General features: G+C 74.9%; 110 protein-coding genes, 2 tRNA genes, 1 pseudogene and 1 riboswitch (1 of these 114 running past the window's edge). Of the genes and pseudogenes, 44 read left to right on the forward strand and 69 right to left on the reverse strand.

Translation table 11 applies throughout. The annotated features are described in order from the left end of the window. Both ACI8AP_RS03920 and ACI8AP_RS03925 read right to left on the reverse strand, forming a co-directional pair. A partial coding sequence (locus ACI8AP_RS03920) for a DUF3152 domain-containing protein (RefSeq protein WP_456588026.1) occupies positions 1-1,099 on the reverse strand: 1,099 nt, incomplete at its 3' end. A gap of 360 nt (positions 1,100-1,459) precedes the next feature. After that, a tRNA-Arg gene (locus ACI8AP_RS03925) sits at positions 1,460-1,535 on the reverse strand. Positions 1,536-1,656: 121 nt separating this feature from the next. On the opposite strand from ACI8AP_RS03925, the gene ACI8AP_RS03930 reads away from it, so the two are divergent. Genes ACI8AP_RS03930 through ACI8AP_RS03940 form a run of 3 tightly spaced genes read left to right on the forward strand, consistent with a single transcriptional unit; the run spans position 1,657 to position 3,754 of the window. Then, positions 1,657-2,037: a GNAT family N-acetyltransferase gene (locus tag ACI8AP_RS03930; protein WP_456588027.1), complete on the forward strand. Its 381-nt coding sequence runs from the start codon at positions 1,657-1,659 to the stop codon at positions 2,035-2,037. Between the two features lie 34 nt (positions 2,038-2,071). After that, on the forward strand, positions 2,072-2,881 hold the full coding sequence (locus ACI8AP_RS03935; RefSeq protein WP_456588028.1) for an Fpg/Nei family DNA glycosylase: 810 nt from the start codon (positions 2,072-2,074) through the stop codon (positions 2,879-2,881). A 45-nt stretch (positions 2,882-2,926) separates the two neighbouring features. Further along, positions 2,927-3,754 (forward strand): hypothetical protein, encoded by an 828-nt coding sequence (locus ACI8AP_RS03940; protein ID WP_456588029.1) that lies wholly within the window; start codon positions 2,927-2,929, stop codon positions 3,752-3,754. 12 nt (positions 3,755-3,766) lie between these two features. Here the strand turns inward: ACI8AP_RS03940 and ACI8AP_RS03945 are convergent, their stop codons facing one another. Then, positions 3,767-4,075: a putative quinol monooxygenase gene (locus tag ACI8AP_RS03945; RefSeq protein WP_456588030.1), complete on the reverse strand. Its 309-nt coding sequence runs from the start codon at positions 4,073-4,075 to the stop codon at positions 3,767-3,769. A gap of 82 nt (positions 4,076-4,157) precedes the next feature. On the opposite strand from ACI8AP_RS03945, the gene ACI8AP_RS03950 reads away from it, so the two are divergent. Beyond that, positions 4,158-5,567 (forward strand): FAD-dependent oxidoreductase, encoded by a 1,410-nt coding sequence (locus tag ACI8AP_RS03950; RefSeq protein ID WP_456588031.1) that lies wholly within the window; start codon positions 4,158-4,160, stop codon positions 5,565-5,567. 1 nt (position 5,568) lies between these two features. Here ACI8AP_RS03950 and ACI8AP_RS03955 read toward each other — a convergent pair whose 3' ends face one another. The 7 genes from ACI8AP_RS03955 to ACI8AP_RS03985 all read right to left on the reverse strand — a co-directional run bounded on the left by ACI8AP_RS03955 (position 5,569) and on the right by ACI8AP_RS03985 (position 14,948). After that, positions 5,569-6,642, reverse strand: coding sequence for an inositol monophosphatase family protein (locus ACI8AP_RS03955; protein ID WP_456588032.1), 1,074 nt, complete (start codon positions 6,640-6,642; stop codon positions 5,569-5,571). Next, positions 6,635-9,436, reverse strand: a complete 2,802-nt coding sequence (ppc, locus tag ACI8AP_RS03960; protein WP_456588033.1) for a phosphoenolpyruvate carboxylase — start codon at positions 9,434-9,436, stop codon at positions 6,635-6,637. Before ppc ends, ACI8AP_RS03955 begins: the two co-directional genes overlap by 8 nt. A gap of 111 nt (positions 9,437-9,547) precedes the next feature. Then, on the reverse strand, positions 9,548-10,672 hold the full coding sequence (locus tag ACI8AP_RS03965) for a hypothetical protein (RefSeq protein ID WP_456588034.1): 1,125 nt from the start codon (positions 10,670-10,672) through the stop codon (positions 9,548-9,550). Positions 10,673-10,837: 165 nt separating this feature from the next. Further along, positions 10,838-11,698: a tetratricopeptide repeat protein gene (locus ACI8AP_RS03970; protein ID WP_456588035.1), complete on the reverse strand. Its 861-nt coding sequence runs from the start codon at positions 11,696-11,698 to the stop codon at positions 10,838-10,840. A gap of 116 nt (positions 11,699-11,814) precedes the next feature. Then, positions 11,815-12,795, reverse strand: coding sequence for a TIGR03557 family F420-dependent LLM class oxidoreductase (locus ACI8AP_RS03975; RefSeq protein WP_456588036.1), 981 nt, complete (start codon positions 12,793-12,795; stop codon positions 11,815-11,817). Between the two features lie 51 nt (positions 12,796-12,846). Further along, entirely contained in the window at positions 12,847-14,037 is a 1,191-nt protein-coding gene (locus tag ACI8AP_RS03980) for an ABC transporter permease (protein WP_456588037.1), read from the reverse strand. Next, positions 14,034-14,948, reverse strand: coding sequence for an ABC transporter ATP-binding protein (locus ACI8AP_RS03985; RefSeq protein ID WP_456588038.1), 915 nt, complete (start codon positions 14,946-14,948; stop codon positions 14,034-14,036). The genes ACI8AP_RS03980 and ACI8AP_RS03985 overlap by 4 nt, the downstream gene beginning before the upstream one ends. A gap of 142 nt (positions 14,949-15,090) precedes the next feature. On the opposite strand from ACI8AP_RS03985, the gene ACI8AP_RS03990 reads away from it, so the two are divergent. Further along, positions 15,091-15,759 carry a UdgX family uracil-DNA binding protein gene (locus tag ACI8AP_RS03990; protein WP_456588039.1) on the forward strand — a complete coding sequence of 223 codons (669 nt, stop codon included), beginning with the start codon at positions 15,091-15,093 and terminating at the stop codon, positions 15,757-15,759. A gap of 114 nt (positions 15,760-15,873) precedes the next feature. Here the strand turns inward: ACI8AP_RS03990 and ACI8AP_RS03995 are convergent, their stop codons facing one another. Continuing rightward, positions 15,874-17,208: an MFS transporter gene (locus tag ACI8AP_RS03995; RefSeq protein WP_456588040.1), complete on the reverse strand. Its 1,335-nt coding sequence runs from the start codon at positions 17,206-17,208 to the stop codon at positions 15,874-15,876. Then, positions 17,205-17,852 carry a pyridoxamine 5'-phosphate oxidase gene (gene pdxH, locus ACI8AP_RS04000; RefSeq protein ID WP_456588041.1) on the reverse strand — a complete coding sequence of 216 codons (648 nt, stop codon included), beginning with the start codon at positions 17,850-17,852 and terminating at the stop codon, positions 17,205-17,207. Before pdxH ends, ACI8AP_RS03995 begins: the two co-directional genes overlap by 4 nt. A gap of 153 nt (positions 17,853-18,005) precedes the next feature. Here pdxH and ACI8AP_RS04005 point away from each other — a divergent pair, with 153 nt between their 5' ends. From ACI8AP_RS04005 to ACI8AP_RS04015, 3 genes are all read left to right on the forward strand, one after another. Next, positions 18,006-19,127, forward strand: a complete 1,122-nt coding sequence (locus ACI8AP_RS04005; RefSeq protein WP_456588042.1) for a citrate synthase 2 — start codon at positions 18,006-18,008, stop codon at positions 19,125-19,127. 90 nt (positions 19,128-19,217) lie between these two features. Then, complete coding sequence (gene serC / locus ACI8AP_RS04010; RefSeq protein WP_456588043.1) at positions 19,218-20,330, forward strand: phosphoserine transaminase; 1,113 nt, start codon at positions 19,218-19,220, stop codon at positions 20,328-20,330. A 103-nt stretch (positions 20,331-20,433) separates the two neighbouring features. Beyond that, positions 20,434-23,112: an ATP-binding protein gene (locus ACI8AP_RS04015; protein WP_456588044.1), complete on the forward strand. Its 2,679-nt coding sequence runs from the start codon at positions 20,434-20,436 to the stop codon at positions 23,110-23,112. 12 nt (positions 23,113-23,124) lie between these two features. Here the strand turns inward: ACI8AP_RS04015 and ACI8AP_RS04020 are convergent, their stop codons facing one another. Both ACI8AP_RS04020 and ACI8AP_RS04025 read right to left on the reverse strand, forming a co-directional pair. Then, positions 23,125-24,591, reverse strand: a complete 1,467-nt coding sequence (locus ACI8AP_RS04020; protein WP_456588045.1) for a circularly permuted type 2 ATP-grasp protein — start codon at positions 24,589-24,591, stop codon at positions 23,125-23,127. Further along, positions 24,588-26,486 carry a S9 family peptidase gene (locus ACI8AP_RS04025; RefSeq protein WP_456588046.1) on the reverse strand — a complete coding sequence of 633 codons (1,899 nt, stop codon included), beginning with the start codon at positions 26,484-26,486 and terminating at the stop codon, positions 24,588-24,590. Before ACI8AP_RS04025 ends, ACI8AP_RS04020 begins: the two co-directional genes overlap by 4 nt. A gap of 251 nt (positions 26,487-26,737) precedes the next feature. On the opposite strand from ACI8AP_RS04025, the gene sepH reads away from it, so the two are divergent. Beyond that, complete coding sequence (gene sepH, locus ACI8AP_RS04030) at positions 26,738-27,640, forward strand: septation protein SepH (protein WP_456588047.1); 903 nt, start codon at positions 26,738-26,740, stop codon at positions 27,638-27,640. Between the two features lie 46 nt (positions 27,641-27,686). After that, entirely contained in the window at positions 27,687-28,160 is a 474-nt protein-coding gene (locus tag ACI8AP_RS04035) for a general stress protein (RefSeq protein WP_456588048.1), read from the forward strand. Here the strand turns inward: ACI8AP_RS04035 and ACI8AP_RS04040 are convergent, their stop codons facing one another. After that, a complete protein-coding gene (locus ACI8AP_RS04040) occupies positions 28,161-28,967 on the reverse strand; it encodes a TrmH family RNA methyltransferase (protein ID WP_456588049.1) in 807 nt (268 codons plus the stop codon). It abuts the gene before it with no gap. Between the two features lie 131 nt (positions 28,968-29,098). On the opposite strand from ACI8AP_RS04040, the gene ACI8AP_RS04045 reads away from it, so the two are divergent. The 3 genes from ACI8AP_RS04045 (at position 29,099) to ACI8AP_RS04055 (ending at position 31,199) form a co-directional block, all read left to right on the forward strand. Continuing rightward, positions 29,099-29,818, forward strand: coding sequence for an ABC transporter ATP-binding protein (locus ACI8AP_RS04045; RefSeq protein ID WP_456588050.1), 720 nt, complete (start codon positions 29,099-29,101; stop codon positions 29,816-29,818). Next, complete coding sequence (locus ACI8AP_RS04050) at positions 29,815-30,579, forward strand: ABC transporter permease (protein WP_456588051.1); 765 nt, start codon at positions 29,815-29,817, stop codon at positions 30,577-30,579. Before ACI8AP_RS04045 ends, ACI8AP_RS04050 begins: the two co-directional genes overlap by 4 nt. Positions 30,580-30,647: 68 nt before the next feature. After that, complete coding sequence (locus tag ACI8AP_RS04055) at positions 30,648-31,199, forward strand: TetR/AcrR family transcriptional regulator (RefSeq protein WP_456588052.1); 552 nt, start codon at positions 30,648-30,650, stop codon at positions 31,197-31,199. Between the two features lie 61 nt (positions 31,200-31,260). Here ACI8AP_RS04055 and ACI8AP_RS04060 read toward each other — a convergent pair whose 3' ends face one another. The 6 genes from ACI8AP_RS04060 to ACI8AP_RS04085 all read right to left on the reverse strand — a co-directional run bounded on the left by ACI8AP_RS04060 (position 31,261) and on the right by ACI8AP_RS04085 (position 36,580). Continuing rightward, positions 31,261-32,088 (reverse strand): acyl-CoA thioesterase, encoded by an 828-nt coding sequence (locus tag ACI8AP_RS04060; RefSeq protein WP_456588053.1) that lies wholly within the window; start codon positions 32,086-32,088, stop codon positions 31,261-31,263. A gap of 84 nt (positions 32,089-32,172) precedes the next feature. Beyond that, positions 32,173-32,775, reverse strand: coding sequence for an RNA 2',3'-cyclic phosphodiesterase (gene thpR, locus ACI8AP_RS04065; RefSeq protein WP_456588242.1), 603 nt, complete (start codon positions 32,773-32,775; stop codon positions 32,173-32,175). Continuing rightward, entirely contained in the window at positions 32,736-33,119 is a 384-nt protein-coding gene (locus ACI8AP_RS04070; protein WP_456588243.1) for a hypothetical protein, read from the reverse strand. The genes thpR and ACI8AP_RS04070 overlap by 40 nt, the downstream gene beginning before the upstream one ends. Before the next feature lie 60 nt (positions 33,120-33,179). Continuing rightward, a complete protein-coding gene (locus ACI8AP_RS04075) occupies positions 33,180-34,562 on the reverse strand; it encodes an MFS transporter (RefSeq protein ID WP_456588054.1) in 1,383 nt (460 codons plus the stop codon). Continuing rightward, positions 34,543-34,992: a MarR family winged helix-turn-helix transcriptional regulator gene (locus ACI8AP_RS04080; RefSeq protein ID WP_456588055.1), complete on the reverse strand. Its 450-nt coding sequence runs from the start codon at positions 34,990-34,992 to the stop codon at positions 34,543-34,545. Before ACI8AP_RS04080 ends, ACI8AP_RS04075 begins: the two co-directional genes overlap by 20 nt. Positions 34,993-35,020: 28 nt before the next feature. Continuing rightward, the gene (locus tag ACI8AP_RS04085) at positions 35,021-36,580 is read right to left on the reverse strand and encodes an NCS2 family permease (protein WP_456588056.1); all 1,560 of its coding nucleotides are present in this window, start codon (positions 36,578-36,580) and stop codon (positions 35,021-35,023) included. A 106-nt stretch (positions 36,581-36,686) separates the two neighbouring features. Between ACI8AP_RS04085 and ACI8AP_RS04090 the strand changes: the two genes are divergently transcribed. Continuing rightward, positions 36,687-36,914, forward strand: coding sequence for a DUF2530 domain-containing protein (locus tag ACI8AP_RS04090; RefSeq protein ID WP_456588057.1), 228 nt, complete (start codon positions 36,687-36,689; stop codon positions 36,912-36,914). Between the two features lie 7 nt (positions 36,915-36,921). Here ACI8AP_RS04090 and ACI8AP_RS04095 read toward each other — a convergent pair whose 3' ends face one another. Then, complete coding sequence (locus ACI8AP_RS04095) at positions 36,922-37,722, reverse strand: DUF3027 domain-containing protein (protein WP_456588058.1); 801 nt, start codon at positions 37,720-37,722, stop codon at positions 36,922-36,924. Between the two features lie 65 nt (positions 37,723-37,787). On the opposite strand from ACI8AP_RS04095, the gene ACI8AP_RS04100 reads away from it, so the two are divergent. Continuing rightward, positions 37,788-39,293, forward strand: a complete 1,506-nt coding sequence (locus ACI8AP_RS04100; protein ID WP_456588059.1) for an MFS transporter — start codon at positions 37,788-37,790, stop codon at positions 39,291-39,293. Beyond that, positions 39,290-39,754, forward strand: coding sequence for a DUF2771 family protein (locus ACI8AP_RS04105; RefSeq protein ID WP_456588060.1), 465 nt, complete (start codon positions 39,290-39,292; stop codon positions 39,752-39,754). The genes ACI8AP_RS04100 and ACI8AP_RS04105 overlap by 4 nt, the downstream gene beginning before the upstream one ends. A 10-nt stretch (positions 39,755-39,764) precedes the next feature. On the opposite strand, the gene ACI8AP_RS04110 is transcribed toward ACI8AP_RS04105, so the two are convergent. Further along, on the reverse strand, positions 39,765-40,157 hold the full coding sequence (locus ACI8AP_RS04110) for a cold-shock protein (protein ID WP_456588061.1): 393 nt from the start codon (positions 40,155-40,157) through the stop codon (positions 39,765-39,767). A 140-nt stretch (positions 40,158-40,297) separates the two neighbouring features. On the opposite strand from ACI8AP_RS04110, the gene ACI8AP_RS04115 reads away from it, so the two are divergent. Next, a complete protein-coding gene (locus tag ACI8AP_RS04115; RefSeq protein WP_456588062.1) occupies positions 40,298-40,639 on the forward strand; it encodes a YidH family protein in 342 nt (113 codons plus the stop codon). After that, positions 40,636-40,956 (forward strand): DUF202 domain-containing protein, encoded by a 321-nt coding sequence (locus ACI8AP_RS04120; RefSeq protein ID WP_456588063.1) that lies wholly within the window; start codon positions 40,636-40,638, stop codon positions 40,954-40,956. Before ACI8AP_RS04115 ends, ACI8AP_RS04120 begins: the two co-directional genes overlap by 4 nt. On the opposite strand, the gene ACI8AP_RS04125 is transcribed toward ACI8AP_RS04120, so the two are convergent. After that, positions 40,943-41,509 (reverse strand): nucleotidyltransferase family protein, encoded by a 567-nt coding sequence (locus ACI8AP_RS04125; protein ID WP_456588064.1) that lies wholly within the window; start codon positions 41,507-41,509, stop codon positions 40,943-40,945. The two genes, ACI8AP_RS04120 and ACI8AP_RS04125, sit on opposite strands and share 14 nt — an antisense overlap. 74 nt (positions 41,510-41,583) lie before the next feature. Here ACI8AP_RS04125 and ACI8AP_RS04130 point away from each other — a divergent pair, with 74 nt between their 5' ends. Continuing rightward, positions 41,584-42,351 (forward strand): endonuclease/exonuclease/phosphatase family protein, encoded by a 768-nt coding sequence (locus ACI8AP_RS04130; RefSeq protein ID WP_456588065.1) that lies wholly within the window; start codon positions 41,584-41,586, stop codon positions 42,349-42,351. Positions 42,352-42,423: 72 nt separating this feature from the next. Here ACI8AP_RS04130 and ACI8AP_RS04135 read toward each other — a convergent pair whose 3' ends face one another. The 3 genes from ACI8AP_RS04135 to ACI8AP_RS04145 all read right to left on the reverse strand — a co-directional run bounded on the left by ACI8AP_RS04135 (position 42,424) and on the right by ACI8AP_RS04145 (position 44,929). Continuing rightward, positions 42,424-44,079, reverse strand: coding sequence for an AMP-binding protein (locus ACI8AP_RS04135; RefSeq protein ID WP_456588066.1), 1,656 nt, complete (start codon positions 44,077-44,079; stop codon positions 42,424-42,426). After that, positions 44,076-44,303, reverse strand: a complete 228-nt coding sequence (locus tag ACI8AP_RS04140; RefSeq protein ID WP_456588067.1) for a hypothetical protein — start codon at positions 44,301-44,303, stop codon at positions 44,076-44,078. The genes ACI8AP_RS04135 and ACI8AP_RS04140 overlap by 4 nt, the downstream gene beginning before the upstream one ends. Before the next feature lie 113 nt (positions 44,304-44,416). After that, positions 44,417-44,929, reverse strand: a complete 513-nt coding sequence (locus ACI8AP_RS04145) for a hypothetical protein (RefSeq protein ID WP_456588068.1) — start codon at positions 44,927-44,929, stop codon at positions 44,417-44,419. A 52-nt stretch (positions 44,930-44,981) separates the two neighbouring features. On the opposite strand from ACI8AP_RS04145, the gene ACI8AP_RS04150 reads away from it, so the two are divergent. Both ACI8AP_RS04150 and ACI8AP_RS04155 read left to right on the forward strand, forming a co-directional pair. Next, positions 44,982-47,228: a helicase-associated domain-containing protein gene (locus ACI8AP_RS04150; protein ID WP_456588069.1), complete on the forward strand. Its 2,247-nt coding sequence runs from the start codon at positions 44,982-44,984 to the stop codon at positions 47,226-47,228. 54 nt (positions 47,229-47,282) lie between these two features. Next, entirely contained in the window at positions 47,283-47,600 is a 318-nt protein-coding gene (locus ACI8AP_RS04155; RefSeq protein ID WP_456588070.1) for a DUF1905 domain-containing protein, read from the forward strand. On the opposite strand, the gene ACI8AP_RS04160 is transcribed toward ACI8AP_RS04155, so the two are convergent. After that, positions 47,566-48,063, reverse strand: coding sequence for a DUF1648 domain-containing protein (locus tag ACI8AP_RS04160; protein WP_456588071.1), 498 nt, complete (start codon positions 48,061-48,063; stop codon positions 47,566-47,568). The two genes, ACI8AP_RS04155 and ACI8AP_RS04160, sit on opposite strands and share 35 nt — an antisense overlap. Positions 48,064-48,199: 136 nt before the next feature. Here ACI8AP_RS04160 and ACI8AP_RS04165 point away from each other — a divergent pair, with 136 nt between their 5' ends. After that, complete coding sequence (locus tag ACI8AP_RS04165; protein WP_456588072.1) at positions 48,200-49,885, forward strand: DNA repair helicase XPB; 1,686 nt, start codon at positions 48,200-48,202, stop codon at positions 49,883-49,885. A gap of 155 nt (positions 49,886-50,040) precedes the next feature. Next, on the forward strand, positions 50,041-51,432 hold the full coding sequence (locus ACI8AP_RS04170) for a DUF3592 domain-containing protein (RefSeq protein WP_456588073.1): 1,392 nt from the start codon (positions 50,041-50,043) through the stop codon (positions 51,430-51,432). Between the two features lie 8 nt (positions 51,433-51,440). On the opposite strand, the gene ACI8AP_RS04175 is transcribed toward ACI8AP_RS04170, so the two are convergent. Continuing rightward, positions 51,441-52,847 carry a hypothetical protein gene (locus tag ACI8AP_RS04175; RefSeq protein WP_456588074.1) on the reverse strand — a complete coding sequence of 469 codons (1,407 nt, stop codon included), beginning with the start codon at positions 52,845-52,847 and terminating at the stop codon, positions 51,441-51,443. Next, positions 52,841-53,473 (reverse strand): hypothetical protein, encoded by a 633-nt coding sequence (locus ACI8AP_RS04180; protein ID WP_456588075.1) that lies wholly within the window; start codon positions 53,471-53,473, stop codon positions 52,841-52,843. The genes ACI8AP_RS04175 and ACI8AP_RS04180 overlap by 7 nt, the downstream gene beginning before the upstream one ends. 169 nt (positions 53,474-53,642) lie before the next feature. On the opposite strand from ACI8AP_RS04180, the gene ACI8AP_RS04185 reads away from it, so the two are divergent. From ACI8AP_RS04185 to ACI8AP_RS04200, 4 genes are all read left to right on the forward strand, one after another. Then, a complete protein-coding gene (locus ACI8AP_RS04185; protein WP_456588076.1) occupies positions 53,643-54,149 on the forward strand; it encodes a 2Fe-2S iron-sulfur cluster-binding protein in 507 nt (168 codons plus the stop codon). Beyond that, positions 54,146-55,159, forward strand: a complete 1,014-nt coding sequence (locus tag ACI8AP_RS04190; protein ID WP_456588077.1) for an FAD binding domain-containing protein — start codon at positions 54,146-54,148, stop codon at positions 55,157-55,159. Before ACI8AP_RS04185 ends, ACI8AP_RS04190 begins: the two co-directional genes overlap by 4 nt. Continuing rightward, complete coding sequence (locus ACI8AP_RS04195; RefSeq protein WP_456588078.1) at positions 55,156-57,243, forward strand: xanthine dehydrogenase family protein molybdopterin-binding subunit; 2,088 nt, start codon at positions 55,156-55,158, stop codon at positions 57,241-57,243. The genes ACI8AP_RS04190 and ACI8AP_RS04195 overlap by 4 nt, the downstream gene beginning before the upstream one ends. 199 nt (positions 57,244-57,442) lie before the next feature. Beyond that, the gene (locus tag ACI8AP_RS04200; RefSeq protein ID WP_456588079.1) at positions 57,443-59,218 is read left to right on the forward strand and encodes a DEAD/DEAH box helicase; all 1,776 of its coding nucleotides are present in this window, start codon (positions 57,443-57,445) and stop codon (positions 59,216-59,218) included. Between the two features lie 10 nt (positions 59,219-59,228). Here the strand turns inward: ACI8AP_RS04200 and ACI8AP_RS04205 are convergent, their stop codons facing one another. From ACI8AP_RS04205 to ACI8AP_RS04220, 4 genes are all read right to left on the reverse strand, one after another. Next, complete coding sequence (locus ACI8AP_RS04205) at positions 59,229-59,552, reverse strand: hypothetical protein (RefSeq protein ID WP_456588080.1); 324 nt, start codon at positions 59,550-59,552, stop codon at positions 59,229-59,231. Continuing rightward, positions 59,549-62,548, reverse strand: coding sequence for a helix-turn-helix transcriptional regulator (locus ACI8AP_RS04210; protein WP_456588081.1), 3,000 nt, complete (start codon positions 62,546-62,548; stop codon positions 59,549-59,551). Before ACI8AP_RS04210 ends, ACI8AP_RS04205 begins: the two co-directional genes overlap by 4 nt. Before the next feature lie 53 nt (positions 62,549-62,601). Continuing rightward, the gene (locus ACI8AP_RS04215; RefSeq protein WP_456588082.1) at positions 62,602-62,733 is read right to left on the reverse strand and encodes a hypothetical protein; all 132 of its coding nucleotides are present in this window, start codon (positions 62,731-62,733) and stop codon (positions 62,602-62,604) included. 340 nt (positions 62,734-63,073) lie between these two features. Continuing rightward, complete coding sequence (locus ACI8AP_RS04220) at positions 63,074-63,814, reverse strand: phospholipid scramblase-related protein (RefSeq protein WP_456588083.1); 741 nt, start codon at positions 63,812-63,814, stop codon at positions 63,074-63,076. A 60-nt stretch (positions 63,815-63,874) separates the two neighbouring features. On the opposite strand from ACI8AP_RS04220, the gene ACI8AP_RS04225 reads away from it, so the two are divergent. Next, positions 63,875-65,140, forward strand: coding sequence for an ArgE/DapE family deacylase (locus ACI8AP_RS04225; RefSeq protein ID WP_456588084.1), 1,266 nt, complete (start codon positions 63,875-63,877; stop codon positions 65,138-65,140). Then, positions 65,137-65,793 carry an HD domain-containing protein gene (locus tag ACI8AP_RS04230; protein WP_456588085.1) on the forward strand — a complete coding sequence of 219 codons (657 nt, stop codon included), beginning with the start codon at positions 65,137-65,139 and terminating at the stop codon, positions 65,791-65,793. The genes ACI8AP_RS04225 and ACI8AP_RS04230 overlap by 4 nt, the downstream gene beginning before the upstream one ends. On the opposite strand, the gene ACI8AP_RS04235 is transcribed toward ACI8AP_RS04230, so the two are convergent. Then, positions 65,735-66,010: a DUF4031 domain-containing protein gene (locus ACI8AP_RS04235; protein WP_456588086.1), complete on the reverse strand. Its 276-nt coding sequence runs from the start codon at positions 66,008-66,010 to the stop codon at positions 65,735-65,737. The two genes, ACI8AP_RS04230 and ACI8AP_RS04235, sit on opposite strands and share 59 nt — an antisense overlap. 38 nt (positions 66,011-66,048) lie before the next feature. Between ACI8AP_RS04235 and ACI8AP_RS04240 the strand changes: the two genes are divergently transcribed. The 3 genes from ACI8AP_RS04240 to ACI8AP_RS04250 all read left to right on the forward strand — a co-directional run bounded on the left by ACI8AP_RS04240 (position 66,049) and on the right by ACI8AP_RS04250 (position 68,689). Continuing rightward, positions 66,049-67,044: a Gfo/Idh/MocA family protein gene (locus ACI8AP_RS04240; protein ID WP_456588087.1), complete on the forward strand. Its 996-nt coding sequence runs from the start codon at positions 66,049-66,051 to the stop codon at positions 67,042-67,044. A gap of 5 nt (positions 67,045-67,049) precedes the next feature. Next, complete coding sequence (locus ACI8AP_RS04245) at positions 67,050-67,871, forward strand: SDR family oxidoreductase (RefSeq protein ID WP_456588088.1); 822 nt, start codon at positions 67,050-67,052, stop codon at positions 67,869-67,871. A gap of 107 nt (positions 67,872-67,978) precedes the next feature. Next, positions 67,979-68,689: a hypothetical protein gene (locus ACI8AP_RS04250; protein WP_456588089.1), complete on the forward strand. Its 711-nt coding sequence runs from the start codon at positions 67,979-67,981 to the stop codon at positions 68,687-68,689. Positions 68,690-68,698: 9 nt separating this feature from the next. Here the strand turns inward: ACI8AP_RS04250 and ACI8AP_RS04255 are convergent, their stop codons facing one another. Then, positions 68,699-69,523 carry a DUF72 domain-containing protein gene (locus tag ACI8AP_RS04255; protein WP_456588090.1) on the reverse strand — a complete coding sequence of 275 codons (825 nt, stop codon included), beginning with the start codon at positions 69,521-69,523 and terminating at the stop codon, positions 68,699-68,701. On the opposite strand from ACI8AP_RS04255, the gene ACI8AP_RS04260 reads away from it, so the two are divergent. Continuing rightward, a complete protein-coding gene (locus tag ACI8AP_RS04260) occupies positions 69,522-69,905 on the forward strand; it encodes a VOC family protein (RefSeq protein WP_456588091.1) in 384 nt (127 codons plus the stop codon). The genes ACI8AP_RS04255 and ACI8AP_RS04260 overlap by 2 nt on opposite strands. A 118-nt stretch (positions 69,906-70,023) precedes the next feature. Here the strand turns inward: ACI8AP_RS04260 and groL are convergent, their stop codons facing one another. The 3 genes from groL to thrC form a co-directional block, all read right to left on the reverse strand. Next, positions 70,024-71,655 carry a chaperonin GroEL gene (groL, locus tag ACI8AP_RS04265; RefSeq protein ID WP_456588092.1) on the reverse strand — a complete coding sequence of 544 codons (1,632 nt, stop codon included), beginning with the start codon at positions 71,653-71,655 and terminating at the stop codon, positions 70,024-70,026. A gap of 386 nt (positions 71,656-72,041) precedes the next feature. Beyond that, the gene (locus tag ACI8AP_RS04270; RefSeq protein ID WP_456588093.1) at positions 72,042-72,242 is read right to left on the reverse strand and encodes a cold-shock protein; all 201 of its coding nucleotides are present in this window, start codon (positions 72,240-72,242) and stop codon (positions 72,042-72,044) included. A gap of 225 nt (positions 72,243-72,467) precedes the next feature. After that, entirely contained in the window at positions 72,468-73,769 is a 1,302-nt protein-coding gene (gene thrC / locus ACI8AP_RS04275) for a threonine synthase (RefSeq protein ID WP_456588094.1), read from the reverse strand. A 12-nt stretch (positions 73,770-73,781) separates the two neighbouring features. Beyond that, a riboswitch (SAM riboswitch) is annotated at positions 73,782-73,910 on the reverse strand. A 58-nt stretch (positions 73,911-73,968) separates the two neighbouring features. On the opposite strand from thrC, the gene ACI8AP_RS04280 reads away from it, so the two are divergent. Then, positions 73,969-74,790 (forward strand): HAD family hydrolase, encoded by an 822-nt coding sequence (locus tag ACI8AP_RS04280; protein WP_456588095.1) that lies wholly within the window; start codon positions 73,969-73,971, stop codon positions 74,788-74,790. A gap of 4 nt (positions 74,791-74,794) precedes the next feature. On the opposite strand, the gene ACI8AP_RS04285 is transcribed toward ACI8AP_RS04280, so the two are convergent. The 6 genes from ACI8AP_RS04285 to rarD form a co-directional block, all read right to left on the reverse strand. After that, entirely contained in the window at positions 74,795-74,971 is a 177-nt protein-coding gene (locus tag ACI8AP_RS04285; protein ID WP_456588096.1) for a hypothetical protein, read from the reverse strand. A gap of 41 nt (positions 74,972-75,012) precedes the next feature. Continuing rightward, positions 75,013-75,903 carry an ABC transporter permease gene (locus ACI8AP_RS04290; protein ID WP_456588097.1) on the reverse strand — a complete coding sequence of 297 codons (891 nt, stop codon included), beginning with the start codon at positions 75,901-75,903 and terminating at the stop codon, positions 75,013-75,015. After that, positions 75,900-78,842 (reverse strand): alpha/beta fold hydrolase, encoded by a 2,943-nt coding sequence (locus tag ACI8AP_RS04295; protein WP_456588098.1) that lies wholly within the window; start codon positions 78,840-78,842, stop codon positions 75,900-75,902. Before ACI8AP_RS04295 ends, ACI8AP_RS04290 begins: the two co-directional genes overlap by 4 nt. Positions 78,843-78,898: 56 nt before the next feature. Next, positions 78,899-79,930 carry a LytR C-terminal domain-containing protein gene (locus tag ACI8AP_RS04300; RefSeq protein ID WP_456588099.1) on the reverse strand — a complete coding sequence of 344 codons (1,032 nt, stop codon included), beginning with the start codon at positions 79,928-79,930 and terminating at the stop codon, positions 78,899-78,901. A gap of 440 nt (positions 79,931-80,370) precedes the next feature. Then, a complete protein-coding gene (locus ACI8AP_RS04305; RefSeq protein ID WP_456588100.1) occupies positions 80,371-80,709 on the reverse strand; it encodes a DUF3263 domain-containing protein in 339 nt (112 codons plus the stop codon). Positions 80,710-80,826: 117 nt separating this feature from the next. Further along, positions 80,827-81,744, reverse strand: coding sequence for an EamA family transporter RarD (gene rarD / locus ACI8AP_RS04310; RefSeq protein ID WP_456588101.1), 918 nt, complete (start codon positions 81,742-81,744; stop codon positions 80,827-80,829). 65 nt (positions 81,745-81,809) lie between these two features. Between rarD and ACI8AP_RS04315 the strand changes: the two genes are divergently transcribed. Further along, entirely contained in the window at positions 81,810-82,208 is a 399-nt protein-coding gene (locus ACI8AP_RS04315; RefSeq protein ID WP_456588102.1) for a DUF5313 family protein, read from the forward strand. 16 nt (positions 82,209-82,224) lie between these two features. Here ACI8AP_RS04315 and ACI8AP_RS04320 read toward each other — a convergent pair. From ACI8AP_RS04320 to ACI8AP_RS04370, 11 genes and pseudogenes are all read right to left on the reverse strand, one after another. Continuing rightward, positions 82,225-83,325, reverse strand: a pseudogene (locus ACI8AP_RS04320) (CaiB/BaiF CoA transferase family protein). Continuing rightward, positions 83,322-84,005, reverse strand: a complete 684-nt coding sequence (locus tag ACI8AP_RS04325; RefSeq protein ID WP_456588103.1) for a TetR/AcrR family transcriptional regulator — start codon at positions 84,003-84,005, stop codon at positions 83,322-83,324. Before ACI8AP_RS04325 ends, ACI8AP_RS04320 begins: the two are co-directional and overlap by 4 nt. 123 nt (positions 84,006-84,128) lie before the next feature. Then, positions 84,129-85,148, reverse strand: coding sequence for a phosphotransferase family protein (locus tag ACI8AP_RS04330; RefSeq protein ID WP_456588104.1), 1,020 nt, complete (start codon positions 85,146-85,148; stop codon positions 84,129-84,131). Between the two features lie 34 nt (positions 85,149-85,182). Further along, the gene (locus tag ACI8AP_RS04335) at positions 85,183-85,998 is read right to left on the reverse strand and encodes a crotonase/enoyl-CoA hydratase family protein (RefSeq protein ID WP_456588105.1); all 816 of its coding nucleotides are present in this window, start codon (positions 85,996-85,998) and stop codon (positions 85,183-85,185) included. Continuing rightward, the gene (locus ACI8AP_RS04340) at positions 85,995-86,117 is read right to left on the reverse strand and encodes a hypothetical protein (RefSeq protein WP_456588106.1); all 123 of its coding nucleotides are present in this window, start codon (positions 86,115-86,117) and stop codon (positions 85,995-85,997) included. Before ACI8AP_RS04340 ends, ACI8AP_RS04335 begins: the two co-directional genes overlap by 4 nt. Positions 86,118-86,140: 23 nt before the next feature. Next, on the reverse strand, positions 86,141-87,334 hold the full coding sequence (locus ACI8AP_RS04345; protein ID WP_456588107.1) for a thiolase family protein: 1,194 nt from the start codon (positions 87,332-87,334) through the stop codon (positions 86,141-86,143). Next, positions 87,331-87,582: a hypothetical protein gene (locus ACI8AP_RS04350; protein WP_456588108.1), complete on the reverse strand. Its 252-nt coding sequence runs from the start codon at positions 87,580-87,582 to the stop codon at positions 87,331-87,333. The genes ACI8AP_RS04345 and ACI8AP_RS04350 overlap by 4 nt, the downstream gene beginning before the upstream one ends. A gap of 97 nt (positions 87,583-87,679) precedes the next feature. Next, a complete protein-coding gene (locus ACI8AP_RS04355; protein WP_456588109.1) occupies positions 87,680-88,684 on the reverse strand; it encodes an NAD(P)H-dependent flavin oxidoreductase in 1,005 nt (334 codons plus the stop codon). Then, a complete protein-coding gene (locus ACI8AP_RS04360) occupies positions 88,681-89,439 on the reverse strand; it encodes an SDR family NAD(P)-dependent oxidoreductase (protein WP_456588110.1) in 759 nt (252 codons plus the stop codon). The genes ACI8AP_RS04355 and ACI8AP_RS04360 overlap by 4 nt, the downstream gene beginning before the upstream one ends. A gap of 236 nt (positions 89,440-89,675) precedes the next feature. Next, positions 89,676-89,751: transfer RNA gene (locus ACI8AP_RS04365), tRNA-Thr, on the reverse strand. A gap of 161 nt (positions 89,752-89,912) precedes the next feature. Continuing rightward, positions 89,913-90,557, reverse strand: coding sequence for a hypothetical protein (locus ACI8AP_RS04370; RefSeq protein ID WP_456588111.1), 645 nt, complete (start codon positions 90,555-90,557; stop codon positions 89,913-89,915). A 190-nt stretch (positions 90,558-90,747) separates the two neighbouring features. On the opposite strand from ACI8AP_RS04370, the gene ACI8AP_RS04375 reads away from it, so the two are divergent. The 3 genes from ACI8AP_RS04375 (at position 90,748) to ACI8AP_RS04385 (ending at position 94,217) form a co-directional block, all read left to right on the forward strand. Next, positions 90,748-91,521, forward strand: coding sequence for an ABC transporter permease (locus ACI8AP_RS04375; RefSeq protein WP_456588112.1), 774 nt, complete (start codon positions 90,748-90,750; stop codon positions 91,519-91,521). A 109-nt stretch (positions 91,522-91,630) separates the two neighbouring features. Continuing rightward, positions 91,631-92,893: a S1C family serine protease gene (locus tag ACI8AP_RS04380; protein ID WP_456588113.1), complete on the forward strand. Its 1,263-nt coding sequence runs from the start codon at positions 91,631-91,633 to the stop codon at positions 92,891-92,893. Positions 92,894-92,936: 43 nt separating this feature from the next. After that, positions 92,937-94,217 (forward strand): DUF445 domain-containing protein, encoded by a 1,281-nt coding sequence (locus ACI8AP_RS04385; RefSeq protein WP_456588114.1) that lies wholly within the window; start codon positions 92,937-92,939, stop codon positions 94,215-94,217. Positions 94,218-94,327: 110 nt separating this feature from the next. Here the strand turns inward: ACI8AP_RS04385 and rlmB are convergent, their stop codons facing one another. The 5 genes from rlmB to ACI8AP_RS04410 are packed head-to-tail and all read right to left on the reverse strand — an operon-like array spanning position 94,328 to position 98,417. After that, positions 94,328-95,308, reverse strand: a complete 981-nt coding sequence (gene rlmB, locus ACI8AP_RS04390; RefSeq protein WP_456588115.1) for a 23S rRNA (guanosine(2251)-2'-O)-methyltransferase RlmB — start codon at positions 95,306-95,308, stop codon at positions 94,328-94,330. Then, entirely contained in the window at positions 95,290-96,693 is a 1,404-nt protein-coding gene (cysS, locus tag ACI8AP_RS04395; RefSeq protein ID WP_456588116.1) for a cysteine--tRNA ligase, read from the reverse strand. Before cysS ends, rlmB begins: the two co-directional genes overlap by 19 nt. Before the next feature lie 10 nt (positions 96,694-96,703). Next, positions 96,704-97,225 (reverse strand): 2-C-methyl-D-erythritol 2,4-cyclodiphosphate synthase, encoded by a 522-nt coding sequence (ispF, locus tag ACI8AP_RS04400; protein ID WP_456588117.1) that lies wholly within the window; start codon positions 97,223-97,225, stop codon positions 96,704-96,706. Continuing rightward, entirely contained in the window at positions 97,222-97,905 is a 684-nt protein-coding gene (ispD, locus tag ACI8AP_RS04405; protein WP_456588118.1) for a 2-C-methyl-D-erythritol 4-phosphate cytidylyltransferase, read from the reverse strand. The genes ispF and ispD overlap by 4 nt, the downstream gene beginning before the upstream one ends. Positions 97,906-97,934: 29 nt before the next feature. Beyond that, positions 97,935-98,417 carry a CarD family transcriptional regulator gene (locus ACI8AP_RS04410; RefSeq protein WP_091929357.1) on the reverse strand — a complete coding sequence of 161 codons (483 nt, stop codon included), beginning with the start codon at positions 98,415-98,417 and terminating at the stop codon, positions 97,935-97,937. Between the two features lie 121 nt (positions 98,418-98,538). Between ACI8AP_RS04410 and ACI8AP_RS04415 the strand changes: the two genes are divergently transcribed. From ACI8AP_RS04415 to disA, 4 genes are all read left to right on the forward strand, one after another. Continuing rightward, positions 98,539-99,396: a UbiA family prenyltransferase gene (locus ACI8AP_RS04415; RefSeq protein WP_456588119.1), complete on the forward strand. Its 858-nt coding sequence runs from the start codon at positions 98,539-98,541 to the stop codon at positions 99,394-99,396. Between the two features lie 135 nt (positions 99,397-99,531). Then, complete coding sequence (locus tag ACI8AP_RS04420; RefSeq protein WP_456588120.1) at positions 99,532-100,203, forward strand: hypothetical protein; 672 nt, start codon at positions 99,532-99,534, stop codon at positions 100,201-100,203. 58 nt (positions 100,204-100,261) lie between these two features. Continuing rightward, positions 100,262-101,629 (forward strand): DNA repair protein RadA, encoded by a 1,368-nt coding sequence (radA, locus tag ACI8AP_RS04425; protein WP_456588121.1) that lies wholly within the window; start codon positions 100,262-100,264, stop codon positions 101,627-101,629. A 116-nt stretch (positions 101,630-101,745) separates the two neighbouring features. Continuing rightward, the gene (disA, locus tag ACI8AP_RS04430) at positions 101,746-102,831 is read left to right on the forward strand and encodes a DNA integrity scanning diadenylate cyclase DisA (RefSeq protein WP_456588122.1); all 1,086 of its coding nucleotides are present in this window, start codon (positions 101,746-101,748) and stop codon (positions 102,829-102,831) included. A gap of 34 nt (positions 102,832-102,865) precedes the next feature. On the opposite strand, the gene ACI8AP_RS04435 is transcribed toward disA, so the two are convergent. Beyond that, the gene (locus tag ACI8AP_RS04435) at positions 102,866-103,534 is read right to left on the reverse strand and encodes a MucR family transcriptional regulator (protein ID WP_456588123.1); all 669 of its coding nucleotides are present in this window, start codon (positions 103,532-103,534) and stop codon (positions 102,866-102,868) included. Between the two features lie 77 nt (positions 103,535-103,611). Here ACI8AP_RS04435 and ACI8AP_RS04440 point away from each other — a divergent pair, with 77 nt between their 5' ends. After that, complete coding sequence (locus ACI8AP_RS04440; RefSeq protein WP_456588124.1) at positions 103,612-104,502, forward strand: A/G-specific adenine glycosylase; 891 nt, start codon at positions 103,612-103,614, stop codon at positions 104,500-104,502. 185 nt (positions 104,503-104,687) lie between these two features. On the opposite strand, the gene ACI8AP_RS04445 is transcribed toward ACI8AP_RS04440, so the two are convergent. The 7 genes from ACI8AP_RS04445 to ACI8AP_RS04475 all read right to left on the reverse strand — a co-directional run bounded on the left by ACI8AP_RS04445 (position 104,688) and on the right by ACI8AP_RS04475 (position 112,664). Continuing rightward, a complete protein-coding gene (locus tag ACI8AP_RS04445; protein WP_456588125.1) occupies positions 104,688-107,219 on the reverse strand; it encodes an ATP-dependent Clp protease ATP-binding subunit in 2,532 nt (843 codons plus the stop codon). Positions 107,220-107,583: 364 nt separating this feature from the next. Beyond that, positions 107,584-107,934: a histone-like nucleoid-structuring protein Lsr2 gene (locus tag ACI8AP_RS04450; protein ID WP_456588126.1), complete on the reverse strand. Its 351-nt coding sequence runs from the start codon at positions 107,932-107,934 to the stop codon at positions 107,584-107,586. 148 nt (positions 107,935-108,082) lie between these two features. Continuing rightward, positions 108,083-109,603, reverse strand: a complete 1,521-nt coding sequence (lysS, locus tag ACI8AP_RS04455; RefSeq protein ID WP_456588127.1) for a lysine--tRNA ligase — start codon at positions 109,601-109,603, stop codon at positions 108,083-108,085. An 11-nt stretch (positions 109,604-109,614) separates the two neighbouring features. Next, positions 109,615-110,421 carry a type III pantothenate kinase gene (locus ACI8AP_RS04460; protein ID WP_456588128.1) on the reverse strand — a complete coding sequence of 269 codons (807 nt, stop codon included), beginning with the start codon at positions 110,419-110,421 and terminating at the stop codon, positions 109,615-109,617. Positions 110,422-110,425: 4 nt separating this feature from the next. Continuing rightward, entirely contained in the window at positions 110,426-110,851 is a 426-nt protein-coding gene (gene panD, locus ACI8AP_RS04465; protein ID WP_456588129.1) for an aspartate 1-decarboxylase, read from the reverse strand. Beyond that, the gene (gene panC, locus ACI8AP_RS04470) at positions 110,848-111,702 is read right to left on the reverse strand and encodes a pantoate--beta-alanine ligase (protein ID WP_456588130.1); all 855 of its coding nucleotides are present in this window, start codon (positions 111,700-111,702) and stop codon (positions 110,848-110,850) included. Before panC ends, panD begins: the two co-directional genes overlap by 4 nt. Further along, positions 111,699-112,664, reverse strand: a complete 966-nt coding sequence (locus ACI8AP_RS04475) for a Rossmann-like and DUF2520 domain-containing protein (protein WP_456588131.1) — start codon at positions 112,662-112,664, stop codon at positions 111,699-111,701. The genes panC and ACI8AP_RS04475 overlap by 4 nt, the downstream gene beginning before the upstream one ends. 274 nt (positions 112,665-112,938) lie before the next feature. On the opposite strand from ACI8AP_RS04475, the gene ACI8AP_RS04480 reads away from it, so the two are divergent. Next, positions 112,939-113,330: the 5' portion of an SDR family oxidoreductase gene (locus ACI8AP_RS04480; protein WP_456588132.1), read on the forward strand. It continues 361 nt past the right edge of the window; only the first 392 of its 753 coding nucleotides appear in the window; its start codon is at positions 112,939-112,941; its stop codon lies beyond the right edge, outside the window.

Below are 113,330 nucleotides of genomic sequence, written 5' to 3' on the forward strand. Positions count from 1 at the left end.
TCTCGTGCGCACCGGTGCTCGGCGACCAGTGGATCGAGCCACCGCCGTAACCCCCGGCGAAGGCGTTGTACCGGCCCACGCCGTCCGCGGTGCTGCGCTCCCCGGTGATCGGGTAGCCCAGCACACCCTGCTCCCAGCCCAGCTCCTCCCAGCGGTCCCGGATCTCCCCGTACGTCTCGTGCGCACCGGTGCTCGGCGACCAGTGGATCGAGCCACCGCCGTAACCCCCGGCGAAGGCGTTGTACCGGCCCACGCCGTCCGCGGTGCTGCGCTCCCCGGTGATCGGGTAGCCCAGCACACCGCGCTCCCAGCCCAGCTCCTCCCAGCGGTCCCGGATCTCCCCGTAGATCTCGTGCGCGCCCGTGTTCGCCGACCAGTAGATCGAGCCACCGCCGTAACCACCGGCGAAGTGCTGGTAGGACCCGCCGTCGGCCCCGGCGTACCTCTCCCAGGTGATCGGGGGACCCAGCACGCCCCCCTCCTGCCCGAGGTCCCGGTACCTGGCCTCGATGGCCGACCAGTTCACCGACACACCGCGGTTGTCCGCCGCCTGCTGGCGCTCGGCGATGACCGGCCAGACGTTGGCCCGGCAACCCTGCAGGGAGATCGACTGCTGCTGCATGACCCAGGCGGTGCGGCCGGGCGTGGGGCAGTCCTGGTGACCGAGACCCAGCCAGTGCCCCACCTCGTGCAGGATCACGTACCGCTGGTACAGGTCCAGCCCGTGCGGCCACGAGTCCGTGCCGCCGCGCCACCGCTCGTCGTTGATGTAGACGTTGCGGCCCACCCGGCAGCTCCACTCGCTGCTGCAGCCGGGAGCAGCAGCAGCGACCACGGCCGGCGAGGCCAGGATGAGGCTGAAGTTCCCTCCGGACTGCACCTGGTCGAAGCGGAGGGCGCCGCCGAGGCTCCAGCCCCGTGGGTCGTTGAGCGTCTCCGAGGCGACGCCGGCGAAGTGGTCCAGGTCGCCGTAGACGGTGCCCTGGGCCGTGACGGTGTAGGTGATGGCCTGTTGGGCCTGCGCCGGCGCCGCGGGCAGCATGCCCGCGGTGGTCAGCGCGAGCAACATCGCCAGGAATGTCCGCAGGTGCCAGCTCATCGACAGTCCCGTCCCGCAGCCGGCACGCGGCGACCGCGTCTCGTGGTCCTCCGGCACCGGCGCGCCGTGGCGTACCGGCCGCCGCTGCCCGTCCCGGCACGATAGCCAGCCACCACCGGGCCGGGACAAGCCTTTTGGACGCCTGACACGAAGCTGTCATGGACGTGCGGGCGGGGGCCGACCACCGCCCCGCTTCCCTCGTCGGCGGCGGTCCCCGGGACCGGTGGCGATCGCCGGACACGGTGCGGGCCGGATCCCCATGGCCACGTGACGGCTGCATCGTCGGGACAGGAGGGCGGCTTCGACCGGCCGGCGCCCAGGACGACGGTGCAGCACGGGACCGCCGGCCACAGGTCCAGCTGGTGCCCCCGGCAGGATTCGAACCTGCGACACACGGTTTAGGAAACCGATGCTCTATCCCCTGAGCTACGGGGGCCACGGCGCGGCACCAGCTGCCCCGGGACCAACGCCAGCAGGCTATCGGGTGGCCGAGGGAACCCCGGCGGGACCCGACTCGTCGGTACGGCTGAGAGAGCGAACGCCTCCAGCGGGTTACCGTGCTGGGGTCGAAACGAGCTCCGGCAGCGTGGCCGGGGTCAGAGAGGTGGGCCGCAGCGATGGAGACCACGGTGGTCGACGTCCCCGAGCGGGGTCGGTTCGAGATCCGGCAGGGCGAGCGCGTCGTCGGACTTGCCAGCTACCACGTCGAGCACGGGCAGATGACCCTCCCGCACACCGAGGTGGACCCCGCCATGGGCGGTCAGGGCATCGGGAAGGCGCTCGTCGCCGGGGTCCTCTCCGCGGCCCGCGAGCGGGGGCTGACCGTGCTGCCGTACTGCTCCTTCGTCCGCCACTACATCCAGCAGCACCCCGAACTGGTCGACCTCGTCGCGGTCGAGGACCGGCCGCACTTCGGCCTGGAGACCGCCGACCACTGAGCAGGGGACGCGCGGCGCCACCTACGCTGCGCGGGTGCCCGAAGGCCACACCCTGTACCGCCTGGCGCGGCAGCTCGAGCTGCCGTTCGCCGGCCGCCCGGTGCACGTGACCAGCCCCCAGGGCCGGTTCGAGGCCGGCGCCGCCCTCCTCGACGGGCGAGTGCTCGACGAGGTGTTCTCCTACGGCAAGCACCTGTTCGCCCGCTTCGGCGGCGACCACCTGCACGTCCACCTCGGGCTGTACGGCACCTTCCTCACCGGCACCGGCAGACCACCCCCGGCCAAGGGCGCGCTGCGCATGCGCTGGGTGGGCGACGGGCCGGACGGCGCCGGGGCATGGGGCGACCTGCGCGGTCCCACCGCCTGCGAGGTGCTCACCGCCCCGGAGGTCGAGCGGATCCTGGGTCGCCTGGGGCCGGACCCGCTGCGGCCCCGCGCCGACGGGACGGTCGCCCACCGGCGCATCGCGGGCAGCCGCACGGCGATCGGGGCCTTACTCATGGACCAGTCGGTGCTGGCGGGCGTCGGCAACGTGTACCGCGCGGAGCTGCTGTTCCGGCACCGGGTCTCACCGTTCCGGCCCGGCCGGCAGATCGACGCCGCGCTGTGGGCCGGCATGTGGCGGGACCTGGTGACCCTCATGCGCTCCGGCGTCCGGATGGGCCGAATCGTGACCACCCGCCCCGAGAACCGCTCCCGGCGCAGCGGTGCGGTGACCCGCGAAGACGCCCACTACGTCTACCGGCGCACCGACCTGCCCTGCCGGATCTGCGGGACCGCCATCCGCACCCAGGTCCTGGTGGGGCGCAACCTCTACTGGTGCCCCGTCTGCCAGGCGACCTGACCGGTACCGGCGGATGCCGCTCGGCCGCGCGTACCGTCGAGGGCAGTGAGACGCAGATCATGCACGATGGTGGCCCTCGCCGCGGTGGGGGCGCTCCTCGGTCTGCCCGCGACCGCCTCCGCCGCACCCGTCGAGACCGCCGGCCCGACGCGCACCGTCGGCTACGACGTCTCCCACCCGCAGTGCGGCACCGAGCTCCCCGAGGACGCCGCGTTCGCCGTGGTCGGGGTCAACGGCGGGCTCGCCACCCGGGCCAACCCCTGCCTCGCCGACCAGCTCGAGTGGGCCGCCGGCTCCTCGGGTGCGACCGGCCAGCCGCGGGTGCAGCTCTACCTCAACACCGCCAACCCCGGCGAGCTGCGCGAGCAGGTCACCACCTGGCCCGAGGCGGGCAGCACGCCCTACGGGCGCTGCGACGGCGGCAACTCGACGGCGTGCTCGTGGCAGTACGGCTGGGAGCGGGCGCGCGCGAGCGTGCAGTCGTTCTTCCGCCCCGCCGCCCGCGCCGCAGGGCTGGGCAGCCAGCCGGCGGGCTACACGTGGTGGCTGGACGTCGAGACCATGAACACCTGGCAGTACGGGTCCTCCGACGCGCGGGCCCGCAACCGGGCCGCGCTCGAGGGCATGACCGAGTACCTGACCGGGCGGGGCGCACGGGTCGGCGTCTACTCCACCGGCTACCAGTGGGGCCGCATCGTCAGCGAGGTCCCGGAGGAGAGCCCGCTGGCCGGGCTGCCCAGCTGGCTGGCCGGCGCCACCACCCGGATCGGGGCCGTGGCGGCCTGCGGGAAGCCGCCGCTGGTCCCCGACGGGGAGGTCGAGCTCACCCAGTACGTCCCGGGCGAGCTCGACCACGACCACGCCTGCCGCTGAGCTCGCTCGACGTCAGAGCGCGCCCTTGCCCGGCTCCCCCGCCGGGACGGCGGTCAGCCGGCGCACGTCCAGCGGCGCGGCGAGCTTGTCGGCCAGCGCCGCGCCCAGGGTGGTCAGCGTTTCGGCCTTGCCATGGGTGCGCAGCGCCTCGGGGCTCTCCCACCGCTCCACCATGACGAACACCCCGTCCCCCTCGTGCAGCGCGTACAGCTCGCAGCCCGGCTCGGCGTGCACCTTCGGCACGGCGGCGAGGATCGCCTCCCGGACGGCGTCCACCGCCTCGGGCTTCGGGGTGATGGTGGCGACGACGACAACGGACACGCAGACCTCCTGGGACGGGGGGACGACAACGGCCCGGACAGTTGCCCTGGTGGCGCGGCCCCGGCCGGGTCAGGATGCCAGGGTGGTCGACGACGGCGCTCCTCCTCCCCCGACCGCTGAGCACCCGCTGCGGGTGGCGGTCGTCGGGGCCGGTCCGGCCGGCATCTACGCCGCCGACGCCCTGACCCGACAGAGCGCGGTCCCCGTCGCCGTCGACCTGCTCGACCGGCTGCCCACCCCCTTCGGGCTGGTCCGCCACGGCATCGCCCCGGACCACCCGAAGATGCGGGCGATCCGGGACACCCTGCACCGCAGCCTGGACCACCCGCTGGTGCGGTTCGTCGGCAACGTCGAGGTGGGCACCGAGCTCTCCCTGGCCGAGCTGCGCGCCCACGTCGACGCCGTCGTCTACACCTACGGCGCGGCCCTCGACCGGCGCCTGGGCATCGAGGGCGAGGAGCTCCCCGGCAGCCTGGCCGCCACCGACCTCGTGGCCTGGTACACCGGGCACCCCGACGCCGACCGCGCGACCGTGGAGGCGGCCCTGGCCGGCGTCCGGCACGTCGTGGTCGTCGGGGTGGGCAACGTCGCGCTCGACGTCGGGCGGATCCTCGCCCGGACCGCCGAGGAGCTGGACCCCACCGACATGCCCCAGCACGTCATCGACGTCCTCGCCGCCGCACCCGTCGAGGAGGTGACGGTGCTCGGCCGCCGCGGTCCGGCGCAGGCCACCTTCACCACCCAGGAACTGCGCGAGCTCGGGGAGCTGGCGGCGGCCACCGTGCTCGTCGACCCCGCTGACCTCGACCTGGACGCCGACACCGAGGCCCGCGCCGCGGCCGACCGCAACGCCAGCCGCAACCTCGCTGTCCTCCGCGAGTGGTCCGGCCACGTGCCCGCCCCCGGTCGCACCCGGCTGCGGCTGCGCTTCTACACCCGCCCGGTGCGGCTGCTGGGCACCGACCGGGTGACGGGCGTCGAGGTGGAGCGCACCGCCGTCGACGGCGACGGCCGGGCGATCGGCACCGGGCAGTTCGAGGTGCTGCCCGCCGACCTGGTGGTGCGGTCGGTGGGGTACCTCGGCACCCCGCTGCCCGGGCTGCCGGTCGACGAGCGCACCGGCACCGTCACCCACGACGGCGTGGGACGGGTGCTGCGCGACGGGCGGCCGTCGGCCGGGGAGTACGTGGCCGGCTGGATCAAGCGCGGCCCCACCGGGGTGGTCGGGCACAACAAGCACGACGCCCGGGAGACCATCGCGGGCCTGCTGGCCGACGCCGCCGACGGCACGCTGCGGGTGCGTGGCCCGGCCGACGACCTGGTGCGCACGCTGCAGAGCCGCGGGGCCGAACCGGTGCTGCTGGAGGACTGGCGGGCGATCGACGCCGCCGAGCAGGCGCTGGGTGCCAGCCGCGGCCGGGCCCGGACGACCCTGCACGAGCGGGAGGCGCTGCTGGCCGCCGTCCGGGAGGCCGCCGCCCGTCAGCGCTGAATCAGCGCAGCGCGGCCAGCAGCTCGCGGGCCGCCGTCTCGTCGGCGGCGGCCACGAACCGGATCAGCGCGTCCGTGTCGGGTGCCAGCTCGAGGGGCTCCCCCGCGTCGGTGAGGACGACGCCCCCCGCGGCGGCCAGCACCGCCAGTCCGCCGGCGACGTCGTGCACGTGCGTGCCGCCGCGGTCCAGGTCGTGCCAGGCCGCGGCCGCGCCGTCGGCCACCAGGCACAGGTCGACGGCGGTGCAGCCGGTGATCCGCACCCGGCTGGCCGTCACCGGCACGGTGACCGCGCCGCCCCGCGGCCCGCTGGGGACGACGACGGTGCTACCCGGCCGGGTGCGCACCGGCACCCCGTCCCGGACGGCGCCGTGCCCCTCGACCGCCGCCCACCGCCGGCCCGAGGAGAGGTCGGCGACCAGCCCGGCGACCGGCCTGCCCTCCTGCACCAGCGCGGCCGAGAACGCCCACGGCGGCAGGCCAGCGGCGAAGTTGCCGGTGCCGTCGAGCGGGTCGAGCACCACCCAGGGCCGGCCGGGGGCCACCGCGGTGTCGCGGCTCTCCTCGCTGAGCACCGGCACGCCCAGCGCGCCGAGTACCTCGACGGCGGCGGCGTGGGCGGCGACATCGGCGGCCAGCGCAGGGCTCCCGTCCCGCTTGGTCCGCGTCTCCCCGGTGCCGTGGGCGAGCGCCACCGCGGTCTCCACCCGCGTGGCCGCGAGCGCCGCCAGGTGGGCGAAGCGCAGCGGCAGGGGGGCGTCGGCCGGTGGACCCGGCACGTCGATCGCCCGCCCGGTCGCGAGGTGCCGCACGCGGTCGCACCCCCACCCCGCCGCGGCGGCGAGCACCACGGGGTGGTCCAGCGGCACCCCTGCCCGGCGCACCACCACGGCCGCGGTGGTGGCGTCGTCGGTCCACTGCCGGCGGAGCAGCACCACCTGGCCCTCGTCCCCGACCAGCACCCGCGCCCAGGGGTCGAGCAGGGCCGGGGCCAGCGCGGCCGCCGACATCCCCAGCGCCTCCGCCGCGGTCGGCAGATCCGGGCTGGCCGCGGTGCGCAGCCCCGGCTCAGCCACTGTTGCGCAGCGCGGTGGCGATGCCGTTGATGGTCAGCTGGATGTTGCGGCTGGTGAGCTCTTCGTCCTCGCCGCTCCGCCGGCGCCGCAGCATCTCCACCTGCAGGTGGTGCAGCGGCTCCAGGTAGGGGAACCGGTTCCGGATCGACCGGGCCAGCGACGGGTTGTCGGCGAGCAGGTCGTCGTCGCCGGTGACGGCCAGCGCCATCCGGCAGGTCCGCTCGTGCTCGGCGGTGATGCGGTCGAACACCCGCGCCCGCAGCTCCTCGTCGGGCACCAGCTCGGCGTACCGGGCCGCGAGCTCCAGGTCGGTCTTGGCCAGCACCATGCCCATGTTGGACAGCACGGTGCGGAAGAACGGCCACCGCCGGTGCAGCTCGCGCAGCCGCTCCAGCCGCTCCGCGGAGCCCCCGACCCACTCCTCCAGCGCCGATCCGGTGCCGTACCAGCCGGGCAGCATGATCCGTGTCTGCGACCAGCTGAACACCCACGGGATCGCCCGCAGGTCGGCGATGGAGTTGCCCGCCTTGCGCGACGGTGGCCTGCTGCCGATGTTGAGCTCGGCCAGCTCACCGATCGGGGTGGCCGCCCGGAACCACTCCACGAAACCGGGCGTCTCGTGCACCAGCTCCCGGTAGGCCCGCTGCGCGCGGGCGGCGAGGTCGTCGAGCACGGCGTAGGCGTCCTCGGCGTCGGCGCCGAGGCCTTCGACGTCGAGCAGCGTCGACTCCAGGGTGGCGGCGACGAGCGCCTCGAGGTTGCGCCGGGCGAGGTCGGGGTCGGCGTACTTCGCGGCGATCACCTCGCCCTGCTCGGTGATCCGCAACGCCCCGGCCACCGCGCCCGGGGGCTGCGCGCGGATCGCCTCGTAGCTCGGGCCGCCGCCTCGGCCGACGGTGCCCCCGCGGCCGTGGAACAGCCGCAGCCGGATCCCCTCGCGGCGCGCGAGCTCCACCAGGTCGAGCTCGGCCCGGTACAGCGCCCAGTTGGCGGCGAGGTAGCCGCCGTCCTTGTTGCTGTCGGAGTACCCGAGCATGACCTCCTGCACGTCGCCCCGGTTGGCCAGCAGGGCCCGGTACAGCGGCTGGTCGAGCACCGCCCCGAGCGTCGTGGCGGCGTTCTGCAGGTCGGTGATCGTCTCGAACAGCGGGGAGATGCCGACCGGGCAGGTGGGCCCCTCCGGTCCGGCCGGGTCGAGCAGGCCGACCTCCTTGAGCAGGACGGCGACCTCCAGCACGTCGCTGACCGACTCGCACATGCTGATCACGTAGTTCGGGATGGTCCGCGGGCCCAGCAGCGCGACCCGCTCGGCCGCGGCCACGAGCACGTCGAGCTCCTTGCGCGCCTCCTCCGACAGCTGCGCGTCGGGACGCACCAGGGGACGTCGCAGCGTCAGCTCCCCGGCGAGCAGCTCCACCCGGGCGGTCTCGTCGAGCGCCGTGTAGTCGTCGCACACCCCGGCCCAGGCCAGCAGCTCGCCGACCACCTGCTCGTGCACCGACGAGTTCTGCCGCAGGTCCAGCCCGCACAGGTGGAACCCGAAGACCTCCACGGCCTCCCGCAACCGCAGCAGCCGGTCGTCGGCCAGCGCCCCGGCCCCGTGGCTGCGCAGCGACGCGTCGACGACGTCGAGGTCGGCCCGCAGCTCGTCGGGCGTCGCGTAGGGCGGCAGCGCGGGCAGGGACCCCGCGTCCCCCGGCACGACCCCTGGAACCCGGGCGGCGGTGGCCGCCAGCCGCGCCGAGATGCCGCTGAGCGCCCGCCGGTACGGCTCGTCGGCCCGGAACGGGGAGTCGTCGCCGGAGGCGTCGGCCAGTGCGTAGAGCTGCGGCGTGGGCGTGACCAGCCGGTCGGACATCGACAGCTCGCTGCGCAGCGCCGCGAGCTCGGCCAGGTGGTGGCTCAGGGCCGTCTCCGCCTGCCGGGACGTGGCCCGGCGCAGCGCCTCGCCCGTGACGAACGGGTTGCCGTCGCGGTCACCACCGATCCAGGACCCCGGCAGCAGCATCGGCCGGCGCAGCACCCCGGCCCCGGGCCACCGCTGCTCGACCGCCCGCCGCACCTCGGCGTTGATCGCCGGCACGACCTCGAACAGGGAGAGCTCGTAGTAGCGCAGCGCCTCGTCGATCTCGTCGGTCAGCCGCAGCCGGGACAGCCGCAGCAGCGCCGTCTGCCAGAGGGTGAGCACCGCGCGCCACAGCTGCGCCGACCACGCCGGGTCGACGTCGCCGCCGGCGCGGTCCCGTTCCCGGATCAGCTGGGTCACCTGCCGCTGCACCTGGAACACGGTCTTGCGTCGGACCTCGGTGGGGTGGGCGGTGACCACCGGGCAGACGAGGGCCCCGGCGAGCTCGCGGGCCACGGTCTCGCCCGGGATGTCCGCCTGGTCCAGCAGGGCGAACGACGCCGCGAGGCTGCCCTGCTGCGGCGGGGAGCCGGCGCGGCGGTGGTGCCGGCGGCGGCGCTCGTGGTGGATGTCCTCGGCGAGGTTGGCCAGCAGCGAGAAGTGGCTGAACGCCCGGATGACGTGGTTGGCGGAGCGGACGTCCAGGTCGGCGAGCCGGCGGGCGAGCTCGGCCCGGTCGACCTCCGAGCGACGGATGCGGAAGGCCTCCACGCGGGTGGACTCGACCAGCTCCAGCACCTCGGGGCCGGCCTGCTCGCCGATCACCTCGCCGAGGACGCGCCCCAGGAGCCGGATGTCCTCGCGCAGCGGCTCGTCGTCCGCGCGGTCACCGGTGCCGGGTGCACCGTGGTGTCGGAGGTCTGCGACGTCAACAGTGGCTTCGGACACACCCCGAGTATCGGGGATCGATGTGACGGGCAGGTGTCGGCCTCCACCTCGGTCCCGGCGCCCGCCCTCGAGGGGCGGGCGCCGGTAGCGAGAGCCGGTCCCTGCGGGGTCTCAGCTCCCGTCGGCGCTGCGGCGCCGGGCCGCGACCAGCAGTGCCCCACCGGCCAGCAGCGCACCGGCGCCCAGCGCCGCGGGCAGCAGCGGGTCAGCGCCGGTGTAGGCGAGCTGACCGACGACGGGGGTGACCGCCGGGGCCACCGTCACGTCCAGCCGGAGGAACCGGTCCGATCCGTCCGGCGCGAACCCGGAAGCCACGAGTGAGTGCACGCCCGCGGCCAGGTCGGCCGGGATGGTCACCGGGGCGCTGAAGTCGCCGTTGCCGTCGGTGGTCACCGTGGCCAGGACCTGCGGCTCGGAGTAGATGACGACCTTCGCCGTCGAGTTCGGCATGAAGCCCGTACCGAGGACGGTCAGCTGCTCGCCGGCCGAGGCCCGGGTGATCAGGCCCTTGTCCGTCGTCAGCGTGAGGGACGTCGAGGGAACCCGCGGCGGCACGGTCGGCTCGCCAGCCGGCGTGGCGACCGGCGCGGGCGGGGCGGGCGGCGCGGGCGGCGCGGGCGGCGCGGGCGGCGCGGGCGGCGCGGGCGGCGTCCACGTCGCGACACCGTCGGCCGCGATGGTCAGCGGGGTCTGCGGGTTGCTCTGGTTACCGCACAGCATCGACTGGACGACGAAGGAGTGGGGACCCTCGGTCAGGCCCGTGACGGTGGTCGTGACGACCCCGGTACCGACGTCCTCGGTGAAGGCCCCGCCGTCGAGGTAGGGCCGGGCGACGCCGTCCACCTTCAAGTAGTAGGAGGTGTAGACGACGTCGGGGTGCTCCTCGGGCTTCGCGGCGGTCCAGTTCAATGTCACCTGGCCGGCGGCGGAGGAGGCCGCCGAGACGAAGACGACCCGTGGCAGCGGCGGCGGCGGCCGGTCCATGCTGTTCCAGTAGTCCTGGTAGGGGCCGCACTGGTCGACGGCCGCCGGCGCAGTGCCGCCCCGACCCTCCGGAACCGCCGTAACTTCGGGAGACGTCGCCTCCGACGGCTGGACGGCGACGTCCGCGCCCGGCTCCTCGGCGACGGCGACCCCGGCCCCCGTGGCCCCTCCACCGATGGTCACTGCCAGCAGGGCCGCGCCCCCGGCCAGGGCCCGGGCGAGCCGGCGCCCCCGATCCAGCCGTCCGTCCACGTGCATGTCCTCCCCGTCCCCGCCCGGACGGTCGACCCCGTCCGGCGCGTGCACGAGGCTTTCGGCAGCGGAGCGCCGTTCCTCCAGGGCAACCGCGGGTGGCTCGTACCGGAGGGCCCACTGCACCGCCCCATGCGCCCCACCGGCCACGCGAGGCGCAGCAGGCTAGTCGTGCTCGAGCTCCCGCAGGCACTGCGCCGCGAGCTGGTCGCCGGCCGCCGCCCCCAGGCGGAACTGCTCCACGGCTCCCTCGAGGTCCCCGCGGTCGGCCAGCAGCACGCCGAGGTTCTGGTGGCAGTAGGCGTCACCGGCGGAGATCCCGCTGCGGTAGGCCTCCTCGGCGGCCTCCTCGTCGCCGAGCTCCTCGCGGTAGAGGTTGCCCAGCGGCAGCCAGGCCACCTGCTCGCCGAGCTTGGCGCCGCGCTCCAGCACCGCGCGCGCCTCGGCCGAGCGGCCGGTCTCGCGCAGCAGGTGCGCCAGGTCCGCGCGGGCGGCCGGGAAGTGGTGCTGGCCGGCGCGGAGGTCGTCCTCCAGCGCCGGGTCGAGCGTCGAGCACCAGCGCCAGCAGGCGACGACGGCGGCGGCCTCCTGGTCACCCGCGGCGGCGAACTCCTCGGCCACCGCCATGGCCTGCTCGCGCTCCCCCTGCTCCCGCAGCAGGAAGGCCAGCTGCAACCCGCCCTCGAGGTCGCCGGCGGCCGCCGCCCCCCGGTAGGCGCGCATGGCGCCGGCGAGGTCACCGAGGTCCTCCAGCACCAGGCCGAGGTTGCGCCAGGCGTCGGCCTCGCCGCCGCGCAGGGCGACCTCGTAGGCGTCGACCGCCTCCTCCCAGCGCTGCTGGGCGGCCAGCGAGTTGCCGAGGTTGAACGCGGCGACGGAGTCCCCCAGGTCGAAGGCGCGGCGGAAGCAGGCCTCCGCCTCGGTCTGCCGGCCGGCGTCGGCCAGGTCGCAGCCGAGGTCGATCAGCGCGTCGGCGTCGTCGGAGGCGAGCAGCCGCCGCAGCCGCACGTCCAGGTCCTCGGTCATGCCGCCGATGATCGCGGCGAGGAGGCGCCCGGCGCGCCCCCTCGCCGCCGGACCTCACCCCAAGGGATCGGCCCGGAGGCCGAACGGTCACCCGATCAGCTGTCCCCTCCGGCCGGTCAGCTGCCGAACGCCTCCCGCCAGGCCGGCATCAGCGAGCTGCGCACCCACTCCAGGTAGGGCTCCTGCTGGTCCCCGCCGATCTGGACCAGGGCCAGGTGGGTGAACCCGGCGTCGGCGTACTCCTTCGCGGCCTCGATCACCGCGCCGACGTCGTCCCCGCACGGGATGCTGCCCTCGACGTCCTCCTCGCGGACGAACGAGGTCGCCGCGTCGAACGCCGACGGACCGGGCAGCTCCGAGTTGACCTTCCAGCCCAGGCCGAACCAGCGGAAGAGGCTGTGCGCCCGGGTGACGGCGGCGGCCTTGTCGGTGCCGTAGCTGATCGGCATCTGGGCGATCTTCGGCTTGCCCGCGCCCCCGGCGGCCTCGAACGCCTCGACCAGCTCCGACAGCGGATCGGTCGCGACCAGCACGTCGGCCAGCTCGCCGGCGATGGTGGCCGCCTGCTTCCCGCCGGCCGCGAAGCCGATGGGCACGCGCTTCTCCGGCAGGTCCCAGAGCTTGGCCGACTCGACGTCGAAGTGCTCACCGCGGAAGTTGGTGTAGCCCTCCCCGTCGAACAGGTCGCGGATGATCTGCAGCGCTTCCATGATCATCTCGTGCCGGACGTCGGCCGGTGGCCAGCCGGCGCCCACGACGTGCTCGTTGAGGTTCTCCCCCGCCCCCAGTCCGAGGGTGAAGCGGCCGCCGGAGAGGATCTGCAGGGTCGCCGCCTGCTGCGCCACGACCACCGGGTGGTAGCGGAAGCTCGGGCAGGTCACGTAGGTCATCAGCGGGATCCGGCTGGTGGCCTGCGCGGCGGCCCCGAGGGTCACCCACGCGTTGGGCGAGTGGCCCATCTCGTCCAGCCACGGGAAGTAGTGGTCGCTGCTGACGGCGAAGTCGAAGCCGACCTCCTCGGCGCCCACCACGTGGCCGACCAGGTCCTTCGGCCCGGCCTGCTCGGTCATCATCGTGTAGCCCAGCTGCATCACCATGCCGCGCGGCTACCCGGCGCGGGCCGGGGCGAACCGACCCGCGCCAGGTGGTCACACCCGCTCGGCCTTCAGCGCCTCCCGCATCGTGATCTTCCCGCCCGTGCGCAGCAGCGCCGCGGCGTACACCCGACCGCCGAGCCGGACCACCAGGACGATGGCCGCGACCATCAGGGCGGCCGACAGCACGATCTCCCAGACGGCCACGCTGCCCGCGGCCTGCCGCACCGGCATCACCAGCGGGGACAGCCCGGGGATGTAGGACGTGACGACCGCCAGGGTGCCGTCGGGCTCCGCGGCGGCCTGGATGCCGACGACGAAGGCGACCACCAGCACCATGATCGTGGGCATCACCACGGTGTTGAGGTCCTCCTGCCGGCTGACCAGCGAGGCGGTCACCGCGAAGATCGCCGCGTAGAACGCGTACGCGAGCACGAACCAGGCGACGACGGCGACGGCCGTGCCGATGAGCTCTCCGGGGATGTCGACGATGTCGAGGGCCAGCGCCCCGGCGACCCCGACGACCACGATGAGCACGATCTGCGCCAGCCCGAGCAGTCCCAGGCCGATGATCTTCCCGGCCAGCAGCTGCCACGGCCGCATGGTCGCCAGCAGCAGCTCCACCACCCGGCTGGCCTTCTCCTCGACGACGCCCTGGGCGACGAACTGGCCGAAGAGGATGAGCAGGCCGTAGAGCAGCGCGACGCCGATGATCGCCATGCCGATGCGCTGGCCGTCCTGGTCGGCGTCCGGGTCCAGCGGCGTCACCGCCACCTCGGGCACGACGAGGTCGTCGACCCCGGCGGCCGCCAGCTGCTCGGCCAGCGCCAGCTGTGTGACCGCGCCCTGGACGACCGACTGCAGCGTTCCGCCGGCCGACTGCTCGACCAGCAGCTCCGGCTCACCCCCGCCCTCGGCCAGCAGCACGCCGTCGACGTCGCCCTCCTCGATCGCCGTGCGGGCGGCGGCCTCGTCGTCGAGGGCGACCACCGTGACGTCGACGTCGAGCGCCTCGCCCTGGGCCTCCAGCGTCTGCTCCAGCCCGGCGCCCCCGCCGACCATCCCGATCCGGGTGGCGTCGCCGCCGGAGCCGAGCGCCACCTGCATGCCCAGCGTGCCGAGCAGCAGCACCAGGATCACGACCGAGCTGATGATGAAGTTCTTGTCCCGGATGCGGGCGGAGACCTCGCGTGCGGCGACGAGCCGCACGAGTCCCGCGCTGCCGGGCGTACGCGACGGGCTCACGCCGCCACCTCCTGGGCGCTGGGGGCGGCGACCGCCCCGCGGAAGAGTTCGACGAGTGTGGGCTGCTGCCAGGCGAAGTGGGTGACCCGGCCGGTGTGCAGCGCGGCGGCCAGGACCGCCTGGTCGTCGGCGTCCGACGCGAGCTCCAGCAGCGTGTCACCGGCCTGCTCGGAGACCACCCGGACGCCGGGGAGCGCCGCGGCCCACCCCGGCGCGGCGTCGGGCACCACGACGCGCAGCAGCCGGCCGGCCTCGCGCCGGCGGAGCTCGTCGACGGTCCCGGTGGCGACCATCCGCCCGCGGGCGAGGATGCCGACCGAGTCGCAGAGCCGCTCGACCAGGTCCAGCTGGTGGCTGGAGAAGACCACCGGGACGCCCGCGCGGGCCTGGTCCAGCAGGGCCTCGGCCAACGAGTCCACGCCGATGGGGTCCAGGCCGGAGAACGGCTCGTCGAGGATGAGCACCTCGGGCCGGCTCACCAGCGCGGCGGCCAGCTGCACCCGCTGCTGGTTGCCCAGCGACAGTTTCTCGACGGCGTCGCCGCTGCGCGGCCCCAGCCCGAGCCGCTCCACCCACTCGCCGGCCGCGTGCGTGGCCGCGGCGGAGTCCATGCCGTGCAGGCGGGCGAAGTAGGCGATCTGCTCGCCGACCTTCATCTTCGGGTAGAGCCCGCGCTCCTCCGGCATGTAGCCGACGCGGCGCCGGGACTCCTGGTCGAGCGGGCGTCCCTGCCAGCGCACCTCCCCGGCGTCGGGCCGGACCAGCCCCATGGCCACGCGCATGGTCGTCGTCTTTCCCGCACCGTTGGAGCCGCAGAAACCGAACATCGATCCCGGCGCCACCGTGAACCCCACGCCGTCGAGGACGCGGACGTCCCCGAAACTTTTCTGCAGCCCGTCGAACTCGAGCACCTGTTCCTCCTGCCGTTGGGCACGTCCGCCGGAAACCGTAGCCGAGCTCATGATCACGCCAGGGTGATCGACTCGCGGGCGCGACGTCGGGACCCCGAGAGTTCATCTCGCGACGGCCGGGAGGGTGCGGTCTGATCGGTGGATGAGCGAGCGCGACGGCGTGGCGCGGCCACCCACCGGGGTGGGCCTGGAGCAGCTGCGGTCGGCGGCGGCGGGCTGCCGGGCCTGCGAGCTGTGGCAGGACACCACCCAGACCGTGTTCGGGGAGGGGCCCGAGACCGCCCGCGTGGTCTTCGTCGGCGAGCAGCCGGGCGACCAGGAGGACCGGCGGGGCGAGCCGTTCGTCGGTCCGGCCGGCCGGCTGCTGGACAAGGCGCTGGCCGACGCCGGCATCGACCGGCGCGACAGCTACGTCACGAACTCGGTGAAGCACTTCTCGCACACCGTGAAGGGCAAGCGGCGCATCCACCAGACACCCCGGCCCGAGCACCTTCGGGCCTGCCGGCCGTGGCTGGAGGCGGAGCTCGCCGTGCTGAAGCCCGAGGTCGTCGTCGCGCTGGGTGCGACGGCGGCCAAGGGGCTCATCTCGCCGTCCTTCCGGATCACCCGCGACCACGGGCAGCTGCTGCCCTGGGCACCACCGGGCGCCCCGGCGGCGACGGAGGACGACGACGAGGACGCGCCGCACCAGACCTGGATCCTCGCCACCACGCACCCCTCGGCGGTCCTGCGCACCCCGGACGAGGCGCGCGCCGCTGCCTACGACGCCCTGGTCGCCGACCTGCGGACGGTCGCCGGTGCGCTGGCCTGATCCCACGGAGAGGACTACCGGCGAGTAGGGACCGCCGGTGCTGGTTATGCCTCCCAGCGCCCGGCCGGCCTCGCCACTCTCGGGGGCGGGCGAGCCCGGCCGGGCCCCGGGCCGTCAGCGGGTGCGCTCGACGCCGGAGCGCGAGGCGCGGAACAGCCAGAACGAGGGCACCAGGAGCGCGACGGCGGCCATCGCCAGCACCACCACGATGCCGCCGGAGACCATCGCCACCGTCACCGACGCGGCGCTCGCGAGCGCCCCGGCCCGCAGGTCGCCCAGCCGCGGGCCACCGGCGACGACGACGAGGAACACGCCCTGCATCCGGCCGCGCATCTCGTCGGGTGCCGCCAGCTGCAGCATCGACGAGCGCAGCACCGCGCTCACCATGTCCCCCGCGCCGGCGACGGCGAGGAACAGCACGGCGAGCCACAGCGACGGCGCCAGCCCGAACCCGATCACCGCCCCTCCCCAGACGGCGATGGCGCCCAGGACGACCGCTCCCTGCCGATCGACCCGCGACACCCACCCCGAGGTCAGCCCCATGGCGAGCGCGCCGACCGACACCCCGGCGAAGAGCCACCCCAGCGCGTTCGGCGAGTCGGCGAACCGCTCGGCCGAGAGCTCCGGGAAGACCGCGTTGGGCCAGGCGAACAGCATCGCGATGATGTCGACGACGAACGTCATCATCAGCACCGGCTGGGTGCGCAGGAAGGCGAACCCCTCCCCCACGCCGCGCACCGCGGCGCCCAGCCGCAGCCGGCGGGCCCGGCCGCCGGGCGGCAGCGCGGGCAGGCCGCGCAGCAGCAGCGCGGCGACCAGGAAGCCCAGCGCGTCCACCAGGTAGGCGAGGAACAGCTCCCCCTGACCGATCAGGACCCCGGCGAGCAGCGGACCGGCGATGACGCCTGCCTGGCGCACCGTCATCGCCAGGGCGTTCGCGGCCGGCACCAGCGCGGTGCCCACCAGCGCGGGGATGACGGCGCTGCGCGCCGGCTGGTTGACCGCCGCGAAGCCGGAGACGAACGCGGTGAGCACCCACAGCAGCACGAGGTTGCCGCCGCCGGGCAGCAGCGCCTGGAGGGCCAGCAGAGCGCTCGTGACCGCGGCGCCCGTCGAGGTGACGAGCATCAGCGTCCGCCGGTCGACGACGTCGGCGATCGCACCGCCGAGGAGCCCGAACACCACGAGCGGTACCAGCGCGACCAGCGAGGTGAGCCCGACGAACAGCGACCGGCCGGTGAGCTCGTAGACCTGGTAGGGGACGGCGACCAGCGTCATCTGCTGGCCGATCATCGTGGCCGCGACACCGCCGAAGAGCCGGCGGTAGGCCGGGACGCGCAGCGGCGTGGTGTCCACCGCCCACCCGCGCCGCCGCACCGGCTCGGGCACCGGCTCCACCACCGCCCGGTCCGGTTCGACCGGGTCGACCGGCCCGGGCGGCCCGCTCACGGGGCGAGCCGCTGGACGATCCAGCCCCCGCCCTCCGCCGTGTCGCGGACGAACCGCAGCCGGTCGTGCAACCGGTCCCCACCGCCCTGCCAGAACTCGACCCGTTCGGGCACCACCCGGTAGCCGCCCCACGCCGCGGGGCGGGGCAGCTTCCCCTCCGGCGTCTGCTGGTCCAGCAGCCGCACCCGCTCCTCGAGCTCGTGCCGGGAGTCGACGACGGTCGACTGCACCGAGGCCGCCGCCGCCAGCTGCGAGCCGCGTGGCCGCGGGTCCCACAGCGCATCGGAGGCGGCATCGCCGATCCGCTCCACCCGACCGGCCACCCGCACCTGCCGCTGCAGCGCGTGCCACGGGAAGACCAGCGCCGCGCGGGGGTTGACCGCCAGCTGCGCGCCCTTGGCCGAGGCGTAGCTGGTGCCGAACACGATCCCGTCGGTGTCGTAGCCCTTCATCAGCACGATCCGGGCATCCGGGGCGCCGTCGGCGTCGGCGGTCGCGACCACGACGGCGTTGGGCTCCGGGAGGTCCGCGGCGACGGCGTCGGCGAACCAGCGGTCGAACTGCTCGACCCAGGTGGCGGCGAGCTCGTCCTCGCGCAGCCGCCCGAGCGTGTAGTCGTTGCGCATGCGGGTCAGGTCGGGCACGCCGCCATGCTGACACCGGCGGCGGGGGTCGGCTCGGGAGGGCGTCCACCGCGCCCCCCGTGTGCCAGGACGGGGCCGACGGCCTAGGGTCGGCTGGCAATCGTGCGCCGTGTCCTGCGCGCACGTGGGTCCACGCGCAGAGGAGCTTGCGAGATGGCCGACGACTTCGTACCCGGCCTGGAAGGCGTCATCGCCTTCGAGACGGAGATCGCCGAACCGGACAAGGACGGCGGCGCGCTGCGCTATCGCGGCGTCGACATCGAGGACCTGGTCGGCAAGGTCACGTTCGGCAACGTCTGGGCGCTGCTGGTCGACGGCAAGTTCGGCCCGGGCCTGCCGCCGGCCGAGCCGTTCCCCATCCCGGTGCACAGCGGCGACGTGCGCGTCGACGTCCAGGCCGCCCTGGCGATGCTCGCCCCGTTCTGGGGCTACCGCCCGCTGCTGGACATCGACAGCGAGACCGCTCGCGAGCAGCTGGCCCGCGCCGCCGTCATGGCGCTGTCCTACGTCGCCCAGTCCGCCCGCGGCATCGGCACCCCCGCCGTTCCGCAGAGCCGGGTCGACGAGGCCTCGACCATCGTCGAGCGCTTCATGGTCCGCTGGCGCGGCGAGCCCGACCCCCGCCACGTGGCCGCTGTGGACGCCTACTGGACCTCGGCCGCCGAGCACGGCATGAACGCCTCGACGTTCACCGCCCGGGTCATCGCCTCCACCGGCGCCGACGTCGCCGCCGCCATGTCCGGCGCGATCGGCGCGATGTCCGGGCCGCTGCACGGCGGCGCCCCCTCCCGGGTGCTGCACATGCTCGACGAGGTCGAGAAGACCGGCGACGCGGAGAAGTACGTCAAGGACCTGCTCGACCGCAAGGAGCGGTTGATGGGCTTCGGCCACCGGGTCTACCGCGCCGAGGACCCGCGCGCCCGGGTGCTGCGCCGCTCGGCCCAGGAGCTGGGTGCGCCGCGCTTCGAGGCGGCCCTCGCGCTGGAGAACGCCGCCCTCAAGGAGCTGCGGGAGCGGCGTCCCGACCGGCCGGTCGAGACGAACGTGGAGTTCTGGGCGGCCATCGTCCTGGACTTCGCCGAGGTGCCCAGCCACATGTTCACCTCGATGTTCACCTGTGCCCGCACCGCCGGCTGGTGCGCGCACATCCTGGAGCAGAAGAACACCGGTCGCCTGGTGCGCCCGTCGGCCCGCTACGTCGGCCCCGAGCCCCGCAAGCCCGAGGCCGTCGAGGGCTGGGACACCATCAACCCCTCGGCCGCCCAGCTGGCCTGAGCGAGGACCCCGCTGCCCCCACCGCGCACGCCCGCGGTGGGGGCGCGCGGCGGGGCCGCCCGACCCGCACGACCGGAAGGCCCTCCCCGGATGAGCATCACCATCCCCGCCGCACTCCTGCCCGCCGACGGCCGGTTCGGGTGCGGTCCGTCGAAGGTGCGCCCCGAGGCGTTGCGCGCCCTCGCCGGTGACGGGGCGGCGATCATGGGCACCTCCCACCGGCAGCCGCCGGTGAAGAACCTCGTGCGGCGGGTCCGCGAGGGGCTGACCACGCTGTTCGACCTGCCCGACGGCTACGAGGTGGTGCTCGGCAACGGCGGGACGACCGCATTCTGGGACGCGGCGCTGTTCGGGCTCGTCCGCGACCGCGCCGCCTTCGGCACCTACGGGGAGTTCTCCGCCAAGTTCGCCTCCGCGGCGGTGCGGGCACCGTTCCTCGGCGACCCCGTGGTCGTGACGGCCGAGCCGGGGTCGCTGGCGCTGCCGACCGCCACCGAGGGCGTCGACACCTACGCCTGGGCGCACAACGAGACCTCGACGGGCGTCATGGCCCCGATCTCGCGCCCGCACGGCACCGAGGACGCCCTCGTCCTCATCGACGCCACCTCCGGCGCCGGCGGCCTGCCCGTCGACGTCTCGCAGACCGACGTCTACTACTTCGCCCCGCAGAAGTCCTTCGCCGCCGACGGCGGGCTCTGGGTGGCCCTGATGTCGGCCGACGCGCTGCAGCGGATCGCCGAGATCAAGGCCGCGGGCCGCTGGGTGCCCGGCTTCCTGGACCTGTCGATCGCCGTCGACAACTCCACCAGGGACCAGACCTACAACACCCCCGCGGTCGCCACCCTGTTCCTGCTGGCGGACCAGCTCGACTGGATGCTCTCCCTCGGCGGCCTCTCCGGCACCGTCGCGCGCAGCCGCGAGTCCGCCACGCGGCTCTACGGCTGGGCGGAGCAGTCGCCGTACGCGACCCCGTTCGTCCCCCACCCCGAGCACCGCAGCTTCGTCGTCGGAACCGTCGACTTCGCCGACTCCGTCGACGCTGCCGCCCTGGCGACGACCCTGCGCGCCAACGGCATCGTCGACGTGGAGCCGTACCGCGGGCTCGGCCGCAACCAGCTGCGCGTCGGCATGTTCCCCGCCGTGGACCCCGACGACGTGACGGCGCTGACGGCCTGCATCGACTACGTGACCGAGCGGCTCTGAAGAAGGGCCCCCTGCCGCCCACCGCTCGCACGCTCGCGGTGGGTCCCTGCAGGGGGCCGCAGTGGGCAGTTCCGAGGTGAAGGTTCGTAGGCGGGAGGTGAGTGTGGGCCCCGATGTCCCGTCGGGCCCCGGGATCGGCGACCTGTTCGCCGCCGGGGGCGAGGCCGGCCGGATCATGGCCGGCCTCGACTGGGCGAGCACCCCGCTCGGCCCCGTGGCCGGCTGGCCGGCCAGCCTGCGTTTCGCCGTGCGCACGGTGCTGGTGTCCAGGTTCCCGATGGTGCTGACCTGGGGCCCGGACTTCCTGCAGTTCTACAACGACGCCTACGCGCCGCTCATCGGCGCGAAGCACCCGGCGATCGGCCAGGACATCCGGCAGACCCTCGCCGAGGGCTGGCACGCGCTCGGGCCCCCGATCGAGCACGCGATGGCCACGCGCGAGGCCTCCTGGCTGCCGGGGCTGCTGCTGCTCCTCGAACGCGCCGGATACCGGGAGGAGACCTACTTCACCGTCTCCCACGCGCCGGCCTTCGACGACGACGGCGGGGTCGCCGGCATCCACGCCGTCTGCACGGAGGTCACCGGTGAGCTGCTCGCCGCCCGCCGCCAGCAGTTGCTGCACACGCTGTCGGTGGCGGGCACGCAGCTCGCCGACGAGCGGCAGACGGTCGCGACCATGTGCGCGGCCCTGCGCTCGAACCCGCTCGACATCCCCTTCGCCGCCGTCTACCTCGCCACCGACGAGGGCGCCTTCGCCCGCGTGGCGACGACCGGGGTCGACGCCGCGCTCCTGCCCGCGGTCGCCGACGCCGGCGCGGCACTACCGCCGGTCGCCTCCCTGGGGCTGACCGGCGGTCCCTGGGACGACCCGGTGACCGACGCGGTGGTGCTGCCGCTGGCGTCCGGCCACGACGCCGAGCCGGCAGGCCTGCTGGTCCTCGGCACCTCGCCCAACCAGGCCGTGGACGCCGACTACCAGGCCTTCCACCAGCTGGTGGCCGGCCAGTTCACCGGCGCGCTGGCCACCATCCGGGCGTTCGAGGACGAGCGTCGGCGGGCCGAGTCGCTCGCCGAGCTCGACCGCGCGAAGACCACCTTCTTCGCCGACGTCAGCCACGAGCTGCGCACGCCGCTCACGCTGCTGCTGGGCCCGATCGGCGACGTCCTGGAGAACACCGACCCGCCGTTGGGCGACGACGTCCGCGAGCAGCTCTCCCTGGCGCTGCGCAACGGGCAGCGCCTGCAGCGGCTGGTCAACGACCTGCTGGACTTCGCCGGCATCGAGGCCGGGCGGGCCACCCCGGTCCGCGTGGAGACCGACGTCCCGGCGTTCACCGCCGAGCTCGCCGGCATCTTCCGGTCGGCCGCCGAGCGGGCCGGGCTGCGCCTCACCGTCGCCTGCCCGCCCCTGCACCGCCCGGCCTACGTCGACCCCCGGATGTGGGAGAAGATCGTCGTCAACCTGCTGGCCAACGCGGTGAAGTACACCTTCGTCGGCGGCATCGACGTGGCTGTGCGCGGCACCGGCGACGGCTTCGAGCTCACCGTCGCCGACACCGGCGTGGGCATCGTCGCCGAGGAGCTGCCGCACCTGTTCGAGCGTTTCCACCGGGTGTCGGGCGCGACCGCCCGCACGCGGGAGGGCACCGGCATCGGCCTGGCGCTGGTGCAGGAGCTCGCCGCCCTGCACGGCGGCACGGTGACGGTGACCAGCGAGCCGGGGCGGGGCAGCACGTTCACCGTCGCCCTGCCGTTCGGCGCCCCCGACGCCGTCGTCGGCGTTCCTGCGGCCGTCCCGTCGGAGGCCGCCCACGGCGAGGCCGAGGGCTGGGAGCGGGAGGTCTCGCGCCCGGCCGACCGGGCTCCCGGCGCGGCGGACGCCACTGCGGTCCTGGTGGTGGACGACAACGCGGACATGCGCGGCTACCTCGACCGCCTGCTGCGGCCGCACTGGGCGGTGCGCACGGCGGCCGACGGGCAGGAGGCGCTCGCCGCGGTGGCCGAGCAGCGGCCGGCCCTCGTGCTGACCGACGTGATGATGCCGCGCGTCGACGGCTTCGAGCTGCTCCGGGCGCTGCGCGGGGACCCGGCCACCCGGGACATCCCGGTGATCATGCTGACGGCCCGCGCCGGGCAGGACGCCTCGGTCGAGGGCCTGGAGGCCGGCGCCGACGACTACCTGGCCAAGCCGTTCCGCGCCGCGGAGCTGCTCGCCCGGGTACGGGTGGTGCTCGAGCGGGCGGCCGGTCGCGCCGTGACCCCGGGGACGACGCGGGAGGTCGGCGAGCCGCCCCGGCCGGCCACCTCCCCGCTGCCCGCGCCGCTGGTGGCCACGCCGGTGGGCCGGCCGGCGCCGGCGTCGGACCCGGGTCCGCAGCCGTCGACCGGCCCCGACGGCGCCCGGAACCGGGCGCACTGGCAGCTGCCGTCGGTCCTCTCCTCGATCCCGGTGATCCGCCGCCGGCTCCGCGGCCTCCTGGCCGACGCCGGGGTCGGCGCCGACCAGTCCTACGACCTGCTCCTGGCGGCCTGCGAGGCGGCCAGCAACGCGATCGAGCACGCTCAGGAGCCGACCCGGCCCGTCGTCGAGGTCACCGCCGTCGTCGGGGACGGCGCGGTGGAGATCACGGTCCGCGACCACGGCCAGTGGCGGGAGCGGATGCCGAGCATGGACCGCGGCCGCGGCTCCACGCTGATGAGCGCGGTCGCCGAGGTCACCGCCGTCCCGGGTCCCGAGGGGACGACCGTGCGGATCCGGTCGGCGCTGCAGCCGGCCGCCTGACCGCGGAGCTCCTCAGCGGAGCAGCCAGGTGTCCTTGCTCGCCCGATCGAGTTCCCCCGGCCGGTCGTCCCGGGCCACCCGGGTCAGGGCGAGCGGCAGGGTGGCGGTGGTCTCGCCGGCCACGGAGAACAGCCGCAGCTCCACCGGCCGGGGACGCAGGCACCCGTCGACCAGCGTCGGCGCCGTCGAGGCGGCCAGCGGCTCCCGGGCCACGAACCGGTGCGGGGCGGCGGCGATCTCGGCCCGCAGCGCAGCGAGCTCCGCCGCCGAGCAGGCCGGGCCGAGCACCACCTGCCGGCCGCCGTACCCGGCGACCGACTCGACCTCCAGCTCCGGCAGCCGGTCGGCGACCTCCGCCCACGCCGCGGGGTCGGCGAGCACCCACGTCCGCGCCGAGCCCAGCAGCGGCTCCTCGCCGAGGTAGAAGCGGATCATGGCCGGGACCCAGGCGTAGCCTGCCGCGTCGTCGGCCACCCCGTTGCCGGGCACGTTGGCCAGCCCGAGCCGCCCGGCCCGCACCGCTTCGGTGAGCGCCAGCCCGAGCGGGACGCCCGCGCCGGTGGGGTAGGCGCCGAGCAGCGCGTCGTCGAAGCGCCGGTAGAGCACGTCGACCGGTACCCGGCCCCCGTCGACGGCGACCTCCACTCCCCCGTCGGCGCGCGGCCACAGGTCACCGGCCCGCACCAGCGGGGCGTCGAGGGCGTCGGCCAGCAGCCGGTGCTCGAACCAGGACCCGTCGTTCTCGCCCTGGGTGAGCACCGCGATCCGCGGCGCCCCGGGCACCGCCGGCGGGGCGGCGGCCGCCAGTGCACCGGCCAGCAGCGGAACGGCGTCCCCCGGTTCCCGCAGCCGCTCCCCGGCACCGGCGAACAGCTCCGGCAGCGCGGCGCGGGCGGAGTCCCGGTCGGCGAGCGCGTACCCGATGCCGGACGGCACCCGCAGGTCGTCGCGGAGCACCACCCAGCGGTCGTCGTCGGTGCGGACGAGGTCGGCCGCGGCGACGGTCGCGCGAGGCTGACCTCGCCACGCGCGGGCGACGGCGTCCGGATCCCGGCCCGGCCCGTGCGTCACGGCCCACTCGGGCAGCGCACCGGCCCGGACGATCTCGGCCGCGCGGTCGGGGTCGCCGCGCCGGCGCCCGGCCGGGCGGTAGGCGTCGGCGAGGAAGGCGTTCAGCGCCCGGTGCCGCTGCGCCATCCCGGCCGACAGCGTCCGCCACGTGCCGGCGTCGACCAGCCGTGGGACGGGGTCCAGGGGCACCGGGCGCAACTGCTGCCGGCCGTCCACCCACGTGCCGACGACGACGCCGCGTTCCTGCCGCCGGAGCCGCAGCTCCGCCTCGGCGGCCGCCAGCCCGGTCGCCCCGAGGCGCTCCAGGGCAGCGATCGGCCCGGCCCACCCGTCGCGCAGCCGGCCGTCGGCAGCGACGGCCTCGTCGCTGCGGGCGGTGGGGTAACCGGCGAAGAGTTCCCCGCTCACAGCCACCGATCGAACCAGGCGGCGAGCCGCTCGCCCAGTTCGACCAGGTGCTCCCGGCCGACGATGGCGTGCCCCTCGCCGGCGAAGAGCAGCAGGTCGGCGCGCGCACCGCGCGCCTGCAGCGCCTGGTGCGCCTGCACCGACTCGGCCACCGGCACGTTCGTGTCGCGGTCCCCGTGCACGAGGAGCACCGGCGCGGTGAGCCGGTCCAGGGCCGTCATCGGCGAGAGGGCGGCCAGCATCTCGCGGTCGGCGACCGGGTCGCCGTACTCGGTCACCGAGGCCGCGGCCATCCACGGCTCGGTGCCGGCGAAGAAGGTGCGCAGGTCGCTCATCCCGGCCAGCGAGGTGCCGGCCGCGAAGAGCTCGGGCCACCGGGTGAGGGCGACGAGGGTGAGGTACCCGCCGTAGGACCAGCCGTGGGCGCCGACCCGGCCGGGCGCCGCGATGCCCGCGGTCACCAGCTCGTCCACCGTCGTCCGGACGTCGGCGAACGAGGACTCGCGCGCGGGCCCGTCGTCGGCGGTCATGAAGGCCCGCCCGAACCCGCCCGAGCCGCGCACGTTCGGGGCGAAGACCGTGAGCCCCGCGGCCACCATGCTCTGCGTGATCGGCGACCAGTTCGGCCGCGCCTGCCCCTCCGGTCCGCCGTGGAAGCTGACCACCGTGCGGTTGGGGCCGCGGGTGCCCTCGGGCACGTACAGCCAGCCGGAGAGCCGGACGCCGTCCGGGGCGAGGTACTCGTGGCGCACCGGCTCGACCACGCCCGGCACCTCCGGGCTGGTGGGCGAGCAGGCGAGCGGTTCGGGTGCGCCCGCGCCGTCGAGCGGCACCCGCCACAGCCCCCGGGGGGCGCGCGGCCCGGACAGCTCGGCGATCAGCGCGTCGCCGTCGGCGGCCGGCGCCCACCCCGACAGCACCGGTCGGGGGAGCTCGATCCGCCGCACCACGGCCCCGTCGGCCCTGGCGTGCAGCCACAGCTGGCTCACCCCGTCGGCGTTCCACACCGCGAGCACCGTGCCGTCCGGGCGCACCGCGTACCCGTCGAGGTCGGCGTCGGCGCGCTGCAGGACCGTCCGGCCGGGTCCGGGCACCCCGTCGGTCAGGGGGACGGCGACCAGGCCGGCGCGATCGGCCCCGGGCGGCCCGGGCAGCGCGGCACGGACGTGCACGGTGGCCCCGTCGTCGGTGAACCGGCCGTCCTCGGAGGCGATGCCGCCGGGGGCGTCCAGGGGGAGGACCCGCCGCTGGATGCCCGTGGCGACGTCGATGACCACGATGTGCCGGTAGGCGCGCGGGCCGCGCCGGGCGAGGACGGTGCGGTGGTCGGCGGAGACGGCGGTGACGACGAGGAAGCCGCCGGAGGCCAGCGTGCGCTGCTCTCCGGTGACCACGTCGACCAGGACCACGTCGGCGTCCGGTCCGCTGCCCGGGGCGATCGAGCAGGCGTAGTGCCGCGGCCCCACCCAGCAGCCGGCGAAGACCGCCGCACGTGGATCGGCACCGGCCACCAGCCGGCGATCCGTGCCGTCGGGGCGGACGACGTGCAGTTCGGCGCAGATGGACCCGCCGGGGCTGACCAGGTAGGCCAGCCGCGCGCCGTCGGGCGACCAGGCGGCGGAGATCACCTCCTGGTCGGTGCCGGACACCTGGACCGGTGGGGTCCGGCCGTCCAGCGCGGCCACCTCCAGCCGGGGCAGCCCCGATCGGTCGGTGACGTAGGCGACGCGGCGGCCGTCCGGGGCCGGCGCCGGGCACCAGGCCGCGGTGGCCCCGGCGATCCCTGCGATGGCGCGGCGGACCCGCGCCGGCAGCACCTCCGGGGGCGCCAGGAGCTCCAGGGCGGCGCATCCCGCGGGCGCGGCCGTCCACTGGTCGGTCACGGGGCTGGCCATCGCTCCTCCTCGGCTCGGTGCGGCGCCGCCGGCGAGCCGCCCACTGTGGCGGTCGCGCGTTTCGGGCGTGTGTCAGCGCTGACATCGGCGTGCGACGACGTCGTCCGCACCCCTCCCCCGGGGGAACCCGCCGCTCCCCGCCGCAGACGCGCCACGCCGGTGCGCCTGCGCGCCGCTCGCGCCCGATCCCGATAACCTCGGGGACCGGGATCGGCGTCCGGACCCACCGCGCCGGCTGCAGGAGGTCGCCCATGCGCACACTGCGCCTCGTGGCGCTCTCCGACGACGGGAAGAGCCTCGTCCTCGTCGCGGACGGCCCCGACAGCCCCGACGGCGAGCGGTTCGAGCTCCCGATCGACGAGCGCGTCCGTGCGGCGGCCCGCGGGGACGCCCGCCGGCTGACCCAGATCGACGTCGACTCCGGCAGCGAGCTCCCGCCCCGGGTGATCCAGTCCCGCATCCGCGCCGGGGAGACCCCCGAGCAGGTCGCCGCCGCCACGGGTGCCCGGGTGGAGCGGATCATGCGTTTCGCCCACCCCGTGCTGCAAGAACGGGAGCGCGTGGCCACCCAGGCCCGCGAGGCGCGGGTCCGGCTCACCGACGGGGCACCGGGGGCGGTACTCCAGCACTTCATGGTCGAACGGCTGCGGCTCATCGACACCGACATCGACGCCGTCGCGTGGGACGCCCACCGGGACGACGAGGGCACCTGGGTGGTCACCGGCGCGTGGCGCGCAGGGGCCAAGTCCGGCACCGCGCGCTGGAACTTCGACCTGCAGTCCCGCACGGTCTCCCCGGGGGACGCCGCGACGGCGGACTTCGCCGAGGGCACCCGCCTGGTGCGGGTCGTGCCCGAGGTGCCGGCCGGCCTGCCCTCGCCGGCCGCCCGCAACCGGCCGGTCTCGGTGGTGCGCAGCCCGGAGCCGCCCCCCGCCCCGGCCGGGGAGGACGACGCGCCCGTGCGCGACGTGCACGCCCCCGACGGGACCCCGGCCGACGACGAGGCGCTGGCCACCCTGCTCGACGAGGTCGCCGAGCACGACACCGTGGTGCTCGGCCGGGGGCAGAGCACCGACGAGGACGGCGACGAGGACCCGCGCGCCCGCATCCCGGCGTGGGAGGACATCGTCTTCGGGGTCCGCCGCAACCGCTGACCAACCGCACGTGGAACAGCCGGCAGGACTGGGTAGTCGCTCCGGCATGAGTGCTTCGGTGTCGATGCCGCTGGGCGGCGTGCAGGTCGGTTCCTACGACAGCTACGAGCGGGCGCAGGCCGCCGTCGACTACCTCTCCGACGAGAAGTTCGCGGTCGAGAACGTGACGATCATCGGGAGCGACCTGCGCATGGTCGAGACGGTGACCGGCCGCATGACGACGGGCCGGGCGGTCGCCGCAGGCGCCGCGGCCGGCGCCTGGTGGGGTCTGTTCGTCGGCCTCCTGCTGGGCATCTTCGCGCCCGACGGGACCAGCTGGATCGGGTCGGTGCTGACCGGCCTGCTCATCGGTCTGGCCTTCGGCGCCGCCTTCGGCGGCATGGGGTACGCCGCCACCCGCGGCAAGCGCGACTTCACCAGCACCAGCAAGATCGTCGCCAGCCGGTACGACGTGATGTGCCACCCCTCGCACGCCGAGGAGGCCCGCGCGATGCTGGCCCGGTTCTCGCTGCGCGGCTGACTAGCGCAGGGTGGCGAAGGCCACCGCCGCGGCGGCGGCCACACCGAGGGAGTCGACCCCGGTGCGCATCGGGATGCGGGCTCGCACCCGCGCCGTCCGCTGCGCCTCCGGCGTGAGACCCGGCCCCTCGGCGCCCAGCAGCACGGCGGTGCGCGGGTGCGCCCGCGGGTCGACGTCGCCGAGGTCCACCGCGTCGGCCGCCGGGGTGAGCGCGACGGTGAGGTAGCCCGCTTCGTGCAGCCGCGCGAGCCCAGCCGGCCAGTCGGGCAGGACGGCGAACGGTAGCGATAGCACGTGCCCCATCGAGACCCGCACCGACCGGCGGTACAGCGGGTCGGCGCAGCGCGGGTCCAGCAGCAGCCCGTCGACGCCGAGGGCCACCGCCGAGCGGGCGATCGAGCCCAGGTTCTCGGCGTCGTTGAGCGCCTCGAGGACCGCCAGCCGGCGCGGCCCCGCCGGGTCCGGGCCGGTCAGCACCTCGTCCGGGTCGGCCGGCGGGAGGCGGTCGGCGGAGGCGACCACGCCGCGGGTGAGCCGGAACCCGATGACCTCCGAGAGCACCCACTTGTCCGCCTCGAAGGCCGGGACGTCCCCGGGCAGGCCGAGCGCGGCCACCCGTCCCGGCACACCGAACACCGCGCGCACCCGGTACGGCGAGGCGAGCAGGCGCTCGACCGCCGGCACCCCCTCCACGATGACCGGCCCGGTGCCCCGCTCCCTGCCCGCCGGGCGGTCCCCGGCCTTGAGGTCGCGGAAATCTGCGACGCGGGGATCGGCCGGGTCGGTGATGACGACGGGTGCAGGCACGGGCGCCGATTCTGCCCGCACCGGGCGGGCGACCCTGCGCGCGCCCGGCCGCGGGCGCGCGACCCGTTGACGGCACCCAGCAACTCATCTAGCGTTGAGTTCATCAGCCGTTGAGTTGTGGGGAGCGCGTCATGGACGCCGTCACCGTCACCGATCTCGTCGTCGACCGCGGGAAGCGCTGCGTGCTCCCCGGTCTCTCCTTCGCCGTCCCGGCCGGCCAGGTGACCGGGCTGCTCGGGCCGAGCGGCAGTGGGAAGAGCACGCTGATGCGGGCGGTCGTCGGGGTGCAGCGGGTGCGCTCCGGCACGGTCACCGTGCTCGGGGAGCCCGCCGGCTCCCCCGGCCTGCGCAGCCGGGTCGGGTACGTCACCCAGTCGCCCAGCGTCTACCCCGACCTCACCGTCCGGGAGAACGCCCGCTACTTCGCCGCCCTGTACGGCCGCGGGGCGCGTGAGGCCGACGCCGCGATCGCCGACGTGGGGCTGGGCGGAGCCGCCGGGCAGCTCGTCGCCGACCTCTCCGGCGGGCAGCGCGGCCGCGCCTCCCTGGCGTGCGCACTGGTCGGCGAGCCCGAGCTGCTGGTCCTCGACGAGCCGACCGTCGGCCTGGACCCGGTGCTCCGGGTCGAGCTCTGGGAACGCTTCCACGCCCTGGCCCGCGCCGGGACGACGCTGGTCGTGTCCAGCCACGTGATGGACGAGGCCGCCCGGTGCGACCGGCTCCTCCTTCTCCGCGACGGCGCGCTGCTCGCCGACACGACACCGGGGCAGCTGCGCGCCGACGGCCGCTCCGACGACCTGGAGACGGCGTTCCTGACCGTCGTCCGCGCCCGCGAGGCGGTGGCCCGGTGACCGCCGCCGGCCCGCGGCTCACCGCGACGACCGCGGCCCGCGTCCTGCGCCAGCTGCGGCACGACCACCGCACGATCGCGATGCTGCTCGTGCTGCCGAGCCTGCTCCTGGGCCTGCTGTACCTGCTGTGGGCGGACGTCCCGACCGCCCCCGGGCAGCCCGGCACCTTCGACCGCGTCGGGCTGGCGATGCTCGGCGTCTTCCCCTTCGTCGTGATGTTCCTCGTGACCAGCATCGCCATGCTGCGCGAGCGCACGTCCGGCACGCTCGAGCGGCTGCTCACCACTCCCCTGTCCCGGCTGGACCTGCTGCTCGGCTACGGCCTGGCGTTCGGGCTGGCCGCGGGTGTGCAGGCGGTGGTCACCGTGACGGTGGCGACGACGCTGTACGACCTGGACGTGGCCGGGTCCGTCGGGCTCGTCGTCCTCGTCGCCGTGGTCGACGCCGTGCTCGGGGTCGCGCTGGGGCTGCTGGCCAGCGCCTTCGCGCGCAGCGAGTTCCAGGCGGTGCAGTTCATGCCGGTGGTCGTCCTGCCCCAGTTCTTCCTCTGCGGGCTGCTCGTCCCCCGCGAGCAGATGGCCGGGTGGCTGCAGGCGATCAGCGACGTCCTCCCGCTGACCTACGCGGTCGAGGCCCTGCGCGAGGTCGGGCGCTCGGCGGAGGCGACCGGCACGATGGTGCTGGACGTCGGCATCGTGGCCGGCGCCGCCCTGCTGGCGCTCGCGCTGGCGGCGGCCACCCTGCGGAGGAGGACCGACTGAACGCCGGCGACCAGCCACCACGGCGACGCACCGGACGGCGTCCCGGCAGCCCCGGCACCCGGGACGCGGTGCTGGCCGCCGCGCGGGAGGCGTTCGCCGAGCGGGGGTTCGACGGCGCCACCATCCGGCAGATCGCCACCGCGGCCGGCGTCGACCCCGCCCTGGTGCACCACTACTTCGGCAGCAAGGACCAGCTCTTCCTCGCCGCGATCGAGGCCCCGGCCGACCCCGCCCAGCTGCTGCCCGAGGTGCTCGCCGGCACGCGGGAGGAGCTGGGCGGCAACGTCGTCCGCATGCTGCTGCGGGTCTGGGACGGGCCGGGGCGCACCGCCGGTCTGGCGCTGGTGCGTTCGGCGGTGGGCAACGAGTGGACCGCCCGCCTGCTGCGCGAGTTCCTGGTCACCCAGGTGCTGCGCCGGGTGCTCGGCTCCCTGGACCTCGACCCCGCCGAGCGCGACGCCCGGGGCGCCCTGGCCGCCTCGCAGCTGGCCGGGCTGGTGGTCACCCGGTACGTGCTGCGCCTGGAGCCGCTCGCGTCGGCCCCGCCCGAGTGGTTGGTGGGCACGATCGGCCCCACGGTGCAGCGCTACCTCACCGGCGAGCTGGACCTGCCCCGCTGAAAGAGGACCCCCCTGCCCCCCACGACTCGCAGGCTCGCCGCGGGACCCTGCACGGGGGCCTTCAGCGGGCGGTACGGGCCAGCTGGCGGCTCTGCGCGACCAGCCGCCCGGTGGAGTCCCAGACCCGGTAGTCCTCGTCGGACCAGCCGCCGGCGATCTCGCTGGCCCGCGCCTCCACGAGGCACCAGCCCGGGGCCGGCAGCGCCCGCACGAGCACCTGCAGCTGCACGGTCGGCGCCCAGCCCATCCGGCCGGTGGCGAAGCTCGTGGGCGGCAGCACGTCGGCGAAGGTGAGCAGCGCCAGCGGGTCGGCCGGGCGGCCGTCGGCCAGCCGCACCCACGCCCGGAGCACCGGCTCGTCGGAGGGCTGCCCGAGCGCCCACGTCGCGGTGGCCGGGTCCAGCCGGCTCTCCACGTGCCGCGTCAGCCCGGGCAGCTGCACCGGCACGGCCGCCAGGTGGGCGTTCGCGGCCATGTCGATGCACTCGTCGGGCCTGGGCACCTCGGGCGCCGGGAGGGAGTACTCGGGGGCGTCGTCGGCGAGCGTCGCCGTCGTCGCCTGGACCGTGAGGACCGGCCCGTTCGCGTCCGCGAGGGTGACCAGCGAGTGGGCCAGCGTCCGACCCGCCGGCCCGGGCGTCACGGCGAGGGTGGCCGGGCCGGCCGCCGCCGCCCGCAGGTAGCTGGCCGACAGTGCGACCGGGTGCTCGTGCGGGCTCTCCAGCACCGCCGCGCGCCCGGCGACCGACAGCAGGTAGCCGCCGTTGAGGATCCCGCCACCGACCTCCCACTCCGGGTGGAGGTCGGCGAGGAGCGCGCCGGCCTCGCCCCGCCGCACGGCGGTCGCGGCGTCGAAGTCGGAGAGGGCCTGGTCAACGTTGTGCGGCACGTCGGACAGGGTGCCAGGGCGGCCGGCGTGGACCGCACGCGCCTCGGCTCGGGCGACCGCGCCGCCCCGCCTGCACGCGGTGACTCAGCCGACCGCCCAGTGGGCGACCACCGTGTACGCCGGCTCGGCACCGAGCCGGCTCTCCCAGAGCCGGATCTCGCGCACCGGCCACTCCGGCCCCCGGTAGCCGGCGAGCCGGTCGGTCAGCGAACCGTCGGCGGGCCGCCCGGGGCGCCAGCGCCCCAGGGTGAGGTGCGGGCGGAACGGCCGGTCCTCCACCGGCAGCTCCAGACCGCGGGCGACCCCGGCCAGCCGCCCGGCCAGCGCGGCCAGCGGGTCGACGTCGCCGTCGAGCCCGGCCCAGGCCACCTGCGGACGGCGCACCGACCCGAACCGCCCGCCCCCGGCCAGCCGCAGCGTCATCGGCGGCGTCGCGGTGACGGCGGGCGCGGCGGCGGCCACGAGGCCGGGCACCACGGCGTCCGGGACCTCGCCCAGGAACAGCAGCGTCAGGTGCCAGCGCTCGGCACGGCTCCACCGCGGCGCCCCCGGGAGCTCCCGCAGCGGGGCCAGCGCCCGCTCGAGGTCGCGGCGCGCGGACTCGGGCGGGTCGACGGCGAAGAAGAGCCGGCGCGCGGGACCGGCGGTCAGAGGGGCACCTGCAGCCCCGCGGCGCGCAGCGCGCAGGCGACCCGGAGGCGCTCGACCTCGCGGGCGCGGTCCTGCCGCAGCGCGGCCAGGTCCGAGGTCACCCCGAGCATCCCGGCCGCCTCGAGGAGGACGTCGTCGTACGCGGCCTGCAGCGCGCGGCGGCGGGCCATCGGCACCCCGGCCGCCACCAGCTCGAGCTGGCGCCCGAGCCGGCGCAGGTCCGCGGCCACGTGCTGCACCGAGCGCCCGGGCGCCGCGGGGTGCCGCGCCGCGTGGCGGCGGGCCGATCGAGCCTCGATCCACCGGATCAGCGGGCCGAAGCCGGCGACCAGGCCGGCGAACGCGGCGAGCAGTGCGACGAGCTGGATGAGTGCGGCCATGGCGTTCCCCTGCGCACGGGCGGTTCCGGTGCCCGCCGACGGTACGCGCACCCCGGCCGCTCAGAGCGACTGCTGACCGGGGGCCTTCTCGCTGAGCTCCTCCTCCACGGTGCGCACCTGCGCGGAGGGGACGGCCGGGCGGGGGGCGGCCTGGACCCGCAGCCGCAGCGGCGTGCGCTGCACCGCCAACCGCAGGCCTCCGCGGTGGGCCAGCCAGGCCGCGGCGCCGAGGCCGGCGACGACGCACACCCCGCCGCCGAGGATGAGCCCCCACGGGGCACCCAGGTGCTCGGAGACCCACCCGACCAGCGGCGCGCCGACCGGGGTGCCGCCCATGAAGCACATGAAGTAGAGCGCCATGACCCGCCCGCGCATCTGCGGGTCGACGCCGAGCTGGACGAAGCTGTTGTTCGCCACGCTGAACACCAGCGCCGCCGCGCCGGTCGGTACGAGCAGCAGCGCGAAGCTGAGGTGGGTGGGCATGAGCCCGGCGACGACCGTGCACGCACCGAAGACCACCGCCGAGCCGACGAGGAAGCGCTGCCGGGGCCGCACGCTGCGCCGGGTGGACAGCAGCGCACCGGTGAGCGAGCCGACGGCGAAGCAGGTGGACAGCAGCCCGAACGCCTGGGCGCCGAGGTCGAAGGTCTCCCGGGCCATCAGCGCGATGGTGACCTGGTAGTTGAAGCCGAAGGTGCCGAGGACGAACGCCAGCCCCATCGCCAGCAGCAGGTCGGGGTGGGCCCAGGTGTAGGCGAGCCCGGCGCGCAGCTGCCCCCGCCCCCGCGCCACCGGCGGGCTCGGGGTGAGCTCGTCGGTCCGCATGCCGGCGAGCGCGGCGAGGGTGAAGGCGAAGCTGGCGGCGTTGAGGAAGAAGGCCGGCGCGGTGTTGCCCGACGCCGCTCCGATCAGCAACCCGGCCAGCGCCGGCCCGACCAGCCGGGCCCCGTTGAAGATGGTCGAGTTGAGGCTGACCGCGTTGGTGATCAGCGCGGGGCCGACCATCTCCGGGACGAACGCCTGGCGCACGGGCATGTCGACGGCGGAGACCGCGCCGAGCATCCCGGCCAGCACGAACACGTGCCACAGCGCCACCGCCCCGGTGGCCACCAGTACCCCGAGGACCAGCGAGAGCAGCCCCATGGCGCTCTGGCTGACCAGCAGCAGCCGGCGCTTGGGGTAGCGGTCGGCGAGCACGCCGCCGTACATGCTCAGCAGCAGCGACGGGCCGAACTGCAGGGCGGTGATCAGCCCGAGCGCCACGCCGCTGTCGTCGGACAGCTGCAGCACCAGCCAGTCCTGGCCGATGCGCTGGATCCAGGTACCGGTGAGGCTGAGCAGGTTGGCCGAGGCGTAGCGGCGGAAGTTGCGCACCCGCAGGGCGCGGAACATGCCGCGCCCCGGCTCCGGCGGCGTCCGCTGGTCAGTGCTCGTCCAGGTCACCCCTGGCCAGCTCGTCCATGATCTCGGCCGCCTCGCGCAGGACCGCCCGCTCCTCGGCGGTCAGCTGCTGCAGCCGGCCGGCGAGCCACGCCTCCCGCGCCCGCGCCTCCGCCGACAGCAGCTCCTCGGCCGCCGGCGTGAGCTCGATGATCACCTGGCGCCCGTCGGTGGGGTGCGGCGTGCGGGTCACCAGCCCGGCCGTCTCCAACGCGACGACGACGCGGGTCATCGACGGCGGCTGCACCCGCTCGTGGCCGGCCAGCTCCCCCGGGCTCATCGGGCCGTGCTGCTTGAGCGTCGACAGCGCCGCGAGGTGGGTGAGGGTGACCGAGGTGTCCACCCGCTGGTTGCGCAGTCGCCGGGAGAACCGCATGACCGCCAGCCGCAGCTCGTGGGCGAGCGCGGCGGTGTCCAGCGTCGTCCGGCCCACGATCGTTAGCCTAACTCAGCAGCCGGGGTCAGAAGAGCTGCTGCAGCGGCTCGAGCGCGAAGTAGACGCCGAACATGAGCGCCACCACCCACATGAGCGGGTGGATGTCCCGGCGCCGCCCGACCGCCAGCCGCAGCAGCACGAAGCTGATGACGCCGGCCCCGATGCCGTTGGTGATCGAGTAGGTGAACGGCATCAGCGCGATGGTGAGGAACGCCGGGATGACCAGGGACATGTCGTCCCAGGTGAGGTGCTTGATCTGGCTGATCATCAGCGCGCCGACGATGACGAGCGCGGGGGCGGCTGCCTCCGACGGCACCACCGCCACCAGCGGGGTGAAGAAGACCGCGACCAGGAACAGCAGGCCGGTGACGATGCTGGCCAGCCCCGTGCGGGCGCCGTCGGCCACACCGGCGGTGCTCTCGATGTACGTGGTGTTCGACGAGACGCTGCCCGCGCCACCCGCGGCGGCGGCCAGCGAGTCGACGAGCAGGACCGGCTGCGACTTGGGCAGGTTGCGCTTCTCGTCGAGCAGGTCGCCCTCGGCCCCCACGGCGGTCACCGTGCCGACGGTGTCGAAGAAGTCCGCGATCATGATCGAGAAGACGATGAGCAGGGCGGCGACGACGCCGATGCGCTCGAACCCGCCGAACAGGGAGAAGTTGCCGAGCAACGAGAAGTCGGGGCTGCCGACGACGTCGTCGGGCAGCGCCGGCACCTGCAGCGCCCACCCGCGGGGGTTCTCCCCGTCGTCGCCGAAGCGGGGGCCGACCCCGGCGATCGCCTCGACGACGATGGCGAGCACCGTCGTCGCCACGATGCCGATGAGCAGCGCGCCCTTGACCTTGCGGACGACCAGCAGGCTCATGAGCAGCAGACCGACGACGAAGACGAGCATCGGCCAGCCGGCGAGCTGCCCGCCGACACCGAAGCTGATCAGCGGGTTGCCCGGCCGGATGATGCCGGCGTCGGCCAGCCCGATGATCGCCAGGAAGAACCCGATGCCGACGGCGATCGCGGTCTTCAGCTGGGCCGGGATCGCCTCGAAGACGGCCCGGCGGAAGCCGGTCAGCACCAGGACGGTGATGAGCAGGCCCTCGAGCACGACCAGGCCCATGACCTCCGGCCAGGACAGCTGCGTGGCCGCGAAGACGGCGACGATCGCGTTGATGCCCAGGCCGGTGGCCAGCGCGAACGGGTAGCGCCCGACGATGCCCATGAGCAGCGTCAGCGCGCCGGCGAGCAGCGCGGTGACCGCGGCGATCGAGCCGAACGGAAGCACCGTGCCCTCGACGTCGGCGCCCGGCGTGCCGTCCGGCCCCGCGATGCTGGTCAGGATGATCGGGTTGAGCACCACGATGTAGGCCATCGTGAAGAACGTCGTGATCCCGCCGCGCACCTCGCGGCTCACCGTCGACCGGCGCGCGCTGATCTCGAAGTAGCGGTCCAGCCCGTTCTTCGGCCGCACCCGCGGCCCCTCGCTGCGGCGCGGGGTGGTGGGAGGCGTGCCGGCCGAGACGTCGGCGGGGGTGCTGCCGTCGGTGGCGGCGGCGCTGGCGCCACCGGACGGACGGGACTTCTGCGGCATGCGGGTTCTCCGGGGCGGTGCGAGCGGCCAACGAGCGGCGCCAGCGTGCCACACGCACGTGGCAAGCAGGTCGCCCCGTGACCGAGCCGGGATCTAAGGTGCCGTCGTGCCCGGTCCCGGAAAGCAGGCTCCCCCGCCGTTGCAGGTGGACACCGCGCGCGTGGTGCTCGCCGGGATCGCGCTGTGGGCGGTCGCCCTGGTCGTCCTGCTGCTGCTGGGCGACCGGGTGGACCGCATGTGGACCTGGACGTGCGTCGCCGCGATCGGGCTGGCGCTCCTGGGGCTCGGCGTCATGAAGCTGCAGGGGCAGCTGGGCCGGCGCGACCGCGGCTGACCCGCGATCAGTCGCTCAGGACGTCGTACTCCGAGGTGTCGTAGCGCGCAGAGGTGACCACCTCGGTCTCCTCGACGACGACGAGGGTCGCCTGGCTGTGCGCGCCGCACCCGTAGTCGGCCGCCACGACCCGACCGTCGCCGGGGGCGTAGGCGTTCCCGCACGCACCGACGAACTGCCGCAGCGAGCCGGCCAGCGGGAGGTAGAACCCGCAGGTCGCACAGGGGCCGGGTGCCTGCCGGGCCATCGGCGACGTCGGGCCGAACTCCCCCGACGTCCAGCGGGCCACCGCCTCCGACCGGCCCTCCCGCGACATGACGCGCTCCCGGCCGAGGCCGATCTCGGCGGCGACCACCCGTCCCTCCGGGTCGTCGGCGGAGTCGTCGTCGGTCGTGTACGCCGGCACCAGCCGCGGGTCGTCCTCGGTGGCCGGCAGGACGTCGCCCACCGAGAGGTCGCCCGGCCGCAGCCGCTCGTGCCACGGCACCCAGGCCGGGGCCAGCAGCGCCTGCTCACCGGGGAGGAGCACCACCTCGTCGACGGTGATCCGCTCCTCGCCGGAAACCCGGGCGATCGTGACCGCCCAGTGCCAGCCGACGTAGCCGGGCAGCCGGCTGGCGAAGGTGTGGGTGAGCACCTCCCCCAGCTCGGGGGGACCGACCGACTCCGCGGTGGCCCCCAGGTGCTCGCCGACCGCGTCGGCGGCGCCGGCCGTCTCGACGGCCGCCGCTCGGGCCTGCTCGATCGCGGCGGTCAACGGCTCGGCCGCTGGGGAGGCGGGCCGGACGGGCGCGGGGGACTCGGACACGACTCCCATTGTGGCGGACGACCGGTCCGGCGTCGCGGACCGGACTCCCAGGTGGGTGCGGCACCATGGGCGGCGTGTCCGCCTCCAGCCGCCCGCCCGGCGCACGCCGGTGGTCGCGGGCGGGCAGGCAGGAGGCGGCGCCGCTGGACACCACCCCGCTGGACACCACCCCGCTCGGGGTGCCGCGGCCGCAGACCCGGCCGATGCCCGCGGCCACCCCGAAGATCACCGTCACCCGGGTCGCCGCCGCCCGCAGCCGCGAGCTGACCACCGCCGCCGCCCGCCGGATCCGCGCCGCCAGCCGGGCCGACGGCGCGGGTGAGAGCGGGCTGACCCAGCTGCTGTGGGTCAACGCCCTGCACATGGCCGGGGACGCGATGATCGCCGTCTCCCTGGCCGGCACGCTGTTCTTCGCGGCCACCACCGACGCCCAGCGCGGCAACGTCGCGCTGTACCTGCTGGTGACGATGGCGCCGTTCGCCCTGCTCGCGCCGGTCATCGGCCCCGCGCTGGACCGGCTGCAGCGCGGCCGCCGGTGGGCGCTGGCGGCGTCCCTGGGCGGGCGGGCAGCGCTGGCCCTGGTGATGGCCGGGCACTTCGACGACCTGTGGCTGTACCCGGCGGCCCTGGGGGTGCTGGTGCTGTCCAAGGCGCACAACGTGCTGCGGGCGGCGGTGGTCCCCCGCGTGCTGCCGGGCGCGATGTCGCTGACCTCGGCGAACGCGCGACTGTCGGTCTTCGGCCTGGCGACGGCAGGGGTGGCCGGTGGCCTGGCCGCCGGGGTGGCCGCGCTGATCGGCTTCGACTGGGAGCTGTGGGCGACCGCCGCGGTGTTCCTGTGCGGGGCGGTGCTGGCCGTCCGGCTCCCCCGGCACGTCGACGTCCCGGCGGGCGAGGAGCCCGCCGACGTCCTGCGCACCGCCGAGATCCCGGTGCAGGGCCGGGGACGCCGGCGGGTGAGCCCGCACGTGGTGCTGGCGCTGCGGGCCAACGCGGCGCTGCGCGGCCTGGGCGGCTTCCTCACCATCTTCGCCGCCTTCCTGGTGCAGGCGACGTTCGCCGACGGCTGGTCGGCCACCCTCGCGCTCGGCGCGCTCGCGGCCGCCGCAGGGCTCGGCAGCTTCACCGGGACCGCGGTGGGCTCACGGCTGCACACCGCCGCCCCCGACCGCCTCGTGCTCCACGCGGCGTCCGCCGCCGCGGCGGTGACCGTGCTGGCCGCGATCTTCTACGGGTTCGCCATGGCGGTGCTCGTGGCCGGCGTCTCCGCCGTCGCCAACGCCCTCGGCAAGGTATCGCTGGACGCGATCATCCAGCGCGAGGTGCCCGAGCGCCTGCGCGCCTCGGCGTTCGCCCGCTCCGAGACGATGCTGCAGCTGGCCTGGGTGGCCGGCGGGGCGCTGGGCATCGCGCTGCCGCCGGTCGGCTGGATCGGGTTCACCGTCGCGGCGGCCCTGCTCGTGCTCGCCGTCGCCCTGATCCTGTGGAGCCTCTACCGCAGCCACCCCCCGGCAGCCGCGCCGGGGGGCCCGGAGGCGCCGACGACGCCGGTGGGACCGTCGTGGTCGTGAGAGCTCCCCTCCCCGCGCTGCTGCTCGCCGTCTGCGCGGCCGGTTCGCTGTCGGCCTGCGCGGGCGAGCCCGCGACCCCCGAGGAGATCCGGGTGCAGGCCGGCAGCCAGGACGTCACCGCCGGGCCGACCCAGTACTGCCTCGACGGCGAGGGGCAGCGCTACAGCACGAGGCCGCCGGTGGTCGAGGTCCCCCCGGGCACCACCATCTCCCTGACCGTCCCCGAGGCGATCGCCGAACGGGGCTGGCAGGTGCAGGTGTTCGACGAGTCGCTGGAGGAGCTCATCGGCGAGGTGGACGTCCCGGCGGGCACCGAGACGTTCGACGGGATCAGCTCCTCCGACGTCGTCCCGCCAGCCTTCTACCTCGTGGTGGTCGAGGACGCCGGCGGCGACTGCGGCGAGTTCACCGCGGCCTGGCCGGTCGGCTTCCTGCGCGCAGGCGGCGAGCTGGCGGGCTGAGCGGCGGCGCTCAGCCCTCCAGGTCGGTGGCGACGGCGCGCAGCACGGCGGCGACCTTCCGGGCGTGGCCGCGATCGGGGTAGCGGCCGTGGCGCAGCCCCTCGGAGACGTCGTCGAGCAGCTTGATCAGGTCCTCGACGATCGGGACCAGCTCGTCGGGCTTCTTGCGGTTGGCCGCGGCGACGGTGGCCGCCACCGACGGGAGCGGGTCGAGGATGCGGACCTGCAGCGCCTGGTCGCCGCGGCGGCCGGCGACGATGCCGAACTCCACGCGCTGACCGGGCTTGAGGTCGGTGCCGGCGGGCAGCGCGTCCTTGTGCACGAAGACGTCGGGACCGTCCTCGCGGGACAGGAAGCCGAAGCCCTTCTCCGCGTTGAACCACTTCACTCTGCCGGTGGGCACGGTGGATTCCCTCAGTTCCTCGCTCTGGCGCGGCACGCTGGCCGGTCGGACGACGGCGGCAGGACGCCGCTGGTCACCAGGTTAGCCGCCGCGCCGCCGCGCCGACCTGCCGATTCCCGGCGGGTCCCTACGCTGGGCCGGTGCCCGACCACCCCGACTACCGCTTCACCCTGGCCAACGAGCGCACGCTGCTGGCCTGGCTGCGGACCGGGCTGGCGCTGGTCGCGGGCGGGGTCGCCGTCGCCACCTACGCCCCCGACCTCGGGGTCCCGTGGGGCAGCTCCGCCGTCGCGCTGGCGCTGGTCGCCATCGGCCTGGGCATCGCGCTGGCCGGGTACCGCCGGTGGCGGGCCAACGAGGCGGCGATCGAGTCCGGGCGGGCGCTGCCCTCGAGCGTGCTCGTCCCCGCCGTGGTCGCCGCCGTGAGCGCCGTAGTGGTCGTCGTCGGCGTCCTCGTGGGCCTAGAGGTCCTGCGCGGGTGACCGACCCGGTGGAGACCCAGCCCGAACGGACCGCGCTGGCCTGGCAGCGCACCGGGCTGGGGCTGCTCGCCGTGGCCGGGCTGGTGGCGCACCGGGCAGTGGGCGCGGAGCGGCCCGCGCTCCTCGTCGCGGGCGGGGTCACCGCGTTGCTCGGGCTGCTGCTGCTCGGAGCGCTCGCTCCCGCCCGCTACCGGCAGGTGCGCCGCAGGGTGGCCGACGGCGGGCGCGTCTCGAGCCCCGCGCTGGCCCGCGCGGCGACCGCCACCGTCGTCCTCACCGCCCTCGCCGCCGCCGTGGCCGTGCTCATCCCGGGCTGACGTCCGGGGTGATCCGGAGCCGGTCCAGCAGCGCCAGGAAGACGACGGCGAAGTCGTTCTCCGCCACCTCGCGGGCCACCAGCCCCCAGTCGACCTGCTCGCGCAGCGCGCGGGCGACCGGCAGCAGCCGGGAGAAGTCGCAGTAGTGCTCGTCCAGGGCCATCAGCTTGGACACCACGATGTCGGTCGGCGCCAGCACCGGCATCTGCACGGAGAGGACGGGCAGCGTCTCGGCGCGGTCGACCAGGTCGTTCCCCACGGGGAGTCCGCAGGCCCGCCAGATCACGTCGACGAAGACGTCGTCCCGCACGATCTTCAGCAGCCAGTCCTCGGCCGGCTCCACCACCTGCAGGCCGGCGTCGGCGAGCGCTTCGGCCGCCCGCCCGGCCTCGGCCGCCGGGACGAGGAAGTCGGCGTCGTGATCGGGCTCGGGCGCACCGCGCGCCCAGGCGGCGTAGCCGCCGCAGAGCGCGAACGGCACGTTCCCCTGTTTCAGCGCGACCGCGGTCCGCTTCAGCAGGTCGCGCACCTGCTCCCGGGGAGACGTCTGCACCCAGCGCCTGCTACCCGCAGGTAACGCCCGCACACAGCGGGGTAGACCGGGCGCCCGGCGGGCACTGGGAGCGGGTGCGCATCGCGACCTTCAACCTCCTGCACGGACGCTCGCTCGACGACGGCCGGGTCGACGTCGACCGGCTGGCCGCCGCGGTCAAGACCCTGGACGCCGACGTCCTCGGTCTGCAGGAGGTCGACCGCGACCAGCCGCGGTCGCACGGCGCCGACCTGACCGCCGTCGCGGCCGAGGCGATGGGGGCCGTCGACTCCCAGTTCGTCGCGGCGCTGTCCGGGACGCCCGGCGGCACCTGGATGGCCGCCACCGGCGACGAGCAGCCGGGGTCGGCCAGCTACGGCATCTCCCTGCTCTCCCGGTACCCGGTGGTCTCCTGGCGGGTGGTCCGGCTGGACGCGCTGCGGGTGAGCGTGCCGCTGTGGTCGCAGCAGTCCCGCCGTCCGTTCCTGGCCCGGGACGAACCCCGCGTGGCCGTCGCCGCCGTCATCGACGGCCCCTCCGGGCAGGTCACCGTGTGCAACACCCACCTGTCGTTCATCCCCGGGTGGAACGCCCACCAGCTGCGCACGCTGGTGCGCTCGCTCGCGGGCACGCCGGAGCCCCTGGTGCTGATCGGTGACCTCAACATGCAGCAGCGCGCGGCCGCGCGGCACAGCGGGCTGCGCCCGGTCGCGACGGCGGCGACGTTCCCGGCGCCCCGGCCGACCCGGCAGCTGGACCACGTCCTGGTGCGCGGCGGCATCCGGGCCGGCGGCCCGGCCGAGGCGGTACGGCTCCCCCTGTCCGACCACCGGGCGCTGGTGGTCCCGGTCGCCCAGGGGTGACGGACTGGAACGGCCACCCTTCAAGGGCCCGCGCCGAGCGTGCGAGGCGTGGGGGGGAAGGGTGGTCCTTCTTCAGGCGTTGCGCACGGCCGCCGCGGACTCCAGCCCCAGCTCCGCCACCGACACCTGACGCATCTCCACCTTGCGGATCTTGCCGGTCACCGTCATCGGGAACTCGTCGACGACCTTCACGTACCGCGGCACCTTGTAGTGGGCCAGCTTGCCGGCGCAGAACTCGCGGAGGCTCTCGGCGGTGAGCGGCTCGGCGCCCTCGCGCAGCCGCACCCAGGCCATGAGCTCCTCCCCGTACCGCTCGTCGGGGACGCCGATGACCTGCGCGTCGACGATGTCGGGGTGGGTGTAGAGGAACTCCTCGATCTCCCGCGGGTACACGTTCTCCCCGCCGCGGATGACCATGTCCTTGATCCGGCCGACGATGTTGAGGTAGCCGGCGTCGTCCATGACGGCGAGGTCGCCGGTGTGCATCCAGCGGGCGCGGTCGATGACCTCGGCGGTCTTCTCCGGCTCGTCCCAGTAGCCGAGCATCACCGAGTAGCCGCGGGTGCAGAACTCGCCGGGGGTCCCACGGGGGACGGTCAGCCCGGTCGCCGGGTCGACGACCTTCACCTCCAGGTGCGGGTGCACCCGGCCGACGGTGGAGGTGCGCCGCTCCAGGTCGTCGTCGGCACCGGTCTGCGTGGAGACCGGCGAGGTCTCGGTCATGCCGTAGCAGATGGTCACCTCGGTCATGCCCATCTCGGCGACCACCCGCTTCATCACCTCCACCGGGCACGGCGAGCCGGCCATGATGCCGGTGCGCAGGCTGGAGAGGTCGAACTCGCCGAAGTTCGGCAGCCCGAGCTCGGCGATGAACATCGTCGGGACGCCGTACAGCGAGGTGCAGCGCTCGTCCTGCACGGCCTGCAGCGTCAGCGCGGGGTCGAACCCCGGCGCCGGGATGACCATCGTCGCGCCGTGGCTGGTGGCGCCGAGATTGCCCATCCCCATGCCGAAGCAGTGGTAGTACGGCACCGGGATGCAGACGCGGTCGGCCTCGGTGTAGCCGCACCCCTCGCCGACGAAGAACCCGTTGTTGAGCAGGTTGTGGTGGGTGAGCGTGGCGCCCTTCGGGAAGCCGGTCGTGCCCGACGTGTACTGGATGTTGATCGGGTCGTCGGCGGAGAGCTGCGTCTCGCGCTCGGCGAGCAGCCCCCGGTCCCCCTCCCGGCCCGCGCGCATCAGCGCATCCCACTCCGGGGAGCCCAGGAAGACGACCTCGCGCAGCTCGGGGCACTCACCGCGCACCTCGGCGACCATGGCGCGGTAGTCGCTGGTCTTGAACGCAGGGGCCGCGACCAGCACGGAGATCCCGGCCTGCTTCAGCACGTAGGCGAGCTCGTGGGTGCGGTAGGCCGGGTTGATGTTCACCAGGATCGCGCCGAGCTTCGCCGTCGCGTACTGGACGAACACCCACTCGGCGCAGTTGGGCGCCCAGATGCCGACCCGGTCACCCTTGGCCACGCCGAGGGCGTCGAGCCCCAGCGCGCAGGCATCGACGTCGTCGACCAGCTGGGGATAGGTCCAGCGGCGACCGGAGGCGCACTCGACGAGCGCCTCGTGGTCGCCCACCCGTGCCGCCGTCCGATCCAGGTTCGCCCCGATCGTGTCGCCCAGCAGGGGGACCGTGGAGGTCCCGCTGCTGTAGGACGGCAGCGCGGGCGCGCTCACCGCCGCCGGCCCTCTGCGGTCTGGACGCCGGCCCGGTTGGGCTTGTCCGTCGGGTGGGCGTAGCGCAGGCGCTCCGGCGGGATCGGGAAGCCGTGGTCCTCGCCGAACGGCGACAGCGGGCCGGCGACCGAGGCCACGAGCTCGGTGATCGGCGGACCGCCGCCGTCGGACTCGCCCCAGGTGGGTTCCACCAGGTGGGCGTGCTTCTCGTTGCGCTTGGCCATGACGCCTCCGTGTGCGGTCGCGGGTGCACCGCGCGGTGCACTGTCCCCCACATCATCTCCTGACCGGCCTGCCCGGCGCGCGCCACCGCCCCCGCGGCGGGGGGGTGTCGCAGTCAGCGCCCCCGGGCGACGGCCCGGGCGCCGTAGAGGGTGCCCGCTCCCTCGGTCGTGAACACCCACTGCCCCACTCCGACCGGCGCGGCGAGCACGCTGCCGCCGTCGAGCGCCTGCACCGCGCGGGTCCGCCAGATCGCGGTGCTCAGCAGGCGGAGGTGGACGTCGTCGTCGAGGCCGTCGGGCTCGAAGGCGAGGACGGCCGGCCCGGCGACGCGCAGCGTGCCGCGGCGCCACGGGGTGCCGGCCAGCGCCCGCCGCCAGCGGTGGGTGCGCCACAGCGCCCCGGCGCCCACGCCGACGGCGGCCAGCCCGCCGAGCACGAGCACCAGGACGGCGAGGCCCGCACCGGGCACCCGGCGCCCGTCCTCGCCGGCGATGGTGATCGCGGCGACGCCGAGCAGGATCCCCAGGACGACGGCGATGGCCCCGCCGCCCAGCCAGCGCAGCGCCCCGACCTGGTGGGCGGCCAGGGCGGTCCGGGTGCCGGGGTCCTCACTCGCCGGGTGCATGCCTCCATGCTGGCAGCAGCGTCGGCGGGGGCGGCGACGTAGCGTGGACCGGATGCCCACGGAAGCTCCTGCGACGCTCGCCGCCTGGTTGCGCACCCGCAGCGACGAGCAGCTGCGCGCGTTGCTGGCGGCCCGGCCCGACGTGGCCCGCCCCGCGCCGTCCGACGTCGTCGCGCTCGCCAGCCGGCTGGCTGTCCCGGTGTCGGTGGACCGCGCGCTGGACGAGCTGGACGCCGCGACCCTGCAGGTGCTGGACGTGGTGCTGCTCGCGCCCACCGACGGTCTGGCGCCCGACGCGCTGTTCGGGGAGCTGCCCGAGGTCGGCGAAGACGTGATCGCCGGCGCGATCGAGGCGCTCACCGCGCGGGCGCTGCTCTGGGGCGACGACGTGCTGCACGCCCCCGACCCGGTGCGCCGTGCCGTCCGGCACCCCGCCGGCCTGGGTCGCCGCGCGGTGGACCTGCGCCTGCAGCTGCCCGCCGACCTCCCCGCCGCGCTCGCCGAGCTCGCCCCGGACGAACGCGCCGTCCTGGAGCGGCTGGCCGGCGACCGGCCGGTCGGCCACCTGCCCGATTCGCCGAACGGCGGCGCGTCACCGGCCCGGCGGCTGCTGCAGCGCGGACTGCTCGCCCGCATCGACGCGCTGAACGTCGAGCTGCCCCGCGAGATCGGCCTGCTGCTGCGCGGCGACCGGCCGTACGGCTCGCCGCGCCGTCGCCCGGAGCCCGCCGTCGTCACGCGGGACCCGCAGGTGGTGGACCGGCAGGCCGCCGGTGCCGCGCTGGAGTCGGTCGGGCGCGTCGGGGAGCTGCTCGCGCTCCTGGAGGAGGAGCCGGCCGGGCTGCTGCGCAGCGGCGGGGTCGGCGTGCGCGACCAGAAGCGGCTGGCGAAGACGCTGAAGGTCGCCGAGCCCGACGCCGCCTGGCTGCTGGAGCTGGCGCACGCCGGCGGGCTGCTCGACGTGGGTGGGCCGCACCGGGACGAGTGGCTGCCCACGCGGGCCTACGACGTGTGGCGGGAGCAGGACCTCGCCGACCGCTGGGCGGCGCTCGCGGCCGGCTGGCTCGGCGGTGTCCGGCTGCCCTCGCTGGTGGGGGTGCGCGACCTGGCCGGCAAGGCCGCCAACCCGCTCTCCCCCGACCTGGTGCGGCACACCGCGCCGGCGATCCGCCGGTCGGCGCTGGCCGTGCTCGCCGAGCAGCCGCCGGGTTCGGGGCTGGCGCCCGACGACCTCACCGCGCTGCTGCGCTGGCGCACCCCGCGCCGGGCGGACCGGCTGGCGCCGGTGCCCGACATGCTCGCCGAGGCCGCGCGGCTCGGGGTGCTCGTGGGCGGGGTGCTCTCCACCGGTGGCCGCGGCCTGCTGGCCGCCGGCGAGGACGGCGCCGCCGACGGCATGCGGGGGTTGCTGCCCGAGCCGGTCGACCACGTCCTCGCCCAGCCGGACCTGTCGCTGATCGCGCCGGGACCGCTGGTCGCCGAGCTGGCCGACACGCTGGCCGTCGTCGCCGACGTCGAGTCCTCCGGCGGCGCCACGGTGTTCCGGGTGTCGGAGGGCAGCGTGCGGCGGGCGCTGGACGCCGGCTGGTCGGCGTCGGACCTGCACGACTTCTTCGCCCGGGCGTCCCGCACCCCTGTGCCGCAGGCGCTGGACTACCTCGTCGACGACGTGGCCCGGCAGCACGGGCGGCTGCGGGTCGGGTCGATCGAGTCCTACGTGCGCTCGGACGACCACGGCCTGCTGTCCCAGGTGCTCAGCGACCGGCGCACCGCCGGGGCCGAGCTGCGCCGCCTGGCCCCGGGCGTGCTGGTGAGCGGGCTGGGCGCCGACGAGGTGCTCACCGTGCTGCGCGAGGCCGGGTACGCCCCGGCCGGCGAGCACCCGGGCGGGGCGGTGCTCACCCGGCCGCCGGCCCGGCCGCGCGCAGTGGGCCGCCGCGGCACCGAGCCACCGGCCGCGCCGCGCCCGCTCAGCGGCACCGACCTGGACGCCACGGTGCGGGAGATCCGGGCCGGCGACGCCGCGCTGGCCGCCCGCCGCGGGGAGGCGGTGCGGCAGGTGCCGGGCGTGACGACGGCGTCGACGCTGGAGCTGCTGTCGCGGGCCGTGCGGGAGGGCGTGCCGGTGTGGCTGGGCTACGTGGACGCCCAGGGCAGCGGCAGCCAGCGCGTGGTCCAGCCGGTGTCGCTGGCCGGGGGGTTCCTGCAGGGCTACGACGAACGCCGCGGGGAGAGCCGCACCTTCGCCGTCCACCGGATCACCTCGGTGGCGCTGGTGGAGGGCGACGCGGCCGGCTGAGGCGCGCGGTCTCCGGCACGGCGAACCGTCGGTGCCGCGGCCTACCGTGCCGCCGTGACCGAGACGTTCACCGCCGAGCTCTGGGTGCACGACGGGCCGGCGGGCTGGCACTTCCTCACCCTGCCGCCGGAGGTGGCCGACAAGGTGCGCGAGGCCGGTGCCACGGGCCGCAGCGCGTTCGGCTCCGTGCGCGTCACCGCCACGGTGGGCAGCACCTCGTGGCAGACGTCGCTGTTCCCCGACGCCGGCAGCGGCAGCTACCTTCTCCCGGTCAAGAGGTCGGTGCGGGCGGCGGAGCGGCTCGACGCCGGGGACCGCGTCCGGGTCGAGCTGGCCGTCACGGCTCCGCTGGCACGGCGTAACGGCGGGTGAACATCCAGCCCAGGTGGGCCGCGAGCCCCGCCAGGTAGCCGCCGACCAGCACCAGCGGCCACGGACCGAGGCCGGGGTCGCCGGCCGTGGCGGCGCGGACGACGAGCCACTGCACCCCGGTGAGGAGCAGGAACGTCCAGGCGCCGATCAGCCACAGGTCCGTCGTGATCATCCCGCGCAGCCGGTCGAGGTTCTCCGCCCGCTTCCAGTACCCCGGGCTCGGCACGTTGACCAGCTCGGGGCGGCACCGGCGGACGAACCGGGCGCAGCCGGCGAAGACCGCCGCCATGCCCAGCCCGAGCACCGCCGCGCCGACCAGGGCCGCGGGCCGGCCGGCCCAGGTGTCCGGCTCGCCGCCGGGGCCGAAGTGGACGGGCACCCGGTCGGGCAGCCGCGTCCACGCCCACACCCAGACCGCGGCGTACAGCGCCGTTGCGGCGGCGAACCAGCTCCTCGCCCGCATCCCGGCAACCTAACCCCCGGCGGCTGCGCCGGAGCCGGGCCGTCGTGCGGGGGAAGGCCGTGTCGTCCCCCGGCGTTACCGTGGTCAGTCCGGTACGCCCGCCGCGCCGCCGCCCCCGATCGAAGGACTCCCCCGCGTGAACGACGGTCCGCTCATCGTCCAGTCGGACAAGACCCTGCTGCTCGAGGTCGACCACCCGCTGGCCCGCGACTGCCGGGCGGCGATCGCGCCGTTCGCCGAGCTGGAGCGCTCCCCCGAGCACGTGCACACCTACCGGGTGACGCCGCTGGCGCTGTGGAACGCGCGCGCCGCCGGCCACGACGCCGAGCAGGTCGTGGACGCGCTGGTGCGCTACTCGCGCTACCCGGTGCCGCACGCGCTGCTGGTCGACATCGCGGACACCATGGACCGGTTCGGCCGGCTGACGCTGCAGAACCACCCGGTGCACGGGCTGGTGCTGTCCAGCACGGACCGCGCGGTGCTGGAGGAGGTCATCCGGTCGAAGAAGGTCGCCCCGATGCTGGGCGCCCGCATCGACGCGGACTCCGTCGTCGTCCACCCCTCGGAGCGCGGGCGGCTGAAGCAGGCGCTGCTCAAGGTGGGCTGGCCGGCCGAGGACCTCGCCGGCTACGTGGACGGCCAGGCGCACCCGATCTTCCTGGACCAGGAGGACTGGCAGCTGCGCGACTACCAGCAGGAGGCCGTCGACGGCTTCTGGGCCGGCGGCTCGGGCGTCGTCGTCCTGCCCTGCGGGGCCGGCAAGACGCTGGTCGGCGCCGCGGCGATGGCCGAGGCCAAGGCGACCACGCTGATCCTGGTGACCAACACCGTCTCCGGGCGGCAGTGGAAGCGCGAGCTCATCGCCCGCACCACGCTGACCGAGGAGGAGATCGGCGAGTACTCCGGCGAGCGCAAGGAGATCCGCCCGGTCACGATCGCGACCTACCAGGTGATCACCACCCGCCGGAAGGGCGAGTACCGGCACCTGGACCTGTTCGACGCGCAGGACTGGGGCCTGATCGTCTACGACGAGGTGCACCTGCTGCCCGCGCCGATCTTCCGGCTGACCGCCGATCTGCAGTCCCGCCGTCGGCTGGGCCTCACGGCCACGCTGGTGCGCGAGGACGGGCGGGAGGACGACGTCTTCTCGCTCATCGGGCCGAAGCGCTACGACGCGCCGTGGAAGGACATCGAGCAGCAGGGCTACATCGCGCCGGCCGAGTGCGTCGAGGTGCGGGTGGCGCTCGACGACGAGGAGCGGATGACCTACGCCGTCGCCGAACCGGAGGAGCGCTACCGGATCGCCGCCACGGCGCAGTCGAAGCTGCCGGTGATCCGCCGGGTGCTGGAGCGGCACCCCGAGGAGCAGAAGCTCGTCATCGGCGCTTACCTCGACCAGCTCGAGGCGCTGGGCGAGGCCCTCGACGCCCCGGTCATCCAGGGGTCGACGACGAACAAGGAGCGCGAGCGCCTCTTCCAGGCGTTCCGCATCGGCGAGATCAAGACTCTCGTCGTCTCCAAGGTCGCCAACTTCTCCATCGACCTGCCCGAGGCCGCCGTCGCCGTGCAGGTGTCGGGGACGTTCGGGTCGCGCCAGGAGGAGGCGCAGCGGCTCGGCCGGGTGCTGCGGCCCAAGGCCGACGGCCGGCAGGCGCACTTCTACACGGTGGTCAGCCGCGACACCCTCGACAGCGAGTACGCCGCGCACCGGCAGCGCTTCCTCGCCGAGCAGGGCTACGCGTACACGATCGTCGACGCCGGCGACCTGGCCGGCCCAGGCGAGGTCAACGGCCCCGACTGGGTGGACGAGCCGGCCGACTGACGGTCTCTGCCGGTCCCCTTCGGCTTCAGTCGGGGTAACGACTCGCCGATCACGCGGGGGTGGAGCTCCACTCCGGGGGGACGCCGGCGACGGCCAGGTGCCGGTTGGCCTACGGGTACGGCCCCCCGCGACGGGGCCGGCTCGAGTTGTCCCCTGTGCGGCCGACCTGGCGCCGGCTCCGCGAGGAGGTCGACCTCACCGGCGCATCGCCGGTCGCCTCGTCGGTACTCTTCGATCACCCGGACGGACCGGCGGATCTGCTGCTGCAGCTCCGCGACGGTGACTCGGTGCAGTTGCGCCTGGCGACCCCTGACGCGCTCGAACTGACCCGCCTGCTCGCGGCAGGTGTGCCAGGGGGCTCCGCCGCTCCTGAACCGGCACCGATCCGGCGCAGGCCGCCCCGCGGCGCGGCCGCGATCGCCGTCATGCTCACCGGAGTCCTCTACGTCGGCTTCTACGTCCTCATGGCCGCCACCGGATACGCGGCGACCGCAACGGTCACCAGCGAGGACCGTGATGGGGACGGCTTCTGCGACGTGGTGTGGGAGGACGCCGCCGGTCAGTGGCACAGCGGCGAGTGCAGCTGCTCCGACGAGTCGGCAGGGAGCACCATCGACGTCCTCGTATCCGGCTGGCCTTTCCCCGATGAGGCCATCACGCCGGGCGACTTCGCCCTCGAGACGCTCGTCGTAGGAATTCCGCTGTGCGGCTTCGGCGGGGTGCGGCTGCTGTTCGTGCGGAGACGAGCAGCGCGATGGCGCACCGACCTGGCGTCGACATCGTCACCGGGTACGGCGCAGCCGTTGCCGCGGGCTGCCGAGGCAGCTGCGACGCACCGGGCTCTGGCCCGCACCCGCCGTCGGACCATGGGGGTCTTCGCCCTCGGGATCCTCTCCCTCACGGGCTTCATGGTGAGCGCGAGCGTCGTCTTCGACCAGAGTGCGGAGCTTCGCGCATCCGGCGAGCAGACGGTCGGCACCGTCGAAGAAATCCGTCCCAGGCAGGGCCTCACGACGGGCAGCGCACTCATCCGTTACCGGGTCGATGGCGTGGAGAGGTACGAGACGGTGGCCCTGGGTGACTACACCGACCGCTACTCCGAGAACCAGACCGTCACTGTCCACTACGACGCGGCGGATCCAGGCCACATGACGATCGACGACCAGGACAACCAACCCTCGTGGTCGGTCCTACCCATGATCGTCGCCCTGGTGGGCGGGCTCGGGATGGTCTGGCTGGCCGGACACCGCTGGGTGCGTGGTCTCCGCGTCGAGCGGCTGCTCTGGGATCGACCGTGGGAGCGGGTCCGTGCGGACGTCGCAACCCACGGTGCGGGGCTGGTGGTGCGCCTGGACGACGGATCGGTGTGGCGCTCTGGACGGTCGCCCGGTTGGCGACGGCGTGAAAACGGTGCGGACCTGCCAACGACCGGGCACGAGGATGACGACGTGGACGACCGGTCCTTCTGGTGGGTCTCCGACGGCACCAGGGCCGTCTTCGCCCGCGACCGGAGCGGTCCGTTCGTCCGCACGCGTCGTAGCCGCTGACCTCGTCCTCAGAACGGCGGTGGCGATGTCGCCGCCACCAGGCCGCTCGGTGTGGTGACCGTCAGGGTGCCGTCCGGTGCGAGCTCGTGCTGCCACCCGGGGGCCTGGTGCTTGCCGCGGTGGTGCGACGTGCAGTAACCGACGAGGTTGGTCGCCGCGGTGGGTCCGTCGGGGTACGGGCGGTCGTGGTCGAGCTCGCCGCCGCGCGGGACCGGCCGACGGCAGCCGGGGAAGCGGCAGCGCCGGTCGCGGGCGCGGAGGAAACGGTCGAGCGCGGTGCCCGGCCGGTAGCCGTCGGTGGGTGACGGTGGGCCGAGCCCGGGCCGACCGGTCAGGTCGTGATCGCACCCGGTCGGCTCGCGGCGGCAGGCGGCGTCCCCGCAGACGGCCAGCCGGCAGAGCTCCGGCACATCGGTGAGCGCCAGCAGGGCCCCGGTGAGCTCGTCCACCACGGCGATGCGCGGCCGGTCGGCGAGGCCTCCACCTCCGGTGCGGTGCAGCAGGCCGGCCAGGGCCACGCGCTGCTGCTGGGCCGCCGCGGTCAACGCGGTGATCGCATCGGGTGCCTCGGACGCCCGGCCCTCGGGGCCGGCCTGCCACGCCTCCTCGTCGTCCGCGTCGGCGAGCCGCGCGGCCGCGACCGCACGCTGCGCCCGCCCGACGGCGCGCTCCAGGTCGAGCAGCGCCGCGCCTGCGACATCGACGGCACGATCGGCCGCCGCCCACGTGCCGACGGCAGGCTGAGGATGTACCTCGGACCCGGGACCGTCGTCGGCCGGTGAGGTGGAGCGGGCGCGCGCACCGTCGCCGGGCGCGGGTCCGTCGGACCACCATGCGTCGAGGGGCGGTGCCGCACCGGCCCGCGGCGGGTCGAACACGCCCATGTCCACCGGTGAGGGCATGCGGTGGAAGCGGGCCTGCTCGGCCCAGTAGCGTTCCATCTCCGCCTCCGGCGGCTCCTCCGCACCGCCCCACTCAGCGAGGACGAGCGCCTCGGAGGCTGCCCACCAGTCGGCGAAGGCCTCCTCCTCCGTGGGCCAGGCGGCGCGTGCCGGGGTGGGTGGCGCGACGGACGGAGCAACGACCGGTGCGGCTTCCTCCCCAGCGGCGTCGGGGAGCAGCCCCAGGGCACGGGCGAGCGCCCGCACCATCTCCGCCGGGACCACCTGCCCGGAGATCTCGCCCGGCTCGTCGCCGCCCAGCAGGGTGCGCACCCCGGCGACCACGGTCAGCTGCGCGGTCACCGGCGGCATCTCGTGCTCCCCGGGCCGCAGGACGAGGTCGAGCAGGCAGTCGGCCATCTTCTGCCCACGGGTGCGCTGGTCATCGGGGCCGGTGTCGAGGGCGTCGGCGTACCGACCCAGGGCGTCCAGCAGCGCCTGGGCCTCGGGCACCGTGAGCAGCGCGCTCAGCACCGCCGTCCCGTCCGCAGTGCCCGGCCGCACGGAGACGCCGCGGTCGCGCAGCGCTCGGGCCAGCCGTCCGGCCGCGTCGCGCGCATCGCGCCGGAGGACCACACGCCGCGCCTTGTCACCCAGCTGCGCCGGGTGGTGGTGGTCCGCCGGCCGACCCAGGCGAGCAGTTCGGCCTCCACCTCGGCGCGGACCTTCGGGTCCGCGATCGGCGCGACGGTGCCGAGCATCGGCCACAGGTGCCCGTCGTGCAGCGTGCCCGACTCGAGGGCCGCCAGCGTTCCGCGCAGCCGGTGCACGAGCGTCAAGGACCGGGTGAGCAGCGCCTCAGCCGACTGCAAGGTCCGGGACAGGGCGACGGCGAGTTCCTGGGTGGCCCACTCGCTGACGTCGGCGAGCACCTCCGGCCGGGAGGCCCGGCGATCGGCACTCATGGCACCGGGCTCGCCCGGCTGCCGGTCCACGGACGCCGGACGGGCCGCCGCGAACTCGGCCACCGCCCGGGCGCGCAGCGCGGTCTGCCGGGCGATCTGCCGGTCGGCGGCCTGCACCGCGCCGAGCGGCCCGGTCGCCCAGCCGACCGCAGGCGCACCCGGTGGGGCACTGGTCATCGTCCCGGCGTCTGGCATGCTTCGAACATACGTTCGACCACCGACAATTCCGCGCGACCGCTCCTGCGTCAGAGCCGCGCACCTCGAGCCACAGGGCCCGCTCTCGAGCGTGCAGCAGCCCGGCAGGACACCCGGTTGTCATCTGCACCGGGTTTGCCACGCCGACCGGCGGGGGCACCGGCGGGCCATGGACGCGGACATCACGCTGCGGGTCGACGGCGAGACCCGCCGGCTGACCGTCGACACCCGCACCTCCCTGCTCGACGCGCTGCGCGAGCGGCTGGGCAACACCAGCCCGAAGAAGGGCTGCGACCACGGACAGTGCGGGGCCTGCACGATCCTGCTCGACGGGCAGCGGGCGCTCTCCTGCCTCGCGCTCGCGGTCGCGCACGACGGCGCGGAGATCACCACCGCCGACGGGTTGGCCCGCGACGGCGAGCTGCACCCGGTGCAACGGGCCTTCCTGGAGCGGGACGCCTTTCAGTGCGGCTACTGCACCCCGGGCCAGGTCTGCTCGGCGGTCGGCGTCATCGAGGAATTCGAGAAGGGCTGGCCCAGCCACGTCACCGAGGACCTCACCAGCGAGCCGGAGATGACGCACGACGAGGTCGCCGAGCGGATGAGCGGCAACCTGTGCCGCTGCGCCGCCTACGTGAACATCACGCCCGCCGTCCAGGAAGCGGCTGGCCGGTGAAGCCGTTCACCTTCGCGAAGCCCGGCGACGTCGCCGAGGCGGTCCGCGACGTCGCCGCCGAGCCGAACGCCGTCTTCCTCGCCGGCGGCACCAACCTGGTCGACCACCTGCGCCTCGGCGTCGCCCGGCCCGACCTGGTCGTCGACGTCCGCACCCTGACCTCCCGCGAGATCACCGACCTCGACGACGGCGGGCTGCGCCTCGGCGCCGCCAGCACCAACAGCGAGGTCGCCGCCGACGGCCGGGTCCGGGAGCGCTACCCGGTGCTCGCCCAGGCCCTGCTGGCCGGTGCCACCGGGCAGCTGCGGAACATGGCGACCACCGGGGGCAACCCGCTGCAGCGCACCCGCTGCCCGTACTTCCAGGACGTCACGACGCCCTGCAACAAGCGCGAGCCAGGTACCGGCTGCTCCGCGGTCGGCGGCTACGTGCGCTACCACGCGATCCTCGGGACGCCGGGTGCGCTGCCGGATCCGACCGCCCCCGAGACCTGCATCGCCACCCACCCCTCCGACATGGCCGTCGCGCTCGCCGCGCTCGACGCGCGGGTGCACACCCTCGGCCCGGCCGGCGTCCGCACCATCCCGTTCACGGACCTGCACCGGCTCCCCGGCGACGACCCGTCGCGGGACACGGTGCTGGAGCACGGCGAGCTGATCACCGCGATCGACCTGCCGCCGCTGTCGGCGGGGACGCGGAGCGCCTACCGGAAGGTGCGCGACCGGGCCTCGTACGCCTTCGCGCTCGTGAGCGTCGCGGCCGTGGTGCACGACGGCGACGTCCGCATCGCGCTCGGCGGGGTGGCGCACAAGCCGTGGCGGGCGTCCCGCGCCGAGGAGATCCTGCGCGGGCAGCCGCTCACCGACGACGCCGTCCGGGCCGCGATGGACGCCGAACTCGCGGCCGCCCAGCCGCAGCCCGGCGTCGAGGGCGGCAACGGCTTCAAGATCCCGCTCGTCACCCGCACCGTCGCCGCCACCCTGCGCACGCTGACCGAGGAGCAGTCATGACCGACCTGCTGGAGCCGCGCGCGATCGGGCAGGGGCTGGTCCGGCGCGACGGCGAGGCCAAGGTGCGGGGCACCGCGACCTACGCCGTCGAGACGCCGGTGGAGAACCCCGCCTACTGCCACCCGGTGCAGGCGACCGTCGCCCGCGGCCGCGTGACCGCCATGGACACCACGGCGGCCGCGGCCCTCGACGGGGTGCTGCGGATCCTCACCCCGTTCGACGCCGAGCGGCTGGCGAGCACCGAGGACGCCGAGTACGCCGTCCTGCAGAGCGACGAGGTGGCCTTCCGCGGGCAGCCGCTCGGGGTGGTGGTCGCGGAGACCTCCGAGGTCGCCCGGCAGGCCGCCGACGCGATCCGCGTGACCTACGACGAGCAGCCGCACGACGCCGAGCTCGCCGTCGACCGGGACGACCTCTACAAGCCGGAGAAGGTCAACGCCGGCCACGAGACCGACACCGCGGAGGGCGACGTCGCCGCGGCGATGGCCACCGCGGAGGTGACGCTGGAGCGCACCTACTCGACGGCGATGTACCACAACAACCCCCTGGAGCCGCATGCGACGACGGCGCTGTGGGACGCCGAGGCGCAGTTCCTGACCCTGTGGGACTCCACCCAGGGCGTGCACCCCGACCGCGCCGCGGTCTGCGAGGTGTTCGGCCTGGAGCAGGAGCAGGTGCGGGTGGTCTGCCCGTACGTGGGCGGCGGGTTCGGCTCCAAGGGGCAGCCGCACGCCAACGTCATGCTCGCGACGATGGCCGCCCGCGCGCTGCCCGGCCGGCCGGTGAAGCTCGCGCTCACCCGGCAGCAGATGTTCTTCCTGGCCGGTTACCGCACGCCGACGATCCAGCAGATGCAGCTGGCCGCCGACCGCCGCGGCCGGCTCCAGGCGATCGCGATCGACGTCGTCGAGCAGACCTCGCGGATCAAGGAGTTCGCGGAGCAGACCGGCGTCCCCGCCCGGATGATGTACGCCTCACCCAGCCGGCGGAGCACCCACCGGCTGGCCGCCCTCGACGTCCCGGTGCCCTCCTGGATGCGCGCGCCCGGAGAGTGCCCGGGCATGTTCGGCCCCGAGGTCGCCATGGACGAGCTGGCCGAGGAGCTGGGCATCGACCCGATCGAGCTGCGGATCCGCAACGAGCCCGAGGTCGACCCGGAGACGGGCAAGCCCTGGTCGAGCCGCAACCTGGTGCGCTGCCTGCGCGAGGGGGCCGAGCGCTTCGGCTGGGCCGACCGCCCGCGCGGACGGCGGGAGGGGAACTGGCTCGTCGGGTACGGGGTCGCGTCCTCGGTCTACCCGACGATGCGCCAGGCCACCTCGACGGCGAACCTGCGCTTCGAGGGCGGCCGCTACATCGCCGAGATCGGCGCCGCCGATCTCGGGACCGGGGCCTGGACGATCCTGCCGCAGATCACCGCCGACGCCCTCGGGGTGGACGTCGCCGACGTCGAGGTGCGGATCGGCGACACCCGCTACCCGGTCGCGTCGGTGGCCGGGGGTTCCTCGGGGACGAACACCTGGGGCTCGGCGCTCGTGGTGGCCGCGCGCGCGTTCCGCGACAAGTTCGGCGGGGCGCCGGCGGACGGCGACGAGGTCTCCGGCGACGTCGACCAGGCCGCCAAGGACGACGCGCACGCCCCCTACGCGTTCGGCGCCCAGTTCGTGGAGGCGCGGGTGGACGTCGACACCGGCGAGATCCGGGTGCCGCGCATGCTCGGCGTCTTCGGCGTCGGCCGGGTGATCAACCCGACCACCGCCCGCTCGCAGCTCATCGGCGGGATGACGATGGGGCTGTCGATGGCGCTGCACGAGAACAGCGTCTGGGACTCCCGGATCGGGCAGGTGGCCAACCACGACCTGGCCGAGTACCACATCACCGTCAACGCCGACGTCGGCGAGATCGAGGCGGTGTGGCTCGACGAGCACGACCCCTACGTCAACGTGATGGGCGCCAAGGGGATCGGTGAGATCGGTATCACCGGAGCGGCGGCGGCGGTCGTCAACGCCGTGCACGCGGCGACCGGCGTGCGGGTGCGGGACCTCCCGGTGACGCTCGACAAGGTCCTCGCGGGGCTGCCCTGACCCCTGCGTCGGGCGGGACCGGCGTGACGTGACGAGTCGGTCCGGCACGCCGGTGATCCGCGCCATACCGTCGTGACGCCGGACGTGAACGCGCTGGTCAGCGACTCGTCCGGGCTTTCCCATACGTCGCGGCGGCGGTGGCGCGCGGGAGGACCCCGTTGGGCGTGTTGCCCCGCCGCCGATCAGAATGGGCCCCGACATGGCGACTGCAGCAGCAGCGGCGGCCCGGGCCCCGCAGACGACCAGCCGACCGCTCCGGGCATGGCAGCAGGCCGCCCTCAGCCAGTACGAGGAGGCCTCCCCCAAGGACTTCCTCGTCACCGCTACGCCGGGCGCCGGCAAGACGACCTTCGCCCTGACCCTGGCGGCGCGGCTGCTGTCCCGGCGCGAGGTCGCCCGCGTCGTCGTCGTCGCCCCCACCGACCACCTGCGCCTGCAGTGGGCCGAGGCCGCCGACGCGATGGGCATCGTCCTCGACCCGAACCTGACCAACGCCGTCGGCCCGGTGCGCGCCGGCACCCAGGGCTACGTCACCACCTACGCGCAGGTCGCGGGCAAGCCGATGCTGCACGCCGCCCGCGCCACCGCGGTCAAGTCGCTGGTCATCCTCGACGAGGTGCACCACGCCGGTGACGGCCTCTCCTGGGGCGAGGCGGTCGAGGAGGCCTACGGCATGGCCGCCCGCCGGCTGTGCCTGACCGGGACGCCGTTCCGCACCAAGCCCGACGAGCGCATCCCCTTCGTCCGCTACGAGGAGGACACCTTCGAGGGCGAGGCGGGCGGTCTGGTCAGCCGCGCCGACTACACCTACGGCTACAAGGAGGCGCTGGCCGACAACGTCGTCCGCCCCGTCGTCTTCGCCGCCTACACCGGCACCTCGCGCTGGCGGAACTCCGCCGGCGAGGTGGTCGCCGCCTCGCTCTCCGAGGCCGGCACCAAGTCGGTGGAGATGCAGGCCTGGCGCACCGCGCTGGACCCCAAGGGCCAGTGGGTGCCGCACGTCATCGCCGCGATGGACGACCGGATCACCCACCTGCGCGAGGAGGGCGGCATGCCCGACGCCGCCGGGCTGATCCTCGCCAGCGACCAGGACGACGCCCGCGACTACGCCAAGATCGTGCGCCGCGTGACCGGCAAGGCGCCGGAGCTGATCCTGTCGGACGACCCGAAGGCGTCGAAGAAGATCGAGAAGTTCGCCACCGGGACGGCGCGGATCGCCGTCTGCGTGCGGATGATCTCCGAGGGCGTCGACGTCCCGCGCGCCGCCGTCCTGGCCTGGATGACCTCCTACCGGACGCCGCTGTTCTTCGCCCAGGCCGTCGGCCGCGTCGTCCGCTCCCGCTCGCCGCACGAGTCGGCGACCGTCTTCCTCCCCGCCGTCCGCCCGCTGCTGTCGCTGGCCGCCTCCATGGAGGAGCAGCGCAACCACGTCATGCCGCCGCCCCGGAGCCAGCCGGACGAGGAGCTCGAGGCGCTCGACCTGCCGCCGCGGGAGCCGCGCGAGGGCGAGATGAAGCAGTGGGAGGCGCTCGAGGCCGACGCCCGCTTCGCCCACGTCCTGCACGGTGGGACGGCGCACACCGGTGCGGGGGGCCCGGCGACCGTCGTCGCCCCCGAGGAGGAGGACTTCCTCGGCATCCCCGGGCTGCTCACCCCCGAGCAGACGGCGTCGCTGCTGGCCAAGCGGGACGACGAGCTGCGGCTGCGCATCGCGGCGAGCCACCGGAACGACGCCGACGACTTCATGGTCGTCGAGGACCACCCCGACGAGGACGACGCCGGCCGCTCGTGGCGCGACGCCGCCGAGCTGCGCCGGGAGATCAACAAGCTGGTCAACCGCGTCGCCGCACGGACCTCGCAGCCGCAGGCCGTGGTGCACACCCAGCTGCGCCAGCAGGTGCCCGGGCCGCCGTCGGCGTCGGCGTCGGTCGACGTGCTCCGCGCCCGCCGCGAGCGCCTGCGCACGATGCTCTGACGCGGACCGCTCAGCTCTCGACCGGGGGCACGTCCGTCCGGACGAGCCGGAGGCGCTCCGGCGGGATCACGCCTGGGAAGTACTCGTATCCCTCCCCCGAGGTCAGCAGGTCCGCGGGGTCGACGTCCTCCACGGCCCAGACGTCGACCGGACCGCCGGTGTTGTTCATGGCGACGAAGTAGTCCGCCGTCCACTCGTCGGGGGCGAGGAAGCAGCCTTCCTGCTCCGGCACCGGGCTGCCCGCGATCCCCGGGGTATCGCCCATCCGCCGCCAGTCCAGGCCGTGGGCCTGGATCGACGCCCGGTTCCGCGACGAGGTGACGTGGAACATCACCCGTCGACCAGGAGACCGCGGGCCGCGGCGATCGCGACCGCTTCGGTGCGGCCGCCCGCGCCGAGCTTGGCCAGGATGTTGCTGACGTGCACGCTCGCGGTCTTCTCGCTGATGTAGAGCTCCGCACCGATCTGCCGGTTGGTGCGCCCCTTCGCCAGCAGCGCGAGCACCGACTGCTCACGCGGGGTGAGCACCGTGGAGACGTCCACCAGCCGGACGCCGGGGACGTCGAGCCGGCCCCGCCGGACCAGCGCCTCGACCGCCGTGCGCAGCGGCGCGGCACCCAGCCGGACGGCGACCTCGTGCGCGGCGCGCGCCTCGACGGCGGCCCCGCCCCGGTCGTCGGTGGCCAGCAGCGCCTCGGCCAGCCGCCACCGCGACCTCGCCTCCTCGTACACGTGCCCGTAGCCGAACGCCTCGACCGCCGCCTGCCACAGCTCCGGCGCGGCCTTCCCCGCCAGCCGCGCCTGCTCCGCGTGCGCCCGCGCCTGCCAGGCCAGGCCCTCGACGCCCATCCCGCCCACCGAGCGCTCGAACACCTCGACCGCCGAGCGGGCGATCCCCACCAGCTCCTCACCGCGGCGCACCCAGCCGTCGGCGGTGGCGTGATCCCCCGCCAGGCCGGCCGCGCAGGCCGCGTCGGCGGCCGCACCCAGCGCGGTGGCGACCAGCCGCAGCACCCCGAGGTGGTCGAACGGCCACACCTGCCGCAGCCGGGCGCTGGTGGCCACGGCGACGGCGACGGCGGTCTCCGGGTCGCCCGCCCAGCCGGCCAGGTCGATCTCGGCCGCCCCCGTGACCAGCGAGAGCAGGAAGTGGGTGTTCGACCGCTCGACCAGCGACCGTGCCCACGCCAGCCGGTCCCGTGCCGCCGGGTCGCCCCGGCCGACCAGCACGAGCAGCGCGGCGGCACGCACGTGCGCCGCCATCTCCGGCACCCGGGCGAGCAGGTCGGCCTCGGCCAGGCTGGCGTCCCACTCCCCCGCCGTGTAGAGCGCCGTCACCCGCAGGTGCCGCAGCCCGGCCGGGTAGGTGGCCCACTCGACGCCCAGCCCCCGGGCCCGCTCGGTCGCCTGCTCGGTCAGCGCCAGCGAGCCCGCCACGTCGCCGGCCTCGAACCGGTCGATGGCGAGGTTGAACCAGGCCCGCATCTCCACGTCCACGTCACCGGAGCGCCGGGCACGCTCCAGCGCCTCGTCCAGGCGACGCCGCACCGCCTCGACGTCCGCGGCCGGGCGTGAGCGCACCTGCGAGACGGCGGTGTCCGACCACGCACTGTCCAGCCCCAGGACGTCGGCCGCCGCGAGCGCCTCCTCCGCGGCCGCGTCGCCCTCGGCGAGCAGGTTCAGGGCGAAGCACATCCGCGCATGCGTGGCCGCCGCCCAGGTGCGCACCTCCGACGGCGGGTCGGCCGGCACCAGGGCCATGGCGGCGCTGCTCTCCCGGTGCCCGCCGGTGTGGTCGTCGAGCCGGACCAGTGCCTGCGCGAGCGTGTAGTGCAGGCGGGCCCGCGTCACCGGGTCGCCGTCGGGCCCCACCAGTTCCAGCGCCGCGCGGAGCAGCGCCACCGCGCGGTGCAGCTCGCCCGCGGTGCGGGCGGCGGCGGCCGTCTCCACCAGCAGCGCCACCTGGTCGCGGCCGGCCCGCGCCGCCGCGTCGGCGACCGCCGGCCACAGGGCGAGCGCCGCCTCCAGGTGCTGCAGCTGCTCGGCCGGGGCGCCCACGCAGCAGGCGGCGACGGCGGCCTCCAGCGAGGCGCTGAACGCACCCGGCAGGTCGTTGCTCTCCCGCGCGTGGTGGGCGCGCTCGGCGGCGGTGCCGGCGTCGGGGTGGGCGCCCAGGTAGCCGGCGATCGCCGCGTGCAGCCGCACCCGCTCCCCCGGCAGGAGGTCGGCCAGCACGGCCTCGCGCAGCAGCGCGTGCCGGAAGCGGTAGCGGCCGTCGTCGGAGACGACGAGGAGGTGGTGGTGCACGACCTCGGCGAGCGCCCGGTCGAGCTCGTCGGGCGCCAGCTCGCCGATCGCGGCGACCAGTTCGTGGCGCACCTGGCGCCCGGCGACCGCGGCCACCCGCAGCACCCGCTGCGCCGCCGGGGAGCGCTGCTCGACCCGGGCCAGCAGCACGTCGGCCAGCGCCAACGGCAGCGCCTCGCCCTGCAGGCCCGCGGCGAGCAGCTCCTCGGCGTAGAAGGCGTTGCCCTCGGCCCGGGCGACGACGTCGTCCACGGTGCTCTCCGCGATACCGCCGGTCGCCCCCGCGAGCGTGCGCACCAGCTCCCCCACCGCGCCGTCCGGGAGCGGCGCCAGGTCGATGCGCTCCACACCGGGCAGCCGCACCAGCTCGGCGAGCAGGGGCCGCAGTGGGTGGCGGCGGTGCAGGTCGTCGGCGCGGTAGGAGACGACGACGGCGATCGGCTCCTCGACCAGCCGGGCCAGCAGGTAGCGCAGCAGGTCGCGGCTGGAGCGGTCGGCCCAGTGCACGTCCTCGAGCACGAGGAGCAGCGGGCCGGTGGTGGCGACCTCGCACAGCAGCCCGGCGACCGACTCGAACAGCTGCAGCCGCCCGTCGTCGACCGGCTGGGGCGCGGCCCGGTGCGGCAGCGGGCGGCCGAGGTCCTGCCCCTCGCCGGGCGGCGGCACCGGCACCGGGGCGCCCGGCCGACCCGAGACCAGGCCGGTGAGGACCGGGTTGTGCCGGGTCGCGGGAGCGAGCTCCGGGTCGGCCGCGAGCGGGCGCAGCAGGTCGACGAACGGCAGGTAGGGCAGGCCGACGTCGCCGAGGTCGACGCAGTGCCCCGTGAGCACCCGCAGCCCGCGCTCGGCCGCCCGCCGGCCCAGCTCGTCGAGCAGCCGGGTCTTGCCCACGCCGGCGTCGCCGGCGAGCAGCGCTGCGCACGCCCGGCCGGCGACGGCCCGTTCGACGTGCGCGAGCAGGCGGGCGAGCTCCTCGGCCCGGCCCACCAGCGGGGCGTCGTCCCAACGTGACACGGCTGGCATCGTGGCACGCGGGGACGACAGGACTCCCCCGGATCCGCTCCGACCGGCTGCGCTCAGCGCGAACGCCGCCGGCGGCGCATCCACGGACCGCGCCCGGTGCGGGCGCCACGGCTGAGCGCCTGGAGCACCTCCCGGCGGTAGGCGAGCTCCGCGTCCAGGCCTGGGTTCGGGTAGTGCATGGTCATGGCCGTTCCTTCCTCGTCCGTGCTGACGGGAGGAACGGTCGTGCTGAGGGGTGCTGCGCGGCATCGGTCGGCCGGGCAGTCCCACGGCGCCGGGCGGGGCTGAGGCCCCCTCACGACGATCGGCCCCACCCTGAGGTGGGGCCGATCGGGGATGAGGTCCGGACCGGATGACGGCCGCCTCGCGGCGAAAAGCACAACACGGCTCCAGGCCCCCGACCGAGGTCGGGGCGGTAGTCCGTGAAGGCGTAACCAAATGGCACCCGGGGGCACGATGCACCCGGCCCGGACGTCTTCGAGGCTACCCGCGCTCCCCGGCGCGACACCCGCCCGGCGGCATTTTTCAGTTGAAGCCGCGCTCGTCCTGCTTCAGCGCCGTGTCGACGGTGAGCGCCGAGGCGATGACCATGCTGGCCAGCGGCTCGGGCAACCGGTAGTGCACCAGGACGACGTAGCGGTCGGCCGTGGTGAACATGGTCCGGGCCAGCCCCTCCCACTTCTTCGTGATCCGCGCGACCTCGGCGCCGGCGGCGTCGGTGACGGCGAAGTCCCAGGCGCGCCAGTTCTCCGCCTGGATCGCGCCCACGAGCTGCCCGCCGGCCACCAGGTCGAAGCGGATCCGGCCGAAGACGTTGGCCTGCACGATCTCGCCGACGGGCGTCCCGTCGGGCCGCTCCACGACCACCCGCGAGCGCATGAGCTTCGCCGGTCGGGTGAGCACCAGCACCGGCCCGCGCGCGTCGCGCACCTCCAGCCGGTGGGTGAGGAACTGGTCGAGGCTGGAGACCAGCCGCACCGCCTTCTTCAGCGAGCTCTGCCCCACCTGCACGACGGCGCCGATCTGCTGACCATTGCCGTCGAGGACGGCGTACTCGTTGGTGAGCTCGATCAGCTTGGTCTTCTGGTTCACCAGCAGGACCGGCTGGTCGTACAGCGAGGGGCCTGCTCCCGGTGGCTGCTGCGGCGGAGGCGACGGCGTGGCCTGCTGGACGTGCTCGGACCAGCCCTGGCCGTCCCACCAGCGGGTGCCCGGGCCGCCGGCGGGATCGGGGTACCAGCCGGGCGGCGGCGGGGGTTGGCTCACGGCGGTCACGCTATCGCCGCTGCCCCGCACCGCCCGGCACCCGCGTGCCAGACTCCGACCGTGGCCGACCTGACCGACGTCGAGGCCCGGGTCCTCGCCGCCGTCGACGAGCGGTGGGCGGTGGAGCGGCTCTGCGCGCTGATCGCCGTCCCGTCCGTCGGCGGCACGGCCGCCGAGAGCGAGGTCCAGCACCTGCTCGCCGGCTGGCTCGACGAGCTCGGCTGCGACGTCGACCGCTGGCCGATCGACCTCGCCGAGGCCGCGACCGCCCCCGGCGCCCCCGGGCAGGAGGTGGTGCGCACCGAGGCCTGGGGCGTCGTCGGCACGCTCGGCGGCGACGGCACCCCGGCGCTGGTGCTCTCCGGCCACACCGACGTCGTCCCGCCCGGCGACCTCGGGCTGTGGGGCGGCGACCCGTTCGTCCCCCGGTTCGCCGACGGCGCGGTGCACGGGCGCGGGGCCTGCGACATGAAGGCCGGCGTCGCCGCCTGCCTGGCCGCCGTGCACGCCCTGCGGACGGCGGGGGTGCGCCTGGCCCGGCCGCTCGCCCTGCACGGTGTGGTGGGCGAGGAGGACGGCGGTCTCGGCGCGTGGGCCACCCTGCGGCGCGGCCACACCGGCGAGCTGTGCGTCATCCCCGAACCCACGGCGCAGGCCGTGGTGACGGCGCACGCCGGGGCGCTCACCTTCCGGCTGGAGATCACCGGGCACGCCGCGCACGCCGCCATGCGCGACCGCGGGGTGAGTGCGGTGGAGCTGTTCGCGCACGTGCACGCCGCGCTGCTCGCATTCGAGGCCGAGCGGCAGCGGGACGCCGATCCGCGCTTCGGCGACGCCCGGTTCCCCTACGGCATCTCCCTCGGCCGGGTGCAGGCCGGCGACTGGGCGAGCTCGGTGCCCGACCGGCTGGTCGCCGAGGGCCGCTACGGCGTGCGGATCGGCGAGCCGGTGGAGTCCGCGCGGGCGGCCCTGGAGACCCGCCTCGCCGAGGTCTGCGCCGCCCACCCCTGGCTGGCCACGCACCCGGTGCGGCTGACGTGGACCGGAGGGGCGTTCGCCAGCGGTCAGCTGCCGGCCGGGCACCCGCTGCTGCCGGCGGTGCGTGCGGCCGTGGTGGACGCCGGTGGGCCGCCCCCGCCCGAGCGGGCGCTCCCCGCGGGCACCGACCTGCGGCTCTACGCGGCCGAGGGCATCCCGACCCTGCACTACGGGCCCGGCGACCTGCACCTGGCCCATGGGCCGCAGGAGCGGGTACCCGTCGCCGAACTCGTCACCGCCGCCCGCGCCTTCGCCCTGCTGGCGCTGCGCAGCTGCGGGGTCCGGTGAGCGGCCCGGTCGGGTTCGAGGCCTGGGCGGCGCTCGCCGGGGACTCCCCCACCTCCCGCACCGAGTGGGCGGCGCTCGTCGCCGCCTGGAGCGAGCCGCACCGCCGCTACCACGACCTCGCCCACCTGGCCGCCGTCCTCGGGTTGGCCGAGCGGCTCTCCGCCGACGTCCCCGACCCCGACGCCGTCGCCCTGGCCGCCTGGTACCACGACGTCGTCTACGACCCGCTGCGCCCGGACAACGAGCAGGTCAGCGCCGAGCGCGCCCGCGCCGGGCTGCGGGGGCTGGTGCCCGAGGAACGGGTCGAGGAGGTGGCCCGGCTTGTCCTGCTCACGGCCGGGCACGACCCGGAACCCGGGGACGCCAACGGCGCGGCCCTGTGCGACGCCGACCTCGCCGTGCTCGCCGCTCCCCCGGCCGCGTACGCGGGGTACGCCTCGGCGGTGCGGGCCGAGTACGGGCACCTCTCCGACGAGGAGTTCACCGCCGGGCGGATCGCCGTCCTGGAGCGGCTGCTCGGCCTGCCCCGCCTCTACCGGCTCCCCGCCGCCGCGGAGTGGGAACCCCTCGCCCGCGCCAACCTGACCGCCGAGCTCACGCTCCTGCGGTCCCGCGCTTCCGCTGCCGCAGACCCGCCGCCAGGAGACGGCTGAGCAGCTCGCGGCAACCCACCGGCAGCGCGCCCGCGGCGACGGCGGCGTCGTAGAGGTCCGCAGGCACGTCGTAGTGGTCACCCTGGAACGCGCGCCGCGGGATGCCCAGCTCGGCGGCGACGAACGCGTGCAGCTCGTCGTAGGAGACGTCGCTGACCAGGTGCGACCACATCCGGCCCCGCCAGGGCCACACGGGGCTGTCGATGAGCACGGCCACGAGGAAGCAGTGTGCCCGGCCCGGCTAGCGTCTGTCGGGTGAGCAACGAGATCCGCTGGGGAATCGTCGGGCCGGGCCGCATCGCCGAGAAGGTGGTGGAGGACTTCGCGGTGGTGGAGGGCGCCCGCGCGGTCGCCGTCGCCTCCCGGTCGCAGGAGCGGGCCGACGGGTTCGCCGCGCGGCACGGCCTGGAGCGCGCCTACGGCTCCTACGCCGAGATCCTCGCCGACCCCGACGTCGACGTCCTCTACCTCGCCACCCCGCACCCGCAGCACCACGCGATCGCGCTGGGCGCCCTGCGCGCGGGGAAGGCGCTGCTCGTGGAGAAGGCGTTCACCGCCACCACCGCCGGGGCCACCGAGGTCGTCGACCTGGCCCGCGGGACGGGCACCTTCGTCATGGAGGCGATGTGGACCCGCTTCCAGCCGGCCGTCGTCGCGCTCAACGAGCTGGTGGCCGACGGGGCGATCGGCGAGGTGCGCTCGGTGCAGGCCGACCTGGGCGTCGCGCGCGAGTACGACCCGGTCGACCGGCTGTTCGCCCTGGAGCTCGGCGGCGGCGCGCTGCTCGACCTCGGCGTCTACGTCGTCTCCTTCGCCCAGATGCTGCTGGGCACGCCCGACCGCGTCGTCGCCACCGGCTCGCTGTTCCCCTCCGGCGCCGACGCGGAGGCGGCGATCCTGCTCGGCTGGGACGACGGCCGCAACGCCGCGCTCACCACGTCGCTGAAGTACGCCCTGCCGGGGACTGCGCGCGTGGTGGGGACGACGGGCTGGATCGACGTCGTGCCCCGCTTCCACCACCCGCAGACCATCGTGCTGCACCGCGCGGGTGCCGAGCCGGAGGAGATCACCCGGCCGCAGACCGGTGCCGGGTACGCGCACGAGCTGCTCGAGGTGACCGAGTGCCTGCGCGCCGGGCGGACCGAGAGCGCCGTGATGCCGCTGGCCGACACGCTCGTCGTCCAGGACGTGCTGGGCCAGGCCGCCGACCAGCTGGGCGTTCGGCACGCCGAGGCGGTCGACGTCCTGTGATCGTCGTGACCGCCGCGGGCGGGGCCACCGGCACCGCCGTCGTCCGGGCACTGCTGGCGCGCGGGGAGCAGGTTCGCGCGGTGGTGGCGTCCCGTCGACCGCGGCCGGAGCTCGACGGCGCTGAAGTGGTCGTCGGCGACCTCACCGGCGATCTCTCCGCCGCGCTCGCCGGCGCCGACGCCCTGTACCTGATCTGGCCGAACTTCGACCCGGACGAGGCGACCGGTGCCCCCGCCCTGCTGACCGCCGCCGCCCGCGCGGGCGTCCGCCGGCTCGTCTACCACTCGGTGCTGCGGGCCCAGATCCGCGCGATGCCGCACCACGCCGCGAAGGACCGCGTGGAGGAGGCGCTGGACGGCGCCGTCGCCGGCACGGCCGCGCGGTGGCGGGTGCTGCAGCCCTGCGCGTACGCCGCCAACCTCGACGGCGCGATCGGAACGGCGACCGCGACCGGTGAGCTGCCCAGCCCGTGGGGGTTGCAGCAGGCGCAGTCCTTCGTCGACCTCCGCGACGTCGCCGACGCCGCTGCGGTCCTCCTCACCGAGGACGGCCTGGACAGCGGCACCTTCGAGGCCGTCGGCCCCGAGGAGCTCACCGCCCCCGACGTCGCGGCGCTGCTCACCGGGCGCTCCGGGCGGCCGGTCACCGCGGTCGACGTGCACGCCGAGGACGACGGGAGCTACGCCGGGCGCTGCCGCACCACGATGTTCGACTGGTACCGGGAGCACGGCTTCACCGGCAGCCCGCGGGTGCTGACGACGCTGCTCGGCCGGCCGCCGCGGACGTTCGCCGAGCACCTCGCCGACGGGGTGCCGGCGGGCAGCTGACCGTCCCCCGACCGGGTGGCTCGGCTGCAGCAGTCGCCGGAGCCTGCCGATGTGGAACGGGAACGGCCGTACCGACGGCCGTCCGCCCCGAGGGGATACGAACGTCCATGGCTCTGCTCGAAGGTCTGGCCGCACTGGCCGCGAAGTTCGCCGGTGCCAGCACCGTCGCCCAGGTGGCGACCGGTGTCGGCATCGCCACCGCCGGCGTGACCGGCGCGGGCGCCGTCGGGGTCCTCCCGGCGCCGGTGCAGGACGCCGTGGCGAGCACGGTCGAGACGGTGACGCCGTTCGACCTGCCGGAGTCCGAGCTCTCGACCGAGACCGAGACCGAGACCGATGCGCCCGTCGGCGACACCGAGGTCGACCCCGTGACGACCGAGGACGAGGCCACCGACGACGAGGTCGTCGAGGACGAGGCCACCGAGGACGAGGTCGTCGAGGACGAGGCCACCGAGGACGAGGCCACCGAGGACGAGGCCACCGAGAACGAGGTCGTCGAGGAAGAGGCCGCCGAGGACGAGGCCACCGAGGAGCAGACGGGCGCCCGCGGCCTGGACAACGCCATCGCCCACGCGAACGAGCACGCGCAGGGGGCGCTGCAGGCGGCCCAGGCCCGTCAGGCGGCCCACGACGCCGAGAAGGCCGCCCGCGACGCGGCCCGGGACGCGGAGAAGGCCGCCCGCGACGCCGCGAAGGCCGCTCGCGCCGCCACCGCCCCGGTCGAGGAGACCGTCGCCGAGCCCGAGGAGACCGCCGGTGCGGCCACCGGGAAGCCCGCCGACCAGGGCCCGAAGAACCAGGGGCGCGGCGGCAACTGACCCACGCGGTCAGACCGGGGGGACCTCCACCGGCGCCCAGGCCAGGCCGGTCGCCTGGTCGGCCGTGGGAACGCGGGTCGGAGTCCCCCCGGCGCGGCGGACGCACTCGGCGAAACGGACGGCGTCGATGACCGCGGCGCAGCCCGGGTCGTTGTTGAAGTAGACGAGGACGTCCGCGTCGCCGTAGGTGGTCGCGATCCGCTCGGCCCACAGCTGCAGGGTCTCGGCGCGGTAGCCCCAGCCCTCGAAGCCGTGGTGGAAGCGCAGATAGCCCCAGTCCGTGGTGCGCCAGAGCGGCGCGATCGGCTGCTCGTCCCGGTCGGCCCAGCACAGCGCGGCGCCGTAGCGCTCTAGCAGGGCCCGCACCTCGTCGGTCCACCACGACTCGTGCCGCGGCTCCACGGCCACCCGGGTACCGGCCGGGAACTGCGCCAGGCACTCGCGCAGCAGCTCGGGGTCGGCCTTCAGCGTCGGCGGCAGCTGCAGCAGCACCGTGTCCAGCTTGCCGGCGAGCCCCGCGGCGCGGCCCATCAGGCGGGCGACCGGCTCCTCCGGCTCGCGCAGCCGCTTGATGTGGGTGAGGAACCGGCTGGCCTTGACCGCCCACCGGAAGTCCGGCGGGGTGCGCTCCCGCCACTTCACGAACGTCTCGTGCTCCGGCAGCCGGTAGAAGGCGTTGTTGCTCTCCACGGTGGCGAAGTGCTGCACGTAGTGCTCCAGCCACAGCCGCTGCGGGAGCTTCGGCGGGTAGAAGGCGCCCCGCCAGTCGCGGTACTGCCACCCCGACGTCCCGATGATCACGGCCACGGACAGCCGCCTACCCTCCGCGGTCATGGCTGACGCACCCGCGCGCTTCAAGGACCTCTGCCTCGACGCCAACGACCACCACGCGCTCGCCGACTGGTGGTGCGCCGCCATCGGCTACGTGCGGCGCGACTCCCTCGAGGACGCCGAGAACCCGGAGGACGACGAGCCGCGCCCGCACGACTGGCCGATCCCGATCGTCGACCCGGCCGGCGAGGGACCGCTGGTGTGGATCGTCCCGGTGCCCGAGCGGAAGACCATCAAGAACCGCATGCACTTCGACGTCGTCGGTGAGACGTGGCCGCTCATCGCGGCGGGTGCGCGGATGGTGCGGGAGCAGGATGACGAGATCGAGTGGAGCGTCCTCGCCGACCCCGAGGGCAACGAGTTCTGCGTCTTCGCCCCCGAGTGAGCTGAGCTTCCGCGGCGAGGGCGCCCCGGACGCCGACAGGGGCGGCCCGCTCGGAAGCGGACCGCCCCTGCCGGGCAGTGCTGGTGGTGCAGTGCTCCTCAGCGAGGAGCGGGCGGACTCAGAAGTCCATGCCGCCCATGCCGCCCATGTCGCCACCCGGAGCGGCCGCAGCGGCCTTCTCCGGCTTGTCGGCGATGACGGCCTCGGTGGTGAGGAAGAGCGCCGCGATGGAGGCGGCGTTCTGCAGCGCCGAGCGGGTGACCTTGGCCGGGTCGATGATGCCGGCCGCGACCAGGTCCACGTACTCGCCGGTGGCGGCGTTGAGGCCCCAGCCGGTCTCCGAGTTGCGCACCTTCTCCGCCACGACGCCGCCCTCGAGGCCGGCGTTGATGGCGATCTGCTTCAGCGGCGCCTCGAGCGCGACGCGCACGATGTTGGCACCGGTCGCCTCGTCACCCTCGAGCTCGAGCTTGTCGAACGCGACGGCCGTGGCCTGCGCGAGAGCGACGCCACCACCGGCGACGATGCCCTCCTCGACGGCGGCCTTGGCGTTGCGCACCGCGTCCTCGATGCGGTGCTTGCGCTCCTTGAGCTCGACCTCGGTCGCGGCGCCGGCCTTGATGACGGCCACGCCACCGGCCAGCTTGGCCAGGCGCTCCTGCAGCTTCTCCCGGTCGTAGTCGGAGTCCGACCGCTCGATCTCGCTGCGGATCTGGTTGACCCGGCCCTGGATCTGGTCGGTGTCACCCGCACCCTCGACGATCGTCGTCTCGTCCTTGGTGACGACGACCTTGCGAGCCCGGCCGAGCAGCTCGAGGTCGGCGGTGTCGAGCTTGAGGCCGACCTCCTCGCTGATGACCTGGCCACCGGTGAGGATGGCGATGTCGCCCAGCATGGCCTTGCGGCGGTCACCGAAGCCCGGGGCCTTGACGGCGACGGACTTGAAGGTGCCGCGGATCTTGTTCACGACCAGGGTCGCGAGGGCCTCGCCCTCGACGTCCTCGCTGATGATGGCCAGCGGCTTGCCCGACTGCATGACCTTCTCCAGCAGCGGGAGCAGGTCCTTGACCGAGCTGATCTTCGAGTTGACGACGAGCACGTACGGGTCGTCGAGGACGGCCTCCATGCGCTCGGTGTCGGTGACGAAGTAGGGCGAGATGTAGCCCTTGTCGAAGCGCATGCCCTCGGTGAGCTCGAGCTCGAGGCCGAAGGTGTTGCTCTCCTCGACGGTGATGACACCTTCCTTGCCCACCTTGTCCATCGCCTCGGCGATGAGCTCACCGATGGCGGGGTCGGCGGCGGAGATCGACGCGGTGGCGGCGATCTGCTCCTTGGTCTCGACGTCCTTGGCCGTGGAGAGCAGGTACTCGCTGACCGAGGCGACGGCCTTCTCGATGCCCTTCTTCAGGGCCATCGGGTTCGCGCCGGCGGCGACGTTGCGCAGACCCTCGCGGACGAGCGCCTGGGCGAGCACGGTGGCGGTGGTGGTGCCGTCACCCGCGACGTCGTCGGTCTTCTTCGCGACCTCCTTGACGAGCTCGGCCCCGATCTTCTCCCACGGGTCCTCGAGCTCGATCTCCTTGGCGATGCTCACACCATCGTTGGTGATGGTGGGCGCGCCCCACTTCTTCTCAAGAACGACGTTCCGGCCACGGGGGCCGAGGGTCACCTTGACGGCGTCGGCGAGGGTGTTCATCCCTCGCTCGAGGCCGCGGCGCGCCTCTTCGTTGAACGCGATCATCTTGGCCATGTGGTGATGTCCTCCGAGCATGGATCGCTGCACGGCCGGGTTCGGCGCCCGCGACGGACGACACCAGCGACGTGGACGCTCCGTCGGCCCACGGACCGGTGCCTCACCGTTCCGACCTGATTGGCACTCAGGAGCCCTGAGTGCCAGAACTGAGTCTGGCACTCGACCCCTGCGAGTGCAAGAACGGGGTCCCTCGACCGGCTGTTCCCACCCCCCGGGGGGCTCTCACCGGGGCGGGCTGGTCCGCGGCACCTGGTCGACCGCCGCCATCACCCGGACAGCAAGCCTGCCGGAAGGGCGCACGCGGTGGGAACCGAGCCCCCGGAACGACCGAGGCCCGGTCCCCCGTGGGGAACCGGGCCTCGGCCGGTGTTGCCGAGTGGTTCTCAGGCGCTGCGGACGGCGTCGGCCTGGGGGCCCTTGGCGCCCTGGACGACCTCGAACTCGACCCGCTGCCCCTCGTCGAGGCTCTTGTACCCGTCCATCTGGATGGACGAGTAGTGGACGAAGACGTCCTCGCCGCCGTCGACTGCGATGAAGCCGAAGCCCTTCTCGGCGTTGAACCACTTCACGGTGCCCTGTGCCACGTGTGCTCCCACGTTTCGTGCGTGCGGCGCCCCATCGCTCTCGATGTGGCGGGGTCTCGCTCTTCCGCCCGCCGAACACGAACGTGGAACTCGAACCGCGCGAGACGGTACAGCAGAGAAGCGCAGGTGACAGCCCCACGCGCGCACGACGCACCCGGATCCGGCGACGACGTCGCCCGGACCGGGGAACCGGCCCGGACTCTACGCTCCCGCCGGACGGACCGCTCAGCCGATGAGGCCGGCCGCCCGCACCGACTTCAGCGACGGCTCGACCCGGTGCGTGGGGCCGACGACCGGCTCCAGCGGGTCGAGGGTCTTCAGGCCCTCCCCGGTGTTGAGGACGACGGTCTCCTTGGCCGGGTCCAGCTGACCGCCCTCCACCAGCTTGCGCAGCACGGCGACGGTCACCCCGCCCGCGGTCTCGGCGAAGACGCCGGTCGTACGGGCCAGGTCGCGGATGCCCTGGACGATCTCGTCGTCCCCGACCCGGGCGACCGAGCCGCCGGTGCGGCGGATCGCGTCGAGCGCGTAGGGGCCATCGGCCGGGTTGCCGATGTTCAGCGACTTGGCGATGCCGGTGGGCTTCACCGGCTTCACGACGTCCCACCCGTTGTCGAAGGCGGTGGCGATCGGGTCGCAGCCGGCCGACTGCGCACCGAAGATCGTCCACTCGGTCGCCTCGACGATGCCCGCGGCACTGAGCTCGCGGAAGGCCTTGTCCACCTTGGTGAGCAGCGACCCCGACGCCATGGGGATGACGACCTGGGCCGGGATCCGCCAGCCGAGCTGCTCGGCGATCTCGTAGCCCATCGTCTTGGAGCCCTCGGCGTAGTAGGGCCGCACGTTCTGGTTGACGAAGGCGGTGTCCTCGAACTCGTCGGTCTCGGCGAGCTCGCTGGTCAGCCGGTTGACGTCGTCGTAGGAGCCGTCGACGGCGACCAGGGTCTGGCCGTAGACGGCCGACTGGACGACCTTGCCGGGCTCCAGGTCGCTCGGGATGAAGACGAACGACGGCAGGCCGACGCGGGCGGCGTGCGCGGCCACCGAGTTGGCCAGGTTGCCGGTGGAGGCGGCGGCGATCTTCGTGTACCCGAGCCCCTTGGCGGCGGTCGCGGCGAGGCTGACCACGCGGTCCTTGAAGGAGTGGGTGGGGTTGGCCGAGTCGTCCTTCACCCACAGCCCGCCGGTGAGGCCCAGCTCGGCGGCGAGCCGGTCGGCGCGGACCAGCGGGGTCATGCCCGGGTCCAGCGAGACGCGGTCGGCCGGGTGCTGACCCACCGGCAGGAGGGCCACGTAGCGCCAGATGTTCTGCGGCCCGGCCTCGATCTGCTCGCGGGTCACCGCCTTCATCAGCTCGGGGTCGTAGTCGACCTCCAGGGGCCCGAAGCACTCGGCGCAGGCGTGCTCGGCGATGAGCCCGAACGTGGCGCCGCAGTTGCGGCAGACGAGCCCGCGGGCGGGACACGGGGGCACGGGGCCACCGGCGCTGGAGTCGGCCTGGACGGATCCGGGAGCGGTGAGGGTCATGCGACGACTACCTCCTCATCTTCCCCGCAGCGGGCCGTCGAGCCGCGCGGGACGGAATTGGCACCTCCCGCTGCACGTGCGCGCAGGCGGCGGTTGCCGGGGCTTCGTCGGGCCGTGTCCCTCTGCCCCTCTGGATGAGTGAACGGCGTGAACTGTACCCAGTCGCGAGCCGGGCCCAGCGGCCGGACAGGATGGCCTGGTGAGCGCGCGCGTCGTCTACACCGACCTCGACGGCACGATGGTGGGGCCGCGGGGCTCCTTCTGGCACACGGCCGGGCGGGAGCTGACCGACGGGCCGGCCGCCGCATTGCTCGACCTGCACCGCGCCGGAGTGGCGTTGGTGCTGGTCAGCGGCCGGACGTACGAGCAGGTGGTGGAGGCCGCGCGGATCTTCGCCGCCGACGGCGCCATCGCCGAACTGGGCGCCACGATCGGCTGGGGCTCCGGGCGGAACACCCACCGCCTGCGCGGCGCGCTGCCCGAGGAGTACGGCGACCGCACGCCGATGGAGGTGATGGCCGAGCTCGGCGTCGTCGAGGAGCTGATCGCCGAGCACCCGGGGCGACTGGAGTGGCACGCCCCGTGGCACGCCACGCACGCCACCGATGCGCTGCTGCGCGGCCGGGTCGACGCCCTCGCCGTCGACGCCTGGCTGGCCGAGCGGGGCGTGGGCTGGCTGACGCTCAAGGACAACGGCGCGATCCCTGCGGCCTCCTGGATGGGCCTGGACGACGACGCCGCGCCGCCGCGGGTCTACCACCTGATGCCGCGCGGGATCTCCAAGGGCGCGGCGATCGCCTGGGACCTGGAGCGGCGCGGCCTCACCCCCGCCGATGCCGTCGCGATCGGGGACAGCGTCAGCGACCTCGACATGGCGCCCGCGGTGGGCCGGCTGTGGATCACCGCGAACGGGGGCGCCGTGGACGGGATGGCCGAGCTGCTGTCCGCCGTCCCCAACGTGACGGTCACCGACGCCCCCATGGGCGAGGGCTGGGCCCAGGCGGTACGCGCGTCCCTGTGAGCGCTCAGCTGCTCCCGCCGCTCCCCGCACGGGACCGTCCGGCGACCAGCACACCGACGAGGACGGCCACCAGCACGATGACCACCAGCTCGACGGAGCCGATCGCGCCGAGCAGTGGCAACAGCAGGAGCAGGACGACGAAGCAGACGACCCCGGCCACGAGACCCCACAGTCCGCTCATGCAGGACAAGCTACGTCGGCGACGGCCTTGCGGGCAGGGGGTCAGCTGGTGACGTCGCGGCGGGCGAAGTGGCGGAAGCCGAGCGCCGTGAAGACGGCGATGTAGACCAGCGACTGGATCACGCCGCGGAACAGGTCGCCGTCGTCGACCGGCGTCTGCAGCAGGTCGGTCCAGGCGAACTCCTCCGCCGTCGGGAACCAGTCGCGGATCGACCCGAGCTGCTCAACCTGGTCGAGGATGGCGAAGACGAACATGGTGAACACCGCGCCACCGACCGCCGCCAGCGGTGCGTCGGTGATGGTGGAGAACCAGAACGCCAGCGCGCCGACGACGAGCAGGTGGATGGCCAGGTAGCCGAGCATCCCGGCCAGCCGCAGCATGCCCTCGCCCTGGTCGATCCCCACCCCGACCGGCGTCCGGATGTCGTCGAAGCCGAACGCGATCCCACCGGCGACCACAGCAACCGCGGCGAGCGTGAGCAGCGCCGCCACCGACTGCACGAGGGCGGCCAGCCACTTCTGCCGCAGCAGCCGCATCCGCGGGATCGGCGTAGCCAGGGCGTACCGCAACGAGCCCCACTGCGCCTCGACGGCCACGGTGTCGCCGAAGAAGAGCGCGTAGACCACCACGAGGAAGAAGCTGGTCGTCGCGAACAGCACGAACAGGGTGAAGTTCAGCCCGCTCGCCGTCGCGACGTCGACCAGGTTGATCCGGTTGTTCTCCGCCGCCTCCTCGCTGGCGCCCAGCTGGAGGGCGGCGATGAGCACCAGCGGGAGCGCCACCATGAGCGCGAACACGCCGATCGTGCGGCGGCGCTTGAACTGCCGGCGCAGCTCCACCGACAGCCGGAGCGTCCGCTCCGGCCGGTAGCCGGCGACCGCGCCGGTCGACTGCACGTGCTCGGAGTCCACGGATCGACTGGTCGTGCTCATGACTCCCCCACCAGGGCCAGGAAGGCGTCCTCCAGGCGTCGTCGCGGCGTGAACTGCTCGACGGCGATACCGGCGGACACCAGCGCCTGCAGCACGTCGGCGCGGCGGGCGCCGTCCAGCTCGGCGACCAGGCCGTCGTCGCCGCGCGCGCCGGTGACCCCGGGCAGCGACGAGAGGACGGCGATCGCCCGGTCGGTGTCGGCGTCGTCGGCCAGGCCCACGAGCACCGAGCCACCGGTGCCGACGATCTCCTCCACCGTGCCCTGCACGATCTTCTGGCCCTTGGCCATGACCACCACGTGGCTGCAGGTCTGCTCGATCTCGCTGAGCAGGTGGCTGGAGACGATCACGGTGCGCCCGGTGGCCGCGTAGGAGCGCAGCACGTCGCGCATCGCGTGGATCTGCGGCGGGTCGAGCCCGTTGGTCGGTTCGTCGAGGACCAGCAGGTCGGGCAGGCCCAGCATCGCCTGGGCGATGGCGACCCGCTGGCGCATGCCCTGGCTGTACCGGCGCACCGGCCGGTCGATGGCGGCGCCGAGCCCGGCGACCTCGATGGCCTCGTCCATGTGCGCGTCCTCGGCCGGCCGGCCGGTGGCGGCCCAGTACAGGGTGAGGTTGTCGCGGCCGGACAGGTGCGGCTGCAGCCCGGTGCCCTCCACGAAGGAACCCAGCCGCGACAGCACCGGGGCGCCGGGGCCGGCAGCGTGCCCGAAGACGCTGATCCGCCCGTCCGTGGGCCGGATGAGGCCCATCAACATCCGCAGCGACGTGGTCTTGCCGGCGCCGTTCGGCCCGAGCAGGCCGAGCACCTGCCCGCGGCGCACCTCGAACGACAGGTCGCGCACCGCGACGAAGCCGTCCTTGTAAGCCTTCGTCACGCCCTCGAAGCGCAGGGGGACGTCCTCGCCGTCGGGCTCGACGCTGGACAGCTGCCGCTGACGACGCCGGCCCCACCACAGGCCGGCCAGCCAGCCGAGCAGGCCGAGCCCCGCGAGGAGGCCCAGCAGCACCCACCAGCGCGAGGCACCGGTCGCTGCCCCGCTCTCGCCGGAGACCGTCGGTGCGGCGAGCTGCGCCTCGCCCGCGGCCACGCCGTCGGCGGCGCCGGGCGAGGCGAGGCCCACCGAGTAGACGGCCGACTCGGCGGGCAGCGCGTACGCCTGGTCGGTGGAGGACACCAGCACGCGCATGGTGTGGCCCGCCTCGAACCGGTGCACGATCGCGGGCAGGGTCACGCTCACGCGCGTCGGGGCGGTGGGGTCGGTGGAGACGTCGGGAAGCGCCAGGGGCGCGACCAGGCCGCCCGGCAGCGTCGTCGCGCCGTCGGGCCCGACGTCGTAGAGCTTGGCGAACAGGGTGGCGCTGCCGCTGGGCGAGGCGACCGCGAGGTCGACCGTCGAGGCGCCCACGACCTCGACCGGGGCGTCGAGCGGGGCACTGTCGAAGACGGCGTACTGGCCGGGGATCTCCGCGGTGGTCCCGCCGAGCGCCGACGTCAGGGCGCCCAGACCCGGGACAGTGGTGAGGGACGCGGGGGTGCCGCCGGCCGGGGTGACCACGGGCTGCACGGGTCCCTCGACGGTCACGGCGCGACGCTCGGCCGGCTCGGCGCCGTCGAGCCCCGGATAGGCGTCGGCGACGACGGTCTGGCCGCCGCCCTGGACGCGGCCGACGGTGGCACCCAGGCCGGTGGGCGCGGGGAACTCGAAGCCCGTGCCCGGGTCGTCGCCCTGCCCCCGCAGGTGCCGGTCGAACCAGCCGGCCACGGCCGCGCGCAGCGACTCCCGCTGCCGGTCCGACCCCGAGGCGTCGTGCCCACCGGAGTACCAGACCACCTTGACCGGGGTGCCGTCGGCGGCGATGCCGCGGGCGTTGGCGTCGGCCTGGCCGAGGCCGAAGAGCGAGTCCTGCGTGCCCTGCACCAGCAGGGTGGGGACGTCGATGCGGTCCAGCACACCCGCCGGGCTGCTGCGGTCGAGCACCGCGGCGACCTCCGGGGTGAGGGTTCCGGAGGCCGCGGCCGCCTGGTAGGCCTGGCACACATCGACGCTGAACCGGCCGCAGGTGAGCAGCTGCTCGGCGGCCTCGGGGTTCTCGGCGGCCTGCTCGAGCAGCTCGGGCGGGAGCGCGGGCCGGCCGGCGGGGGCCGGCGCCGCGACGGTGCCGCCGCCCACCGCCTCGCCGTCGAGGCCCTCGTCGCCGCCGGCCTGGCCGGCACCCCCGAGGGAGTCGAGCAGCCCCCCGGAGGCGGAACCGATGCCGAAGAAGAGCCCGGCCCACAGGCGCTTGTAGACGCCGGCCGCCTCCGGCTGCGGTGTCGCGGCCACGGTGCCGGCGTCGAGGTCGCCGGTCTGGGAGGGGAACAGCGCGGCGGTGAGGGAATTCCAGGTGATCTGCGGGGCGATCGCGTCGACCCGCTCGTCGTAGGCGGCGCCCAGCAGCGCCAGCGCCCCGCCGTAGGAGGCGCCGGCGACCCCGACCCGCGGGTCGCCCTCGGCGTCCAGCTCGACCTCGTCGCGGGCGGCCAGCAGGTCGAGCAGCGTGGAGAGGTCGGCGATCTCGTAGCGCGGGTCGTTGAGCCCGATCCGCCCGGTGCTCGCACCGAAGCCCCGGGCCGAGTAGGTGAGGACGACGTAGCCGCGCTCGGCCAGGTCGGCCGCATCCTCGGCCACGGAGCGCTTGCTGCCACCGAAGCCGTGCGCGAGCACGACCGCCGGCGCCGGGTCGTCGCCGCCCGGCAGGTACAGCGTGGTGTCGAGCTCGACGGCGTCCTCCCCCGAGCCAGAGGGGACCCGGAGCTCCTCGGTGCGCACCTCGGCGGCGCCCGCCGGGGACGCGAGGACGAGGCCGGCGGGCAGGGCGAGGGCGAGCAGGGCGGCGGCCGCGGCCCGCGCACGAGGGCGCGAGCGGGGACGCGCGGGCCCTCGGAGGGGACGCACGCTGCCCCCAACGGCCGGACGGCCGCTCCTGTTCCGGGTACCCGGCAAGACCGGCGTCAGGGCTGCCAGTTGCCGGTGGCGACGATGACGAGTCCGGGTGCGGGGACGTCGGCTACCTCGAAGAAGCGCGGGGCGGGGCCGGCGAGGTCGGGGAACTGGTCGACCAGCTGGAGCGCGGCCTGGCGCTGCTGCTCGTCCCCCTCGGTGAAGAAGACCGTGGTGGCCGAGACGTCGGTGCCCGGGTAGGCGCCCACGCCGGGCGACTCCCAGCCGCCGGAGACCACGGCGCCGGAGATCGTGGCGGCAAGGCCGGCGATGTTCGTGGCGTTGAGAACGGTGACGGGGACGCGCACGGGGGTGGTGATCGGCGGCTCGACGACGATGGGCTCCTCGGGCAGCGGCGGCAGGGCGGCGGTGGGGACCGCGACGGTGGGCACACTGGCCGGTGCGGGAGCGGCGGCCGCGGCCTCCTCCTTCTCCGGGGCGGTCACCGTGTAGACGCCGAGGACGGCACCGGCGACGACGGCCATGGCGACCAGGCCCTTGAGCACGCGGCGCGGCTTGCGCTCGGGCTCGTCGTCGAAGATCACCTCGGGCGTGCCGCTGCGCTTGGCCGCCTTGCGGCGGGCGGCGTCGGCGGCCTGCCGCTCGGCGCGGTAGGCGGCGCGGCCACCCTTGACCGCCGCGGCGCCCGCGGCGGCGGCATCCACCTCGCGCTCGAGGTCGTAGCCGGCCTCGTCATTGCCGGCCTCGGCGTAGCGGGCCTCGTCGTAGCCGGCCTCGTCGTAGCCGGCCTCGTCGTCGAGGTCGCGGCGGGCCTTCGCACCCCGCTCGGGGATCGCGGTGGTGGCCGGCGCGTGCGGCATCTCCGGCGCAGCACCCAGGCCGAGGCGCGACCGCCCCGTCTCGTCGCTGCGCGAGGGCTTGGTCCAGTCGCCGTAGGAGGAGGCGGGCGCACCGGACGGCGTGGTCTGCCGCGGCACGCGAGGAACCAGCGGCGCGGGCCCGCGCCGCCCGAGGCCACGGGCCGGTCCGGTGGTGACCAGGGGCTCGTCCTCGACGAGGAGCCCGGCGGGCGCCGGGCTCACGACCCTGCCGGAGGGTTGGGCAGCCTGCTGCGGCGGCTCGCCGGCGGACACGGGTGCCAGGACGTCGGCGCCGCGAGCCGGCACCGGGACCTCCCCGAGGGCGGCGGGAGCGGGGGCGGGGGCGGGGACCGCGGCGAACGGTGCGGCGCTGGTGCGCGGAGAGGGGGCAGCAGCAGCGCGGGGGCCGGCAGGCACGGGTGGCAGCGGCAGGCGGGAACGGGAGATCTGCCGGGCACCGTCGGCGGCGGGCACGTCCGCCCGGACGTCGCGCCGGAGGGCCGCCCGGTCGCGCCCGGGCGCGGTGGGGTGGTCGCTCAGGCCGGCACCGGACCACGCACCCTCAGGGGTATCGGTCCTGCGCCGCCCAGCGGCTGCAGACGCGTTCCCCTGATCCAGTCCGTCACTACCTGACGCGGCGTGCCTGCCCACGGTGACCGAATCTAATCGATGTCATTCCCGATGCCCAGGACCTTCACCGAACGCGTTCGCTGCCGTGCCGTGCGCAACCGGCGGAGACGCCGGACCAGGAGCGGATCGGCGGCCAGCGCCTCGGGGCGTTCGACCAGCGCGTTGAGCGCCTGGTAGTACCGCGTCGGCGTCGTGCCGAACAGGTCGCGGATCGCCGTCTCCTTCGCGCCGGCCCGCCGCCACCACTGGCGCTCGAAACCGAGCATCTCGTGCTCGCGCCGCGTCAGGCCCACGCCTCCGGCCTGCACGGACTCCTCCCCTGACCCGTCGGCCCGGGGCGGGGAGACCACGGGGGCTGGGTCGCTGCTCATGGGTTCGACCATCTCCTGACCTGCTCTGCCGACCGGGAACCCCGGCGGCTCGAGGACGACGGTAGCGCCGCCCACCGACGTTTCCGGCCGGCCCGCCGAGGCGGGTCCGACTGCCCGTCAGGGGGTGGCGACCACCGCGTCGCGGGCGGCTCTGCGGGCCCCGGCCCGGGCGTGTCGCCACGTGTCGGCGGTGAAGACCGCCAGGGCGACCCAGACGATCACGAAACCGGCCAGCCGGGCCGGCGGCATGGGCTCGTCGTAGACGAAGACGCCGATCGCCAGCTGCATCAGCGGCGTCAGGTATTGCAGCAGACCCACCGTCGACAGGGGGATGCGCCGGGCCGCCGCGGCGAACAGCAGCAACGGCACCGCCGTCGCCACCCCGGCGCTGGCCAGCAGCAGGGCGTGCCCGGTGCCCGCGTTGGCGAACGTGCCGGTCCCGTCGGAGTGCAGGACCGCGAGGACCACTCCCGCGGGGACCGCGACCAGCGCCGTCTCCAGGAAGAGCCCGGGCGCCGCCTCGATCGACACGAGCTTCTTCATCAGGCCGTAGAGGCCGAAGGACAGGGCCAGGCCGAGCGCGATCCACGGCGGGCGTCCGTAGTCGATGGTCAGCACCGCGACGGCGACCGCGGCGGTGCCGACGGCCACCCACTGCAGCGGGCGGAGCCGCTCGCTGAAGACGACGACGCCGAGGAGGACGCTGACCAGCGGGTTGATGAAGTAGCCGAGCGAGGCCTCCACGACCTGCCCGGAGTTCACGCCGTAGACGTAGATCAGCCAGTTCACGGCGATCAGCACGGCGGCGCCGGCGAGGATCAGCAGCGTGCGCGGGCTGCTCACCGCCGCCCGGACGTGCCCCCAGCGCCGGACGACGCACAGCAGCAACCCGACGAACAGCAGCGACCAGAGCACCCGGTGCGCCACGATCTCCAGGCCGCTCGCGGGCTCCAGGAGCGGGAAGTACAGCGGGAAGATGCCCCAGAGCGCGTAGGCGCCGAGCCCGGAGACCACCCCCAGGCGACGCTCGTCCACGGCGGCACCGTACGCCCGGCGGGAACGCCGGCCGTACGCGACCGGATCGGCCTACCGTCGGGGGCGTGAGCAGGCAGCGACCCGGACCCCTGCAGTGGGTCTGGTACGCCTACGGCGGAGGGCTGCCCCGCGAGCTATCGCCCTGGGTGCTGGCCGACACCACCCGCAGCACCTGGGTGTGGCGCCACCTCGCCCGGGCGGTCGTGCAGCTGCTGCCGCTCGTCGTGCTGTGCCTGCTCGTGGTGCCCGTCCCGCTGGTCTACCGGGTCTCCGCCGCCGGCGGCGGCCTGCTGCTCGGGCTGCTCTTCTCGCTGGCCTACATGGTGGAGACGATCGAGCACCGCGTGGCCAAGGCCGGGTACGAACCGGGGACGGCGGCCCGGCTGCGGGCCGAACGCGCCGAGCGGGCGCGAGTGGAACGGCTCTCGCCCTACCGGCGCGACGGCGCGGGGAGCTTCGACTGAGCCGCCCGCCCGGCGCTCAGGACCAGCGCCGGAGCACCTCCACGGCGGTGGTGCCGCCCGGCGCGGGCGGGGCTACCGGTGGCGGCGGCGCCGTCCGCGAGAACCGGGGCGCCGGGGACGCCTGCTGGACGCCCCCGAGCTTCGCGTACGTCCCCCGGGCGACCAGGTGCGGGTGCACGGCGGCCTCCTCGTAGGAGAGCACTGGCGTCACGCAGGCGTCGGTGCCGGCGAACAGCTCGGCCCACTCGTCGCGCGTCCGGCTCGCGAACGTTCCGGTGAACACCTCCCGCATCCGGGGCCAGCCGGACCGGTCGTCCTGGTCACCCAGCGCCGCGGCGTCCAGGCCGAGCCCGGCGAGCAGGGCGGCGTAGAACTGCGGCTCGAGGGCGCCCACCGCCACGAACCGCCCGTCGGCGCAGGCGTACGTGTCGTAGAACGGCGCCCCGCCGTCGAGGAGGTTGGCCTGCCGCTCGTCGCGCCAGCCTCCGAGGCCGCGCATGCTGAGCACCAGCTGGTTGAGCAGGACCGTGCCGTCGACCATCGCCGCGTCGACCACCTGCCCCCGCCCCGAGCCGGACCGCTCGAAGAGGGCGGCGAGCAGCCCGACCAGCAGCAGCATCGAGCCGCCGCCGTAGTCGCCGACGAGGTTCAGCGGCGGGGCCGGCGGCTGGCCGGCCCGGCCCATGGCGTGCAGCGCGCCGGTGAGGCCGATGTAGTTGATGTCGTGTCCGGCGGTCCGCGCCAGAGGGCCGTCCTGCCCCCACCCGGTCATCCGCCCGTAGACCAGGCGGGGGTTGCGCGCCAGGCATTCGTCCGGGCCCACGCCGAGCCGTTCGACGACCCCCGGCCGCAGCCCCTCGATCAGCACGTCCGCGGCCTCGGCCAGCGCGAGCACCGTGGCCCGCCCCTCGTCGGACTTGAGGTCGGCCGCCAGCGAGCTGCGCCCGCGCTACCCCCAGTCGACCCCGCCCCCCGGCGGGCCGGGTCGCTCCACCCGGACGACGTCGGCGCCCAGATCGGCCAGCACCATCGCGGCGTGCGGCGCGGGGCCGATGCCGGCGAGCTCGACCACCCGCAGCCCGGCCAGCGGACCGCGCGACACCCCGTCCCGGCTCACGCCGCGCCACCGCGGCGCACAGTGGCCTGCTCGCGCACCCGCCGGATCAGGACCGCGGGCGCTCCGACCGTGTGCGCGGCGATGTCGACGTAGTTGTGCGCCAGGTCCTGCGCGGACAGCGGCCCTCCGGGGCGGTACCACGTGGCGATCGCCTGGAACATGCCCAGCAGCGCCCGGGCGGTGTCCTTGGGGGACGTGACGTCGAAGAGCCCCGCGGCCTCCCCCGCCTGCAGCGTGTCGACGAGCATCTCCTCGATCCGCCGGCGCTTCTCGCTGTAGGCCGACCGGTTCTCCGGGCCCAGCGAACGCAGCTCGGCGTCGACGCCGGCGATCTTCGTGCTGTGCGCCATGTAGAGCACGATCGCCTCGACCAGGTTGAGGAAGCGGTCGGCCGGGTTGTCCCCCGCATCGGCCAGCGCCGCCTCGCACATCCGGGTCAGCCGGAGGATGCCGGCGTCCAGGAGCGCGAAGAGGATCGCCTCCTTGTTCTCGTGGTGGTAGTAGAGCGCCGGCACGGTCACCCCCACCCGTCCGGCGATGTCCCGCACGGAGGTGCCGTGGTACCCGTGCTCGTTGAAGGCGTCGAGCGCCGCGGACAGGATGGGGCTCATCTCGAGGGCGGGCACGCTGCGCCAGCGCCCCCGGGTCATCAGCTCGTCGTCCTCCCGGACCGCGGTCATGGCACCCCTCTGTCCCGCCGGCGGGCGCCTCGCCCACCGCTCACCTGAGATTAACGAACGCTCGGTATCGGCGATCCCGCGTGCGTGCCGTCTACCCACCTGGGGGGGAGAGGCATCCCGGCCTCACCGGGTCCCCAGCGCGGCCAGGCCGGCGGCGACCAGCTCGGGCACCACCTCGGCTGCCCGCCCGGCGTCGCGCCCGGAGTCCGCGCCGGCGCGGGCCCGGTGCGCGATGCCCTCGGCGATCACGGCCAGCTTGAGGTGTGCCAGGCCGAGGTAGAACGGCCAGTGGCCCAGGTCGCGCCCGGCCAGCCGGGAGTACGTCTGCGCGAGGTCGTCCGCCGAGGGCAGCCGGGGGCTGGTCCAGGCCGCCGGCAGGCCCAGGATCACGTCCAGGGCCGGGTGGCGGTAGACGCACATCAGGGCCACGTCGGTGAGCGGGTCGCCCAGCGTCGACAGCTCCCAGTCCACCACCGCCCGCACCGTCGCGGGCCGGGTGCGGTCGAGGATGACGTTGTCGATCCGGTAGTCCCCGTGCACGATCGCGGTCCCCGCGGACGGCGGGACGCCGTCGGCGAGCCGGGCGTGCAGCCGCTCGAGATCCGGCAGCTCGCGCCCCCGGGTGCGGTCCCACTGGCGGCGCCACAGCGCGACCTGCCGGGCCAGGAAGCCCTCCGGCCGACCGAAGCCGGCCAGCCCGACGGCCCGGACGTCGACGGCGTGCAGCGCGACCAGCACGGCCATCAGCGAGGTGCTCACCTCGCCGACCACCTCGTCGGGGAGGGTCGCCAGCTCGTCCCGGTCCCGGACGACCAGGCCCTCGACCCACTCGACGACGGTGAACGGTGCGCCGAGCACGCCGTCGTCCTCGCACAGCGAGACCGGGCGCGCCACCGGCACCGGCGTCCCGTGCAGGGCGCTGGTCACCCGCCACTCCCGCACCATGTCGTGCGCCGAGGCGGTCAGCCCGGCCAGCGGTGGCCGGCGGACCACCCACCGCGTGGCGCCGTCGGTCACCGCGTACGTCAGGTTGGACCGGCCCCCGGAGATCAGCTCCGCCCGCAGCGGGCCCGCCGGTCCGGTCCCCGTGGAGACCAGGTGCGCCCCCAGCCTCTCCAGGTCCAGCCCCGGCGTGGCCGTCACCGTCGCGGCCCCGGCCGGGCGGGGACGCCCCCGGTCACCGCCCCACCCAGCGCGGGTCCCGCTTCTCCGCGAACGCCCGCGGACCCTCGGCGGCGTCGGCGCTGGCGAACACGGTCGCGGTGGCCTCCTCGTTGGCCCGCCACGGATCGGTGCCGGTCCAGGACTCGTCCCAGTCGGAGCCGCCGCCGCTGGTGCGGTGGAGCATGCGCTTGGTGTGCCGCACCGACAGCGGCGCGTTGACGGCGATCCGGCCGGCCAGCTCCAGCGCCGCGTCGAGCACCTGCTCCGGCTCGACCACCGCGTTCACCAGACCCCACTCGAGGGCGGTGGCCGCGTCCACGCCGTCGCCGGTCAGCGCCAGCTCCAGCGCCCGCTTCAGGGGCACCTGGCGCTGCAGCCGGACGACGCCACCGGCGGCCGCGAGCAGCCCCCGCTTGACCTCCGGCAGGCCGAAGACCGCTCCGGACGACGCCACGACCAGGTCGCAGGCCAGGGCGATCTCGGTACCACCGCCCATGGCGAAGCCGTTGACCGCGGCGATCACCGGCTTGTCGATCCAGTGCCGCACCAGCCCGGCGAACCCCCACTCGGGGTGCCCGTCCGCGGCCACGGAGCGCTGCGCGGCCAGCTCCTTGAGGTCAGCGCCGGCGCAGAAGGCGCGCCCGGTGCCGGTCACGACCACCACGCGGACCTGGTCGTCCGCCGCCGCCTGCTCCAACGCCTCACCGACGGCCGTGGCGAGTGCCGCGTTCACCGCGTTGAGCGCGGCGGGCCGGTCGAGCGTGATCAGCCCGACGTGGCCGCGGACCTCGTACCGCGCCGCCGGCTCGGCGGCAGCAGCCGCGCTCACCGGGTGCCCAGCGCGTCGTGGGGGCCGTAGCCCCCGAGCAGCGGGATGCCGCGGTCGGCGATCAGCTCGCGGTCGGCCTCGAACAGCGGGTGGCCGGCGGCCCCCAGGTCGGTGCTCATGTCCGGTCTCCCCGAGGTGGGCGTCAGAGCCGCTCGATGATGGTGGCGTTGGCCAGGCCGCCGCCCTCGCACATCGTCTGCAGGCCGTAGCGGCCGCCGGTGGCCTCCAGGTGGGCGAGCATCGTCGCCATCAGCCGGGTGCCGGAGCCACCCAGCGGGTGGCCCAGCGCGATCGCGCCGCCGTTGGGGTTCAGCCGCTCGGGGTCCGCCCCCAGCTCCCGCTGCCAGACCAGGGGCACCGGCGCGAAGGCCTCGTTGACCTCGTAGGCGTCGATGTCGTCGATGGACAACCCCGAGCGCTCGAGCACCTTGCGGCTGGCCGGGATCGGGGCGGTGAGCATGAGCAGCGGGTCGTCGCCGGCGAGGGCGAAGGTGTGGAAGCGGGCCCGGGGGGTCAGCCCCAGCTGCTCCGCGGTGTCCTCGCCCATGATGAGGGCAGCGGAGGCGCCGTCGGTCAACGGCGAGGAGTTGCCCGGGGTGATCTTCCAGTCCAGGTGGGGGTAGCGCTCGCGCATGGCCGGGCTGTCGAAGGACGTCCTCAGCCCGGCCAGCCCCTCGGCGGTGGTGGAGGCGCGCACCGTCTCGTCCTGGTCGTGCACCGTCTCCGCACCGTCGGCACCGATGACCGCGACCGGCACGATCTGGTCCTTGAACTGGCCGGCCGCAGCCGCTGCGGCGGCGCGCTGGTGGGACCGGGCCGAGAACGCGTCGAGCTCCTCGCGGGTGAGTGCCCAGCGGTCGGCGATCAGCTCGGCGGAGACACCCTGGTTCACCAGACCCTCGGGGTAGCGGGCGTGCATCGAGGGGCCGAGCGGGTCCTCCCCCACGGTGGCGACGCCCATCTTGACGCGGCTCATCGACTCCACGCCGCCGGCGACCACGATGTCGTAGGCGCCGGCCATGACACCCTGCGCGGCGAAGTGCAGGGCCTGCTGGCTCGAACCGCACTGCCGGTCGACGGTGGTGGCCGGCACGCTCTCGGGCCAGCCGGCCGCCAGCACGCCCTGCCGGCCGATGTTGAGCGACTGCTGCCCGACCTGGCTCACGCAGCCGGCGATCACGTCGTCGACGCGGGCCGGGTCGAGGTCGGACCGCTCGGCGAGGGCCCGCAGCACCGTCGCGAGCAGCTCCACGGGATGCGTGCCGGAGAGAGCCCCGCCGGGCTTCCCCTTGCCGGAGGCGGTGCGGACGATGTCGACGATCACGGCGCTTCTCATGACGGTTCTCCCTGGTTGGATCGATCACGGTCCCCGGTGGGCGCGAGCAGCGCGTCGTGCTCGCCCGGCGCCGGGGTGTGGGGGTCGGCGGTGGTGTCGAGGCTCGAGTGCCGGGCCGGCGTCCGGACGACGTCGACGGCCTGGCCCGCCTGTCGGATGGTCAGTTGCAGGCCGCGGCGGGCGTCCGGCTGCGAACCGACGACATACGGCCGGTCGGCGAGGTGGCTCGGCGACGTCGTCGCGCTCATGGGCTCCTCCGTCGAGCGGCTGTGTTGACATAGCGATAGCTAAGTACCGAGCATGAGCCCCCGGTCCCGGGCCGTCAAGACACCGACCCGCGGCCGGTCACCCCACACCACCGGCGAAGGTGGCCAGCCGCCCGTGGATCAGCTCGTGTGCCTCGCGGATCATGCGGTCGAGCACCTCGGCGACGGCGGGGACGTCGTGGACCAGCCCCTGGCTGATGCCCGACGTCCAGATGCCGCGCTCCAGATCGCCCTCCTCGAACACCAGCCGGCCGCGTGCGCCGGCGACGAGGTCGCGGACGTCGTCGAAGGCGCCGCCGTCGGCCAGGATGCCGACGACCTCGCGGCTGACCGTGTTGCTCGCCACCCGGGCGGTGTTGCGCAGCGAGCGGAAGATCAGCTCGGTGTCGCGCTCGGTGGCCTCGACGATCCGCTGCTTCACCGCGTCGTGCACCGGGGACTCCTGGGTGCACAGGAACCGGGTGCCCATGGTGACGCCCTCGGCGCCCAGCGCCAGGGCGGCCACGAGGCCGCGGGCGTCGGCGATGCCGCCGCACGCCACCACCGGGATGCTCACGGCCGAGGCCGCGGCCGGGACGAGGACCAGGCCGGGCACGTCGTCCTCACCCGGATGCCCGGCGCACTCGAAGCCGTCGATGCTGATCACGTCGACGCCCTCGGCCTCGGCGCGCCGGGCGTGCCGGACGCTGGTGCACTTGTGCACCACGGTGATCCCGGCGTCCTTGAAGAACGGCATGTGCTCGGCCGGGTTGGCGCCGGCGGTCTCCACGATGCGGACCCCCGAGGCGGCGATGACGTCGCGGTACTCGGCGTAGGGCGGCGGGTTGATCGACGGCAGGATCGTGAGGTTGACGCCGAACGGGCGGTCGGTCAGGTCGCGGCACCGGGCGATCTCCTCGCCCAGCGCCTGCGGGGTCGGCTGCGTGAGGGCGGTGATCATCCCCAACCCACCGGCGTTCGACACGGCGGCGGCCAGCCCCGCCCGCCCCACCCACTGCATGCCGCCCTGGATCACCGGGCGGTCGATGCCGAGGAGCCGGGTGAGGCGGGTGGCCAGCCGCGGCGCCGGTGCCGTGCGGGTCACCGCGGCGCCATCCGGATGGCGCCGTCGAGGCGGATCGTCTCGCCGTTGAGCATCGGGTTGCCGACGACGGCCGCCACGAGGTCGGCATACTCCTCCGGCTGACCGAGCCGGCTGGGGTGCGGCACCTGGGCGCCGAGGCTGGCCCGCAGGTCCTCGGGCAGGGCGCCCAGCAGCGGAGTCTCGAAGAGCCCGGGCGCGATGGTGACGACCCGGATGCCGTAGGAGGCGAGGTCCCGGGCGATCGGCAGCGTCATGCCGACGACGCCGCCCTTGGAGGCGGAGTAGGCGGCCTGCCCGATCTGACCGTCGAACGCGGCGACGGAGGCGGTGTTGACGACCACCCCGCGCTCCTCGCCGTCGACCTCGTTGCCGGCCATGGCGGTGGCGCCCAGGCGGATCACGTTGAAGGTGCCGATCAGGTTGACGCCGACGACGCGGTCGAAGTCGGCGAGCGGGAAGGGCCCCTTCTTGCCGACGGTCTTGTTGGCGGCGCCGATCCCGGCGCAGTTCACGACGACGGCGAGCGTGCCCTCGTCGTTGGCGGCGTCCACGGCCGCCTGGACGGCCGCCTCGTCGCGGACGTCGGCACCGGCGAACCGGACAGGGTCGCCCAGCGCACCGAGGGCCGTCTGGTCCGCGGTGGGCAGATCGAGGGCCACGACGCGGGCACCGCCGGCCACGAGCCGTCGGACGGTGGCCAGGCCGAGACCGGACGCACCCCCGGTCACGAGCGCGGTCTTTCCCTGCAGTTGCACGATCAGCCTCCCGACGCGAATACCTATACCTAGCGCTCGCTAACCTAGGCGCGCGTCGGCCGTAGGGCAACGGTCTGCAGCGTGGCGCCCACCGCCCGCGCACCGACCGGGGCGACGACGGGCCAGGGGCTCGGGTCCGGCCCGGGCCGGACTCCGGCGCCGCCGTCGGTGGCCGCGGGCAGGGGTTCTCCGCGGTGCCCGTGCGGAGAGGCCGGACGCCGGGCACGGCACCACCGTGGAGCCGACGAGGGGACTCGAACCCCTAACCGCCCGATTACAAGTCGGGTGCGCTACCAATTGCGCCACGCCGGCGGGACGTGGGGACAGGTCCCGGGCACGAGTCTAGGGACAGCGCCGACGAGAACTCCGCCGCGTCGGCGACGCGGCCGGGGCCGATGGACAGCACGCCGAGCCAGGGCATCGTCTCGGCGGCCTCCGGATGGACGGCGGTGGACGGCGGCAGGGGCCGCAGGTCAGGCGGCCTCGGTCTCCGCGGTGGGGTCGGCGGGCGGCGGTGAGCTGCGGACGAAACCGGCCGGGTCGGCGCTGCCGAGCGGGGCGGCGGCGAGCCAGCGGGCGAACCCGGCCGGGTCGCGGCGCTCCAGCTCGTCGAGGACCTGCGCCCGCCGGGCGACCAGCCGCTGCCGCACCGCGGGCGCCAGCGGTCGCTGCAGCTCGGCGCTCGTGCGCCGCCACTCCTCGCCGAGCGTGGCGGTCGACGCGCCCGCCACGGCGGTGGACGGCGTCCAGCCGGTGGGCACCGGACCGGCGCCCACCGACGTCACCGGGCGGGCCGGTGCGTCGCGGCGGTCACGCAGCCAGCGGAGGGCAGCCCAGCCCGCGGCACCGAACCCGATCAGCAGCAGCGCCGCCGCTCCTCCGGCGAGCACCGCCGTTCCGCTCACCACCAGCAGCACGCCGACCGTCACGGCCGCGGCCTGCCCCGCCACCTCGAGCGTCGACCGGCGCGTCGGCCCCGGGGTCTCGCGGGCGACGCCGGCGGCGACGCACCCGGCCAGCGCCCCGGAGACGCAGACGGCCACCAGCCCGGGGCCGCGCAGCGCGATGCCGCCGACGACCGCGATGACAGCGGCACAGGCCAGGCCCAAGCCGATCACGAACCTGACGAGAGGACCACGGAGGGGCACGGAGAGCTCCACGGGGGCGACGGGGGCGGGCACCGGGCCGCGGGAGTGCACCCGCGCCCCAGGCACCGCCACTACCCGCCTCCGGGCACCGATGCACACGGGATCCGGCCCGATCCCCCACCTGGCCTGGGCCCGGGGAGCACCGGGCAGGATCGGCGTCGTGGGGTCCTCCGTGGTCGACGTCGATCTCCGGCTCGGCGTCGTCCTGGTGGCCCTGACCGCGCTGGCCGCCACGGGCGGTCGCCTGTCCGGGCTCGGCGAGGACCGGTCGGTGCTCGTGGCGGCAGTGCGCGCCACCGTGCAGCTCGCCGTCGTCTCCACCGTCCTGCTGGTCGTCGTCGAGTCGCTGTGGCTCTCCGCCGTCTTCGTGCTGCTCATGGTCTCGGTCGCGAGCGTCACCGCCGCCGGCCGGGCCACCGGCCTGCCGCTGCGCTCCCCCGGAACGGCGCCACGGCTGGCCGCCGTCGCCGCTCCGGTGGTCGGCGGCGCCGGCCCCGTGGTCGCGCTCGTGCTGGCCAGCGGGACCGTGCCGCTGCGCGGGGAGGCGGTCATCCCCATCGCCGGCATCCTCATCGGCGGCGCGATGACCGCCACCTCCCTGGCGGGTCGGCGGCTGCGCGAGGAGCTGGCGCAGCGGCGCGGCGAGGTGGAGGCGGCGCTCGCGCTCGGGCTGCTCCCCCGGGACGCGGTCCTGCTCATCGGCCGCCCGGTCGCCGGCACCGCGCTCGTGCCGCCCCTCGACCAGACCCGCACCGTCGGGCTGGTCACCCTGCCCGGCGCCTTCGTCGGCGTGCTGCTGGGCGGCGGCAGCCCGCTCGAGGCCGGCGCGGCACAGCTGCTGGTGCTCGTCGGGCTGCTGGCCACGGAGGTGCTCGCCGTCTGGGCCGTCACCGAGCTGGTCGCCCGGGGCCGGGTGCTGCCGGTCCCCCGGTGATCCGGGCATCCAGGAAGCTCACAGCCAGCCTCCAGCGTTGCGCCAGTGGCGGGGCCGACAGTGGGTTCCGATGCAGCGGCCGCACGGCCGCGAGGAGAGGAACGGACGCGTGAGCGAGCACCAGCACCAGTACCCCGGCGCAGGCCAGCAGTACGGCTGGCAGCCACCGCTGTCGACGCCCCACCAGCCGACGACGCCGCAGCCGGTCACGTCCCCGGGCTACCCCGGCTACGGGGGGCTGCCGGCACCGGCGGCCGAGCAGCCGCCGTCCCGGCGCGGGAGCCGGCTGCGCATCGGCCTGGCCGGCCTCGTCGCCGGCGCGCTCATCGGCGGGGGCGCCGGAGCCGGCGTCACCGCGCTGCTCGACGAGCCGGTCGCCGGCACCAGCAGCTCCGCCGCCGCGCAGAGCGTGACCACCGAGAACCCGGAGCGGGCGACCACGGCCACGGCCGCCGCGGCGAAGGCCGCCCCCAGCGTCGTGACCGTCTACGTGACCACGGGCACCAGCGCGGGCAGCGGGTCCGGCGTCGTCCTGACCGCCGACGGCTACGTGCTCACCAACAACCACGTCGTCGCCGCCGGCGGCGCCGGCTCCGGCACGGTGCAGGTGCGCACCGCCGACGGCACCCTCTACGACGCCGAGGTCGTCGGCACCGACCCCGCCTTCGACCTCGCCGTGCTGCGGCTGGAGGGCGCCGACGACCTGGTCCCGGCGACCTTCGCCGACTCCGACGAGGTGCAGGTCGGTGACATCGCCGTTGCCATCGGCGCCCCGCTCGGCCTGTCCAACACGGTCACCGACGGCATCATCAGCGCCACCGGCCGCGCGGTGGCCACCGGGTCCACGCAGGACGACGCGACCGTGCTCGACGCCATCCAGACCGATGCCGCGATCAACCCCGGCAACTCCGGCGGCGCGCTCGTCGACGGCGCCGGCGAGGTGATCGGCATCAACACCGCGATCGCCACCGTGGCCTCCGGCATCCCGGGTGCGCAGGGGCAGAGCGGCAACATCGGCGTCGGCTTCGCCATCCCCGGCAACACCGCGCAGCGGGTGGCCCAGGAGATCATCGAGACCGGCACCGCCACCCGCGCCTTCCTCGGAGTGACTCCCCGGACCGCCGCCGACGACCAGAACCGCGAGGTCGGCACCGGCGCGGAGGTGGTCACCGTGCACCCCGGTAGCGCCGCCGAGGAGGCCGGGCTGGAGCCGGGCGACGTCGTCACCGCCGTCGGCAAGCGCCCCGTCACCACGTCCACCGAGCTGACCGCCGCGATCCGCAGCCGGACCCCCGGCGAGACGGTCCAGCTGACCGTGCGCCGCGGCTCCGACACCCGCACCGTCGAGGTCACCCTGGGCTCGACCAGCTGACGCCCGCGGCGACCACCCGGACCCGATCCCTAGGCTGGTCCGGGTGGCCGCTCCCCCGCTGACCGTCCCGCTGGCCGGGTCGCTCGACGACCCGGCCCGCGCCCGCGATCTGACCCGGATGAAGCGGCTGGCGACCGGGCTGTTCCTGCTGGCCGCCGCCGTCTTCCTCGCCTGCGTGCTCCTCGGCGAGGACGCCGGCGCGTGGGTGGGCTACGTGCGGGCGACGGCGGAGGCCTCGATGGTCGGCGCGCTGGCCGACTGGTTCGCCGTCACCGCGCTGTTCCGGCACCCGCTGCGGCTGCCGATCCCGCACACCGCGATCATCCCGCGCAAGAAGGACCAGATCGGCGAGAGCCTGGGCGCCTTCGTGCAGGAGAACTTCCTGACCCGCGCCGTCGTGGCGGAGAAGCTGGCCACCATCGACGTCCCCGGCCGGCTGGGCGCGTTCCTGGCCGCCCCCGGCCGGGCCGAGCGCCTGGGGGGCGACGCCGCGACCGCGCTCACCGGCCTCACCCACCTGCTCAAGGACGACGACGTGCAGCCCGCCGTCGCCGCGCTGGTGGACCGCAAGCTGCACGAGACGCCCGCCGCCCCGGCGCTGGCCCGGGTGCTCGAGCTGGTGGTCGACGGCGACCGCCACCAGGAGGTCCTCTCTGCGGCGCTGCGGCTCATGGCCCGCTTCCTCGACGAGAACCGGCTGGTCTTCCGGGCCCAGCTGGGGGATGCCTCCCCCGCGTGGGTGCCGGACTGGGTGGACGACCGGGTCTTCGACCGGGCGTTCGCCGGGATGCACCAGTTCATCGCCGAGGTGGCCGCCGATCCGCGGCACGAGCTGCGCCGCTCCTACGACGCCCGGCTGCGCGCCTACGTGGACGCGCTGCGCACCGACCCGGCCACCGCCGCCCGGGTGGAGGAGTTCAAGCACGAGGTGCTGGCCCACCCCGCGGTGCGCGAGTGGTCCGGGTCGCTGTGGACGACGGCGAAGGACGCGGTGCTGGCCGCCGCGGCCGACCCGGCGTCACCGCTGCGCGCCCGCGTGACCGCGCTGATCCGCGACGGTGCGCGGCTGCTGCAGACCGACCCGACCGTGCGGGAGCTGGTCCAGCGGCACAGCGGCCGGGTGGCCGGCTACGTCGCCGAGCGGTTCTCCGGCGACCTCGCCGACCTGGTCAGCAGCACCGTGGCCCGCTGGGACACCGACGAGACGAGCCGGCGGATCGAGCTGCAGGTGGGCCGGGACCTGCAGTGGATCCGGGTCAACGGCACCGTCGTCGGCGGCCTCGCCGGCCTGGTGATCTACACGGTCGCCCAGCTGCTCGGCTGACCGCACTGATGATCAGGTGACCTGATCAACAGGGGTCCTGGCTCAGCGTCGACAGTGAGCCAGGACCACCGGAGGTGAGCCAGGACGACGGAGGAGCGGCGAGCCGGCCGTCAGCGGCGCGCGGCCCCCACCTGGTAGAGCGCGATGCCGGCGGCGACGCTCACGTTGAGCGACTCGGTGTCCCGGGCGATGGGGATGCGGACGACGACGTCGCACTTCTCCCGCACCAGCCGCGAGAGCCCGGTGCCCTCGGCGCCGACGACCAGGGCGACCGGGTCGGCGAAACCGTCGTACTCGTGCAGGTCGACGTCGCCATCGCCGGCCAGCCCGACGGTCTGCAGCCCGGCGTCCTGGTAGGCGGCGAGCGCGCGCGGCAGGTTCACCGCACGGGCGACCCGCAACCGGGCCGCGGCCCCGGCGCTGGTGCGCCAGGCCGACGCGGTCATCCCGACCGCGCGACGCTGCGGCACGACGACGCCGTGGGCGTCGAACGCGGCCGCCGAGCGGACGACCGCCCCGAGGTTGCGCGGGTCGGTCACGCCGTCCATCGCCACGATCAACGGGGCCCGGCCGGAGTTCCGCGCCAGGTCCAGGAGGTCGTCGGGGTGCGCGTAGTCGTACGGCGGCACCTGCAGGCCGATGCCCTGGTGCAGGGCGCCCTGCGACATGCGGTCGAACTCGGGCTTGGTCACCTCCAGCAGCGGCAGCCCCCGGTCGCTGGCCAGGTGCAGCGCCTCGGTGATGCGCTCGTCGGCGCCCGGGCGGGTGGTGTCACCGGTGACGACGTACAACGCCATCGCCGGGATCTGCGCGCGCAGCGCCTCGACGACGGGGTTCCGCCCGAGCAGCAGCTCGGGTGACTCCTCGGCCCGCTGACGGGCGCGCGCCCGGTCGGCGCGCTGGCGCTCCTGCGCCTGGGCCTTGCGCTGGGCGGGGTGCCCGTATCGCTGCTCGGCGGGCGGGGTGGCACCACGACCGGCGAGGGAGCGCCGGTTCTTGCCACCGGTCCCCGCGGTCGCCGTCTTCTTGCCCGCACCCGTCGTGCGGCCGCGGCGCTGGCTGTTGCCGGCCATCAGTGGGTCAGCTCCCATCGGGGTCCCTGGGGGGTGTCCTCGACGGTGACGCCGAGGGCGGCGAGCTGGTCGCGGATCGCGTCCGCCGCCGCGAAGTCCTTGCGCGCCCGCGCCGCCTGGCGCTGCTCGAGCGCCAGGGCCACGAGGCCGTCCGTCGCGCGGGCGAGCCGGTCGTCGGCACCGGTGGCCGCCCACTGGGGGTCGAGCGGGTCCAGGCCGAGCACGCCGAGCATCGCGCGCACCGAGCCGAGCGTGCCCGCGACCGCGGTGTCGTTCCCGTCGGCGAGGGCCGTGTTGCCCTCGCGGACCGTGTCGTGGATCGCGGCGATCGCCGCGGGCGTGCCGAGGTCGTCGTCGAGCGCGGCGCTGAAGTCGGCGCAGAGCACCGGCGCGCCGGCGTCGGCGCCCACCCGCTCGGCCGCGCGCTTCACGAACGACTCGATCCGCCGGTAGGCCGCGCCGGCCTCCTCGAGTGCGGCGTCGGTGAATTCGACCGTCGAACGGTAGTGCGGTGCCACCAGGTAGTAGCGCAGCTCGACCGGGCGCACCCGCCGCACGACCTCGTCGACCAGCGCTGTGTTGCCCAGCGACTTGCTCATCTTCTCGCCGCCGAGGGTGACCCAGCCGTTGTGCAGCCAGTACCGGGCGAACCCGTCGCCGGCGGCCCGCGACTGCGCCTGCTCGTTCTCGTGGTGCGGGAACCGCAGGTCCAGCCCGCCGCCGTGGATGTCGAACTCCGCGCCGAGGTAGCGCTCGGCCATCGCCGAGCACTCGAGGTGCCAGCCGGGGCGGCCGCGGCCCCACGGCGTGGGCCAGGAGGCGGTCGCCGGCTCGCCGGGCTTGGCAGCCTTCCACAGCGCGAAGTCCCGCGGGTCGCGCTTGCGCTCGTCGGTGTCGGTGTCCGCGGCGGGCTCGAGGGCGTCGAGCCGCTGACCGGTGAGCGCCCCGTACTCGGGGAAGGACCGGACGTCGAAGTAGACGTCGCCGTCGACGGCGTAGGCGTGCCCGCGGTCGATCAGCCGCTGCATGAGCTCGACCATCTCCGGGATGTGCCCGGTCGCGCGCGGTTCGTAGGTCGGCGGCAGGACGCCGAGCACGTCGTAGGCGCGCGTGCTGGCCCGCTCGAACTCGTACGCCCAGGCCCACCACGGGACGTCGCGCTCGGCGGCCTTGGTGAGGATCTTGTCGTCGATGTCGGTGACGTTGCGGACGTAGGTGACCTCCAGGCCGCGCGCGGTCAGCCAGCGGCGGAGGACGTCGAAGGAGACCGCCGCCCGGACGTGCCCGACGTGCGGCGGGCCCTGCACGGTGAGACCGCAGACGTAGACGGACGCCTGCCCGGCACGCAGGGGCGTGAAGTCGCGGACCGCGCGGGCGGCCGTGTCGTACAGGCGGAGGCTCACTGCGTGGAGTCTACGGAGCGACGTGACCGGCCCGTGCGGCGTCGGTGACGTCCTCCCCCGTCCGGACCACCAGGGCGGTCGCCACCGCGGCCCGGCCCTCACCGCGACCGGTGAGCCCGAGGCCGTCGGTGGTGGTCGCCGTGACGCTGACCGGGGCGCCGAGCGCGGCGGAGAGCACCGCCTCGGCCTCCCCCCGGCGCGGACCCACCTTGGGCGCCGTCGACACCAGCTGCACCGCGGCGTTGCCCACCCGCCAACCCGCGGTGGCGAGCACCTCGCGCACGTGGGTGAGCACGTCGGCGCCGCGTGCGCCGGCCCAGCGGGGGTCGTCGGTGCCCAGCAGCCCGCCGATGTCACCGAGCCCGGCGGCGGAGAGGACGGCATCGGTGAGCGCGTGGGCGACGACGTCGCCGTCGGAGTGCCCCGCGCAGCCGTCGGCGCCGGGCCACTCGAGGCCGGCGAGCCAGCAGGCCCGGCCGGGCTCGATCGGGTGGACGTCGGTGCCGATGCCGACCCGCGGCAGGTCGCTCACCGGGGCACCTGGCTCGCCGTCAGGCCCACACCCAGCTCCGCCAGCGCCAGGTCGTGCGGCACGGTGATCTTCGCCGACCGCTCGTCACCGGGGACGGTGTGCACCGGAACACCCGCGGCACGGACGACGGCGGCGTCGTCGGTGAGCTCGGCGGCGTCGTCCAGCGCGGCGTAGGCGGCGACCAGGGTGGCCCGGTGGAAGCCCTGCGGTGTCTGCACCCGGCGGAGCGGGGCGCGGGGCACCGCATCGGTGATCGCGCCGTCGTCGTCCACCAGCACGGTGGTGTCGATGACGGGCAGCACCGGGACGACGGCACGGGCACCGGCGGCCACGGCGTCCAGCACCCGCGCGACCGCCGCGGGCGGGGTCAGCGGGCGGGCGGCGTCGTGCACGAGGACGACGTCGGCCCGTGGACCGGCGGCGGCCAGGCCGGCGCGGACCGATGCGGTCCGGGTGGCACCGCCGTCGACGAGCCGGACCTCCGGCGGCAGGACCGCCGCGAAGGCGGCGCGCTCGGCGGCGGGGACGGTGACCACGATCTCGGCGACCCCGCCCGCGCGCAGGCCGTCGACGGCCCAGCAGACCAGCGGGCGCCCCGCGAGCGGGACGAGCGCCTTCGGCCGGTCGGCCCCCAGACGCGAACCGCTCCCGGCCGCTGCGACGATCGCGACAGCGTGCACGGGAGCGGTTCGGGGGGAACGCGGAGCGCTCAGCTGGCGAGGACCTCGTCGAGCAGGACCTCGGCCTTGTCCTCGTTGGTGCCCTCGGCGAGCGCGAGCTCGCTGACCAGGATCTGGCGGGCCTTCGAGAGCATGCGCTTCTCGCCGGCGGAGAGGCCGCGGTCCTTGTCGCGACGCCACAGGTCGCGGACCACCTCGGCCACCTTGTTGACGTCGCCGGAGGCCAGCTTCTCGAGGTTGGCCTTGTAGCGGCGTGACCAGTTCGTCGGCTCCTCGGTGTGCGGGGCGCGGAGCACCTCGAACACCCGGTTGAGCCCCTCCTGACCGACGACGTCACGGACGCCGACGATCTCTGCGTTGTCGGCCGGCACGCGCACGGTGAGGTCGCCCTGGGCGACCTTCAGCACGAGGTAAGCCTTCTCTTCACCCTTGATCGTGCGCTTCTCGATCGCCTCGATGAGCGCGGCACCGTGGTGCGGGTAGACGACGGTCTCGCCGACAGTGAAGCCCATGTGGATGTGACCCCTTTCGCTTCTCCCAGGTTAGCACGGCAGACTGACCAACGGATCGGCACCGGGCAGTAAATCTGCAGGTCAGCGGCCTGGGCCAGAGCCGCGGAGGGGTTGACAGAGCGTGGTTGATGTGCCTGCGGCGGCCGCCCCTCGGGGTGCGACGGCCCGCGCGCTGTTCCGCGCGACGCACCCGGGCCCGGCCCTCGCGGTCACCACCACGGCCACCCTGCTGGCCGTGGTGGCCGACGTGCCGCCGGCCCGGACCGCGCTGCTCTGCGCTGCCGTCCTCGCAGGTCAGGCGTCCATCGGCTGGAGCAACGACTGGCTCGACGCCGACCGCGACCGCGCCGTCGCGCGGGCCGACAAGCCGGTCGTGCAGGGCACCGTCGGCCCCGCCGTCCTGCGCCGTGCCGCCCTGTCCGCCGCCGCCGCGGCCGTCGTCCTCTCGCTCCTGCTGGGGCTCCTCCCCGGCGCGCTGCTGCTGCTCCTGGTCGCCAGCGGGTGGGCCTACAACGCCGGGCTCAAGCGCACCGCGTGGTCCGGCGCCGGCTACGTCGTCGGGTTCGGGGCCCTGCCGGCCGGAGTGGTCACCGCCGCCCCGGGGAGCCCCGCACCCCCCTGGTGGCTGATCGCCGCCGGCGCCGCACTGGGCGGCGCCGCCCACCTCGCGAACGTCGCTCCCGACCTCGAGGACGACCTGGCCACCGGGGTCCGCGGGCTCCCGCACCGGCTGGGACCGCGGGTCTCCGCCGCCTGCGGCGCGCTGCTCCTGGCCGGGGCGACGCTGGTGCTGGTGCTCGGCCCCCCGGGCGCGCCCGGGCCGACGGGGTGGGCCGCCCTCGCCCTGGCCGTGCCGGCCGCCACCGTGGCCGCGCTCTCGGGGACGGCGCGCTTCCGGGGGCTCGCCTTCCCCGCCGTGATGCTGCTGACGGTGCTGGACGTCGCGCTCCTGGTGGGCAGCGGTGCCACCCTCGGCTGACGCCCCCGGGCCGAGGGGAACCCGCGACGCCCGCCGCTCCCTGCGGGCGGGGCGCGCAGGCGCCCGATAGGCTCCGGAGGTTCCCGCGCCACCGATCCCCGGTGGCCGGTACGGTCCTGCTGGAGGTCGACAGCTGTGAACCGCGCTCTGCGCGCCGCCACGATGGGCGTTCTGCTCTTCTCCCCGCTCGCCCTCTCGGCGTGCAGCGCCGGCCAGGTCACGCAGACCGCCACGCAGGAGCGCGACAAGGTGGGCGCGATGGCCCAGGTCGGCGACATCGTCCTGCGGCAGGTCGCGGTCACGCACCCCGAGGGCGGCCGCTACGAGGCCGGGGACGACGCCACCCTGCGGCTGGCGATCGTGAACACCGGTGTCGAGGACGAGACCCTGACGGGGGTCACCGGCGAGGGCTTCGGCGAGGCGACGATCAGCGCGGGCGAGGCAGCGGCGACCAGCACCGTCCCGCCGAACACCGGTGGCGGCGTCACCGGCTCCACGGACGCGCCCACCGGTGACGACGGCGAGCTGGAGATCCCCGCGGGGACGACCGTCTTCCTCGGGGAGGACGAGGGCCCCGCGATCACGCTCACCGACCTCGACGAGGAGCTCACGACCGGGGGGCTGGTCGAGCTGACCTTCACCTTCGAGAACGCCGGCGAGATCCCCCTGACGGTCCCGGTGGCCACCCCGGACGAGGTCCTGGAGCGCGGCGAGTCGTTCGACTTCCACCACTCGGAGGAAGAGGGCGGCCACGGCGCCGAGGAGATCGCCCGCGAGCGGGAGTCCGACGTCGGCGACGCCGAGTGACCCTCCCGCTCCACCGCTCTTCCGCCGTCTTGTCGTAGGTCGGGGTTAGCGTCGCCGCGTGCCGCCCGCCGGAGTGAAGACCGCCCGCCCTGCCCACCGCTGCACCGAGTGCGGCTACGCCTCGGCCAAGTGGGTCGGGCGCTGCCCCGAGTGCCAGGCGTGGGGCAGCCTGCAGGAGGTCGGCGCCCCCGCCACCGGGCTGCGGGCCGTCTCGGCCGGCCCGGTGAGCGCCCCCGCCCGCCCGATCGCCCAGGTCGAGCTCGCGGGCGCCCGCGCCGTCCCGACCGGCATCGCGGAGTTCGACCGCGTCCTGGGCGGCGGGCTGGTGCCGGGCGCGGTGCTCCTCGTCGCCGGGGAACCCGGGGTCGGCAAGTCCACGCTCCTGCTCGAGGTGGCCCACCGGGTGGCCGCCGCGGGCGGGCCGGCCCTCGTCGTCTCCGGGGAGGAGTCGGCCGGCCAGGTCCGGCTGCGCGCGGAGCGGATCGGCGCCCTGCACGACCGGCTGTACCTGGCCGCCGAGACAGAGCTCTCGGCGGTGCTGGCCCACGTCGAGGCCGTCAACCCCTCGCTGCTGATCCTCGACAGCGTGCAGACCGTCCGCTCCCCCGCCGTGGAGGGCACCGACGGCGGCTCGACGCAGGTGCGCGCCGTCGCCTCGGCCCTGACGGGCGTGGCGAAGACCCGGGGCATGACCACGATCCTCGTCGGCCACGTCACCAAGGACGGCGCCATCGCCGGCCCGCGCACCCTCGAGCACCTGGTCGACGTCGTCGTCTCCTTCGACGGCGAGCGGCACTCGACGCTGCGGATGGTACGGGCGACGAAGAACCGGTTCGGCCCGGCCGACGAGATCGGCTGCTTCGAGATCGGCGACAGCGGGGTCGTCGGCGTCCCCGATCCCTCGGCGCTGTTCGTGTCGCGTCGCACCGACCCGGTACCGGGCAGCTGCGTCACCGTCACCCTCGAGGGCAGCCGGCCCCTGCTGGCCGAGGTGCAGGCCCTCGTGGCGAGCACGAGCGGCGGCGGCTCCCCCCGGCGGGCCGTCAGCGGGCTGGACTCGCAGCGGGTCGCCATGGTGAACGCGGTGGTGGAACGGCGTGGGCGCGTCAAGCTCGCCGAGGCCGACGTGTTCGCCGCCTCCGTCGGTGGGGTGCGGATCGCCGAGCCGGCGGCGGACCTGGCCCTGGCGCTGGCGATCGCGTCGGCCGCCAAGGACGCCCCACTGCCGGCCGGCCTGGTGGCACTCGGCGAGGTCGGCCTCTCCGGGGAGATCCGCCGGGTGGGGGGCACCGGCCGCCGGCTGGCCGAGGCCGCCCGCCAGGGCTACCGCGTCGCGCTGGTGCCCCCCGATGCCGGGCAGGCCCCGGCCGGCATGCGGCTGATCGAGGTCCCCGACCTGGGGGCCGCCTTCCACCGCATGTTCTGAGCCCGTAGGGTTTCGTATGGGGGTCGCGGGCGGACGCCGGCACCCCCGAGCCTGCCCGGCCCCCGACGGGGCCACGTAGACTCGGCCACCGAACCACTCGACCGTCAGGAGCGCTCGTGCCCGCCGACGTGGACCCCGAGGTCGCCCTGCGCGAGCTCCTCGGCCGCATCGCCCCCGGCACGGCGCTGCGCGACGGCCTCGAGCGCATCCTGGCCGGCCGCACCGGCGCGCTCATCGTGCTCGGCTACGACCGGGTGGTGGAGTCGATCTGCACCGGCGGCTTCGCCCTCGACGTCGCCCTCTCGGCCACCCGGCTGCGGGAGCTGGCGAAGATGGACGGCGCGGTGATCGTCTCCTACGACGGCAGCCGCATCGTCCGGGCGGGCGTGCACCTCATGCCCGACCCCACCGTTCCGACCGAGGAGTCGGGCACCCGGCACCGCACCGCCGAGCGGGTCGCCGTCCAGACCGGCTACCCGGTGATCTCGGTGAGCCAGTCGATGCACATCATCAGCGTGTACGTCGCCGGCCGCCGGTACACCCTCGAGCACCCCACGACGATCCTCGCCCGAGCGAACCAGGCGCTCGCCGCGCTGGAGCGCTACAAGCTCCGCCTGGACGAGGTGGCGAGCACGCTGTCCGCACTCGAGATCGAGGACCTCGTGACCGTGCGGGACGCGATGAGCGTCAGCCAGCGGCTGGAGATGGTCCGCCGCATCGCCGACGAAATCGAGGGCTTCGTCGTCGAACTGGGCACCGACGGGCGGCTGCTGGCCCTGCAGCTGGACGAGATGCTGGCCGGGGTCGAGGAGGACCGGGGGCTGCTCGTGCGCGACTACCTCCCCGCGGCAGGGCGGCGCCACCGCACGATCGACCAGGTGCTCACCGACCTGCGGGCGCTGACCGCCACGGAGCTGCTCGACCTCTCGGCGGTCGCCCGGTGCTACGGGCTGCCGACGTCGCCGGACGCGCTCGACTCCCCCGTGAGCCCGCGGGGTTACCGGCTGCTCGCCCGGGTGCCCCGGCTGCCCGCCGGCATCATCGACCGGCTGGTCGAGCACTTCGGCGGACTGCAGAAGCTGCTCGCCGCCACGATCGAGGACCTGCTGGCCGTGGAGGGCGTCGGGGAGGCCCGCGCCCGGGGTATCCGGGAGGGCTTGTCCCGGCTGGCCGAGACCTCGATCCTCGACCGCTACAGCTGAGGCTCCGGGACGAGCCTCGTCCCGGACGGGGGCCTCACTGGAGGGTGATCGGGGCATCCCCGGACACCTTGGTGTCCAGCCGGCCACGCAGCACGTAGTCACCCGCCGGCGGGGTCACCCGGGGAGCGGTGCAGGTCGGCTCGCTGGTCAGCCCGCCCCACACCACGGGGAAGACGACCGGCTCCCCCGGCGCCAGCGTGCGCTCGTCGTCGCTGCTCTCCGGGAAGCAGTCGTTGCTGCCCCAGACCCGCGCGCCGTCGGCGTCGACCATCACGAGCTCCTGCAGCTGCTTGTCCAGCCTGCGCACGCACGGCACCGGCGAGGAGTTGACCACCACCAGCTCGAAGGTCGGCTTGCTGCCCACGGGCGCCGTCCCGGGGGTGCGCACCTCGAGGTCCAGCATGTCGTCGGTGCAGGGCCCACCCGGGGTCGGGCCCGCCGGTACCGGTGGCTCGCTGGGTGGCGGCGTCGTCCCCGGCGTTCGGACCCCGGAGGCCGAGGGCACCACCCGCTCCAGGGCGGGCGGCTCGGACGGCGCGGCGCCGCCGGCCGGCGCGGCCGCGGGACCGCTCCCCCCGCTGCTGGTCAGGAGGCTCACCGCGAGCCACGCCAGGCCGCCGAGAACGGCCAGCAGGAGGACCAGCACGGTCAGCCGACGCCGCCAGTAGACGGCAGCGGGCAGCGGACCGACCGGGTGCAACACGCGGGGAACGCTAGTGCGCCCGGTGCGGACTGGTCCGCTCGGCACGCCGCGCCGTGCGCACGGCAGACTGGACGCCCGTGACCGGTCCGACCTCCCCCGCGGCCGCACCTGTCGGCGAGGTGATCGTCGACTGGTACGCCACCGCCGCCCGCGACCTCCCCTGGCGGACGCCAGACGTCGAACCCTGGGCCGTCCTGGTCAGCGAGGTGATGCTGCAGCAGACCCCCGTGGCGCGCGTGGAGCCCGTCTGGCGCGACTGGATGACCCGGTGGCCCACCCCGGCAGAGCTCGCCGCAACGCCGCCCGCCGAGGTGATCCGAGCCTGGGGGAAGCTCGGTTACCCCAGACGAGCCCTGCGGCTGCGGGAGGCCGCGATCGCGATCACCGAGCGGCACGGCGGCGTCGTCCCCGCCGACGTCCCCGCCCTGGAGGCGCTACCGGGCGTCGGCACTTACACCGCCCGGGCCGTCGCCTGCTTCGGGTACGGCCGGCGCCAGCCCGTCGTCGACACCAACGTCCGCCGCGTGGTGGCGCGGCTGGTGCACGGTCGCGCGGAGGCGGGCAACGCCCGGGCCGCCGACCTCGTCGACATCGCCGCGCTGGCACCGGAGGACGACGGCCGCGCCGTCCGCTTCTCGGCCGCGGTGATGGAGCTGGGCGCGCTGGTGTGCGTCGCCGGCACCCCGCGGTGCGGCGCGTGCCCGGTGCGTGACCGCTGCGCCTGGCGGCTGGCCGGCTCCCCGGCTCACGAGGGCCCGCCCCGGCGGGTGCAGAAGTTCACCGGCACCGACCGCCAGGTGCGTGGCCGGCTGCTGGACGTCCTGCGGGCCGCCCACGAGCCCGTGGACACCGCGGCGCTGGAACCGGCCTGGGCCGACGCGGTCCAGCGGTCCCGCTGCCTGTACTCGCTGCTCACCGACGGGCTGGTCGAGCAGACCGCCGACGGGAGATTCGCCCTTCCGACGTGAGGCGCCCTGCGAGGGTCGGCCTGCTGGGCGGGGCCGGAGGCTCCCCACGCGGGTCGACGAAATGGCTCGACGCAGCCGGGGTACGGCACCTGGCCGCGGTGCGATCCGGAGGATCGCCATGTCACGACGACAGGGGCCGCCCCCACCTGGCGGTGGGAGCGGCCCCTGTCGTGGTCCTGCCGGCCTTACTCCGCCGAGGCGGAGCCGTTCTCGTCACCCTCGGCGCCCGAGAGGGCCACCGGCGGGGTGTCGGGCAGGTCGACCGGCTTGGCCTCGCCGCGGAAGGTGAACTTCGCGTCGGTGCCCTCGCCCTCGACGTCCACCACGATGATCTGCCCGCCGGACAGCTCGCCGTAGAGGATCTTCTCGCTCAGCGCGTCCTCGATCTCGCGCTGGATGGTCCGGCGCAGCGGCCGGGCGCCCAGCACGGGGTCGAAGCCCCGGGCGGCCAGCAGCTTCTTCGCCGGCGGCGTGATCTCCAGCGCCATGTCCTTGTTCGCCAGCTGGCTCTCCACCCGGCTGACCATCAGGTCGACGATCTGGACGATCTCCTGCTCGGTCAGCTGGTGGAACACGACGATGTCGTCGATGCGGTTGAGGAACTCCGGCCGGAAGTGCTGCTTGAGCTCCTCGTTGACCTTGAGCTTCATCCGCTCGTAGTTCGACTGGTCGTCGTTGCCGGCCTGGAAGCCGAGGCCCACGGCCTTGGAGATGTCCCGCGTACCGAGGTTGGTGGTGAGGATCAGGATCGTGTTCTTGAAGTCCACGATCCGGCCCTGACCGTCGGTGAGCCGACCGTCCTCGAGAACCTGCAGCAGCGTGTTGAACACGTCCGCGTGCGCCTTCTCGATCTCGTCGAAGAGGACCACCGAGAACGGCTTGCGCCGCACCTTCTCGGTCAGCTGGCCACCCTCGTCGTAACCGACGTACCCCGGAGGGGCACCGACGAGGCGGGACACGGTGAAGCGGTCGTGGAACTCACCCATGTCGATCTGGATGAGCGCGTCGTCCTCACCGAACAGGAACTGCGCCAGCGCCTTCGCCAGCTCCGTCTTACCGACACCCGAGGGGCCGGCGAAGATGAAGGAGCCACCGGGACGGCGCGGGTCCTTGAGGCCCGCCCGCGTGCGCCGGATCGCCTGGCTGACGCTCTTGATGGCCTCTTCCTGGCCGATGATCCGCTTGTGGAGCTCGTCCTCCATGCGGAGCAGACGGGTGGTCTCCTCCTCGGTGAGCTTGAAGACGGGGATGCCGGTCCAGTTGGCCAGCACCTCGGCGATCTGCTCGTCGTCGACCTCGGCGACGACGTCCATGTCGCCGGCCTTCCACTGCTTCTCGCGCTCGGCCTTCTCGCCCAGCAGCTGCTTCTCGGTGTCGCGCAGCGATGCGGCCTTCTCGAAGTCCTGCGCGTCGATCGCCGACTCCTTCTCGCGGCGGACGGCCGCGATCTTGTCGTCGAACTCGCGCAGGTCCGGCGGCGCGGTCATCCGCTTGATCCGCATCCGCGCGCCCGCCTCGTCGATCAGGTCGATCGCCTTGTCGGGCAGGAAGCGGTCGGAGATGTACCGGTCGGCCAGCGTCGCGGCGGCCACGAGCGCGCCGTCGGTGATGCTGATCCGGTGGTGCGCCTCGTACCGGTCGCGCAGCCCCTTGAGGATCTCGATCGTGTGGGCCAGCGTCGGCTCGCCCACCTGGATCGGCTGGAAGCGGCGCTCGAGCGCGGCGTCCTTCTCCAGGTGCTTGCGGTACTCGTCGAGCGTGGTGGCGCCGATGGTCTGCAGCTCGCCGCGGGCCAGCATCGGCTTGAGGATGCTGGCGGCGTCGATCGCGCCCTCGGCGGCACCCGCCCCGACGAGGGTGTGGATCTCGTCGATGAACAGGATGATGTCGCCGCGGGTGCGGATCTCCTTGAGCACCTTCTTGAGCCGCTCCTCGAAGTCACCGCGGTAGCGGGAACCGGCGACGAGCGCACCCAGGTCGAGGGTGTAGAGCTGCTTGTCCTTCAGCGTCTCGGGCACCTCGCCCTTGACGATCGCCTGGGCCAGGCCCTCCACGACGGCGGTCTTGCCGACGCCGGGCTCGCCGATGAGGACCGGGTTGTTCTTGGTGCGCCGCGAGAGCACCTGCATGACCCGCTCGATCTCCTTGGCCCGCCCGATGACCGGGTCGAGCTTGGAGTCGCGCGCGGCCTGGGTCAGGTTGCGGCCGAACTGGTCGAGGACCAGCGAGGTCGACGGCGTGCCCTCGGCGGGGCCGCCGGCCGCGGCCGGCTCCTTGCCCTGGTAGCCGCTCAGCAGCTGGATGACCTGCTGGCGGACGCGGTTGAGGTCGGCGCCGAGCTTCACGAGGACCTGGGCGGCGACGCCCTCGCCCTCGCGGATCAGGCCGAGCAGGATGTGCTCGGTGCCGATGTAGTTGTGGCCGAGCTGCAGCGCCTCGCGCAGCGACAGCTCCAGGACCTTCTTCGCCCGCGGGGTGAAGGGGATGTGCCCGGACGGCGCCTGCTGGCCCTGCCCGATGATCTCCTCGACCTGCTGGCGGACACCCTCGAGCGAGATGCCGAGGGACTCCAGGGCCTTGGCAGCGACGCCCTCACCCTCGTGGATCAAACCCAGGAGGATGTGCTCGGTGCCGATGTAGTTGTGGTTGAGCATCCGGGCCTCTTCCTGGGCCAGGACGACGACACGGCGGGCTCGGTCGGTGAACCGTTCGAACATCTGCTGCTTCTCCTCTGACCGGCTGGTCCGGCGCTGCCCTCCCCGTGCTGGGAAGGAGCACCCGACGTCCGTCGGCGCGCGGGGGCACCGGTCTTTCCACTGTAGTCGCGGACCACGCCGTCCCGTCGTCGTCCGACGGTTCCGGTGGGTGGCTGTCCGTTCCAACCACCCCCTGGCAGGTGGTGTTCCGCCCCTGTTACGCCGTGAGCGGACGGTGCACACCGTCGGCCTGTCGGCCTCCACCGGCGGCCAGGTGCCGGGAGCGCTGCACGGAGCCGGAACCAATCGACCCGCGGGTGGGGACGCTGCGCGCCCCCGCCACGCGGGTCGAAGTCCGACCAGGTCGGAGTGCTGCTGTCCTGCGTCAGTGGGCGGCTTCGTAGGCCTCGACGACGCTGGCCGGGATGCGGCCGCGGTCGCTCACCGCGTGACCGTTCTTGCGCGCCCAGTCACGGATGGCGCCGGCCTGCTCGCGGTCCATCCGGCCACCGCCACCGGTGGCGCGGGACCGGCCGCCGCCCGAGGCGCGGGTGCCGCGGCCGACCTTGCGCGCCGCCGAGATGTACCGGGCGAACGCGTCGCGCATCTCCTGGGCGTTCTTCTCCGCCAGGTCGATCTCGTACGAGGTGCCGTCGAGCGCAAAACTGACGGTCTCGTCGGCCGGAAGATTCTCGTCGAGGTCGTCGCTCAGGATGACCTGGACCTTGCGCGCCATTCGTTCCTCGCTAATCGCAGCGACCCGGAGGTCGGACGGAAATAGCACCCGGCGGGTGCGAGGTCCATTACAGCACGATCTCCGGATAATCGGAAATGGGCGCACGATTCCACTCCCCTATGCGAGGGGGAATCGAGATACGGCCCGATCAGGAACTGATTGGCCGGACCAACGGGAACAGGATCGTCTCCCGGATCCCGAGACCGGTGAGCGTCATCATCAACCGGTCCATGCCCATTCCTACGCCCCCCGTGGGCGGCATGCCGTATTCCAGCGCCTCGAGGAAGTCCTCGTCGAGCACCATCGCCTCGGGATCGCCGGCCGCGGCCAGCAGCGCCTGCTGGGTGAACCGCTCCCGCTGGACGACGGGGTCGACGAGCTCGGAGTACCCGGTGCCCCGCTCGATCCCGCCGATGTAGAGGTCCCACTTCTCCGCGACGCCCGGCTCCGAGCGGTGCGCCCGGGTCAGGGGCGAGGTGTCCACCGGGTAGTCCATGACGAACGTGGGCTCCTGCAGCGACGGCTGCACCAGCGCCTCGAAGATCTCCTCGACCAGCTTGCCGTGGATCCAGGCAGGGTCGACGCCGACCCCGTGCCGCTCGGCCAGGGCGCGCAGCTGCTCGATCGGCGTCTGCGGCGTCACCGTCTCCCCCACCGCCTCGCTGACCAGGTCGAACAGCCGCACCTGCCGCCACACGCCGGAGAGGTCCAGCTCGGTGCCGTCGTGGTGCCGAGCCACGTGGTCGCCGAACAGCGCCGCACAGCTCTCCTGGATCAGTTCCCGGGTGATGACCGCGATGTCGTTGTAGTCGAGGTAGGCCGCGTAGAACTCCAGCATCGCGAACTCCGGGGAGTGCGAGCTGTCCGCACCCTCGTTGCGGAAGTTCCGGTTGATCTCGAACACGCGGTCCAGGCCGCCGACGATGCACCGCTTGAGGAACAGCTCCGGTGCGATACGCAGGTAGAGGTCCAGGTCGAATGCGTTCATGTGGGTGCGGAACGGCCGGGCCGCCGCACCGCCGTGCACGGTCTGCAGCATCGGCGTCTCGACCTCGATGAAATCCCGCCGGCCGAGCCCCGCGCGCAGGGTGGACATGACGGTGGCGCGCTGGCGGACGGTGCGGCGGGCCTCGTCGCGCACGATCAGGTCGACGTAGCGACGGCGGACCCGCAGCTCCTCGCTCATCGGCTTGTGCGCCACCGGCAGCGGGCGCAACGCCTTGGCGGTCAGCTGCCAGGAGTCGGCGAAGACCGACAGCTCGCCGCGGCGCGACGTCCCGACCTCGCCCGCCACGAAGACGTGGTCACCGAGGTCGACGTCGGACTTCCACGCGGCGAGCGCCTCCTCGCCGACGCGGTCGCGGGAGAGCATCACCTGCAGCTCGGCATCGCCCTCGCGCAGCGTGGCGAAGCAGAGCTTGCCGGTGTTGCGGAAGAAGATCACCCGGCCGGTGACCCCGACCCGCTCGCCGGTCATCGTGTCCGGCTCCAGCTCGGGGTGCGCGGCGCGGACCGCGGTGAGCGTCGTCGTGCGGGGCACCGTCACCGGGTAGGGGTCGACCCCCGACTCGCGCAGCCGGTCGAGCTTGGCCCGGCGGACCCGCATCTGCTCCGGCAGCTCCTCGCCGCTGTCGTCGGCGCCCGTACCGTTCGGTCCCACGTCCGTCACGGGAACCCAGCCTACGGGGCGGCCACCCGCCGCTCGGCGGCCTGCTGCCGCTGGAAGGCCAGCCGCAGCCCGTGCACCGTCAGGTCGGGCTCGCGTTCGCCGATGGTGCGGCAGCTGTCGACGAGCAGCGGGGCCAGCCCGCCGGTCGCGACGACGACCGGTGGGGTGCCGAACTGCGACACCAGCTCCGCCGAGATCCGGCCGACCAGCCCGTCGACCAGGCCGGCGAACCCGAGCACCAGCCCCGCCTGCAGCGCGGCGACGGTGTTCTTCCCGATCGCCTGCGGCGGGCAGGAGAGCTCGACCGAGCGCAGCTGGGCGGCCCGGCTGGCCAGCGCGTCGCGGCTGACCTCGACCCCCGGCGCGAGGGCGCCCCCGAGGAACTGCCCGTCCGGGCCGACGGCGTCGACGTTGGTGGAGGTGCCGAAGTCGACGACGACCACCGGCCGGGTCCCGCCGCCGGGTGCCCGGCCGAACAGCTCGTGCGCGGCCAGCGCCGTGACCACGCGGTCCGCCCCCACCTCGCGGGGGTTGTCCACGTGCAGCGGGACGCCGGTGCGCACGCCGGGGCCGATGAGCACCACCGGCACCTCGAGGGAGTCCAGCAGCTGGCGCAGCGCCGGCAGCAGCGCGGGCACGGTGGAGCAGGCGGCCACCCCGGTGACCTCCGTGTCGCGCAGCAGGCCCCGCCAGAGCATGCCCAGCTCGTCGGCGGTGGCCCGGGGCGCGGTCGTCACCCGCCAGGAGCCGACCCGGCGGGCGCCGTCGAAGGTGGCGAGGACGGTCTGGCTGTTGCCGACGTCGACGGTCAGCAGCACCGGGTCACCGGATCGGGACGCCGAGGTCGCTGCGCTGCTGGTCGGCGGCACCGGGCACCGGGGCCGACGGGTCGCCGCCGAGCTCGACGACGCGGTTGGCGCCGTCGACGTGGACGACCCTCGGGATGTAGCTCTTGGCCTCGGTCTCGTCCATGACGCCGTAGCTGATCAGGATGACCATGTCGCCGGGGTGCACGAGATGCGCGGCGGCACCGTTGATGCCGATGACGCCGCTGCCCCGCTCACCGGGGATGACGTAGGTCTCCAGGCGGGCGCCGTTGGTGATGTCGACGATGGCGACCTGCTCGCCGGGCAGCAGGTCGGCGGCGTCGAGGAGGTCCTCGTCGACGGTCACCGAGCCCACGTAGTGCAGGTCGGCCTGGGTGACAGTGGCGCGGTGGATCTTGGACTTGAGCATCGTGCGCATCATCGGGGGCCTCCCAGTCGGACTGCCGTGTTGTCGAGGAGCCGGGTGCTGCCCGCGCGGACCGCGACGAGCAGGCGGGCGGGGCCGGCGGCCTGCGCCGGTCCCAGATCGGTATCGGTCAGTTCCAGGTAGTCCTGGACCAGGTCGGGGGCTTCGGCCAGGACGGCGCGGGCGGCGGCGAGGACGGCCTCGGCGCCGTGCGGGCCGGCGTCCGCACCGGCGCGCAGTGCCTGGTGCAACGTCGCTGCCCGGGCCCGTTCTTCCGGCGAGAGGTAGCGGTTGCGGCTGGACAGCGCCAGCCCGTCGTCCTCCCGCACCGTCGGGACGCCGACCACCTCCACGCCGAGCACGAGCTCGCGGGCCATGGCGCGGATCAGGGTCAGCTGCTGGTAGTCCTTCTCGCCGAAGAGGGCGAGGTCGGGCCGCACCAGGCCGAAGAGCTTGGCGACGACGGTGAGCACCCCGGCGAAGTGCCCGGGGCGCACCGCCCCCTCCAGGACCGACCCCAGCGGGCCGGGGTCGACGGTCACCCCCACCGCGCCGGCGGGGTAGACCTCCTCGACCGGCGGGTGGAAGACGACGTCGGCGCCCTCCTCGGCCAGCGCGGCGAGGTCGGCGTCCCAGGTGCGCGGGTAGCGGTCGAAGTCCTCGCCCGGCCCGAACTGCGTCGGGTTCACGAACACCGAGACGACGACGCTGCCGGCGCGCTCGCGGGCGGCGCGGACGAGGGTGCGGTGCCCCTCGTGCAGGGCGCCCATGGTGGGCACCAGGGCGACCGGGCCGGGCAGCGCGTCGACCAGCCGGCGCAGCTCGGCGGCGGAGGCGGCGACGGCGGGCCGGGTGCCGACGGTCATCGGGACCCGGCCGGATCGTCGTGCCGGGCGGCGGCGAGCAGCTCGAGCAGCGGCGCAGCCTCGTGGTCCTTGAGCCGGCCGGCGGCGAGGGTCCGCTCCGCGGTGCGCTGTGCCATGGCGACGTAGGCGGCCACCGACCCCGGGGCTCGCTCGGTGAGGGTCCCCAGGTGGCGCGCGACGGTGCCGGCGTCGCCGCGGCTGACCGGTCCGGTGAGCCCTCGGTCACCCCGGCGCAGGCCGTTGTCGAGCGCGGCGGTGAGCAGCGGCGCCAGCACGCGGCCGGGTTCGGCCACTCCGGCGGTGCGCAGCAGGTCGGCGGCCTCGGCCACCAGGGTGACCAGGTGGTTCGCGCCGGTGACCAGCGCCGCGTGGTAGAGCGGGCGGTCGGCCTCGGCGACGAAGAACGGCTCGCCGCCCATCTCCAGCACGAGGGTCTCGGCCACGGGGCGGTGCTCCGGGCGGCTGGTCACGCCGAACGGGGCGCCGTCGAGCCGGTCGGCGTCCTCCGCGACGCCGGAGAAGGTCATGGCCGGGTGCAGCGCCAGGGCGAGCACCCCGGCCTGCTCGGCGGGGGCGAGCACGGCCAGCCCGTGCGCCCCGGACGTGTGGAACACCAGCTGACCGGCGCGCCAGGCGCCGGTCTCGGCCAGCCCGGAGACGAGGCCCGCCAGGGTGTCGTCGGGAAGGGCGAGGACGACCAGGTCGGCGGCGGCCACCACCGCGTCGGCCGGGATGAGGGGGACGCCGGGCAGCAGCCGCTCGGCGCGCTCGGCGGAGGCTGCGGACAGCCCGGACGCGGCGACGACGTCGTGGCCGGCGGCGGCGAGCGCGGCGCCCAGGACGGCGCCGACGCGGCCGGCGCCGATGACGCCCACGCGGAGGCGGGCGGGCGCGTCGGCCGGGCGGGCGTGCGTGCGGGCCGGGCCCAGCAACGCACGGACGGTCCTGCGGGGAGCAGGCATCGGTGCACCTCTCGTTCCAGTCCCTGACGGGTACCGGACGTCGGGCGCGATCCACACGGATCGCGGTGGTCGTTCGGGTCCTGCTCCGGTCCGGCGCCCGCTGCAACCGGATGTGTCACGCGGGCGACGTACCGATGGCGAGTCTGTGACCCCTACGCGTCCGACGCAACGCCTCGTTGCTGTGTCCTGGCTCACGTCGGTCCGGGGCCCCGGTCGGGACCTGGCGGGGGCTCCGCCCTACCGTGACGGCCGGCACATCGGCGAAGGAGGCAGCGTGCACACGTTCGAGGGACGGACCGCACTGGTCACCGGCGGCAGCCGGGGCATCGGCCTGGGCATCGCCCGGAGCCTGGTCGAGCGCGGGGCGAGAGTGGTGCTCACCGCCCGCAAGCCCGACGCGCTGGCCGAGGCGGTCGAGGCGCTGGGCGGGCCGGAGGTGGCCGTGGCGGTCGCCGGCAACGCCGGGGACCCGGAGCACCGGGCCACCGCGGTGCGCACGGCGATCGAGACGTTCGGGAGCCTGGACGTGCTGGTCGGCAACGTCGGCATCAACCCGGCGTACGGGCCGCTGATGGACCTGGACCTCGACGCCTGCCGGAAGATCCTGGACACGAACGTCGTCGCCTCGCTGGGCCTGGTGCAGGAGGCCTGGCGGGCCTGGATGGC

Source organism: Blastococcus sp. SYSU DS1021 (assembly GCF_054050995.1).

Excerpts from the sequence above, each read along its gene's own strand:
- ACI8AP_RS03970 (WP_456588035.1), bottom strand. The coding sequence starts at position 11,698 with ATGACCGAGGACCTGGACGTGCGGCTGCGGCGGCTGCTCGCCTCCGAC.
- ACI8AP_RS03975 (WP_456588036.1), bottom strand. The coding sequence starts at position 12,795 with ATGGTGATGCAGCTGGGCTACACGATGATGACCGAGCAGGCCGGGCCG.
- ACI8AP_RS03990 (WP_456588039.1), top strand. The coding sequence starts at position 15,091 with ATGAGCGAGCGCGACGGCGTGGCGCGGCCACCCACCGGGGTGGGCCTG.
- ACI8AP_RS04005 (WP_456588042.1), top strand. The coding sequence starts at position 18,006 with ATGGCCGACGACTTCGTACCCGGCCTGGAAGGCGTCATCGCCTTCGAG.
- serC (WP_456588043.1), top strand. The coding sequence starts at position 19,218 with ATGAGCATCACCATCCCCGCCGCACTCCTGCCCGCCGACGGCCGGTTC.
- ACI8AP_RS04025 (WP_456588046.1), bottom strand. The coding sequence starts at position 26,486 with ATGGCCAGCCCCGTGACCGACCAGTGGACGGCCGCGCCCGCGGGATGC.
- sepH (WP_456588047.1), top strand. The coding sequence starts at position 26,738 with ATGCGCACACTGCGCCTCGTGGCGCTCTCCGACGACGGGAAGAGCCTC.
- ACI8AP_RS04035 (WP_456588048.1), top strand. The coding sequence starts at position 27,687 with ATGAGTGCTTCGGTGTCGATGCCGCTGGGCGGCGTGCAGGTCGGTTCC.
- ACI8AP_RS04045 (WP_456588050.1), top strand. The coding sequence starts at position 29,099 with ATGGACGCCGTCACCGTCACCGATCTCGTCGTCGACCGCGGGAAGCGC.
- ACI8AP_RS04070 (WP_456588243.1), bottom strand. The coding sequence starts at position 33,119 with ATGGCCGCACTCATCCAGCTCGTCGCACTGCTCGCCGCGTTCGCCGGC.
- ACI8AP_RS04085 (WP_456588056.1), bottom strand. The coding sequence starts at position 36,580 with ATGCCGCAGAAGTCCCGTCCGTCCGGTGGCGCCAGCGCCGCCGCCACC.
- ACI8AP_RS04100 (WP_456588059.1), top strand. The coding sequence starts at position 37,788 with ATGGGCGGCGTGTCCGCCTCCAGCCGCCCGCCCGGCGCACGCCGGTGG.
- ACI8AP_RS04140 (WP_456588067.1), bottom strand. The coding sequence starts at position 44,303 with ATGGCCAAGCGCAACGAGAAGCACGCCCACCTGGTGGAACCCACCTGG.
- ACI8AP_RS04145 (WP_456588068.1), bottom strand. The coding sequence starts at position 44,929 with ATGCACCCGGCGAGTGAGGACCCCGGCACCCGGACCGCCCTGGCCGCC.
- ACI8AP_RS04150 (WP_456588069.1), top strand. The coding sequence starts at position 44,982 with ATGCCCACGGAAGCTCCTGCGACGCTCGCCGCCTGGTTGCGCACCCGC.
- ACI8AP_RS04160 (WP_456588071.1), bottom strand. The coding sequence starts at position 48,063 with ATGCGGGCGAGGAGCTGGTTCGCCGCCGCAACGGCGCTGTACGCCGCG.
- ACI8AP_RS04180 (WP_456588075.1), bottom strand. The coding sequence starts at position 53,473 with ATGCCAGACGCCGGGACGATGACCAGTGCCCCACCGGGTGCGCCTGCG.
- ACI8AP_RS04185 (WP_456588076.1), top strand. The coding sequence starts at position 53,643 with ATGGACGCGGACATCACGCTGCGGGTCGACGGCGAGACCCGCCGGCTG.
- ACI8AP_RS04195 (WP_456588078.1), top strand. The coding sequence starts at position 55,156 with ATGACCGACCTGCTGGAGCCGCGCGCGATCGGGCAGGGGCTGGTCCGG.
- ACI8AP_RS04200 (WP_456588079.1), top strand. The coding sequence starts at position 57,443 with ATGGCGACTGCAGCAGCAGCGGCGGCCCGGGCCCCGCAGACGACCAGC.
- ACI8AP_RS04210 (WP_456588081.1), bottom strand. The coding sequence starts at position 62,548 with ATGCCAGCCGTGTCACGTTGGGACGACGCCCCGCTGGTGGGCCGGGCC.
- ACI8AP_RS04215 (WP_456588082.1), bottom strand. The coding sequence starts at position 62,733 with ATGACCATGCACTACCCGAACCCAGGCCTGGACGCGGAGCTCGCCTAC.
- ACI8AP_RS04250 (WP_456588089.1), top strand. The coding sequence starts at position 67,979 with ATGGCTCTGCTCGAAGGTCTGGCCGCACTGGCCGCGAAGTTCGCCGGT.
- ACI8AP_RS04260 (WP_456588091.1), top strand. The coding sequence starts at position 69,522 with ATGGCTGACGCACCCGCGCGCTTCAAGGACCTCTGCCTCGACGCCAAC.
- ACI8AP_RS04255 (WP_456588090.1), bottom strand. The coding sequence starts at position 69,523 with ATGACCGCGGAGGGTAGGCGGCTGTCCGTGGCCGTGATCATCGGGACG.
- groL (WP_456588092.1), bottom strand. The coding sequence starts at position 71,655 with ATGGCCAAGATGATCGCGTTCAACGAAGAGGCGCGCCGCGGCCTCGAG.
- thrC (WP_456588094.1), bottom strand. The coding sequence starts at position 73,769 with ATGACCCTCACCGCTCCCGGATCCGTCCAGGCCGACTCCAGCGCCGGT.
- ACI8AP_RS04285 (WP_456588096.1), bottom strand. The coding sequence starts at position 74,971 with ATGAGCGGACTGTGGGGTCTCGTGGCCGGGGTCGTCTGCTTCGTCGTC.
- ACI8AP_RS04290 (WP_456588097.1), bottom strand. The coding sequence starts at position 75,903 with ATGAGCACGACCAGTCGATCCGTGGACTCCGAGCACGTGCAGTCGACC.
- ACI8AP_RS04305 (WP_456588100.1), bottom strand. The coding sequence starts at position 80,709 with ATGAGCAGCGACCCAGCCCCCGTGGTCTCCCCGCCCCGGGCCGACGGG.
- ACI8AP_RS04325 (WP_456588103.1), bottom strand. The coding sequence starts at position 84,005 with ATGACCGCGGTCCGGGAGGACGACGAGCTGATGACCCGGGGGCGCTGG.
- ACI8AP_RS04340 (WP_456588106.1), bottom strand. The coding sequence starts at position 86,117 with ATGAGCACCGACCTGGGGGCCGCCGGCCACCCGCTGTTCGAGGCCGAC.
- ACI8AP_RS04345 (WP_456588107.1), bottom strand. The coding sequence starts at position 87,334 with ATGAGAAGCGCCGTGATCGTCGACATCGTCCGCACCGCCTCCGGCAAG.
- ACI8AP_RS04350 (WP_456588108.1), bottom strand. The coding sequence starts at position 87,582 with ATGAGCGCGACGACGTCGCCGAGCCACCTCGCCGACCGGCCGTATGTC.
- rlmB (WP_456588115.1), bottom strand. The coding sequence starts at position 95,308 with ATGGGAGCTGACCCACTGATGGCCGGCAACAGCCAGCGCCGCGGCCGC.
- ACI8AP_RS04410 (WP_091929357.1), bottom strand. The coding sequence starts at position 98,417 with ATGGGCTTCACTGTCGGCGAGACCGTCGTCTACCCGCACCACGGTGCC.
- ACI8AP_RS04445 (WP_456588125.1), bottom strand. The coding sequence starts at position 107,219 with ATGTTCGAACGGTTCACCGACCGAGCCCGCCGTGTCGTCGTCCTGGCC.
- ACI8AP_RS04450 (WP_456588126.1), bottom strand. The coding sequence starts at position 107,934 with ATGGCGCGCAAGGTCCAGGTCATCCTGAGCGACGACCTCGACGAGAAT.
- panD (WP_456588129.1), bottom strand. The coding sequence starts at position 110,851 with ATGATGCGCACGATGCTCAAGTCCAAGATCCACCGCGCCACTGTCACC.
- panC (WP_456588130.1), bottom strand. The coding sequence starts at position 111,702 with ATGACCGTCGGCACCCGGCCCGCCGTCGCCGCCTCCGCCGCCGAGCTG.
- ACI8AP_RS04475 (WP_456588131.1), bottom strand. The coding sequence starts at position 112,664 with ATGCCTGCTCCCCGCAGGACCGTCCGTGCGTTGCTGGGCCCGGCCCGC.